General features: G+C 35.9%; 77 protein-coding genes, 2 tRNA genes and 1 pseudogene (1 of these 80 cut by a window edge). 52 read left to right on the top strand and 28 right to left on the bottom strand.

Going from position 1 to position 115343, the window contains the following annotated elements; genetic code table 11:
• Positions 1-464 precede the first annotated feature (464 nt).
• Positions 465-1067, top strand: coding sequence for an alpha-ketoglutarate-dependent dioxygenase AlkB family protein (locus tag JJL45_RS03955; RefSeq protein ID WP_068603404.1), 603 nt, complete (start codon positions 465-467; stop codon positions 1065-1067).
• A gap of 257 nt (positions 1068-1324) precedes the next feature.
• Positions 1325-3451 carry a Tex family protein gene (locus tag JJL45_RS03960; protein ID WP_068603408.1) on the top strand — a complete coding sequence of 709 codons (2127 nt, stop codon included), beginning with the start codon at positions 1325-1327 and terminating at the stop codon, positions 3449-3451.
• 182 nt (positions 3452-3633) lie between these two features.
• Here the strand turns inward: JJL45_RS03960 and JJL45_RS03965 are convergent, their stop codons facing one another.
• The 4 genes from JJL45_RS03965 to JJL45_RS03980 all read right to left on the bottom strand — a co-directional run bounded on the left by JJL45_RS03965 (position 3634) and on the right by JJL45_RS03980 (position 9156).
• A complete protein-coding gene (locus tag JJL45_RS03965) occupies positions 3634-4065 on the bottom strand; it encodes a TerB family tellurite resistance protein (RefSeq protein WP_068603410.1) in 432 nt (143 codons plus the stop codon).
• A gap of 96 nt (positions 4066-4161) precedes the next feature.
• A complete protein-coding gene (locus tag JJL45_RS03970; RefSeq protein WP_202664260.1) occupies positions 4162-5958 on the bottom strand; it encodes a YfiR/HmsC family protein in 1797 nt (598 codons plus the stop codon).
• A 4-nt stretch (positions 5959-5962) separates the two neighbouring features.
• Entirely contained in the window at positions 5963-8668 is a 2706-nt protein-coding gene (locus JJL45_RS03975; RefSeq protein ID WP_068603413.1) for a TonB-dependent receptor, read from the bottom strand.
• Between the two features lie 71 nt (positions 8669-8739).
• The gene (locus tag JJL45_RS03980) at positions 8740-9156 is read right to left on the bottom strand and encodes a response regulator (RefSeq protein WP_067146872.1); all 417 of its coding nucleotides are present in this window, start codon (positions 9154-9156) and stop codon (positions 8740-8742) included.
• Between the two features lie 241 nt (positions 9157-9397).
• On the opposite strand from JJL45_RS03980, the gene mfd reads away from it, so the two are divergent.
• From mfd to JJL45_RS04000, 4 genes are all read left to right on the top strand, one after another.
• Positions 9398-12748 (top strand): transcription-repair coupling factor, encoded by a 3351-nt coding sequence (gene mfd / locus JJL45_RS03985; RefSeq protein ID WP_068603415.1) that lies wholly within the window; start codon positions 9398-9400, stop codon positions 12746-12748.
• A gap of 95 nt (positions 12749-12843) precedes the next feature.
• Entirely contained in the window at positions 12844-14142 is a 1299-nt protein-coding gene (locus JJL45_RS03990) for a peroxiredoxin family protein (protein ID WP_242521411.1), read from the top strand.
• 812 nt (positions 14143-14954) lie between these two features.
• Entirely contained in the window at positions 14955-19439 is a 4485-nt protein-coding gene (locus JJL45_RS03995; protein WP_202664261.1) for a LamG-like jellyroll fold domain-containing protein, read from the top strand.
• Between the two features lie 1020 nt (positions 19440-20459).
• Positions 20460-25718, top strand: a complete 5259-nt coding sequence (locus tag JJL45_RS04000) for a LamG-like jellyroll fold domain-containing protein (RefSeq protein WP_068603423.1) — start codon at positions 20460-20462, stop codon at positions 25716-25718.
• 656 nt (positions 25719-26374) lie between these two features.
• On the opposite strand, the gene JJL45_RS04005 is transcribed toward JJL45_RS04000, so the two are convergent.
• Positions 26375-26734 carry a YraN family protein gene (locus tag JJL45_RS04005; RefSeq protein WP_068603428.1) on the bottom strand — a complete coding sequence of 120 codons (360 nt, stop codon included), beginning with the start codon at positions 26732-26734 and terminating at the stop codon, positions 26375-26377.
• A 579-nt stretch (positions 26735-27313) separates the two neighbouring features.
• On the opposite strand from JJL45_RS04005, the gene JJL45_RS04010 reads away from it, so the two are divergent.
• From JJL45_RS04010 to feoB, 3 genes and pseudogenes are all read left to right on the top strand, one after another.
• Positions 27314-27973 carry a metal-dependent transcriptional regulator gene (locus tag JJL45_RS04010; protein ID WP_068603430.1) on the top strand — a complete coding sequence of 220 codons (660 nt, stop codon included), beginning with the start codon at positions 27314-27316 and terminating at the stop codon, positions 27971-27973.
• On the top strand, positions 27970-28992 hold the full coding sequence (locus JJL45_RS04015) for a DtxR family transcriptional regulator (protein WP_082935936.1): 1023 nt from the start codon (positions 27970-27972) through the stop codon (positions 28990-28992). The genes JJL45_RS04010 and JJL45_RS04015 overlap by 4 nt, the downstream gene beginning before the upstream one ends.
• A 2-nt stretch (positions 28993-28994) precedes the next feature.
• Positions 28995-31186 (top strand): annotated as a pseudogene (gene feoB, locus JJL45_RS04020) (ferrous iron transport protein B).
• Between the two features lie 337 nt (positions 31187-31523).
• On the opposite strand, the gene dxs reads toward feoB, so the two are convergent.
• Entirely contained in the window at positions 31524-33278 is a 1755-nt protein-coding gene (gene dxs / locus JJL45_RS04025; protein WP_068603435.1) for a 1-deoxy-D-xylulose-5-phosphate synthase, read from the bottom strand.
• 107 nt (positions 33279-33385) lie between these two features.
• Here dxs and JJL45_RS04030 point away from each other — a divergent pair, with 107 nt between their 5' ends.
• Positions 33386-33775, top strand: a complete 390-nt coding sequence (locus JJL45_RS04030; RefSeq protein WP_068603437.1) for a lipocalin family protein — start codon at positions 33386-33388, stop codon at positions 33773-33775.
• Between the two features lie 119 nt (positions 33776-33894).
• Positions 33895-34344, top strand: coding sequence for a nucleoside deaminase (locus JJL45_RS04035; protein WP_068603439.1), 450 nt, complete (start codon positions 33895-33897; stop codon positions 34342-34344).
• 348 nt (positions 34345-34692) lie between these two features.
• On the opposite strand, the gene JJL45_RS04040 is transcribed toward JJL45_RS04035, so the two are convergent.
• From JJL45_RS04040 to JJL45_RS04070, 7 genes are all read right to left on the bottom strand, one after another.
• Positions 34693-34923, bottom strand: a complete 231-nt coding sequence (locus JJL45_RS04040) for a hypothetical protein (protein ID WP_067146905.1) — start codon at positions 34921-34923, stop codon at positions 34693-34695.
• A gap of 17 nt (positions 34924-34940) precedes the next feature.
• Positions 34941-36734, bottom strand: a complete 1794-nt coding sequence (locus JJL45_RS04045) for a chloride channel protein (RefSeq protein WP_082935943.1) — start codon at positions 36732-36734, stop codon at positions 34941-34943.
• A 46-nt stretch (positions 36735-36780) separates the two neighbouring features.
• Positions 36781-38535: an aspartate--tRNA ligase gene (gene aspS / locus JJL45_RS04050; protein ID WP_068603443.1), complete on the bottom strand. Its 1755-nt coding sequence runs from the start codon at positions 38533-38535 to the stop codon at positions 36781-36783.
• 135 nt (positions 38536-38670) lie between these two features.
• Complete coding sequence (locus tag JJL45_RS04055; protein ID WP_068603445.1) at positions 38671-42171, bottom strand: efflux RND transporter permease subunit; 3501 nt, start codon at positions 42169-42171, stop codon at positions 38671-38673.
• 94 nt (positions 42172-42265) lie between these two features.
• Positions 42266-43435 (bottom strand): efflux RND transporter periplasmic adaptor subunit, encoded by a 1170-nt coding sequence (locus JJL45_RS04060; RefSeq protein WP_068603447.1) that lies wholly within the window; start codon positions 43433-43435, stop codon positions 42266-42268.
• A gap of 10 nt (positions 43436-43445) precedes the next feature.
• On the bottom strand, positions 43446-44789 hold the full coding sequence (locus JJL45_RS04065) for a TolC family protein (protein ID WP_068603448.1): 1344 nt from the start codon (positions 44787-44789) through the stop codon (positions 43446-43448).
• 2 nt (positions 44790-44791) lie between these two features.
• Positions 44792-45397, bottom strand: coding sequence for a TetR/AcrR family transcriptional regulator (locus JJL45_RS04070; protein ID WP_068603451.1), 606 nt, complete (start codon positions 45395-45397; stop codon positions 44792-44794).
• 125 nt (positions 45398-45522) lie between these two features.
• On the opposite strand from JJL45_RS04070, the gene JJL45_RS04075 reads away from it, so the two are divergent.
• The 5 genes from JJL45_RS04075 (at position 45523) to JJL45_RS04095 (ending at position 49015) form a co-directional block, all read left to right on the top strand.
• Entirely contained in the window at positions 45523-46497 is a 975-nt protein-coding gene (locus JJL45_RS04075; RefSeq protein ID WP_068603452.1) for a polyprenyl synthetase family protein, read from the top strand.
• On the top strand, positions 46497-46844 hold the full coding sequence (locus JJL45_RS04080) for a hypothetical protein (protein WP_068603455.1): 348 nt from the start codon (positions 46497-46499) through the stop codon (positions 46842-46844). Before JJL45_RS04075 ends, JJL45_RS04080 begins: the two co-directional genes overlap by 1 nt.
• Positions 46845-47021: 177 nt before the next feature.
• Positions 47022-47456, top strand: a complete 435-nt coding sequence (locus tag JJL45_RS04085) for an RrF2 family transcriptional regulator (RefSeq protein ID WP_068603457.1) — start codon at positions 47022-47024, stop codon at positions 47454-47456.
• Positions 47457-47528: 72 nt separating this feature from the next.
• Positions 47529-48260 carry an iron-sulfur cluster repair di-iron protein gene (ric, locus tag JJL45_RS04090; protein ID WP_068603459.1) on the top strand — a complete coding sequence of 244 codons (732 nt, stop codon included), beginning with the start codon at positions 47529-47531 and terminating at the stop codon, positions 48258-48260.
• Positions 48261-48553: 293 nt separating this feature from the next.
• Complete coding sequence (locus JJL45_RS04095; protein WP_068603462.1) at positions 48554-49015, top strand: hemerythrin domain-containing protein; 462 nt, start codon at positions 48554-48556, stop codon at positions 49013-49015.
• A 155-nt stretch (positions 49016-49170) separates the two neighbouring features.
• Here the strand turns inward: JJL45_RS04095 and JJL45_RS04100 are convergent, their stop codons facing one another.
• On the bottom strand, positions 49171-50304 hold the full coding sequence (locus tag JJL45_RS04100; RefSeq protein ID WP_067146929.1) for an ATP-binding protein: 1134 nt from the start codon (positions 50302-50304) through the stop codon (positions 49171-49173).
• A 42-nt stretch (positions 50305-50346) separates the two neighbouring features.
• On the bottom strand, positions 50347-51099 hold the full coding sequence (locus JJL45_RS04105; protein WP_067146931.1) for an SDR family NAD(P)-dependent oxidoreductase: 753 nt from the start codon (positions 51097-51099) through the stop codon (positions 50347-50349).
• A 222-nt stretch (positions 51100-51321) separates the two neighbouring features.
• Here JJL45_RS04105 and JJL45_RS04110 point away from each other — a divergent pair, with 222 nt between their 5' ends.
• The 13 genes from JJL45_RS04110 to JJL45_RS04170 all read left to right on the top strand — a co-directional run bounded on the left by JJL45_RS04110 (position 51322) and on the right by JJL45_RS04170 (position 66745).
• Positions 51322-52425, top strand: a complete 1104-nt coding sequence (locus JJL45_RS04110) for a DUF4382 domain-containing protein (RefSeq protein ID WP_202664262.1) — start codon at positions 51322-51324, stop codon at positions 52423-52425.
• A 181-nt stretch (positions 52426-52606) separates the two neighbouring features.
• Complete coding sequence (locus JJL45_RS04115; protein WP_202664263.1) at positions 52607-53611, top strand: AAA family ATPase; 1005 nt, start codon at positions 52607-52609, stop codon at positions 53609-53611.
• 78 nt (positions 53612-53689) lie between these two features.
• Positions 53690-54556 carry a DUF58 domain-containing protein gene (locus JJL45_RS04120; RefSeq protein ID WP_067146935.1) on the top strand — a complete coding sequence of 289 codons (867 nt, stop codon included), beginning with the start codon at positions 53690-53692 and terminating at the stop codon, positions 54554-54556.
• Between the two features lie 100 nt (positions 54557-54656).
• Positions 54657-56303: a hypothetical protein gene (locus JJL45_RS04125; RefSeq protein ID WP_410529951.1), complete on the top strand. Its 1647-nt coding sequence runs from the start codon at positions 54657-54659 to the stop codon at positions 56301-56303.
• Positions 56303-57307, top strand: a complete 1005-nt coding sequence (locus tag JJL45_RS04130; protein ID WP_068603466.1) for a vWA domain-containing protein — start codon at positions 56303-56305, stop codon at positions 57305-57307. Before JJL45_RS04125 ends, JJL45_RS04130 begins: the two co-directional genes overlap by 1 nt.
• A gap of 110 nt (positions 57308-57417) precedes the next feature.
• Complete coding sequence (locus JJL45_RS04135; RefSeq protein WP_068603467.1) at positions 57418-58455, top strand: VWA domain-containing protein; 1038 nt, start codon at positions 57418-57420, stop codon at positions 58453-58455.
• Positions 58456-58529: 74 nt separating this feature from the next.
• The gene (locus JJL45_RS04140; RefSeq protein WP_068603469.1) at positions 58530-59387 is read left to right on the top strand and encodes a tetratricopeptide repeat protein; all 858 of its coding nucleotides are present in this window, start codon (positions 58530-58532) and stop codon (positions 59385-59387) included.
• A 31-nt stretch (positions 59388-59418) separates the two neighbouring features.
• Positions 59419-61197 carry a BatD family protein gene (locus tag JJL45_RS04145; protein WP_068603471.1) on the top strand — a complete coding sequence of 593 codons (1779 nt, stop codon included), beginning with the start codon at positions 59419-59421 and terminating at the stop codon, positions 61195-61197.
• Position 61198: 1 nt separating this feature from the next.
• Positions 61199-61957, top strand: a complete 759-nt coding sequence (locus JJL45_RS04150) for a tetratricopeptide repeat protein (RefSeq protein ID WP_068603474.1) — start codon at positions 61199-61201, stop codon at positions 61955-61957.
• Between the two features lie 58 nt (positions 61958-62015).
• Positions 62016-62318: a hypothetical protein gene (locus JJL45_RS04155; RefSeq protein ID WP_068603476.1), complete on the top strand. Its 303-nt coding sequence runs from the start codon at positions 62016-62018 to the stop codon at positions 62316-62318.
• Positions 62319-62399: 81 nt separating this feature from the next.
• Positions 62400-63992 carry a SulP family inorganic anion transporter gene (locus JJL45_RS04160; protein ID WP_068603478.1) on the top strand — a complete coding sequence of 531 codons (1593 nt, stop codon included), beginning with the start codon at positions 62400-62402 and terminating at the stop codon, positions 63990-63992.
• Positions 63993-64069: 77 nt separating this feature from the next.
• Complete coding sequence (locus JJL45_RS04165) at positions 64070-64696, top strand: carbonic anhydrase family protein (RefSeq protein ID WP_068603481.1); 627 nt, start codon at positions 64070-64072, stop codon at positions 64694-64696.
• Between the two features lie 174 nt (positions 64697-64870).
• The gene (locus JJL45_RS04170) at positions 64871-66745 is read left to right on the top strand and encodes a SulP family inorganic anion transporter (protein ID WP_068603483.1); all 1875 of its coding nucleotides are present in this window, start codon (positions 64871-64873) and stop codon (positions 66743-66745) included.
• 9 nt (positions 66746-66754) lie between these two features.
• On the opposite strand, the gene JJL45_RS04175 is transcribed toward JJL45_RS04170, so the two are convergent.
• Positions 66755-67312, bottom strand: coding sequence for a CvpA family protein (locus tag JJL45_RS04175; protein WP_068603485.1), 558 nt, complete (start codon positions 67310-67312; stop codon positions 66755-66757).
• A 147-nt stretch (positions 67313-67459) separates the two neighbouring features.
• Between JJL45_RS04175 and JJL45_RS04180 the strand changes: the two genes are divergently transcribed.
• Both JJL45_RS04180 and pheS read left to right on the top strand, forming a co-directional pair.
• Positions 67460-67816 (top strand): hypothetical protein, encoded by a 357-nt coding sequence (locus JJL45_RS04180; RefSeq protein WP_068603488.1) that lies wholly within the window; start codon positions 67460-67462, stop codon positions 67814-67816.
• Between the two features lie 158 nt (positions 67817-67974).
• Complete coding sequence (pheS, locus tag JJL45_RS04185) at positions 67975-68994, top strand: phenylalanine--tRNA ligase subunit alpha (RefSeq protein ID WP_068603490.1); 1020 nt, start codon at positions 67975-67977, stop codon at positions 68992-68994.
• Between the two features lie 83 nt (positions 68995-69077).
• Here pheS and JJL45_RS04190 read toward each other — a convergent pair whose 3' ends face one another.
• Both JJL45_RS04190 and JJL45_RS04195 read right to left on the bottom strand, forming a co-directional pair.
• Complete coding sequence (locus JJL45_RS04190) at positions 69078-70652, bottom strand: OmpA family protein (RefSeq protein WP_082935937.1); 1575 nt, start codon at positions 70650-70652, stop codon at positions 69078-69080.
• Positions 70653-70774: 122 nt separating this feature from the next.
• Positions 70775-72298: a GH3 auxin-responsive promoter family protein gene (locus JJL45_RS04195; RefSeq protein ID WP_068603496.1), complete on the bottom strand. Its 1524-nt coding sequence runs from the start codon at positions 72296-72298 to the stop codon at positions 70775-70777.
• A gap of 43 nt (positions 72299-72341) precedes the next feature.
• Between JJL45_RS04195 and JJL45_RS04200 the strand changes: the two genes are divergently transcribed.
• Positions 72342-73136, top strand: coding sequence for a DUF2797 domain-containing protein (locus JJL45_RS04200; protein WP_082935945.1), 795 nt, complete (start codon positions 72342-72344; stop codon positions 73134-73136).
• A 74-nt stretch (positions 73137-73210) separates the two neighbouring features.
• Here the strand turns inward: JJL45_RS04200 and rpsU are convergent, their stop codons facing one another.
• From rpsU to JJL45_RS04220, 4 genes are all read right to left on the bottom strand, one after another.
• Complete coding sequence (gene rpsU, locus JJL45_RS04205; RefSeq protein ID WP_067146962.1) at positions 73211-73405, bottom strand: 30S ribosomal protein S21; 195 nt, start codon at positions 73403-73405, stop codon at positions 73211-73213.
• Between the two features lie 39 nt (positions 73406-73444).
• Entirely contained in the window at positions 73445-74308 is an 864-nt protein-coding gene (locus tag JJL45_RS04210) for an RNA polymerase sigma factor RpoD/SigA (RefSeq protein ID WP_067146964.1), read from the bottom strand.
• A gap of 155 nt (positions 74309-74463) precedes the next feature.
• Complete coding sequence (locus JJL45_RS04215; RefSeq protein ID WP_068603499.1) at positions 74464-77139, bottom strand: AsmA-like C-terminal region-containing protein; 2676 nt, start codon at positions 77137-77139, stop codon at positions 74464-74466.
• 120 nt (positions 77140-77259) lie between these two features.
• Positions 77260-77964 (bottom strand): queuosine precursor transporter, encoded by a 705-nt coding sequence (locus JJL45_RS04220; RefSeq protein ID WP_068603501.1) that lies wholly within the window; start codon positions 77962-77964, stop codon positions 77260-77262.
• A 72-nt stretch (positions 77965-78036) separates the two neighbouring features.
• Between JJL45_RS04220 and folK the strand changes: the two genes are divergently transcribed.
• Entirely contained in the window at positions 78037-79167 is a 1131-nt protein-coding gene (folK, locus tag JJL45_RS04225) for a 2-amino-4-hydroxy-6-hydroxymethyldihydropteridine diphosphokinase (RefSeq protein ID WP_068603503.1), read from the top strand.
• Positions 79168-79274: 107 nt separating this feature from the next.
• On the opposite strand, the gene JJL45_RS04230 is transcribed toward folK, so the two are convergent.
• From JJL45_RS04230 to JJL45_RS04240, 3 genes are all read right to left on the bottom strand, one after another.
• On the bottom strand, positions 79275-80090 hold the full coding sequence (locus tag JJL45_RS04230; RefSeq protein WP_067146972.1) for a DUF3800 domain-containing protein: 816 nt from the start codon (positions 80088-80090) through the stop codon (positions 79275-79277).
• A gap of 133 nt (positions 80091-80223) precedes the next feature.
• Complete coding sequence (locus JJL45_RS04235; protein WP_202664264.1) at positions 80224-80841, bottom strand: class I SAM-dependent methyltransferase; 618 nt, start codon at positions 80839-80841, stop codon at positions 80224-80226.
• 41 nt (positions 80842-80882) lie between these two features.
• A complete protein-coding gene (locus JJL45_RS04240) occupies positions 80883-81416 on the bottom strand; it encodes an RNA methyltransferase (RefSeq protein ID WP_068603601.1) in 534 nt (177 codons plus the stop codon).
• Between the two features lie 255 nt (positions 81417-81671).
• On the opposite strand from JJL45_RS04240, the gene mutS reads away from it, so the two are divergent.
• The 3 genes from mutS to JJL45_RS04255 all read left to right on the top strand — a co-directional run bounded on the left by mutS (position 81672) and on the right by JJL45_RS04255 (position 84561).
• Positions 81672-84281: a DNA mismatch repair protein MutS gene (gene mutS / locus JJL45_RS04245; RefSeq protein ID WP_068603603.1), complete on the top strand. Its 2610-nt coding sequence runs from the start codon at positions 81672-81674 to the stop codon at positions 84279-84281.
• A 97-nt stretch (positions 84282-84378) separates the two neighbouring features.
• Positions 84379-84450 (top strand) — tRNA-Gly (locus tag JJL45_RS04250).
• Positions 84451-84477: 27 nt separating this feature from the next.
• Positions 84478-84561: transfer RNA gene (locus JJL45_RS04255), tRNA-Leu, on the top strand.
• Positions 84562-84910: 349 nt separating this feature from the next.
• Here the strand turns inward: JJL45_RS04255 and JJL45_RS04260 are convergent.
• From JJL45_RS04260 to JJL45_RS04270, 3 genes are read right to left on the bottom strand one after another with little or no spacing between them, the layout of a single operon-like run.
• Entirely contained in the window at positions 84911-86164 is a 1254-nt protein-coding gene (locus JJL45_RS04260; RefSeq protein ID WP_068603507.1) for a T9SS type A sorting domain-containing protein, read from the bottom strand.
• A gap of 30 nt (positions 86165-86194) precedes the next feature.
• Positions 86195-87604, bottom strand: a complete 1410-nt coding sequence (locus JJL45_RS04265) for an HmuY family protein (protein WP_068603509.1) — start codon at positions 87602-87604, stop codon at positions 86195-86197.
• 4 nt (positions 87605-87608) lie between these two features.
• Positions 87609-89744 carry a TonB-dependent receptor plug domain-containing protein gene (locus tag JJL45_RS04270; RefSeq protein WP_068603512.1) on the bottom strand — a complete coding sequence of 712 codons (2136 nt, stop codon included), beginning with the start codon at positions 89742-89744 and terminating at the stop codon, positions 87609-87611.
• A gap of 103 nt (positions 89745-89847) precedes the next feature.
• Between JJL45_RS04270 and JJL45_RS04275 the strand changes: the two genes are divergently transcribed.
• The 16 genes from JJL45_RS04275 to JJL45_RS04350 all read left to right on the top strand — a co-directional run.
• Complete coding sequence (locus JJL45_RS04275) at positions 89848-90750, top strand: DUF6607 family protein (RefSeq protein ID WP_068603514.1); 903 nt, start codon at positions 89848-89850, stop codon at positions 90748-90750.
• 5 nt (positions 90751-90755) lie between these two features.
• Positions 90756-92252, top strand: coding sequence for an ankyrin repeat domain-containing protein (locus JJL45_RS04280; RefSeq protein WP_068603516.1), 1497 nt, complete (start codon positions 90756-90758; stop codon positions 92250-92252).
• Positions 92253-92258: 6 nt separating this feature from the next.
• On the top strand, positions 92259-92753 hold the full coding sequence (locus JJL45_RS04285; protein WP_068603518.1) for a DUF2271 domain-containing protein: 495 nt from the start codon (positions 92259-92261) through the stop codon (positions 92751-92753).
• 11 nt (positions 92754-92764) lie between these two features.
• A complete protein-coding gene (locus JJL45_RS04290) occupies positions 92765-94969 on the top strand; it encodes a PepSY domain-containing protein (RefSeq protein WP_202664265.1) in 2205 nt (734 codons plus the stop codon).
• 11 nt (positions 94970-94980) lie between these two features.
• Complete coding sequence (locus JJL45_RS04295; RefSeq protein WP_082935939.1) at positions 94981-95340, top strand: DUF6686 family protein; 360 nt, start codon at positions 94981-94983, stop codon at positions 95338-95340.
• Between the two features lie 6 nt (positions 95341-95346).
• Positions 95347-95715, top strand: a complete 369-nt coding sequence (locus JJL45_RS04300; protein ID WP_068603519.1) for a hypothetical protein — start codon at positions 95347-95349, stop codon at positions 95713-95715.
• A gap of 128 nt (positions 95716-95843) precedes the next feature.
• Positions 95844-96182: an MliC family protein gene (locus tag JJL45_RS04305; protein ID WP_068603521.1), complete on the top strand. Its 339-nt coding sequence runs from the start codon at positions 95844-95846 to the stop codon at positions 96180-96182.
• A 247-nt stretch (positions 96183-96429) separates the two neighbouring features.
• Positions 96430-99018, top strand: coding sequence for a chondroitinase-B domain-containing protein (locus tag JJL45_RS04310; RefSeq protein ID WP_068603609.1), 2589 nt, complete (start codon positions 96430-96432; stop codon positions 99016-99018).
• A gap of 356 nt (positions 99019-99374) precedes the next feature.
• The gene (locus tag JJL45_RS04315; RefSeq protein WP_068603524.1) at positions 99375-102065 is read left to right on the top strand and encodes a chondroitinase-B domain-containing protein; all 2691 of its coding nucleotides are present in this window, start codon (positions 99375-99377) and stop codon (positions 102063-102065) included.
• A gap of 299 nt (positions 102066-102364) precedes the next feature.
• Positions 102365-103285: a T9SS type A sorting domain-containing protein gene (locus JJL45_RS04320; RefSeq protein WP_202664266.1), complete on the top strand. Its 921-nt coding sequence runs from the start codon at positions 102365-102367 to the stop codon at positions 103283-103285.
• 216 nt (positions 103286-103501) lie between these two features.
• On the top strand, positions 103502-105859 hold the full coding sequence (locus tag JJL45_RS04325; RefSeq protein WP_242521413.1) for a chondroitinase-B domain-containing protein: 2358 nt from the start codon (positions 103502-103504) through the stop codon (positions 105857-105859).
• Positions 105860-106197: 338 nt separating this feature from the next.
• Entirely contained in the window at positions 106198-108480 is a 2283-nt protein-coding gene (locus tag JJL45_RS04330) for a heparinase II/III family protein (RefSeq protein ID WP_202664267.1), read from the top strand.
• A 638-nt stretch (positions 108481-109118) separates the two neighbouring features.
• Positions 109119-112334, top strand: a complete 3216-nt coding sequence (locus JJL45_RS04335; RefSeq protein ID WP_202664268.1) for a SusC/RagA family TonB-linked outer membrane protein — start codon at positions 109119-109121, stop codon at positions 112332-112334.
• Positions 112335-112340: 6 nt separating this feature from the next.
• The gene (locus JJL45_RS04340; protein WP_068603531.1) at positions 112341-113888 is read left to right on the top strand and encodes a RagB/SusD family nutrient uptake outer membrane protein; all 1548 of its coding nucleotides are present in this window, start codon (positions 112341-112343) and stop codon (positions 113886-113888) included.
• Between the two features lie 13 nt (positions 113889-113901).
• On the top strand, positions 113902-115095 hold the full coding sequence (locus tag JJL45_RS04345; protein ID WP_242521414.1) for a hypothetical protein: 1194 nt from the start codon (positions 113902-113904) through the stop codon (positions 115093-115095).
• Positions 115096-115108: 13 nt separating this feature from the next.
• Positions 115109-115343, top strand: partial view of a PKD domain-containing protein gene (locus JJL45_RS04350; RefSeq protein WP_068603537.1) — the beginning only. 1253 nt of this gene lie beyond the right edge of the window; the window shows 235 of its 1488 coding nt (coding positions 1-235); the start codon lies at positions 115109-115111; the stop codon falls past the right edge of the window.

Consider the following 115343-nt stretch of genomic DNA (forward strand, 5'->3'; position numbering starts at 1 on the left):
GATTTAATTAAGAAAGTAGCGTAAAACCATTCTGGTTGTTAATAGTATTTAGCAACATGGTATCGTTAGTTTCCATAAAATATAACCTGTTCATGTGTACCAACATGAACAGGTTTTTTTGTTTATTATAGTTATAAAGTTATAAAGTTAAAAAGTTAGAAGGTTAGAAAGTTGCATAGTTTCAAAGCTATAAGGTTAAATAGCTATTGAGGTTTAAAGGCATTTTTTAGACATTCGATAAGCGTAAAGTCAATAGAATTTGTGCCTAAATCACTGTTGAATTGTTTAATCGTGTAATCGAAGCGTTCTAATCATTTAGAGTCATTTCATGTAAAGATTCTTCAGTCGTGCCTTTATTGGAATGACAAGTTTCTTTGTGAATCTTAGTGTCAGCTCTGTGAATCTCTTCGTAATAACGTTATTCGTATAATTAGTACCTATATTTACATTTATTTGCATCATATATGGACTTGTTTAATCCTAATCCCATAACTCAAATCTTACCTTTTGATGGCGAGGTGCTCCATTATGGTCAAGTCATATCAGCGAAACAAGCGCTTTATTACTTTGAGCGTTTAATGGAAAACATAGCATGGGAAAATGATCAAGCCATTATTTTTGGAAAGCTCATCATAACCAAACGTAAAGTAGCATGGTATGGCGACAAACCTTTTGATTACACTTATTCTAAAACCACAAAATCGGCCTTGCCTTGGACGAAAGAGCTCTTAGAACTGAAAGCCATCGTTGAAGCCAAATCTGGCGAAACTTATAATTCCTGCTTGCTTAATTTGTATCACAATGGCAGCGAAGGCATGGCTTGGCATAGTGATGCTGAAAAGGATTTGAAAAAAAATGGAGCCATTGCCTCCTTAAGTTTTGGAGCCGACCGTAAATTTTCTTTCAAGCATAAAGAATCAAAGCAAACCGTTTCAGTATTATTAGAAAAAGGGAGTTTATTAGTCATGAAAGGTGACACACAAACCTACTGGATGCACCGTTTACCGCCCACAAAAACCGTAAATATGCCACGTATTAATCTCACTTTTAGAACCATTGTGACTTAATATAAATTCAAAGTCATGCTGTCATCCAGAAGGAGGTACGACTGAAGGATCTTTTTAAAGTCGCATAAGGGATTTCGCAGAGTTTCCGCCAAGGTTATAAATCATTAGGGGAAGATGCCTCACTTCGGTCTCCATGATTGCGTATTACTATTGGATTTTCTCAGGGTATATGGTAGATGCTATTAAAGCTTTCATGAATTTCAATATTTTCACAGGGAAATTCTATAGTTTAGCGTTCTTTTATTTCGTTAGAATTCATGATAAAATATATCGTTCAACATACGCAACTTCAAGAAAAATCGGTTAGAAACACGGTTGAATTATTAAATGAAGATTGCACCATCCCTTTCATATCACGTTATCGCAAAGAAGCTACAGGGAACTTAGATGAGGTTCAAATTGGTGAGATTGTTAAGTTTAAAGAACAATTTGAAGCGCTTGAAAAACGTAAAAATGCCATTTTAAAAGCTTTAGAAGAACAAGAGGTACTAACGGCTGAACTTCAGCAAAAAATAGCGAATTGCACCAATTTAACGGCGCTTGAAGACTTGTACTTACCATTTAAGAAAAGCCGTAAAACAAAGGCTGAAAAAGCAAGGCAAAATGGTTTGGAACCTTTAGCCAAGATTATCATGAGTCAGAATGCTAATGATGTTGAGTCTATTGCCTACAAATATGTAAAGGGCGATGTAAATTCTATTGATGCCGCTTTAGAAGGTGCTAGGCATATTATTGCCGAATGGGTAAACGAACGTACCGATATACGAAATCAAATTCGTTATCAGTTGGAGCGTTTCGCTATGCTTTCTACGAAAGTGGTGAAAACGAAAGCCGACGACGAGAACGCTCAAAAATTTAGAGATTATTTCGATTGGGAAGAAAATCTAAGCCGCATACCTTCACATCGGTTTTTAGCCATTTTAAGAGCCGAAAAAGAAGGATTTATAAGGGCAAAAGTATTAATTGACGATGCACGTGCATTAGATAAAATTGAACAGCGTATGGTTCGTGCTCAAAATGCTTGTGCCGAACAAATTGTGCTCGCTATTAACGATGCATATAAACGTTTGCTGTTGCCATCGTTGGTTAATGAGGCCTTGCAAATTGCAAAGGATAAAGCAGATGCATCGGCGATTAGTGTTTTTGCAAAGAATTTAAAGCAGCTTTTGCTAGGGTCGCCTTTAGGTGAAAAACGTGTTATGGGTATCGATCCAGGCTTTCGTACAGGTTGTAAAGTGGTGTGTTTAGATGCTCAAGGGCAGTTGAAATATAATGAAACCATATACCCACATCCTCCGAAAAGTGATAGTGTTGGAGCTATGAAAAAAATCAGCTCTTTGGCCGATGCCTACAAAATTGAGGCGATTGCTATAGGAAATGGTACCGCATCACGAGAAACAGAGGCCCTCATTAGAAAGGTTCATTTTAAAAACGACGTGCAGGTTTTTGTGGTAAGTGAAGCTGGTGCGAGTATTTATTCGGCTTCCAAAATAGCAAGAGAAGAGTTTCCAAATTATGATGTTACGGTTAGAGGATCCGTTTCTATAGGGAGACGCTTGCAAGATCCTTTGGCCGAATTGGTTAAAATAGAAGCCAAATCTATTGGGGTTGGGCAATACCAGCATGATGTCGATCAACTTAAGCTTCAAAAAGAATTGGATGTGGTAGTTGAAAACTGTGTCAATGCTGTTGGCGTAAATATCAATACGGCAAGCAAATCGTTACTGAGTTATGTGTCTGGTATTGGACCCAAATTAGCTGAAAATATATTTAACTATAGAAATGAAAATGGGGCCTTCGCCTCTAGAAATGCTATTAAAAAAGTACCACGTTTGGGTGATAAAGCATTTCAGCAAGGGGCTGCATTTTTACGTATTAAAGGTGCTAAAAATCCTTTAGACGATTCTGCCGTGCATCCCGAAAGTTATGGTGTTGTGACTAAAATGGCCAAAGATTTAGGGAAATCGGTATCCGAATTAATAGGGAATTCCGAACAGCTTAAAAAAATAGACCTAAAAAAATACTACACCGAAACAGTTGGTTTATTAACGCTTGAAGATATTATTAAAGAGCTTGAAAAGCCAGGTTTGGATATTAGGGAGCAGGCTAAAGTGTTTACTTTTAATCAGAACATAAAAACCATAAACGATTTAAGAGAAGGTCAATTATTGCCTGGAATTGTAAACAATATCACCAATTTTGGGTGTTTTGTTGATGTTGGAATTAAAGAAAGTGGCTTAATTCATGTGTCTAATTTATCAGATGATTTTGTGAAAGATGTGAATGAACATGTGAGTTTACATCAGCAAATTATCGTTAAAGTATTAGAGGTAGATATTCCGCGAAAGCGTATACAATTGAAGCTACATCATAAGAAGGTGTAGTTATCTAGTTGCAGAGTTATTGTGCTACAAAGCTTCAAAGTTTCAAAGACCCTTCAGGTTTCAAAAACCTGAAGGGTCTCAAATAAAAAATCTTCCGTGTTTGTGACTATTTTTAAATTGGTTAATTCGATGTAGACCGTGTTTCAATGACACGATTAAACCATTAAAGAATTAACAAACCTTTATTGATTCATCGTTTTAATTTCCTCAATAAAGGTATCTAAATCTACACCGTTTTGCACAAGCGTTAAGGCCTTGTCTACAATGTATTTCACGTTAACCGCATGAAAACCTAGACCTACACTTATTTTATGTAAGAGGCGGTGCTCCGGGTCACCTTTAATTTGATCCACATGTACCATGCGTACCAAATCGTACAAACGCTCTAAACGACGATCGTAAGAGGCTGGTGGATTAATAGGGTGTGATTTATAATCTTTTAAAATAGAAAGATATGTTTCTTTGTGTATATCTAAGTTGTGTGCTAATCGGTCTAAAAAGGCCTGTTCTTCGGATGTGATAATTCCGTCATCCATGGCTACACGTACAATGGCAGCAAAATGGTTTTCATTACGTTTTTTAAAACCGCTATCAAATAGTTTGGAAATTGACATGTTTTTTTTTTGAGTTTAGTGTAATGACAAATATAATTAAAGTTTGGTGCTTTTTTTACTAAAGCGAAGCTAATTTACTTTTTTGAATTGCACCTATTATTGTGGGATAGTAAAGAAAAATGTGGTGCCTTCGTTCATGGTCGATTCAAACCAAATTTGGCCGCCAAGGGATTCTACAATTTTTTTACAAAAGGCTAAGCCAATTCCCGTTCCTTCATAGGTTTCACGAGAGTGTAAACGCTGAAAAATGGCAAAAATCTTGTCTTTATGCTGCTTCTTAATGCCAATACCGTTATCGGTAACTTCGAATTTCCAGAAAACCTGAGTTTGGTGGTCCGGAACCATGGTACCACATGAAATGTTTATAATGGGAGATGTATCTGGTTTCTTAAACTTTATTGCGTTGTTAATTAAATTCTGGAATAACACTCTTAACTCAATTTCACTGGCACGTATTGTGGGTAAATCTTGATAGGTAATAACGGCTTGGTTACGATGTATGGCGTTGTCTAAATCGTGAATGATTTCCGAAACCAAGGTGTTACAATTTATTTCCGTTTTTTCATTAGCCTTGCCAAGCCTTGAGTAATTAAGTAAAGCATCAATAAGATTTCGCATGCGATAACTCGATTTACTTATAAAATTCATACTCATAATAGCATCCTCATCCAATTGGTCTTTATAGTCGTCTTGAAGCAAATCTATAAGTCCTGAAATGGTGGTTAGGGGCTCCTTAAGGTCGTGGCTGGTAATGTATGCGAATTCTTCTAACTCTTTGTTTTTAGAAGCAATTTCTAAAGATTTATTAAAAATATCGTTGTTCTTTTCTTGTAGGTCTTCATTCAATAATTTAATCGATCTATAATTTCGATAAATTAAAATTACAGATATTACAATGATAATAAGAAGCGCTAGTAAAAGGTAATTCACCGTTTTTTGGGTGCTTAAGCTTTTGTTAATCAGGTTGATTTTCTCCAGCTTGGCTTCAATTTCTTGTTTTTGATGTGCTAAAGTATCTTGTTGAAGGTTTATAGTGGCATTGTTAGAAGATATATAGGCTTGTTTTTCCTTTAAAGCCTCCATTTGTTCTAGGATGCGGTTTTCTAACTGCTTTTCAATGATTAACTTCTCGGAGTATTTTTTCTTTTGAAATTCCGATAGCGTTGTCAATTCATTAATTTCAGATTCCTGAGTTTTTAAAGCATTTTTTTGCTGATGAATTTGCGAGTTTATCGTGTTGATCGTCTTCTTCTGTTTAGTAATGTTGGCGTTTTTATGCTTAATATCGTCTTTTGCTAGTTCGAGAGCTTCCTGTGTAGCTTCAAGTTGGTGTTCTGTGTTTTGAAAAAGTTGCTTCCACTTTTCAATGGAGGATATGGCATGTTCTTTTAAGCTATAAGTCGCACTTAAGTTGTTTCCATTAAGTAGATCCTCATTAATCTCATATTGAAATTCTTCACCGATATTTACAATATTCACCATAGAAGTATTAAAGGGATAATCTTCAGTAATTAATAGGGTGTTATTGCCCGAAATTTTGTTTAGGATATACGAAACGTCGAAATTTTTATTATGATTGACATAAACCACATCAACATCCTGAATGTCTTTAATGTTTTTGAAACTTAAAACACGAACGGGTTTGTTTTTGATTTGACGTTTTTGAGCAAGGCCTCTCAAGTCTATAATCGTACGATCTTGACCTAGGACGCCAATGGTAAAATCAGGATTTGTGTTGCTATCTAGAAACTGAATTTGATCGGAAATATTAAAGATGAAAAGGGCCCGTTTTACACGTTTTATTTGTTCGTTTAGGGTTGCTTGTGAATGCAGAACACTGCCCCATGATTGTAGGCAAAAAATAAAGACGTAAAGTAGGGTTCTAGCCTTCATGAGTTTAAAGTCGTAATAATATTTGAACGAAACAGTTAGCACCATTTACACCAAATTGTTGTACACGTCGACTGTATGTAAAACTGCCATTGTCTGTATTACTTGAATGTGTGTGTTTGTCCGGATATACGTTAAAAATATTATTACAGCCTGCCGTTGCTTCCAAAAATTTAGCAAAGCGGTAACTTACCGCGAAGTCTGTGATAAATTTTGGACTAAAGGTCTGGTCACGAGTTTCTACACGACCTGTATATTCGTTAAGTTGCCAATTGTTTGGGTCGCCATCGTCTGGGTGAAGGTAGATTAAACTCCCGAAAAAAGTACCCACTATATTAAACTTAAAGTTGTTAATTTCATATTGAAAGAAGGAATTAATCTTAAAATTAGGCGTGGACGATTCTATTCTTGAACGTTCTTCACGATTGAAAAGGGTGTTTATGTCGCCATTTTCAACACTATCCTCATTGACATTTGTAACTTTGGTTTTAGTGAAATTTGTGGAAATTTGTCCGTTAAATAAACCACTTCCTAATTTATCTTGATACATAAATGAAGCTTCAAAACCATTGGTGTTAGAGTCAATCGCATTCACAAAAAACTGAGCTGTTGAAACGTCATAGGGAGCTAGTTGTGGTTCGTATCCTAAGCTAAAGCCGCCAGATAAAATAATACGATCTTGAATGTTGATGTTATAGTAGTCGAAAGCAAAGGTGTATTTATCTTTAAATTTTGAACTCCAGCCTAAACTGAAATGTTTAGACCTTTCGGGTGTTAATGGATTTACTTTAAAAACATCGGTAATCAAAGAACTTTCGTGGTTGAAGGTTCCCACCTGACTAATGTCGCCGTCAAAATACTGAGTACTTATTTTTTGAAAATAGACCTGATGTAAAGAAGGCGCTCTAAACCCTGTAGAATAACTCGAACGAAACGATATGTTTTTGTTTAGTAAATACCGTCCTGAAACTTTCCAAACTGAGCTTTCACCAAAATCGTTGTTAGACTCAAATCGGTAAGCCGCTTTAAATAAAAAGGGTTCTGAAGGTTTTAATTCTAAATCGATGTATCCTGATGCATTAGATCGTATACGTACTAGTTCATCAGAGGGTTGAATTCCAGGAAAAACTTGAGCCCCTATAAGTCGTGGTTGTTCTGCGCCGTTTTCATCAATATAGGTGTCGCCACCATTGATATACGAATCTTCCTCGCCACTAATAATTTCGTAACCTTCCACACGAAGTTCTCCACCAAACGCCACATTAAGACCTCCTAAAACATCAAATTCTTTATCGATATCGAGATTGGTAGTATTTAGCTTATACAAGTATCCACCCGATTTGAATGTTTTTGGAGATCGAACACCTAGTGAAGCGTTATTGGAATTGCTTACAGTAAAGTCAATACTGTTATTTCCTATTGAATGACTAAAATCTAAGTCCCAATCATTTTTTTGCCCTTTAAGACCTATAGTAAGGGCGTTGTCTTGTATGTTGGTTATAATTTTAGGAGAAAATCCGTTAGGGAATAATTCATCAACTACACGATCCTTTTCAAAAGGGAAACGGTAAAAGCCAGCAGATGCACCTTCTCTAGAATTTCTACCACCAAAAAAGTAAAGATTGGCCTTTTTAAACATTAATAGCTCACCATTAAAAGAAATGGCCGAGTTACGCACAGCAGCACTTCCTATTTCCATAACCTGTTTGTCGTTATAGCCCGTTTGTGCGAAGAAGTTATTTTGCTCAATAAGCGCGGCATCTTCGGCTTCGTCTTGACTATAAACATATCCTGTATAGTTGCCTGCTCTATTGGTGGCCTTTCGGTCTCTAAATTCCCCAGTGATGTTTATATACCCCGTGTTTCCTACTTTAAATCCGAAATTCCCACTAAAATAACTGGTGGTTCCATCGCCTTCAATATTCGTTTTAAGTCTAGAATCTAAATGGATAACATCGGTTTGGTTTTTAAGCACGATATTGATAACCCCGGCAATAGCATCAGAGCCGTATTGCGATGTGGCTCCATCACGTAAAATTTCAATATAGTCGATAGAAGCAACAGGTATGGCATTAAAATCCGTACCTACACTACCGCGGCCAATAGTACCATTTACATTAAGCATGGAACTGGTGTGTCGGCGCTTGCCATTAATTAAAACCAAAACCTGATCGGGACCTAAACCGCGTAAAGTGGCAGGGTCGATATGGTCGGTACCATCAGAAATAGTTTGGTTTGTAGAGTGGAACGATGGTGATAAATAGTGTAATATTTCACTTAATTCGAAATGCGATGAGCTACTAATTTGTTCGGGGGAAATAATTTCAATAGGCACCGTAGTTTCTAAAGATGATTGTGGTTTTGAACGCGTCCCTAATGACACCGGTTCGTCGGCTGATAATCCAGTTTTTAAAATGAAATCGTTAACTAAGGCATCTCCAACCTGAACTGTAATAGAAATACTTTTCGATTGGTACATGATGAAGGATGCAGTAACAACATAGGAGCCTTCCTCTAAATTTAGGCTGTAAAAACCATCAATATTGGTTGTGGTTTGTATGTTGGTGCCTTCAACGGTAATATGTGCTCCAGGGAGTTTTCCAAATTCATCGGAAACAGTTCCTGATAATGAGGCCCTGTTTTGGGCAGTGAGCGAATGCCCAAGCAGAAAACTCGTCAAGGTTAGTAGGTATAGACAAATTTTTATGCGCATGTAGTGGTTCGGTTATTGTGTCGAACTTCATAAAATATTCAAATTTTGAGGGAAGAAATTTTAGAATGTTTCTATGAGGTTTTAACTGGAATTAAATCTTTTATTATTTCATCTAAAATGGGGAGGGAAAGTGGTTTGTTAATATAATTTGCTATTTCATTTATGGTTTGCGACCTTTCTTTATCTTTTGGATTTGAAGAGGTCGTTAACATGATTATTTTTATAGTACTCGTAAATTCAATATCTAATTTTCTATAGGCTTCAATAAATTCCCAACCATTCATAGCAGGCATGTTTATGTCAAGAAAAATAACATCGGGTTTTAAAGCGTTTCCTTCTATAGCATCTTCCAAGTATTCAATCGCAGCTTTACCACTATTTACAGAAATGATTTCACCAAATTGGTTATGTTTTTTTACAATCTTTTCGTTGTAAAAACTAGTAAACTTATCATCGTCTATTAGTAATGTTGATGTTATAGATTTCATTTAGAGGGATTAATTTATACAAGGATAACACCTTTTTTTGAAAATTTAACCTAAAGTTAAAAACTCTAAGTTATTTTTTCTACTTATTAGTTAAAATGACAAAAAACAGCTACAACATACTCTTTTTTCTAAAATTGATTGAGCAGAAATTCATTTTAATTTATTGATATCTTAGGATGACTAAATTTCAGAATAACAATATGCTGCTTATATTTGCTGTTCAAAAATGAAAATATTCTAAGTGAGTAAATCTACCCTCTCTGAAATTTATGCACAGGCTTTGCAAACGCAAAATCTGCAAAATGCTATTGCCCAAAATGAAAGTAAAACACATGTAAAAGGATTAGTTGGTTCTTCCTTGTCGTTTGTAATTTCCAGTGTTTTTAAAAATGCCAATAAACCTTTTTTGTTGATTTTTGATGACAAAGAAGAGGCCGCACATTATTTAAACGACCTAGAACAACTTTGTGGTAGTAAAGATGTTTTATTTTACCCAGGAAGTTATCGCCGACCTTATGATATTGAAGAAACCGATAATGCTAATGTTCTGTTGCGTGCTGAGGTTTTAAACCGAATTAACTCTCAGAAAAAACCAGCGATTATTGTAACCTATCCCGATGCGCTTTTTGAGCAGGTAGTTACTCGTAAGGAGTTAGAGCGCAATACTCTAAAAGTTGGGGTGAACGATAATTTATCGATCGATTTTGTAAATGAAGTGCTGTTTGAATATAAGTTTAAACGGGTTGATTTTGTTACCGAACCGGGCGAGTTTTCGGTGCGTGGTGGTATTGTAGATGTGTTTTCCTTTTCGCATGACGAACCATACCGTATTGAATTTTTTGGTGATGAGGTAGACAGTATTCGTACCTTCGATGTAGAATCTCAATTATCGGTGGAGCAGATAAAAAAGATTAATATTATTCCCAATGTGGCGAATAAATTAATGCAAGAGAGCCGACAAAGTTTCTTGAAATACATCGCTCAAAAAACCGTGATAGGTATAAAAAATGCCGATTTACTTTTTTCTAGAATTGATGATTTTTACGAAAAAGCCGAAACGGCTTTTAAATCGCTTTCCGAAGACATTAAACACGCTAAACCTGAAGCCTTATTCTGCAATTCAAAACTATTGAAACGTCAGCTTTTGGATTTTTCGATCATGGAGTTTGGTAACTCGTTTGTTATGGCTACGAATTCCAAACCCTATACTACCATAGCGTTTGAAGTTTCCCCGCAACCGTCATTCAACAAGCAATTTAATTTATTAATCGACGACCTAAACAGCAAACATAATCAGGGTTATACCAATTATATTGTTTGTGTTAGTGAGCAGCAGGCCAGACGTTTTCATGATATTTTTGATGATGCTGAAGAAGAAGTGGCTTATAAAACCGTAGTGCTATCCTTGCATCAGGGTTTTGTAGATCACGCTACGAAAACGGTGTGCTACACCGATCATCAAATTTTTGAGCGCTATCATAAATTTCAGCTTAAAAATGGTTACGCTAAAAAGCAGGCCATCACATTAAAAGAACTTACAAATTTAGATATTGGCGATTATGTCACGCATATCGATCATGGGATAGGACGCTTTGGAGGACTTCAAAAAATTGATGTTGAAGGTAAAATGCAGGAGGCTATTAAATTGGTGTATGGCGAGCGCGATGTCTTGTATTTGAGTATTCATTCCCTGCATAAAATCACCAAATTTAATGGTAAAGATGGCAAACCGCCTAAAATTTACAAATTAGGTAGTACGGCTTGGAAAACTTTAAAGCAAAAAACCAAAGCGCGTGTTAAGCATGTTGCTTTCAATTTAATAAAACTCTACGCTAAGCGTAAAACCGAAAAAGGATTTCAATACCGTCCCGATAGCTCTATGCAACATGAGTTGGAGGCCTCTTTTATCTATGAAGATACCCCCGACCAAAGCACCGCTACTGCCGATATTAAATTGGACATGGAAAGCGAACGCCCTATGGATCGTTTAGTTTGTGGTGATGTAGGTTTTGGTAAAACCGAAGTGGCCATTCGTGCCGCTTTTAAAGCTGTAGACAATGGTAAACAAGTGGCTGTTTTAGTGCCCACAACCATTTTGGCCTATCAGCATTCCAGAACGTTTAAAAAGCGATTACGTGATTTTCCTGTTACAGTCGATTATGTAAACCGATTTAGAACCGCCAAAGAAAAACGAGAAACTCTCGAGGCTTTAGAACAAGGTAAAGTAGATATCATTATTGGAACCCATCAACTGGTTAACAAAAATGTAAAATTTAAAGATTTAGGGCTGCTCATTGTCGATGAAGAACAAAAATTTGGAGTGGCTGTCAAAGAAAAATTAAAGGCCATGAAGGACAATGTGGATGTGTTAACTCTTACCGCTACACCAATTCCTAGAACCCTTCAGTTTAGTTTAATGGCGGCTAGAGATTTATCGGTGATTACTACGCCACCACCAAACCGATATCCTATTGAGAGTCATGTGATTCGTTTTGCCGAAGAAACCATTCGAGATGCTGTGAGTTACGAGATAGAGCGTGGCGGACAAGTTTTCTTCATTCATAACCGCATTGAAAATATTAAAGAAGTGGCAGGCATGCTTCAACGCTTGGTGCCCGATGCTAAAATTGGTGTGGGCCACGGACAAATGGAAGGAAAAAAGTTAGAAGAACTCATGCTGGCCTTTATGGATGGCGCTTTCGATGTGTTGGTGAGTACCACGATTATTGAAAGTGGGTTGGATGTGTCTAATGCCAATACTATTTTTATTAATAACGCCAATAATTTTGGTTTGAGTGATTTGCACCAAATGCGTGGTCGTGTAGGCCGTAGCAACAAAAAGGCCTTCTGTTATTTTATAACGCCCGATTATTCGGCAATGACCGAAGATGCCAGAAAACGTATTTCGGCCCTAGAGCAGTTTACCGAATTAGGTAGTGGTTTCAATATTGCTATGAAAGATTTAGAAATTCGTGGAGCAGGTGATTTATTAGGTGGAGAGCAAAGCGGATTTATTAATGATATTGGCTTTGATACCTATCAGAAAATTTTAAATGAAGCTATTGAAGAACTCAAAGAAAATGAGTTTAAAGATTTATATGATGAACCTGAAGAAGATAAAGTCTACGTTAAAGAGGTAACCATCGATACCGATTTCTCGCTGCTTTTTCCCGATGATTACGTGAATAATATTGCTGAACGATTAAATTTATATACACAGCTAAATAATTTAAAATCAGAAGATGAATTGCATATCTTTGAGAAGCAATTAGTCGATCGTTTTGGCGAGTTACCCACTCAGGTGGTCGATTTGCTGAACAGTGTTAAAATCAAGTGGCTGGCAACCAAAATCGGCTTTGAAAAAATTGTGATGAAGCAAGGCAAACTCATAGGGTATTTTATCAACGATCAGCAAAGTCGTTTCTATCAGAGTCCTGGATTTACCAAGGTATTGCAGTTTGTACAAACGCATCCGGGAGTTTGTAAAATGAAGGAAAAACAAACACGTCAAGGCTTGCGTTTGTTGTTAACCTTCGATAAAATTAAAAGTGTAAAACAAGCCTTAGAAGCCATCGAGCCGATAGTAAAATAATGTGTATTTTTATAAATTAATAATCCGTACCTCCCTTTATGTTAGTTAATAACAAACAATGCCCTTTAAAATATCTTATCTGTTTCTTTTTGTGTTTGCCAGTTTTCATGTTTGGGCAGCATACCATAAAAGGCACTTTTTCTCCAGCCCAAGATTATAATGTTGTGTTGTTGTATAAAGTGAAGCCAACCATTTCAGAATACATTACAAGCGCTGAAGTTAATAGTGAAGGCAAGTTTGGTTTTCTGTTAGATTCTACAGCAACCAAAGGTATGTATCGTTTGGTTTATGCCATTCCGCAGGAAGACTTTAATTTCGATATTATTTACAACGGAAAGGAAGATATTGAGTTGAAATTTAACTCCGAAACTGGTGTGAAATTCACAAAATCTTCTGAAAATAAAATGTTAGCGTCTTATCATAATAGCATGTCGGCCGTAGTGCATAGTATTAGTAACTATTATGCGAGTGAAAAGAAAGATACCACCGCACTAAAAGGAATTTATAAAGCCCAAGGTCAGGCGCAATTAAGTTATGAAAAAGCAGCTTCGGGCACCTTAGCACTTCAGTTTATAAAAGCCAATAAACCTTATATTCCTACCAAAGCCTTATCAGCTCAAAACTATATCGCCAAGCTTAAAACGCATTATTTTGATTATGTCGATTTTACCAATCCAACCCTTCAAAGCTCTGCTTTTTTAGAAGAAAAAATGCTGAGTTATGTGTTTGGAATGACGTCTAAAGATTTAAATGAAGTCGATAATTACAAAGCCAATATCGATGTGGTTTACAAGGCCATGGCAAAAGCACCTAACGAAGTTAAGCGTATGCTTTTACTAGATTTATGGCAAGAAATGGTCGATTTAAAACAGGAGGAAATAGCAAATTATATTTCAGATAAATATTTACGTGATATCGGTCTAGCTTTAGAAGATCACGAACTTGTAAATGCGCTAAACGCTTACAAACGTGTTTCTCTTGGAAATAAAGCACCCGATTTTGAGCTCTCGGTAACCGAAAACGGAAAAAAAGTCAATAAAAAATTAAGCCAGTTAAACCTTGCCAAACAGTACATTTTGGTGTTTTGGAACAGCTCTTGTTCACACTGTTTAGATGAAATTCCTCAGTTAAAAACTTTTGTAAATGGTTTAGGGAAAGGTGAAGTAAAAGTGATAGCTGTAGGTATTGAAGCCGAAGAAGAAATAGAAGCTTGGAAAAAAGAAATTAAAAAATATCCAGAATTCATAAATGTTCTTGGTTCAGGGAAATGGGGTAGCAAAATTGCTGAAACCTATGGTATTGTTGAAACGCCAACCTACTTCATTTTAAATGCTCAAAAAGAAATTATCGAAAAGCCAGACCAGTTGGATGATTTGGTTGATTTTTTTGAGTAATTATTCTCACTCAGAAGGATTTTGTCATTAAGAGCGAAACTTGTCATTCAGAAGGAGGCACGACTGAAGAATCTTTTTTTTTTTTTTGAATTAGGAGGTTAGTAAGTTTAAAATAACACAGAAATCCCCCGAGCCTATATTAACGGTCTTCGAGCGGATTCGAGAAGTTTTGTCGAATCGAAGGTATAATGTTCTCGACTTCACTCGAACACCATGTATTTGAGTTTCAAAGTTTCCAAGTTGTAACATAGAAATTCACAGAGGAAGCGCTGAGATTCACAGAGGTTTTTTTAAGAGCTTGTGCAAATGCTTCAGTGCGTTCTGTATGACAACGACTACAATTAAACCATGTCTTTTCAAAAAGGGACTTATTATTAAGAGCGAAATTTGTCATTCAGAAGGAGGTACGACTGAAGAATCTAGCAATAATGGTATGATTCACCTACCGGGATAAACCGATTTACAACGTTAAAATTAAATAACAAGCTCCATATCCCCTAGAGGGGATTATAGGGGTGTTCAAACATTATTTTCTATTGACTTACGACCAATTAGTAGTTAGGTTTACGAAACATGATAACTGTTTAAAACTCAATATGAAGTTAGAATAAATAAATTAAAAGTGGTAATTTTGCATTATTAGATATAATGCCATATTTATGGTGTTAAAGCCTTGAATTTAGCTTGTTAGTTTTAAGAATTTGCTTTATATATAACAAAACCTTTATTAATCATGGTCATAACACTATATATAAAACATTATTTTTAAATGACAACCAACTGTAAGTAATTCCCTAAATAACTCCCTTATTATGAAAACTACTCACCCCACTAAGTTTTTGATTTTATTTTTTTTAGTGTTAACCACTCATTTTGCCGTGCAGGCTCAAACAAATTTTGACACACCTGGTACCTATTCATATAAGGTTCCTGCTTCTGGTGTAGTTGCCATAAAAGTAGAAGTTTGGGGCGCAGGTGGTGCTGGAGCTAATGCCTCCACAACTAATAGTCATGGTGCAGGTGGCGGTGGCGGTGCTTATGCCATGAGTACAATACTTGTAAATAGTGGAGGTGTAAACGCTGGAGATATATTTACTGTCGTTGTAGGTGCAGGTGGCAGTGGGTCAAGTACTGCTATAGGAACAGCAAGAGATGGTGGCGATTCTGAGTTTGATACTTCAATGGGATCTCATTATGTTATAGCAAGAGGTGGTAAAGGTGCTATAGCCTCTAGTTTAACAGGTGGTCTAGGTGGATTGGATACAGATTCAGGAGGTTTTCTCAAAACTAGTGGTGGTAATGGTGGTGATGGGGGTGATGCGGCACCGCGTTCCGGGGGCGGTGGCGGTGCAGGTGGCCCAAATGGCGCCGGTGGTGCTGGGGCGAGCGCTTCAAATGGCGGTGCCGGCGGTCTAGCTAATGCTGGGGATGCGAGTACACCTAGTGGCAATGGTGGTATTGGAGGCGTGGTTAATAGTCAAGGTCATGTAGGTGGAACTTACGGCGGCGGCGGTGCAGGAGGTGCCGGTTATTCAAGTAACAATCAAGGCGTAAATGGAGGAAATGGTGCTTCTGGATATGTAAGGATTACCGAGATAACGACATTAGAACCAGAAATTCGTATTTCAGGTTTAGATATTAAAATAAATTCAGGTAATACACCTTCAACCACCGATAATACCGATTTTGGAATTGCGAATGTGGGGCAAACAGAATCTAGAATTTATATTATTCAAAATTTAGGGTCAGCGACATTAAATATCAATAATTTTACGTTTACCTCAGGCTCCCCGGAGTTTAAACTTGCAAGTACGCCAAATAATGTGCTAAATCCTGGATCTAGAGTATTTTTAACCATAGAATTTACGGCATCGAGTGATACCACGTTTAATGGGACGTTAGAAATTGAGTCTGACGATCCATCAAGTCCTTTTATACTTAATGTTACAGGAGAAGGTAGATATGATGATTTCGATAGTGATGGTGATGGGGTTTTTGATAATACTGATCTAGACGATGATAACGATGGGATTTTAGATACCGTTGAAGAAAGCGCTTGTCCATCAGGATCCAATTGCGATACCGACGGCGATGGTGTGCCCGATGTATACGATCTCGATAGTGATAACGACGGAATTCCCGATGTGGTGGAATTGGGTTTGGTAGCATATAGTGGTGGCACCGGTGTTTTGCAGGGTATGGCAGATTCTGATGGATTAGTACAACCTCACGCAGGTGTAACAAGTATTCCAGACTCCGATGGTGATGGTATTCCCGATTACTTAGACTTAGACTCCGATAACGATGGTGTTTTTGATGTCGATGAATATGGTGGAGGGAATTCAAACGATACAGATTTCCAACATGGTGATGGCGATATTTCTGGAAATGGAGTAGGTGACGGTCTAGAAACAGAAACCTTTAGAGGGCAAGACCTGGATGGTGATGGTAAGGCTGATTCGGTTGGTTTTGGTGATGGTATTTTGGATATTTTTGATTTTGCCTCAGGGGTTTATGGAACGGCTGGGCAAGAAGATCCTACTAATGTTAATAATGATACTGCATGGGATTTTATTGATCCTATAAACAATACCATAGCTTTGGGTGATATTTATCTGCCATTACTGACTATTGACGGTTCTACAGGTATGATTACACCAAATACCGATTCCGACAGTGATGGCGTAGTCGATGCTCGTGATGGCGATGATACTGTTTTTGGTTCGCCACGAAATTTAAACGATAGTTATAGCCTCTATTTTGATGGCCGTAACGATTATGTGGAAGAACCTGAATTTTTAAATGGTACTAGTGAAGGGACTATGATGTGTTGGATTAAAATTGATGCTGGGGCAACTCAGCGCCAGTTTATAATAGGACAATTGAATTTTAACTTTGTATATGCTTCCAACCGAATCATTTCAACTTTAAATTCGCATGCTATAGGTGTTGATGTTGCTGATCATGGGAAATGGATACATTTGGCAACAACTTACTCGACTTCTTCTAAAGAAAAAATATTCTATGTTAATGGTGAAAAAATTGGATCAGTAACTTCAACAGATGCTATTGATAATACAACTACAAGTTTTACAATTGGTCGTACTCCAGCTAGTCTTATTAATTTTTTCCAAGGCGAAATAGACGAAGTACGTGTGTTCAATAGAGCCCTCACTGAAACCGAGGTAAAACGCATGGTGTACCAAGAGTTGGACGATGCAAACAGTTTTAACAGGGGGAAAATTATTCCTTTAGATATTTCCACTACAAATGTAGATGTTGGCGCTAGTTTGATTCGCTATTATAAAATGGACCATTACGAGGACGATAAATTAATCGATATATCAAATACCAATACTACAGGAGCAACGATTTATAACGCCAAAGATATCTTGGTTCAAACAGCACCACTACCTTATGTGACGGCTATGGATGGAAACTGGAGCGATCCTACAGTTTGGAAACATGGCGATGTATGGGATATAAGCGACAAAAAAGATAACCCTGATGATGCAGCTATAATTCAGGTGAATCATCATATAGAAACTAGCGAGACAGAAGGGACTCTTGGTTTAATGGTAGCTTCTTTTGTAGGAAAAATAACAGTAAATAGCAATAAAGGCCTATATAACACTTGGTATACGAAATTAGATGGTGTACTAGATATTGAGGGTGAATCGCAATTTATACAAAAGGAAGGTAGTGAGTTAGATGTTACCAGTGGAGGTTATTTAGAAATAGACCAACAAGGCACAAAAGATTTATATACTTATAATTATTGGGGTTCACCTGTAGGTTTTAAAAGTTCGAGTACTAATAATACCAGTTTTCAATTAACCAATGTCCTTTACGATGGATCTGATCCAACCCTTATTTCTAAACCAGAGGTTGTTTTTACCAGCTCGGGTTATAATGGTAGCCCAGGACCACCTGTTACGCTTGCCGATTATTGGATAGATAAATTTGTTAATGGCCAAGCCGATAACTATTATGCCTGGCATCGTATAGGTAGTACAGGTACCATAAATGTTGGTGAGGGTTTTACTTTAAAAGGCTCCGACGATACAGCAACTTCTTTTAACGAAACACAAAACTATTCGTTTCGAGGAAAGCCTAATAATGGTGATATTACATTAAAAATTACTCCGGGTAACCAATATTTGATTGGAAATCCATACCCTTCGGCTATTGATGCTAAAGAATTTATAATGGATAATTTAAGTACGGGAGATGGAGGAAATAACTCAAATGGAAACATTATAAATGGCGCACTATATTTTTGGGATCATTTTGCGAATAAAACCCATACGTTACGAGAGTACGAAGGTGGGTATGCGGTTTATTACCTTTTGGGGGGTACTTATGCAATATCGGATGATCCATTAATTAATGCCTCCGGAAAGAAAACTGGCAAAACACCAGGAGAATTTATTCCTGTTGCACAAGGCTTTTTTGTATCGGCGACTTTAGATCCTAGTTTACCTGCTAGCATTCAAGGTGGTGATATTATCTTTAAAAATAGTCAGCGCGTTTTTGAGACTGAATCGGGAGGGAATTCAGTATTCTTTAAAGAAGGAACAACTAAAAAATCGACCCAAGCCACATCAGCAAATAAAGACACCAGAGAAAAAATTAAATTACGTTTTGAATCGTCTGCAGGTGTTAACCGTCAGTTGCTCGTAGGTGTCGATAGTTTGGCGTCAAGCGGATTTGATATCGGGTACGATGCGCCGTTAATTGAAGATTTTAGCGAAGACATGTTTTGGTATTTCTTAAATAGTAAATTCATTATTCAAGGTACCGATAGCTTTGATGAATCGGTGGTGTTACCGCTGGGAGTTAAAGTGGCTCACCAAGGCTTGGTAAGTATCAGTATAGATAGTTTACAAAATATTGATGCCGCAAAAAACATCTACTTGCACGATAAAGGTAAAGATGTGTATCATGATATGCGCGTTTTAGATTATGAGGTGAACCTTAGCGCAGGTGAATATTTAGACCGCTTTGCACTAACCTTCTCGAAGCAGGGTGTATTGGCTACTCAAGAAGAGTTGGAAGCAAATTTTGGTGTTATTTATGTTAATAATGAAAAGGCATTAATCATCAAAAACCCTAAAAACATGGCAGTGATCTCAGTGGCTGTATATTCTAGTTTAGGGCAGTTAATACACCGTTTTAACGAGCAAGATAACGCTGCTCGAATTGTAAAATCTTTGAACAATTTGAGTCAGGGTGCCTATCTTGTAAAAGTGAGTAAAGAGCAAGGTGTGGTTGCCAAAATGATTGTGGTGAATTAGAAAGTGTTTAATTTAAGCTACAAAGTTTCAAAGTTATAGAGTTAAAAAGACCCTTCATGTTTCAAAAACCTGAAGGGTCTCGTGTTTTTAAACCTTTGTGTATCTCTCAGCGAAATAGTAGTATTTGTAGTTATAGTTTCAGAGTTCCAAAGCTGCAAAGTTTCGAAGACATTAATAGATTCTTCAGTCGTATCTCCTTCTGAATAATAATCACAGCAAACTATTGGCCTTTGTGTCTCTCCGTGAGTCTTTGTGAATCTCTGAGTAATAAGTGTATTTACTGAATGGTTTTTTAGTGTAAGCGAGGCATTTTTATAACATTGAGCCATTTCAATGAAAGAAGTAAAGGTTTCCTAAGTAAAAACCACCTACGTACAACTTAGAAATCGCGTTTTATCAGTAAAATTAGCCCGTTAAACACTGATTTTCACCCCATAACTACCCCTTCAAAATAATATTAAATTACCTATAACTTCCTCAATTTATTCCACTTTTTAATCTAAAAATTAAGATTTCCTACAGTTGGCTGTTATTCTGTTATTATTTCAATTTTAGATTTGGGTGCTTTAATGTGATCTTTGAAATGTTATTAATTACCTGTAAAACAGTGTATTGTGTATATTATTATTGCAAATAAATGATATTGTGATTTTAATTGACTTGAAATATATTCTTAAAATATTGCAGTAATTCTTACATGTCTATCCATTACAGCTAAATTTTTGTAGGACAAATAAAGTAAGAAAACAATGTATTTTTATTGTAGTCTAAAAGTATAGTTATTTCTAGTGGTAAACTCAGAAATTATACAGCTGTTTCATGGAATTTTAAAGGATTGTTCAGTTTAAGTCTATATCAATAAATGCCTTGGGGTGATGTTTTTTTGTTAATTGTTATTATTAAAAATGTGACCTAAAACAGGACCAAAGTTTTATTAAAAATGATTGTCAGATTTTAAGACACATTAATTTTTTAAACGGTCAACAATAAGGAATCATCAACCATAATTATTCGCTAATCATGAAAAACTTTACCCTCACCAAGTATTTTCTTTTTACATTTTTTGTTTTAATGGCGCATGTAGGTTTGCAAGCACAAACTATGGAATATAATACCCCAGGTACATACACCTATACGGTTCCAACAGGTATAATGTCCATAAAGGTGGAAACTTGGGGAGCTGGAGGTGCTGGGGCCAGTACTACAAATAATCCGGAACAACGTGGTGCAGGAGGAGGTGGAGGTGCTTATGCTAGCAGTACTTTAACTGTAGCACCTGGGGATACTTACACTGTAGTTGTTGGAGCAGGAGGGTATGGAACGATAGGAGCTACTGGTACAGCAAGGGATGGAAAAAATTCTACTTTTGGTACTACATCACCTAACCAGGTTGTGGCAGCAGGCGGGTTAGGAGCTCAACAAAGTAATGTTGCTGGGGCAGCTGGAGGTAAAGTTAATAGTTCTATTGGTACTATAAGGTTTAACGCGGGAAATGGAGGTAGGGGCTCTAATAATGTAAATCATGCTTTATCAGCCGGTGGTGGTGGTGCTGCTGGCCCAAATGGCGTCGGAGGTAATGGCGGAGCTGCTGCTAATAATGCTCCTGGAGGTACTGCTAATGGTGGGGTTTCGCCAACAAGTAGTGGGGTTGGCGGACATGGTGTAGATCCATATGCTAATAATGGAGGTGTATTAGGTAGTTTAGGTACTTACGGCAGTAACTATGGTGGAGGCGGTGCCGGTGGCGGTGGTGCAGATCAAGATGGTGGTAATGGTGCTGGAGGTTTTGTTAGGGTTACAGCAATTCCGCCTACTCCAGAACTTCAAGTTACGGGATTAGGGAACACTATCCAAACTAATAATACTCCGTCTACGGCAGATAATACCGATTTTAAAATAGTACAAGTAGGTTCTCAATCAAGCAGAACTTATACCATTGAGAATATGGGAACGGCCGATTTAAATTTGGGTAATATAACAGTTACTTCTGGTTCGGCCGAGTTTTCTATTGTTTCTAGCCCTGGAAATTCAACCATTATGGCAGGAAACTCTGCACCTCTTGAAATAACTTTTCTTTCTGCTACTGAAAATACTTTTAATGGGGAAATAACTATAGAATCTAACGATTCTAACATAAGTACTGGTGATTTTATTCTTAATTTACAGGCTGAGGTTAAACGTATTTATTTTGATAGCGATGGCGACGGTGTTTACGATGATGTCGATGAAGACGATGATAATGATGGGATTTTAGATGCTGATGAACAAGGTGCTTGTGCCTCTGGTGGACATATATTAGCCGGAGCTACTTCGGCAAGTTATAAACTATTAAACGAAACTTTTGGAACGGGAACCGATAGATCGTCTAGTTTGAGTAATTTATATAACGCTTCAACAACTTATAGAAATGAAGATGGTATACCACCTGGAGCTGGAGGAAATATAGATTTTTCGGATGGGGAATATACCGTGTATCATCAAATAAGTACATCAAATACCAACCCTGGGGCATGGCCTAATTGGAATACAAGGGGAGATGTTGCTAGTTATTCCTGGTACGCTTGGGGGTTAATTGAAGATCATACTCCAAACGACACCGATGGGAAAATGGCAATTTTTAATGCCGACGCCTTTCCAGGGGTTTTTTATGAGGCTGAAATTGTGGGGGTTATTCCAAATGTGCCTATAGATTTTGGGTTTTGGGTAATTAACCTAGATAATAGAGATGATGTGATTCTAAGTCATGGAGGGTCTGTAGGCCCTAATGGCTATCGTTTATTGCCAGAGGTTAGAGTAGAGTTTCTTGCTCTTGATGGTGTGACCGTTTTAGATACTTTTGAACCTGGTGAAATTACACGATGTAACGATGGTTTGTTCCCAGGGGATTCTGGGTATAACCAATGTAATGAATCAGTTTGGCAAACCTTTACCCATAATTTTACCACTAGTGAAAATTCATTTATAGTTCGCCTTTCAAATATTGGGTCTGGAGGCGCAGGTAACGACCTCGCTATTGACGATATTACCGTAAATCAGGCTTTGTGCGATCGTGATGGTGATGGTGTGGCCGATTTATACGACCTAGATAGCGATAACGACGGCATTCCCGATGCTGTTGAAGCAGGCTTAGGACAATACACTAGTGGAAATGGTATTTTGAATGGCCCAGTAAACACTTCTAATGGCTTAATGACACATGCAGGTGTAAACCCAATACCAGACTCCGATGGCGATGGCATACCTGATTACCTTGACTTAGACTCCGATAACGATGGGGTTTTTGATGTCGATGAATACGGTGGTGGTAATAATATCGTAACTACTTTTCAGCATGGCGATGGCGATATTTCAGGAAATGGTGTAGGCGATGGGTCAGAAACTGAAACCTTTAGAGAGCGTGACCTCGATGGTGATGGTGTGGCCGATGCTGTTGGCTTTGGTGATGGTATTTTAGATATTTTCGATTTTGCTCAAGGTACGTATGGAACGGCTGGGCAAGAGCCAGCTACTACCGTGCCAAATTATCAGGATCCTATCTCTGATGGTACCACCTTGGATTATACGAAACTAGATGTTTTAGACCCTAATCTTTTTGATGCATCAGGAGTGCTTACAGATAACACTGATGCCGACGGCGATGGGATTATGGACTCCCGTGATGGCGATAACACCGTTTTTGGTTCACCACGTGATTTAAACGACAGCTACAGTCTTTATTTTGATGGGCGAAATGATTATGTGGAGGAACCCCAGTTTTTAAATGGTACAAGTGAAGGGACACTTATGTGCTGGGTGAAGTTAGATGCAGGGGTGACCAATGCTGAGTTTATTGTGGGGCAAGAAAATATTAATTTCGCTTATAGAAATGGTATTATAATAGCAGATTTAAATGGTTCTGAGGTAGTTGGTGTTACTCAAAGTCATAATGGGAAGTGGATACATTTAGCGCTTACGTATTCGAGTACTGATAAAAGTGTCTTTTATGTAAATGGAGAACATGTAGGAGAACATTCAATCAGTGGATTAAACAATATAGGAACAGGGTTTTTAATAGGTCGAACTCCTGCAAGTCCAGTAAATTTTTTCCAAGGTGAAATAGATGAAGTGCGTGTATTCAGTCGAGCCCTTACCGAAACCGAAGTAAAACGTATGGTGTATCAAGAGTTAGATGAAGATCCGAGTTACAATTTTAATCGAGGAAAAATAATTCCTAGAGATATTTCCACAGCTAGTGTTGGCGCTAGTTTAATAAGGTATTACAAAATGGATGGCTATAAAGACGATATTTTAGATAATAAAACAACTCCAGCTATCGATACTACAGGAGCAACGATTTATAATGCAAAAGATATCTTGTTTCAAACGGCTCCTTTGCCTTATGTGACCACATCTTCAGGAAACTGGAGCGACCCTACAGTTTGGGAACATGGCGATGTATGGGATATCACAACAAAAATGGATAATCCAGATGCTGCTTCCATTATTCAAGTAAAAAATGGTCATGCTTTAGTTATGAATGGAACCTATGATACCCAAGGGACAGTAGGTGTTTTGGTGGAGTCTGGAGGAAAAATTACCGTAAAGCAAGATAAAGGCTTATTTAACACTTGGTATACTAAATTAGATGGTATACTAGATATTGAGGGCGAATCACAATTTATACAAAAAGAAGGTAGTGAGTTAGATGCTGCGAGTGCAGGTTTTTTAGAAATTGACCAACAAGGTACAAAAGATTTATATACCTATAACTATTGGGGGTCGCCCGTAGGAAAACAAGCATCGGGAACAAATAATACTGGCTTCACATTAGCCGATGTACTTTACGATGGCACCCTTTCTACAGATAGCAATAAACCAAATGTCAATTTTACTAGTTCAGGTTATAATGGGAGTCCATCACCTCTTACTTTAGCCGATTATTGGGTGTATAAGTTTGTTAACGGTACAGCTGATGAGTATTATGCTTGGAAACAGGTGCGTAGTACGGGTACCATTGATGTAGGTGAAGGCTTTTCCTTAAAAGGTTCTGATGATACAGCAACCTCTTTTAACGAAACACAAAATTATTCGTTCCGAGGGATGCCTAATAATGGGGATATTACTTTAAAAATAGATCCTGGGAACGAATATTTGATAGGAAACCCTTACCCTTCGGCTATGGATGCTGAAACTTTTATAAAGGATAATATTAGTGCTCCACAAGGTGTTAACACGCAAAATGTCATAAATGGCGCTTTATATTTTTGGCATCATTTCGCAAATAAAACGCATCTGTTACGGGAATATGAAGGGGGTTATGCTACTTATAATTTGGTAGGTTCGGCAGAAGCGGTTTCTAATGATCCTTTAATTAATGCTTCAGGAAAAAAAGGAGGTAAACCACCTGGTCAATTTATCCCTGTAGCGCAAGGTTTTTTTGTGGCAGCGATTGCAGATTCAAATCTTACACCTCCCACTGGATTAACTGGGACTATTAATGGCGGTAATATCGTCTTCAAAAATAGTCAGCGTGTTTTTGAAACAGAATCGGGAGGAAATTCAGTGTTTTTTAAGGAGGGAGCTACCAAAAAATCGGCGCAAACCAATTCAGCAAAAATAGACAACAGAGAAAAAATTAAGCTACGTTTTGAATCGTCTGCAGGTATTAACCGTCAGTTGCTCGTTGGTGTCGATAGTTTGGCGTCAAGCGGATTTAATATCGGTTACGATGCACCATTAATTGAAGATTTCAGCGAAGACATGTATTGGTATTTCGTAAATAGCAAGTTTGTTATTCAAGGTACCGACAGCTTTGATGAATCGGTGGTGTTACCTTTAGGGGTTAAAGTGGCACAACAAGGATTGGTAAGCATGAGTATTGATAGCCTGCAAAATATTGATGCCGCTAAAAATATTTACCTATACGATAAATTTAAAGATGTATATCATGATTTACGAGTTTCAGATTATGAGGTGAACCTTAGCGCAGGCGAATATTTAGACCGCTTTGCACTAACCTTCTCGAAGCAAGCCGTTTTGGCTACTCAAGAAGAGTTAGAAGCAAACTTTGGTATAACCTATGCCAATAATGAAAAGGCCTTAATCATCAAAAACCCTAAAAACATGGCAGTGACGTCAGTGGCAGTTTATTCTAGTTTAGGACAGTTAATACACCGTTTTAATGAGGAAGATGATGACGCTCGTATTGTAAAATCTTTAAGTCATTTGAGTCAGGGAGCCTATCTTGTAAAAGTGAGTACAGAGCAAGGTGTGGTAGCCAAAATGATTGTGGTGAATTAAAAAGTGTTTAATTTTAGCTGCAAAGTTTCAAAGTTTCAGAGTTACAGAGTTAAAAAGACCCTTCAGGTTTCAAAAACCTGAGGGGTCTCGTGTATTTGCCTTTGTATATCTCACAGTGAAATAGCTGCATTTGTAGTTGGTGTTTCAGGGTTTCATAGTCACAAGGCTTCAAAGCCATTAACAGATTCTTCAGTCGTATCTCCTTCTGAATAATAATCAAAGCAAACTATTGGCCTTTGTGTCTCTCCGTGAGTCTCTGTGAATCTCTGAGTAATAAGTGTATTTGCAATTAAGATACAGAGTTAAAAAGACCCTTCAGGTTTTTAAAACCTGAAGGGTCTCGTGTATTTAACCGTTTGTGTGTTTTTCAGTGAAATAGCAGTATTTGTAGTTATAGTTTCGGAGTTAGAAAGTGATGAAGTTTTAACATTAATAGACTCTTCAGTCGTACCTCCTTCTGAATGATCCTGCGGTAAGCTATTCGTCTTTGTGCCTCTTTGTGTTTCTCTGTGAATCTCAGTGAATCTCTGAGTAATAATGGTATTTGAGATTAAGTAACAGAGTTTCAAACCGGCAAAGTTTCAAAGACATTAATAGACTCTTCTGTCGTACCTCCCTTCTGAATGAAAAGAAGCTCTGCTACCTAAAAAAACCTACTAAAAATGATAAAAAGCATCCTCTAAATGCTCAATTTGAAAGGTTTTGCCCGTGATTACCAGAGCTATAATATCGAATCGCACTTCAACATCTAAGTTGTTTTTGGTGACATAATGATTAATCGCATACACCAACCGCTGAATTTGTTTGGGTTTTACAAAATCTTGAGGATTACCAAATGCGGTAGTTGATCGTGTCTTAACTTCAATCACAGCAAGCGTATCATTAATTTGCGCAATAATATCGACTTCCGATTTTCCAAATCTATAATTACGCTCTAAAATGGTATATCCTTTTTTTAGAAGATAATCCATAGCGGCCTGTTCGCCTTTTTCTCCAAGTTTGTTATGTTCTGCCATGTGGTAAATGTAGGAAAATATTTTCTTTTCAAGGTGTCAGAGATACAAAGTGACAAAGTTTCAAAGCCATTAATAGATTCTTCAGTCATTCCTCCTTCTGAATGGTACCACCATAAACTATTGACCTTTGTGTCTCTCTGTGGGACTCTGTGAATCTCTGGGTAATAATGTATTTGTAATTAAGTTTCAGAGTTTCAAAGTGACAAAGTTTCAGAGGCATTAATAGATTCTTCAGTCGTTCCTCCTTCTGAACGATAAATACCCTGAATAATTGGCCTTTGCTTCTCTCTGTGGGACTCTGTGAATCTCTGAGTAATAATGTATTTGTAATTAAGTTTCAGAGTTTCAAAGTGACAAAGTTTCAAAGCTATTAACAGATTCTTCAGTCGTTCCTCCTTCTGAGTGGCAATTATCCTGAATTATTGGCCTTTGTGTTTCTCTGTTAATTTCTGAGTAATAATGGTATTTGTAGCTCTGAAGATTTTGAAAAAAATGCCGCTTTAAAATCATTTTTAGTCTCATCTAAAAATATTTTTAATGCATTTCAAAATTACGTATATTTGCCTGTATTTTAATGTTATGGTGACACGATCAGAAGAAAATTATTTAAAAGCCATTTACCACTTGGGTAAGCAAGGCACAGTGGCAGTAAGTACGAATGCTATTGCTGAAAAAATTGAATCTAAAGCCTCTTCGGTTACAGATATGATTAAAAAATTAGCTGAGAAAAACTTAGCTAATTATGTGAAATATCAAGGAGTGACTTTAACCGAATCTGGACGCCTAGCTGCGGCTTTAGTTATTAGAAAACATCGGTTGTGGGAAGTGTTTTTAGTTGAAAAATTAAACTTCACATGGGATGAGGTTCATGATGTTGCCGAGCAATTAGAGCATATCAAATCGCCAAAATTGGTAAACGAGTTGGATGCCTTACTTGGTTTCCCGACTCACGATCCGCACGGCGATCCCATTCCAGATAAAGACGGTCATTACACGCCCCTTAAATCAGTCAACATTTTAGAGGTTGAGCCTGGGAATGAAGGTGTTTTAGCCCGTGTTATCGATTCTTCGGATGTGTTTTTAAAATATTTGAATAAAAATAATTTAGCCTTAGGCGATACTATTAAGGTTTTATATTTTGAGCCTTTTGATCATTCTTTAACCATAGAAACAGCTACTAAAAAAATGATTATTTCTAATGCTGTAGCTAAAAATTTATTTATAAGTCAGGAATTATGAACAACTACAACCCCTTAGTGGCGCTTGCCATTTTCTTTCTTATTGTGGGTTTGTTATATGTGATTTTCAGACCTGTAAAAGGGTGGTTTTGGTTGCTGAAGAAGAACATTAAAAGCAATGAAAAAGTTATCATTGAGGACATTCTTAAACAGCTTTATCATTTTGAAGACTCCGAGAATAAAGTAGACATGAAAACCTTGGTTCAGGTACTTGACTTTAATCATGGACGTATTGTGGAAGCGATTAATAAAATGACCATAAACGATTTAATTTATTTCGATTCCGATATATTAAAGCTTACAGAAAATGGTCGTGATTATGCTTTGCGTATCGTTCGTGTTCACCGTCTATGGGAACGCTATTTGGCCGATAAAACGGGATTTCATAAAACCGAATGGCACGATCGTGCCGAAATGATGGAGCATAAATTGTCCCATGATGATGCCGATTTGTTATCTGCAAAGTTGGGAAATCCAAAATTCGATCCGCATGGCGATCCCATTCCAACAAAGTCAGGAAAAGTTGCTGAGGTTACCGGAGTGGAATTACCACTTTTACCTGTTGGCGCCGTTGGAAGAATAACGCATATTGAAGATGAACCTGATGTGATTTATAAGCAAATTTTAGCTGAAAATATTCACATGGGATCGCTCATTAAAGTGATTGAAAATAATAGCACACGTATCGTTTTTCGTTCTGAAGGTGAAACTGTTAAATTGGCACCCATTGTTGCTGCTAACTTAACGGTTGCAAGAATTGAGAAAGAAGTTGCTATAGAAGATAATGTAGCTCGTTTATCGAGTTTAGAAGCGAATGAGACTGCAAAAATTATTGGAATTTCAAGAGAAAGTCGTGGTGAAAGTCGACGAAGGTTATTGGACTTAGGTTTTGTAAAAGGAGCCACCGTATCCATCGATTTGGTGAATCCTTTGGGGCAACCAAATGCTTATTTAATTAAAGGGACTTCGATCGCCTTACGTAATGATCAGGCATCAAAAATCCTGATTAAAAAAGACTAATTATGGAAACAAAAGTAAATTCAGCTTGCGAAACCTGTGAACATTTTAATAAAGAAGGTTTAAAGAAATTAGGGATTCAAACCGATAATTTCGATTTCGTAGTGGCTCTTGCCGGAAATCCAAATACTGGTAAAAGTACGGTATTTAATGCCTTAACAGGATTGCGTCAACATACAGGAAATTGGCCAGGAAAAACCGTGATGCGCGCTGAAGGCGGCTTTGAATACAATACCAATAAGTACAAGTTAGTCGATTTGCCAGGAACCTATTCTTTACTTTCTACTTCTGAAGATGAGGCCGCAGCACGTGATTTTATTCTTTTTGGAAAGCCAGATGTGACGATTATAGTGGTTGATGCCAACCGTTTGGAACGCAATTTAAACCTTGTGTTGCAAATTTTAGAAATTACCGATAAAGCAGTACTCTGTTTAAATCTTATGGATGAAGCCAAGAGAAATAAAGTAGAAATCGACGTAAGAACTTTGTCTAAAGATTTAGGGATTCCCGTAGTACCTGCCAGTGCGCGATTCAACAAGGGTATTCCTGAGCTTATTCAAACCGTAAGTGAAATTGCAAACGGACAAATAGTTTGTAAACCCCATCGTATCAAAAATGTGCCTTCCAATATTGAAAAAGCGGTTCGCACTTTAACAGCAGAAATTGAAAAGGAGTTTCCAAACATTCCTAACAGCCGATGGATTGCTTTTAGACTGTTAGAAGGAGATAAAGAAATTATAAAAGCGTTAAAATCTGGAGAATTTGTTTAAGGCTGAAGATTATGAAAAAGAATAACATTGACCATATTATAGAATTATCCAATGAACTGCGTTGGCAAATAGGCGACGAGTTTCATGATAACCTTACGGAAGGTATTTATGCTGATGCAGCCGATATTGTTAAAGACACCGTTAAAACTAGCGATTCTGAAAAGCGATTTCGTTTAGATGCTAAAATTGATAAAATCGTAACCAGTAAATACTTCGGTTTCCCAATTATGTTTTTAATTCTGGGTACGGTGCTTTGGCTTACGATTGTTGGTGCTAATTACCCTTCATCCTTATTAGCCAGTTTGTTTTTAGATACCATTCACCCTTGGTTGCGATCTGGTGCCGAAAGCATAAATATGCCTTGGTGGCTTTCAGGTTTTTTAATTGATGGCGTGTATCTGGCTGTTGGATGGGTTATAGCCGTGATGTTACCGCCTATGGCTATCTTTTTTCCTATGTTTACACTTTTAGAAGATTTTGGCTACCTCCCACGCGTGGCTTTTAATTTGGATGCCTTGTTTAATAAATCTGGAGCTCATGGCAAACAGGCTTTAACCATGAGTATGGGTTTTGGTTGTAATGCTGCAGGCGTAGTGGCTACACGTATTATCGATAGTCCCAGAGAGCGTTTAATTGCCATCATCACAAATAACTTTTCGTTATGTAACGGGCGTTGGCCTACTCAAATATTAATCGCTACCATTTTTATTGGTGCTGTAGTTCCAGAGTCTTTTTCTAGCATAGCATCGTTGTTAGCTGTTATAGGTATAGCTGTTTTAGGGATGGCCTTTATGTTTGGGGTGTCTTGGGCGCTTTCTAAAACGGTTTTAAAAGGTGAAGTTTCTACCTTTAATTTAGAATTACCTCCTTATAGACCACCTCGTTTTTGGAAAACCATTTACACCTCGTTAATCGATAGAACCTTAATCGTTTTATGGCGTGCTATTGTGTTTGCTGCACCAGCAGGAGCCGTTATTTGGTTAATCTCGAACCTTCATATTGGGGATGAAAGTATAGCTGCTTGGCTTATTAATGGTATGGATGGCTTCGGATTTCTACTCGGTTTAAATGGGGTAATCCTTCTGGCTTATATCGTAGCTATTCCGGCAAACGAAATTGTTATTCCAACTATTTTGATGCTTACCGTCATGGTGACTGGTATTGGTGGAGGTGCTGGAGCGGGCGTTATGTTTGAACTCGATTCTATTAATGCTACAGGCGATATTTTGAAAGCTGGCGGTTGGACACTATTAACGGCCATTAACCTCATGCTTTTTAGTTTATTGCATAATCCTTGTAGTACAACGATATATACCATTTATAAAGAAACAAACAGTGTAAAATGGACAACTGTTGCTTCTATTATGCCTGTTATTTTAGGGTTTATCGTATGTTTCTTAGTGGCGCAAATTTGGAGATTATTTTAGGATGAATACTGTTGGCTAAATGCTTTAGGCTGTAAGCAATCAGCTTGTGCTTAAAAATTCAATAGATTTATATAAATACAAGGTCAGAATGAACTTCTAGCCTTTATATGACTACGTGAAAATATCCCCTTAAGGGGATCATAGGGGTGTTTTTGCAGTTTTTCAAGATAATCTTTGAAGCTATGATTCAATATTACTACAGTTAAAAATTAAATAGACACGAATTTCACGAATTGGCACGAATATATTTGTGCTATTAATTAGAAGCGTGTGTAGCTTGTCGCTTTTAGCATACAGCCTAAAGCTCAATGCTTATAGTTTCCAAGACTAATCATCATCAAATATTCCCAATAAACGCTTTTAAACTTTCAGCATCCAATCCTATGCTTTTTTGGAGTTCAGTAACTTTTCCGTGTTCGATGAAAGTATCTGGAATACCTAATAATTTTACGGTGTTGGTATACTTATGTTCAGCCATAAATTCTAGAATCGCCGATCCGAAACCACCACGTACACTATTGTCTTCAACGGTAATTATGGTTTGATGTGTTTTACAAATTTGGTGTAATAAGGTTTCATCTAAGGGCTTAACAAAACGCATGTCGTAATGTGATACGTTTAAATTATTAATGGCTTCCGAAACATTTTTAGCCATGGTTCCAATGCTTAAAACGGCTATGTTTTCACCTTTTTGAAGTGTGACTGCTTCGGCGATATTAATTTTAGTAAAACCTTGCTTCCAATCGATAATGACGCCGCGACCTCGAGGGTACCGAATGGCTATGGGCTGATCCAATCCTAATTGAGCGGTGTACATGATGTTACGCAATTCCACTTCGTTTCTAGGCGCAAAAATAATAAGGTTTGGGATACAGCGTAAATAGCTTAAATCGTAAACGCCATGGTGCGTGGCGCCATCTTCGCCCACCAGACCAGCGCGGTCTAAACAAAAAATAACCGGTAGATTTTGCAAAGCCACATCGTGAATAATTTGATCGTAAGCCCGTTGTAAAAATGTTGAGTAAATATTGCAAAACGGAAATAAACCTTGAGTAGCCATACCGGCAGCTAAAGTCACCGCATGCTGCTCGGCAATACCCACATCGAAAGCACGATCGGGCAAGGTTTCCATCATAAATTTTAGAGAACTTCCCGTTGGCATGGCTGGCGTAATGCCAACTATATTTTTGTTTTCTTTGGCCAATTCCACAATGGTATGCCCAAAAACATCTTGGTATTTAGGGGGTTGAATGGTCGTCGCTTGTACAGGGATATCCCCCGTTTGGGCATTAAATTTCCCTGGAGCATGGTATTTAACTTGGTCTTTTTCAGCTTGCTTTAAACCTTTCCCTTTCGTAGTTATAATGTGCAAAAACTTTGGACCTTGAACGCTTTTTAAACGTTGTAATTCCGCTATGACAGCATCTAGATCATGCCCGTCAATCGGCCCCGAATAATCAAAATTTAAGGCTTCAAAAATGTTGTCTTGTTTTTGCGTGCCCTTTTTTACGTTGGTTAGGTACATTTTTAAAGCCCCAACGCTAGGGTCGATACCAATGGCATTGTCATTTAAAATCACTAATAAATTGGCCTTGGTAACACCAGCATGGTTTAAGCCTTCAAAGGCCATACCGCCCGCAATACTCGCATCGCCAATTACGGCAATGTGTTGTTTTTCTAAATCACCCTTAAGTTGCGATGCTATGGCCATACCCAAAGCCGCAGAAATAGAGGTGGAGGCGTGCCCAACACCAAAAGTATCAAAGATGCTTTCATCGCGTTTTGGGAATCCGCTTAAACCTCCTAGTTGTCTGTTGGTGTCAAAGTTTTCTTTTCTCCCTGTTAAAATTTTATGTCCGTAGGCCTGATGTCCTACATCCCAAACCAATTGATCATCTGGGGTGTTAAACACATAATGCAAGGCGATTGTGAGTTCTACAACACCCAAACTCGCTCCTAAATGTCCTTCTTTAGTCGCTACAATATTTATGATGAATTCGCGTAGTTCTTTGGCAAGTTGGGGTAGATCACTCTGTTTTAACAGACGTAAATCTTTAGGGTTTTGTATGGTATTTAGGAGATCCTTGTTCATAGTTGTGTATTGCAAAAGTAACATTAAAATATATTTATTTGCCATCTGTATTTTCTTTCGTTTTTAATATATATTTGCTGCCTAACTAGCTAAAAACCAAAATTATTATGAAAAAAATACTTTTATTGTTATGTCTTGTGTGTGTGTCATTTTCCTGTAGTAAGGATGATGATACTGTTGAAGAGCCATCATTAGTTGGAACTTGGGTTAGAGTATCTTATACCATAAATGGTGTGGAGCAAACTAATGAAGATGACTGTCCTCTCGAAGAGGTGTTTACGGAAAATACGGTAACCACTGTCGTGTATGAAGGGACAGATTGTGAGTTGTCTAGAGATTCACGTGTAACGCCCTATGGTTATGATGGTGATGTTCTAATAACTAATGGTATTTCACATGAAGTGTTAGAGTTGTCTTCTACAACTTTAAAAGTTGAAAGGATTATAGAGGAGGAGAGTGACGTCTATATAGTTACTAGAACCTATTCTAAGAAATAACTTATTATAATTAGATAAGAAAGGTCTATGAATGAATATTTATAGGCCTTTTATGTTGCTCTTATTTTAGGTGTAAATTATTTTTGAAATTGTAATTTTGAATATCTAATCTTTTCATTATGATTCAGCCATTCGACGATACTTACTTTATGAAAAAAGCCCTTAAGGAGGCAGAAACTGCTTTTGAAAAGGGGGAGATTCCTGTGGGGGCAGTGATTGTTATCGATAATAGAGTTATTGCAAGAGGTCATAATTTAACCGAAATGCTGAATGATGTTACTGCCCATGCCGAAATGCAAGCCATTACGGCAGCAGCAAACTTCTTAGGTGGTAAGTACCTTCAAAATTGTACCTTATATGTAACCTTAGAGCCTTGCCAAATGTGCGCTGGTGCTTTGTATTGGTCACAAATTTCTAAAATTGTTTATGGTGCTCGAGATCCAGAACGCGGTTGTATCCATTTGAACACCAAACTGCATCCTAAAACCATAATAGAAGGAGGTGTCCTGGCAGAAGAAGCATCTGATTTGTTGAAGCGTTTTTTTATTCAACGACGTAATTTGAATTAAATCTCGATTTTTAGACACGGATTGCACTGATTATCACAGATGGATTTGCCTGTACATTGATGATTTTTTATTACACAAAGATACACGGAGGGACACAGAGAATCACAGAGGCTTTGCCTTGTATTTTAAACACGAATTATACAGGTTATCACGAATGAATTAACACGTAAACAATTTGTGAAAATTCGATAAATTAGTGTCAAAATTATGTTTTATTTCAATTGAAGATTACTTTTTTTCTCTGTGCGTCTCTGTAGAAACTCTGCGCATATCAGTGTAAAATCAAGGTTGTTTTTTAGATACGAATAACACAGTTTACCACCAATGAAAACAGTCTACTGAAACGTGTTAATTCCGTTTTTGATTCTCACGCATTTTATCCAAATTCTCCTTGGTGAGCATATAGTCTTTCACGTTTTTATCTTTCCAACTGATGTAAGCGAAAACAGGAAATACGATTAGAAAAAGGCCAACAACACCAAAGCCGATGAGTTTTTCAGCATAATCGACGTCTAGAATAAATCCTAGAGCAATGCTAGTTAAAGAAGCGATGGTTAATACGATTAAGAGGTACTTCATTTTAAATAAAATTACTATTATGAATCTACTTGAAGCGAGATTAATTGTCGGCGATAGGCTGTTAATAATTTAGATTTAGATATAAATCCGTAGTAAACACCATTTTTAGTAACGGGTAAATTCCATGCGCTACTGTCTTGGAATTTCTGCATAATATCGGTCATTTTATCTTGATCTAGTAAAATAACAGCAGGAGGTTTTTGCATGATGTGGGTCGCATGTACCTCGTTGTATAAGGAGCGATCAAACATAATGGGGCGTAAATCATCCAATAAAATAATACCTTTTAGCTTTTTACTTTCTTTATCTACGACCGGGAAAATGTTTCGTTTAGATTTAATAATGGCTTTATTAATCATTTGTTCCAAATCCATTTCAGGTGAAATAGGAATAAAATTGGTTTCAATCACTTTATTGATGTCCATCAAGGTTAACACGGCGTGATCCTTATCATGGGTAATTAACTCACCTTTTCTACCCAATTCCATAGTATAAACAGAGTGCGGTTTAAAGTATTTGGTAATACCAAAAGAAATGGTTGAGGTAAGCATCAGTGGGATAAAAAGTTCGTAACCGCCAGTAAGTTCGGCGATTAGGAATATCGCAGTTAAAGGCGCGTGTAAAACACCTGCTAATAATCCGGCCATGCCCACGAGGGTGAAGTTGCTTTCTGAGATTGTGGTTTTAAACAATCCAGAATGGTTAACAATTTTAGACATGCAAAAGCCCATAATACTGCCCATAAAAAGTACTGGAGCAAAAATACCACCAACACCACCGGCTCCAAAAGTTAAAGCACTAGCAACAATTTTAAAGAGTAGGAGGCCTATTAGAAGCATGACTACAATCCAAATATTTTCCAGATTTAATTGAAATAAATTGCTCTCTAAAGCTTTTTCTGGATTGCCCACAATAAGGTTGTTAATCACATCAAAACCTTCACCGTATAATGGCGGAATTAAAAACACAAGAATTCCAATACCTACACCTCCAATAATAAGTTTTTTTATAGGTGATCCAATTTTATCGAAAAACTTCTGAATGCGGTCGTAAACATCGGTAAAGTAGATGGAAACAAAAGCGGCTATAATCCCTAAAAAGATATAAAAAGGAGCATCATTGATGTAAAATTTATCTTCAATTCTAAAAGGTAAAAGCACATCATTTCCAAAGAAAAAATAGGAAGTTAATATAGCCGAAAGTGATGCTAACAGCAAGGGTAACATCGAGGCAATGGTGAGATCTAAACTAAAAACTTCAATGGCAAAAATGATGGCTGCAATAGGCGCTTTAAAAATAGAACTCATGGCACCAGCAGCTGCGCAACCTATAAGTAAAGTTCTTGTGGTTTGGTTCATGTGAAACATTCTGGAAATGTTAGACCCAAGTGCTGCACCAGTTGCAACAGTAGGACCTTCCAGACCAACTGATCCACCAAAACCAACCGTAATTGGTGCCGTTAAAATAGAACCAAACATTTGGAAACGTTTCATGATCCCTTTGCGTTTTGAAATGGCTAAAAGTGTTGAGGGAATACCATGACTTACCTTATGGCGTATCACATATTTCATAATGAGATAGACCATGGTTAAACCTAAAATAGGAAACAAGAAATAGAAGGCATGATGGTAGTGTTCTATTAAATTACCTTCTAACAAACTTTGAATAAAGTGTGTCAGGTTTTTTAATACTACCGCACCCATACCAGCTGCAAACCCAATCACGACGCTAAGTATATAAACAAATTGTTTGTGTGAGATATGCTTGGCTCTCCAAATAAGAAAGCGTTTAAAAAGGGTTCGTTTTGGCATGATTAAATCTACTAAAAAATCCTGCAAGTTGCAGGATTTTATAAAGTTATGATTTTAAATTTAGTTTTAAACTTAATTCTGTGAGTTGTGCATCGTCGATTGGTGCAGGGGCATCGATCATAACATCGCGGCCAGAATTGTTTTTAGGAAACGCAATAAAATCTCTAATGGTTTCTTGTCCGCCTAAAATAGCTACCAATCTGTCCAATCCAAATGCTAAACCACCGTGTGGAGGTGCGCCATATTGGAAAGCATCCATTAAGAATCCAAATTGTGCTTTGGCTTCTTCAGGCGTAAAGCCTAAATAATCGAACATTAACGATTGGGTTTCTTTATCGTGAATTCTTATCGAACCACCGCCAATTTCGTTACCGTTAAGAACTAAATCGTAAGCGTTGGCTTTTACAGCCCCTGGATCTGTTTTTAATAATTCTAACTGACCCGGTTTTGGTGAGGTAAATGGGTGGTGCATCGCGTGGTAGCGTTCGGTTTCTTCATCCCATTCTAAAAGCGGGAAGTCCATAACCCATAACGGTGCAAACTCATCAGGTTTACGTAAACCTAATTGCTCGGCTAACTCCATACGTAAAGCACTAAGTTGTGTTCGTACTTTGTTTTTATCTCCTGAAAGCAAACAAATTAAATCACCAGGTTTTGCGTTAGTTGCTTCTGCCCATTTGGCTAAATCTTCTTGATCGTAGAATTTATCTACCGAAGATTTATAAGAACCATCGTCATTACAACGCGCGTAAACCATACCTAAAGCACCAACTTGCGGACGCTTTACCCATGAAATTAATTTATCGATTTCTTTTCTTGTAAAACTATTTCCGCCAGGAACAGCAATACCAACAACTAGTTCAGCACTATTGAATACACCAAAATCTTTATGTTGCGCTACGGCGTTTAATTCGCCAAACTCCATTCCAAAACGGATGTCTGGTTTATCGTTTCCGTATAAACGCATGGCATCATCGTAAAGCATTCTTGGGAATTTTTCAACATCAACACCATTCACTTCTTTAAGTAAGTGACGTGTTAAGCCTTCAAAAGCATTTAAAATATCTTCTTGGTCGATAAAAGCCATTTCACAGTCTATTTGTGTGAATTCTGGTTGTCTATCGGCACGTAAATCTTCATCTCTAAAACACTTCACAATTTGGAAGTATTTATCCATACCACCAACCATAAGCAATTGCTTAAAAGTTTGAGGCGATTGTGGAAGGGCATAAAACTGACCTTCGTTCATACGTGAAGGCACCACAAAATCACGAGCCCCTTCTGGAGTCGATTTGATTAAGTATGGTGTTTCAACTTCAATAAAACCAGCATTAGATAAATAGTTTCTAACTTCTTGAGTGACTTTATGACGAAAAATTAAGCTGTTTTTAACAGGATTTCTTCGGATGTCCAAGTAGCGGTATTTCATTCGGATATCTTCACCACCATCGGTTTTATCTTCTATAGTAAACGGTGGTATTTTCGCTTCATTAAGAATATTTAATTCTGAAACTAACAATTCGATATCTCCCGTAGGCATGTTCGGGTTTTTTGAAGCACGCTCGATTACGGTTCCTTTCACTTGAATAACAAATTCGCGTCCTAAATCTTGAGCTTGCTCGATAAGTGCTTTAGACGTGCGTTCTTCATCAAAAACCAATTGAGTAATACCGTAGCGGTCTCTTAAATCGACCCAAACAATAAACCCTTTATCTCTAGATTTTTGAACCCAACCAGCTAAAGTGACTTCTGTATTTATATGTGCGGCTCTTAATTCACCGCAGTTATGACTTCTGTACATAAATAAAAAATTGAGGTGCAAATTTAGTGAAGTTAAACGACTCTATAAATTAAAAAAGCTCCAATAATAAAATTGAAGCTTTTTTGCTATTAATCGAGTTAGTCACAATAATTAAAAACGTAATTTTTATATGTTTTATGCAGCGATATCTTCTTTAGAAACAACACGGTCTTTATATAACCACATTTTAAATTTAGTTACTAAATAGAATAAAATAGGTACTACAATTAAGGTTAAGAAGGTGGCTACAAATAAGCCATAAATAACCGTCCACGCTAAAGGTCCCCAGAAAATCACATTATCTCCACCAACATAAATATGTGGGTTGAATTCACTAAAAAGCGTAAAGAAGTTAATGTTTAAACCTGTAGCTAATGGAATTAAGCCTAAAATCGTCGTTATGGCGGTTAATAGTACCGGACGTAAACGCGCTTTTCCTCCTTTTACTATGATTTCTACCAAATCACTATCGTTAAGATATTGATTGTCTTCCATGTTGTATTCAACTTTCTTTCTATCTATTAAAAGTTGAGTGTAATCCAGGAGTACCACACCGTTATTTACTACAATTCCAGCTAGGGAGATAATACCCATCATGGTCATCATGATAACGAATGCACTTCCCGTAGCTACAATACCTCCAAATACACCAATTAAGCTTAAAAAGATAGCTAACATGATGATACCCGGTTTTGAAATAGAGTTAAATTGGAAAATTAAGATGAAGAAAATCAAACCTAAACCTGTAAAGAAGGCACTCATTAGGAAGGCCATTTGTTTGTTTTGCTCTTCTATTTGTCCTGTATAATCAATACTTACATTGTCTGGTTTTGCGGTAAAACCTTGCATTTCGTACTGTATTTTAGAAACGATGGCTCCAGCATCGGTAAAACCAGGTGCTAATGCAGAGTATAGTGTTACCACTCGCTTTACGTCTTTGTGCTTTATAGCACTAAAACCAGACGAGTTATTGTGTTTGGCCACGGCGGAAACAGGAATTTCTTTAACTTGTCCAGAAGCCATATCTCTAAAAGTAATTTTCTGATTGAAAATAGCACTGGTATTGTATCTATTCTCCTCATTAAAACGCACATAGATATCGTAGTCATCGCCGTCTTTTTTGTAAATGCCTGCTTTAGCACCAAAAATAGAGTTTCGTAATTGTTGTCCGACCTGACTTGCTGAAATACCTAATTCTCCTGCTTTTTTTCGGTCAACTTCAACCATCATAGAAGGCTTCGATTTATTAACGTCTATTTTCAATTCGTCTATACCCTGAATATTTTTAGTATTCAGGTAATCGCGCATTTTTTCGGCCGTGTTGATAAGTTCAGCATAGTCATCGCCTTCTAATTCAACATTAATAGGGTAACCTGCAGGAGGGCCATTAGCATCTTTTTCAACGGAAATAGCGACACCAGGATAAATATCTTTTAAACTTTCTTGAACTTTTTTCAGTAGTTCTTGACTATTAGCACCTTTACGGAATTTATATTCACGCATGCTAGCGGTAATTTTTGCACGATGAGGCATTTCGGCAGACGAACCTCCATCGGTTTGAGGATTTCCTGCACCTTCACCAACCTGAGACACGGCACTTTCGGTAAGGAAATTATGATCACCATCCATATAAACAGGATCGTTAATAATTTTATAAACGCGCTCTTCAATGTCTTTAGTAATGGCATTGGTTTTTTCAATATCGGTACCTTCTGGATATTCGATATAGACGATAATTTGATTAGGTTTATTATCTGGGAAAAACTCTACTTTGGTACGCTGTGTTCCAACGGATGCACCAAACCCAATAAAGGCTATAATTAATAGGACAAAAGTTGAAATGGTAATAATAGCCGGTTTTCTTCCTCCAATCGCGAATCGAAGTGAACGCTCGTATAATCGTTCCCAACGTGGTAAAGATTGATTTTGAAATTTATTAGACCAACGTCTTAAGAACAATCTGTAAACCCATAATAAACCTACCGTTACAATCATTAAAGTTCCTAAACCACGGTATGAACCACCAAAGAATAAAATAAGCAAGCCGATTCCTCCAAAGATGGCTGAAATTTTATAAATCTGCTTTTTAGGCATGTTTTTATCTTCTATGGTCATAAATTGAGATACCATAACTGAGTTGAAAAAGATGGCCACGAATAATGAAGACCCTAATACTATGGATAGGGTAATTGGGAAATATTTCATGAATTCACCCATAACCCCTGGCCATAACCCTAATGGGATGAACGCAGCAACTGTTGTAGCGGTAGAAATGATAATAGGAAAGGCGATTTCACCAATTCCCTTTTTAGCTGCTTCAATACGCGACATGCCTTCTTCAGACATAAGTCGGTAAACGTTTTCTACAACCACAATACCATTGTCAACTAGCATTCCAAGCCCCATGATGAGTCCGAATAAAATCATGGTATTCATGGTGTAGCCCAAATAGTCTAGGATCATTAAAGACATGAACATAGACATGGGTATCGCAAAACCAACAAATAAGGCATTTTTAAACCCTAAGAAAAACATTAAAACGGTAACAACCAGTATGATACCGAAAATGATGTTGTTTACTAAATCATCAACCTGGCCAATGGTTTTAGGCGATTGGTCGTTAGCGATGGTTACTACTAAGTCTGGAGGGAATACATTTTCAATGGCATCATTAACGATGTCACGAATTTGATCGGCGGCATCAACCATGTTTTTTCCTGCACGTTTTTTAACATCCAGCATCACTACAGGTGCACCAAATTCTCTGGCGTAGGTGGTTCTGTCTTCATCTTTAAAAGTGACTTCGGCGATATCTTTTAAATATATAGGATTGCCGTGTTCTACTTTAACTACGAAGTTTTCAAGTTGTTGCGGATTTGTAATTTCTCCTAAAACTCTAATCGTTCGACGTTGTCCGCTGGTTACTAAATTTCCAGCCGACATGGTTAGGTTTTCTCTATTAATAGAGTTGATAACATCATCAAAACTAACGGCAGCTGCCATCATTTTATAGATATCTACTGCAACTTCAACTTCTTTTTCTTGAGCACCTCTAATATCTACTTGTTTAATTTCTTGAAGACCTTCAATTTTATCTTCTAGATATTCGCCGTACTCCTTAAGTTTATCAATTGGGTAATCACCCGAAATGTTAATGTTGAGGATTGGCATTTCTTCCGATAAACTTAAATCGAAAACATTAGGCTCTACCTTGGCACCATTAAATGTAGGCCAGTCTTCACCAGCTGTTTCCGAATCTACCTCGTCTTTAACTTTAAGTTTAGCAGACTCCACCGATATATTGGAATCAAATTCAATTACGATGATCGAATAATCTTCTTGAGAGGTTGAAGTAATTTCAACCACATTACTTACGGTTTTAAGCTTATCTTCAAGAGGGTCGGTGATGAGTTTTTCAATATCTTCAGCGGTATTTCCTGGATATACCGAACTAATGTATATTTTGGTTTCTTTAACCTCAGGAAAGTTTTCTCGTGGTAAACTAAAATAAGCACTAGCACCTAGAAATAAGATTAAGGTAATCAAAACATACATGGTGGTTTGATTGTTAATCGCCCAAGAAGACCAAGCAAACTCTTTATTTGTTTTATCTTTTTTATTGTTTTTATCAGTCATTAGTCGTTCGTTTTTTCATTCCCTAGGAGGAATTTTTTTATACTATGAAACGGATTAATTATAACGTATTCCTGACTACACAGGAATGAAAAATTTATTTAATCTCAAGAATTTTTACATCCTGACCTTCTTTAACGGAACGTGCGCCTTCATCAATAATTTCTTGTCCGTTTTCAATACCAGATAAAATTTCAATAAAATCACCTTGGGTTTTACCTGTTTGGATAATGGTACGATGTGCTTTAGCCGTTTTACCATCTTTATCTGTTATGGTATAAACATATTGTTGGCCTTCAGCATTTTCTGAAATAATACTTTGCGGAATTAAAATGGCTTTCTCGCTGGTATAATCGTTTATTTTTAATCGTGCAGTTAAATTAGGTAAGATTGATTTGTCCTTATTAGGTAGAGCTATTTCAACTTTAAATGTACGGTTGGCTGGGTTGATGTAATTTCCAGATTGACGTACTTTGGTTTTAATTTCTTTTCCTAACACAGGAAAATAAACTTGAACATCTTTTCCTTTAACAATACTTGATACGTAGCTTTCTGGTACATCCGATTCAATATACATATCGTCCAAGTTTACAATTCTAATCAATTGGGTTTGCCCTGGAGCAACGACACTTCCTTGGTCTGTAATCACATCGTCGATGGTTCCTGAGAAAGGTGCGCGAACTTGGGTTTTACCAATTTGCTGTTCTAATTGGTGTACAGCTTGGGTTTGTGCTTCGTAGTTTGCTTTGGCTTGGAGGTATTGCATCTCACTACCAATTTTTTGTTGCCATAAACGATCTTGACGCTCGTATGTTGTTTGTGCAAGGCTAGCTTGTATTTTTAACTGTGCTAGTTGCTGACTTAAGCCTCCGTCGTCGATTTTAGCCAAAATTTGGCCTTTTTTAACCTGCTGGCCTTCTTTAACATAAACCGAGGATAAAACTCCTGAGAATTCTGGGTAAATGACAATGTTTTGATTTGTACTTACATTACCTTGTAATTCAACATAATGTTTAAAAGGTGCTTCGTTGGCTTTAAAAGTTGTGATTAACGGAATTTTAGACTGCGGATTTAATGCTTTAATAGCAGCTTCAACCTCCTTTAATTGTGTTGCAATTTCATGAGCAGAAGCTTCTAATTCGGTGTGTTTTTGCCTAATTTTTTCTAGATCGTTTGTTGCGATAATGGCTTCCACCGATGATTTTTTATCAGAGCCACATGAGCTTAATAATACGGAAGCAAGTAGTAGAGTGTATATGTTTTTCATCTTGATTTTTTTAGTAATTAATTTGGCTTAAAATGGCGTCTAATTCTGCTTTTTTATTGATAATGTCAATCATAGATTGTAAGTATTCTTGTTGCGCAACATATAATTGTGTTTGCGCCTGACGTAAGTCGAAACTTGAAGAGATACCTTCAAAAAATTTGGTTTCATTTTTACGTTCTATACGTTCGGCTAAATCTAAATTTTGTTTTTTATTAGCATAATCTTCTATAGCGAATTGGTATTCACTTTTAGCTCGAGCAATGTCTAATTTGATTTTTTGTTCGATTTCGACAAAAGACTCGTTTGCTTTTTCTAAATCAATTCGAGCTTCCTGAGTTGCTGATGAGCGACCTAAAGAGCTAAATATTGGAATGTTTAAACTAACTCCAAACATGGATGAAGCATACCATTTTTGATTGCTATTAAAAAAACCGAAGTCTTCACCAAAGGCACTGTATCCACCATTTACAAATGCGCTAAGTGTTGGCATGCCTTTACTCATGGCTAGTTTTACCAGTAAATCTTTACTTTCAACTTCGTTTTCAGCAATTAAGTAATCAATGTTGTTTTCCACGCTATCATCGGCGGCTAATGCTTCAAGTGAAGTGTATTGTAAACTTAGTATTTCAAGATTATCTGTTAATACGGTAGGCGTGTTTAAATCGATACCCAAGGTGATATTAAGCATTTGGTATGCTAAAAGTTTTAGGCGTTTTACATTATTGTAATCACTCATTAAGCTCGAAAGGGTGATTTTTATCTGTTCTACACTTTCTTCTTCTTCCAAACCGTTTTCAAAAGTTTTTTGAATTTCCTCTAAGTTCGATTCCAAAATCGCTTTATTACTCTCAAGAATTTTTATACTTTCTTCAGTTAGTAAAACATTTCCGTAGGCATTAATAACTGCTTTTCTAACTTCCAGATCGGTTTTAATTTTAGCGTTTTCAGAAATTTCTAAATATACCTTTGAAGCTTTTAAGGCTACTAAATAAGAACCGTCAAATATTAATTGACTTAAAGTCGCTTTGGCGTTAATATTTTGCTTTGGACTAAACTCGACAGGAACAAATTCGCCAGGATTTCCACCAACTAATTCTGCTGGTAGTAAAGATACCTGTTGTTTTAGCCAATTTTGGTAATCTACGGCTCCATTAATTTGTGGTAAACCTGTAGCGGTAGCTTGCCATTTTTCTTCTTTAGCCATATCAATGTCTCTAGCGGCATTTTTCACATTGCGGTTATTTTCCAAAGCAAAGTCTATGGCTTCTTGTAAGCTAAAAGCTATTGGTGTTTCCTGTGAATACCCTGAAATAGCAAATAGTAAACTAAAAAAAACAATTAGTTTATTCTTCATTTTTATGATTGATTTGATGTTATAAATTTATTTAATATTTGAAGGCCTTCATCGGCAACAATGGCTCTTAAGTGGTATTCTAAATAGTTTTCCATGAGATAATCCATGGTAAATAACTCTAAAGGAAAAACCGTTTGATCTTTTAAACCAGACATACCGTTAAAATACATTCTTGAAATAAAATCGACATTAATTTCTTTTCTAAACAAATGCATGTCAATACCTTTTTGAATGCTGTCTTTAACACAGACTTGCATTTTTTCAAACTGTTTTAAATGCAGGCGTTCGGCAATTCGGGGGTAGTATTTTTGTAATTGAAATTGCGAAGATGATTTTTCGTTTTTCAAATAATTTAGAACAAATACTTTAATCGCGTATAACTCTTCAATGGGGTTTTTAGAATTATTGCAAATGGTATCGATACCTTCGGAAATGTTTTCAAAAATATCAAAGGCAACGGCTTCTACAAGTTTTGTTTTATTTGCGAAATGTACATAGATGGTTTTTTTAGATATACCAATGCGATTGGCAATATCGTCCATAGTAATACTTTTAAACCCGTAGTTTAAAAATAGTTCTTTTGATGCGGTAATTATTTTATCTTTCATAAGAAGCGGCAAAAGTACTCATGGAAACTTTAAAAACCAAAATAGTTTCCGTGGTTTTAACATTTATTTAATAGTAATTTCACACAGAAACTTTTTAATAAGCCGAATTGGTTTATTTTTGTGCGATGCTTTCCATAGAAAAATACCAAGAGGAGTTTATTAAATTCCTAGAAGATTATAAGATTGTTAAGGCACCTCAAGGACTTTATCAACCTATCGAATACATTTTAAACTTAGGCGGAAAACGCTTAAGGCCTGTACTTACCCTCATGACGGCGCATATTTTTAATAGCGACTATAAAAAAGCATTAAACGCTGCGTTGAGTATTGAAGTGTTTCATAACTTTTCATTAGTACACGATGACATTATGGATGATGCACCGCTGCGTCGTGGCCATCAAACGGTTCATGAAAAGTGGGATGTTAATACAGGTATTCTTTCTGGCGATGCTATGCTAATTATGGCTTATCAGCTTTTTGAACATTATGAAGCCGATGTTTTTCAGGCTTTAGCCAAACTGTTTAGCAAAACGGCTTTAGAGGTTTGTGAAGGTCAGCAGTACGATATCGATTTTGAAACGCGGAACGATGTTACCATTCCGGAGTATTTAAAGATGATAGAATTTAAAACGGCCGTTTTGGTTGGAGCTGCCATGAAAATGGGAGCGATTGTAGCAAAAGCTTCAATAGAAGACCAAGAAGGTATTTATGATTTTGGTCGCTATTTAGGCATTGCATTTCAGTTACAAGATGATTATTTGGATGCTTTTGGTGATCCTAAAACTTTTGGTAAACAAGTAGGTGGTGATATTATTGAAAATAAAAAAACCTATTTGTATTTGAAAGCGCTTCAATTTGCGGAAGCTTCCGAGAAAAAAGAGTTGGAAGCCTTATTCGCTTCAAATGTTGATGATGCTTCAGAAAAAATTGTACGTGCTAAAGCTATTTTTCAGTCTTCTAGTTCCGCGGAAGCGACAAAATCAGCTATCTTGGAATATACAAACAAAGCTTTTGATGTGTTGGAAACTTTGGATATCTCTGAAGATAAAAAGGCCTTATTAAAAGCCTTTGGTCATAATTTAATGAACAGAACCGTGTAATGCAGGTGCCTACCACATTTGAGAATTTAGTTGAAGAAGCCCATCAACTGCAGTTGTATAAAAAGCTTGTTCAACAACTTAACAAAGATTTTTTGTTAGCTAATATTGATTTAGATTTTCATGAAGACATCCTGCCAACGAGTTTGAAATTGTTGCTTCATGAAACGGTTTACAAACTTATTCAGGAGAAATTTTCAGAATACTTAAACCTGCTTTATATTATCGATGTTTCTGAAAATAAGGTTAAAGCCTTAAATGGTGACGATACCCTTAAACTGTCTGAAGAGGTTGCCTTTTTAATTTTAAAGCGTGAATGGCAGAAGGTTTGGTATAAGAATCACTACTGATTATTTGTAGCATCTTGATTCGTTTATTTGTTGAACAGGTAGTCTCGATAGAAAAAGGTCTTCGAGCAGAGTCGAGAAGTTAGACAAACTGTTTTTTATGAGCTTTTAGTTTTAATTAGGATAAAATTGTCCGAATTAAAAAATATTTGATACCTTTGTATGGTAATTAAATAGAATATGTTTTCAAAAGCTTGCGAATATGGTATTAAGGCTGCGATTTTTATTGCGACCCAATCTTATGAAGGTAATCGTGTGAGCCCTAAAGAAATTGCTCAGGAAATAGATTCTCCACAAGCTTTTACGGCTAAAATATTACAAGCCTTGGTGAAAAACGATGTCGTATCATCTGTAAAAGGCGCTTATGGTGGTTTTGAAATTGATAGAAATCAAATAGCAAGCATTAAGTTGTCGCAAATAGTAAATGCCATTGATGGCGATACCATTTATAACGGTTGTGGTTTAGGACTTCATGCCTGTGATGACGCACATCCTTGTCCGGTTCACGATAAATTTAAAGCCATAAGAACCGATTTAAAACATATGCTGGAAAACACGAATTTGGAAGAACTAGCCTTAAATATTAAGTCAGGGGAATCATTCTTAAAGATTTAAAAAATAGTTGAGTTTCACTCAAAAAAAAATTTGAATATAAATAGGATAAATTTGTCCGAAATAAATAATGTCATGGAAGTATTAAATAGTAACGTACAAAAACACATTGGAGCCTTTGTAGCAGAAGATTTTAGAACAGCAGCGGTATTTAATCAATACGGAATCGATTTTTGTTGTCGAGGAGGAAGATCATTGGAAGAGGTTTGCGAAAAAAACCAAATTGATGCTAATGAGTTGTTAAGCAAGTTAGAAGCTGTTATAAATACAAAAACCGATCAATCTATAGATTATAAATCGTGGCCCTTAGATTTATTGGTCGATTATATTGAGAAAAAACACCATCGTTATGTGGAGGAAAAAATTCCTGTGCTTCGTCAGTTTTTAGATAAATTATGTAGAGTACATGGTGAAAGACATCCTGAGTTGATAACCATTAACGAATTGTTTACGGCTTCGGCAGGTGAGTTATCGGCGCATTTGAAAAAGGAAGAATTGATCCTTTTTCCATTTGTTAAAAAAATGGTTGGTGCCACATTAAGTCAAGGCGCTATTGAAGCACCTCAGTTTGGTACCGTTGAAAACCCTATTGCCATGATGATGGACGAACACGATCATGAAGGGGTGCGATTTAGAAAAATTGCCGAGTTAAGCAATAATTATAACCCTCCAGCAGATGCTTGTAACACTTACCGAGTTACTTATGCCATGTTGCAAGAATTCGAGCAAGATTTGCATTTACACATCCATTTGGAGAATAATATTTTATTTCCTCAAGCTATCAAATTGGAGAAACAGTTTCATTAAGCTAGCTAGTTAGACTTAGGAAAGAAAGTTAAAAAGAGGCCTAAAAGTTGATTTTTTCGTCACTCTGAATTTATTTCAGCATCTCATTATCATTGCTTTTCAAAATAATGAGATGCTGTCTAGAGTATATTTAGACGAAAAATCATCTTTTTAGATGACCTCTTTTTTTTGTTTAAGACCATGGTTTATCTTTTTTTTTAATGTTTTGATTTTCAGTTGGTATACTTCAATAAATGTGTAAATTTATATACTGAATTCTAATTAAAACGTTTAAAATTTAAGTATTTATAACTGTGGATAAAAAACCATTAAAACGACATCAAGCCTTACAACCTTTAAGTCGAGATCATCATCAGGGCCTCCTATTGTGTTGGAAAATAAGAACTGGGTTTGGTAAGGGTGTTGAGCCGAATCGAATAAAAAGTTATGCCGATTGGTTTTTCGAAAACCATTTGATACCTCATTTTAAAATGGAAGAGCAGCATATATTCTCTTTGTTAGAAGATGATAATGCGTTAAAAAGGAAAGCTTTAGACGATCATAAAGCCTTGATTTTACTGTTTTCTAAAACAGACGAAGTGGCTAAAACCTTATCGGATATAGAAAAACAATTAGATGATCATATTCGTTTTGAAGAGCGTGTGCTGTTTCCTGAAATTCAAAAAATAGCGACCGAGGAACAATTTAAAACTATTGAAGCCATGCATCACGAAAAGCCATTTGTTGATAATGTAGCGGATTCGTTTTGGACTTAGTTGTACAGGAGAGACCTAGAAACTAAAAGACCTCACTTCATTTCTAAATAGCAGTAGAAGAAGCAAGGTCATATCTTAAAAAGATTAATAGCGGTGCTAAATTAGTGTTTTTTCCCACGTATTTTGTTAAAAAATGTTAAAGTTATTAACAAATGTTAATTGTAACGAACCTTTCTTAGGATTCGCAAGGTTTCTTTGTATAGCCTGTAAGTGTCTTGGTCGTAGTTTTTTATAAGGGTTTTGGCTTCTATGAGCTTATTAATGGCGTTTTCAAATTGATTGAGGTAGCAAATAAGGTAGGTTTCCGGAAGGTTTTTTAAGTCGCTTTCCTCTGCCGGAGTTAGCGTCATGCCTTTTTTTAATTTGTTTAAAATGGCGTTATTGGTGTTGTAAATATGATGCAAAATTTTTTTGTCAAACTTCGGAGGTTCAAATAATAATGTGGTTTCAATGTTATATTGGGCGTTGTCTTCAAACTTTATAACAGTTTCTTCTAAAGGGTAATATCTATTGGTGCCTTGTAACCCTAAATTCACATATTCAATAATTTTAAATTGGTTTTCGTCTATGGTAATCGAAACTTCATCTAACGCCGAAAAGAATAATCTTACCCGCTCGTTAATCAGTTCTATATCGACACGGGAATAGTAAATATCGTTTTTCACTAATTTCTTTTGTCCGGCCCAGCATACCACAAAATATTCTTTGAACACTTTATATTGCGCATTGTAGTCGGAACGGCTATTCATAAAATCGAAAACACCATCAAGGGTGTGTTCAATATTGTTCTGTGCATTGTTTTCAATGGCAGCAACAATTTTAGAATTCACATCTTTAATTTCAATGTCAAATACTTTAGGCATACTCATGCTGCCATCTCTAAAAAAAACCGATCCGCCGTAATATTTCCAGATGTTTTTTCTTAAAGAAGTTAAGCCTTCATTGGGTCTAATAGTTACCAAACCTACTACTTTGTTATTTGGTAAGTGCGGAAAAGGAATGTTTTCATATTGAACAATGGGAGGATTGGTTAAATAGGCATTGATGAGGTTCTGAATTTTACTATCATCAAAAAAGTCGACGCCAATAATGGCATTATCATCGTCTTCAACACCAATAACTATGAAAGAATTGTTTTTCGGATTGCTATTCGATAGGGCACAAACATGCTTTAAAAACTTGGCTTTGCCTTCTTTCTGACCAATGTCGATTTTACGTTTTTTGTCGTAAAAACTATTTTCGTCGTTGTGAGCTAAAAGGTGTTTTATAAGTAAGCGTTTGTTAATCATAGTTTTTAATTCAGTAAAAACAATATTACCATTCTAGCATGTTTATTTTTCTTTTAAAACCGTGGTGCTATTGGCTTGAGCGGTTGGGAAAACCAATAGATCGGCTATGTTTACGTGGGCGGGGCGGGATACGGCAAAGTATATGATTTCAGCAACATCTTTGGCTTCTAAAGCTTTAAATCCTTGGTAAACCGAGTCTGCAGCAGGGTCGCCTTTAAAACGCACTCGTGAAAATTCGGTTTCTACCATTCCAGGATTTATAGCTGTAACTTTTATCCCATAAGGATTTAAGTCTAAGCGCATGCCTTCGGTAATGGCTAAAACGGCATGTTTACTAGCGCAATACACGTTGCCCTTGGGGTAAACTTCTTTTCCTGCCGATGATCCTAAGTTTATAATGTGACCAGAATGTCTTTTGGTCATTTGGGGAATAATAGCCTTACTCACATATAGTAAACCTTTAACGTTAATGTCTATCATAGTGTCCCAGTCGTCAATATCACCCTCGTGAATGGGGTCTAAACCATGGGCGTTTCCTGCGTTATTAACTAAAATGTCTATGTTTTTAAAGTTTTCAGGAAGGGATGCAATAGCTTCAAAAGTTTTGTGCTTGTTGCGTACATCAAAATTTAATGTGTGAACTAAAGTAAGTTTTTTTAAAGCTTCTTTAATGGTGTTTAAGCGTTCTACACGTCTGCCGCAAAGTACTAAATGAATGCCCTGTTTGGCAAATTCATAAGCTGTAGCTTCACCAATGCCACTAGTAGCTCCTGTTATAAGGGCGATTTTTGTCATTTAAGTCATTTATTATACTAAGTTAATAGCGGTTAATTATTTGTATATAAAAATAATTAAACTGCAATTAATAAAGCAGTCTGGAGTGTAAATTATATTTCTTGGCATGTTTTTAAGTCTTTTTTTATGGATGGAAACTTACACTGCAAGAAGTAAAACATCTTAAAATGGCATTTAGGCCGTATATGGTTTTGCATAACTATTATAAATAAATAAAACATTATGATTAGTATCAAACGATTTACATTAATTCTACCCTTACTTTTTTTAAGCCTTTTTGTGGCTTGTAATGATTCAGATTCAGACTCGATTAAAAAAGGTGATCCAACTATTTCCATTAGGCTTGTGGATGCGCCAGGAGATTATGAAGCTGTTAATGTTGAAATTGTTGACGTCATGATAAAAATGGATGATGATGTTGATGATGAGAATGGTTGGATGTCATTAGAGGTTAATCCTGAAACTGTAAACCTTTTGGACTTTACAGGAGGCATGAGCAAAGTGCTTGTGGAAAGATTTCCTATTCCTGAAGGTACTTTAAGCCAGATGAGATTGGTTTTAGGCGACGGGAATACTATTGTTATTAAAAATGAGAATGATCAAGATGAAACTTATGATTTAAAAACACCTAGTGCAGAACAATCCGGTTTAAAACTTAAAATAAATGAAACTATTGAAGCGGGTTATGCTTATGATTTTATTTTAGATTTTGATGTTGCTAAATCTATTGTACATGCTGGAAATTCAGAAAATATTATTTTAAAGCCTGTACTTTATGCCAGTTTAGAAACAAATTCAGGAATTATTGAAGGTATAGTTTCGCCATCTACGACACCTTCCATGGCCTATGTTGTAGTTGATGATATGGGTACGACAGAAACCGAAGATGACTTTGTTGTAACAGCCTTAACTGATGAAAATGGAAGTTTTGCCTTATGGGGTGTGCCAGCTGGAACTTATGATGTTTTGGTAACTCCAATTATTGAAGCGTCAGAATATGGTTCAGGTATGGCCGAAGGTATTGTGGTTGTTAATGGAGAAAAAACTGTTATTTCAAGTCCTATTGAGTTAGCGCTTAATAAAGGTATGATAAGCGGAACCATTAGTGGATTAGCAGATGGTGTTGTAGCTACAGTGTCGATAAATGACGAAGCATCGACCAGCGTTGAAACAGATAGTGAAAATCACTATACCATAGAAGGTTTGTCACCAGGAGCCTATATATTATCTATTAGTGCTTCAGGATATGTTACTCAAAATATTGATGTTATATTAGAATCTGGTGAAAATAAAATTGTAAATGCGACATTAAATGTAGTGCCGTAATTTAGATAATATTCCCTGTTTTAAAAAGAGCAATATCGTGAGGTGTTGCTCTTTTTAAGTTATTATTAACTCATTAAAGCGTTATATTTTAACCAATTATTAACAAGGATTGAAGATTTTTTTTAACACTTTGCATAGCTCAAATAAGGTGAGTATATTCGGGCTTTAAATTAAATTAAAAATGATGGAAGAAACAGCTACAGTCAACATTAAGTCTATCAATGAAAAAATTGAAAAAGAAAGTGCTTTTGTTGATTTGTTAATGCGTGAGATTAATAAGGTTATTGTTGGTCAAAAACACATGGTCGAACGTTTACTGATCGGTTTGTTAGGACAAGGACATATTTTATTAGAAGGGGTTCCTGGATTAGCGAAAACCCTTGCAATTAACACCTTGTCGCAAGCTGTTGATGGAAGTTTTAGTAGAATTCAATTCACACCAGATTTACTTCCGGCCGATGTTACAGGAACATTAATTTACAACATGAAACTTAATGATTTCTCCATTAAAAAAGGACCTATTTTTGCCAACTTCGTATTGGCAGATGAGATCAACAGAGCACCTGCAAAAGTACAATCGGCATTATTAGAGGCCATGCAGGAAAAGCAAGTTACCATTGGTGATGAAACCTTTAAATTGGATAAGCCATTTTTAGTTATGGCTACCATGAACCCTGTAGAGCAAGAAGGAACTTATCCGTTGCCAGAAGCACAGGTAGACCGTTTTATGTTAAAAACGGTTATTGATTATCCGAAAATTGCCGACGAGCAACTCATTATGAGAGCTAATTTAAAAGGCGCTTGGGAAAAAGTAAGCCCTGTGGTTTCGGTAGAACAAATTCTAAAAGCACAAGAAGTTGTTCGTGAAGTTTACATGGACGAAAAAATTGAAAAATACATTTTGGATATCATCTTCGCAACCCGTTATCCAGAAAAATATAAATTAGAAGACTTAAAACCATTAATCTCTTTTGGAGCATCGCCTCGTGGTAGTATCAATTTAGCAACGGCAGCAAAGTGTTATGCATTTATTAAACGTCGTGGTTATGTGATTCCTGAAGATGTTCGTGCCGTAGTATACGACGTATTACGACACAGAATTGGGATTACCTATGAAGCGGAAGCGGAAAATGTAACTTCTGTAGATATCATTAATAAGATAGTAAACGAAATAGAAGTACCTTAAAAATTGAACATTGATAAATGACAATTGATTATTAACTCATAATTAATCAATATAAAATAGTCAATAGACAATTGAAAAATGGATACTAAACAATTACTTAAAAAAGTACGAAAAATAGAGATTAAGACACGTCGTTTGTCTGATCATATTTTTGGAGGTGAATACCATTCTACCTTTAAGGGGCGTGGTATGACTTTTAGTGAAGTGCGTCAGTATCAGTTTGGCGACGATGTTAGAAATATCGATTGGAATGTCACGGCGCGATACAGTGAGCCTTATGTAAAAGTTTTCGAGGAAGAACGCGAGTTAACCATGATGCTTATGGTTGATGTCTCGGGTTCGGAATTATTCGGGACTTCCGATCAATTTAAAAGTGAAGTCGTTACCGAGATTGCAGCAACTTTAGCATTCTCAGCAACTCAGAATAATGATAAAATAGGCTTGATTTTATTTTCCGATAAAATTGAACTTTATATTCCGCCTAAAAAAGGGCGCTCTCATGTTTTACGTATCATTCGTGAACTTATTGAGTTTGAACCCGAAAGCAAGCAAACCAATCTTTCTGAGGCTTTAAAATTCTTGCAAAATGTCATGAAGAAGAAAGCTATTGTATTTGTGTTGAGTGATTTCATTGCAAATGATTATCACCAAACCATGAAAATTGTTTCCGGGAAACACGATGTAACAGGTATTCGAATTTACGATAAACGCGAAGAAGAGATTCCTAATTTAGGTATGGTTCAAATGCAAGATGAAGAAACTGGAGAGCTTATGTTGGTAAACACGTCTTCAAAAACGGTTCGACGTAATTATTCAAAATTCTACCATCAAAAGGTAGAATATTACAAAGAAAGTTTTAATAAGGCCGGAGCCGGAACTATAGATTGTCGTGTTGATGAAAGTTATGTTAAAAAGCTTTTAGGTTATTTTAAAAGAAGAGGATGATTGATGTTCGATATTACAGTTAGATATTGGATGTTGCGAGTTAGAAGTTGGATATTAAAAAAGATAGAAGTTTAAAGTGATTGCTATAAAATCTCAAAATATACCCCAAATACCTAGAAAACAAACCGTTTTTCTGTTAGGTGCTTTTTTGTTTTTCGCCTTGTCGCTACAAGCCCAGGTGAAATCGACGGTCGATTCTACATCGGTGAAAATTGGGGCGCAAATTACGTATCATATTCAAGTTGAAACCGATTCTACCAATTTAGTGGTGTTTCCTGAAGGACAGACTTTCTCGCCTTTGGAGATGATCGAATCTTACGATGTGGACACGCTTAAGAATAAGGATAAATTCAGCCTAATCAAGAAATACGGATTAACACAATTCGATTCTGGGAAATATACCATTCCAAGGCAAAAAATAGTCATTGGTGATAAAACCTTCCTGACAGATTCCGTACAGGTTGAGATTCGAAACGTTGTGGTAGATACCACGAAGCAACTTTACGATATTAAACCCATGATTGCTGTTGAAAAAAGTGGCAGTAAATGGTTGCAATACCTACTTATTACCCTTGTCATCTTAGCTGTTGTTGCTTTTTTATTGTATTGGTTTATTTGGAGACAAAAGCCACTTTCTGAAGAAGAGAAAATAGCCTTGTTACCACCTTACGACCGTGCGAAATTGGCATTAAAAACCTTAGATGAGAGTCATTATTTAGAGCACGAAAATCTAAAAGATTATTATTCCGATTTAACCTTTATTATTAGAAAGTATTTGGATGAAAAGGTTTATGATCGTGCTTTAGAAAGTACCACAGACGAACTTATAAGTCATTTAAATTTATTAAAAGAAGGCAATCAAGTTGATTTAAGTCAGGACGATATCAAAAAATTAGAAAGTATTTTAAAACGTGCTGATTTAGTGAAGTTCGCGAAATCTGCACCAGATATCGAATTGGCAAAATTAGATAGAAAAACGATCGATTTAGAAATTGATCATGTTAAGGAAGCTTTGCCTGAACCTTCTGAGGAGGAAAAACTTTTAGATGAAAAATATAGAGAAGAGCAAGAGCGTAAAAAGAAGCGTAAAAAAGTATGGCTTACCGTCGGGATTAGTGTTTTCCTATTGCTAGCTACTTTAACAGGCTTTTCGTTAAAATATGGTTTTGCTTATGTGAAAGATACCATTATTGGTCATAGCAGCAAAGAGCTTTTAGAAGGCGAATGGGTAACGAGCCAGTATGGAATTCCACCTGTTACCATAACCACGCCAAAAGTTTTAAAACGTACAACACCAGAACTGCCTGAGGAAATGGCGCAAAAAATGCAATTAACCCAGTTTAGTTATGGTAGTTTAATTGATGGTTTTCAGTTGGTCGTTGCAACTACAAAACTGAATAATCAAAGTCAGGGACAAGGACAGCAACAACAACCAGAAATTGATGTAAAGCAAGCATTGGAAGGCAGTTTAAAAATGTTTGAAGCTGCTGGAGCACAAAATATCATCACTAAAAACGAAACATTTGTAACCCCTAATGGTGCGGAAGGTGTTAAGATTTTTGGTTCCATGGATATGCCAATCAAAGGCACTGAAAATTTTGAAAAAGGAAGCTATGTGATGCTTGGATTTGCTTCACAAAGTGTGGTACAACAAATTATGATTTTTCATAAAGAACATGATGTTTACGCCGAGCAAATGGTGACACGCATTTTAAATTCAGTCGAACTAAAAGAGGCAGAGAAATAATGTTTGAAGGTGTAGAGTTTTTTAATAAAGAGTTTTTTTGGTTACTGCTGTTACTGCCTTTAGCTATTTTGTGGTACGTTATAAAGAATAACAAGCAAACGGCAGAGTTAAAAATATCAAGCTTAAAGGGATTTCAAGTGACTAACTCTTGGCTGCCAAAATTAAAGCATTTGATGTTTGCCCTGCGTTTATTGGCATTAGTATGCCTTATTACCGCTTTAGCCAGACCACGATCGGTAGATGTGTCGTCTCGAACAAAAACCACGAGAGGTATTGATATTGTTATGGCTATAGATGTGTCGGGCTCTATGTTGGCAAAGGATTTAAAGCCTAATCGTTTAGAGGCTTTAAAAGAAGTAGCAGCCGATTTTATTAAAGGCCGTCCTAACGATAGAATCGGACTCGTAGAATACGCTGGTGAGAGTTATACCAAAACACCAATTACAAGTGATAAAGCCATTGTATTGCGCTCATTAGAAAGTATAAAATACAACAACATTATTGAAGGTGGTACGGCTATAGGTATGGGTTTAGCCACAGCGGTAAACCGATTAAAAGATAGTAAAGCCAAAAGTAAAGTGATTATTTTGTTAACCGATGGGGTTAATAATTCAGGGTTTATAGAGCCAACCATTGCTAGTGAATTAGCTGTGGAGTACGGCATTAAAACCTATACTATTGGATTAGGAACTAACGGGATGGCCTTATCGCCAGTTGCGGTGCTTCCAAATGGTAATTTTCAATACGGACGCGTTCAGGTTGAAATCGATGAGGCACTTCTTAAAGACATCGCTAAGGTTACCGGAGGAAAATATTTTAGAGCTACTGATAATGAAAAGTTAGAAGCTATTTATGATGAAATTAATAAGCTTGAAAAAACCGATGTCGAAGAGTTTAAGTATTATAATTACCAAGAAATGTACAGGCCTTTAGTACTCATAGCGGGCTTGTTGTTGCTTATTGAACTGCTTTTACGTTTCACGGTATTTAGGAGTTTTGTGTAGTTGGGTTTAGAGACAGAAGACAGAGGACGGAAGACAAGAAAAAATAAGTGAGATCATCGTATTCGTGGTTAAACAGTTAAACGAATCAACGAAAAACAAATAAACAGTTAATGTATCAATTAGAAGAAAAAATATGGTTTTGGGTTTTGGGAGTTATTCCAGTAATTATCCTGCTCTTTTTGGTGCTTCAATTCTGGCGCTACAAAGCGCAAAGTAAGTTTGCCAATAAAGAGGCCTTAAAACGGTTAAGTCCGAATCGTTCGGTGTTTAAAGGGGTGTTAAAAGTTATTGTTTTATGTTTGGCCTTTGCTAGTTTAACCATGGCTTTGGTAAACCCCAAAGTAGGAACAAAGCTAGAAACCGTAAAACGCGAAGGGGTTGATATCGTTTTTGCTGTCGATGTCTCTAAAAGTATGTTGGCCGAGGATATTGCACCAAATCGTTTGGATAAATCAAAACAGTTAGTCACCCAAATTATTAACAATTTGGCTAGCGATCGTGTGGGGATAATCGCTTATGCAGGAAAAGCTTTTCCGCAGTTGCCTATTACTACCGATTATGCTTCGGCAAAAATGTTTTTACAAGGCATGAATACCGATATGCTTTCGTCACAAGGAACGGCCATTAACGAAGCGATAAAATTATCTAAAACCTATTTTGATAATGCCGAGCAAACCAACCGTGTATTGATTATAATTTCTGATGGGGAAGACCATAGTGAAGGAGCTGCTTCGGTTGCCGAAGAAGCTAGCGAAGAAGGAATTCGCATTTTTACTATTGGTGTTGGCGATGTAAAAGGTGGACCCATTCCAGAGAAACGTAATGGTGTGGTGTTGAATTATAAAAAAGACAGCCAAGGGGAAACGGTTATAACCAAATTAAACGAAGATACCCTTAAGGCTATTGCCGATGCTGCTAATGGTGTTTATCTGAATGGAAGAAACACCAATGAGGTGGTTGAAAATATTAGAGAGCTATTAAATAATATGGATAAAACGGAGTTTGAAGCCAAGCAATTCGCCGATTTTAAAGATCAGTTTCAGTGGTTTTTGGGGTTAGGAATCTTTTTTATCCTACTTGATATTTTCTTGTTGGAAAGAAAAACATTTTGGTTGAAAAAGTTGAATTTATTTAATGAAAATCTTTAATTTCCGCGACAGCGAGAAAAAATATTTGATGCGTGTCATTACACAAGTTTTATCATTAAAATAAAAGTGTAACAATGAAAAAAATACTAACAGGATTCATCCTTTTTATGACTTTATTTTCTTTTTCTCAGGAAGAAGATAAAGCACAGCAATTGGCTGCTAAAAAAGCAAACGATTTTGTATTTGAGGGGAATAATTTAGCCGAATCTGAAGATTATATTACTGCAGAAATGGCTTATCGTGAGGCTATTTCTGAACAAAAGTCATCTGTGGCAGCAGCTTATAATTTAGCAAATACTTACATTAAAAGTGGCGATTTTGAATCGGCCTTATTTCGTTTAGAACAAGCAGCTAAAAATGCCAGTTCTAAATCTGAAAAACATAAGGCATTTCATAATATAGGTAACGTGTTAATGGAAAATAAAAAGTGTAAGGAAGCTGTTGAGGCTTATAAAAACGCTTTAAGAAATGATCCTTCCGACGAAGAAACTCGTTACAATTTTGCAGTTGCTAAGGCTTGTGCTGAAGAGCAAAAACAGCAAGATGATCAGAATGATGATCAAAACAAAGACGATCAAGAGAATCAGGATAATCAAGACAATCAGGACAATAAAGATAACAAGGAAAACCAGGATAATAAAGATAACGAGGGCGATAACGAAGACGAAAATAAGGATCAGGAAAAGGACAACGAAGAGAAGAAGGATGGTGAAGATGAAAAGGACGATAAAGGTAAACCTAAGGATGATAAAAAAGATCCTAAAGACGATGAAAAGGATAAAGGCAAGCCTCAGCCTCAGCCGGGACAATTATCACCACAGCAAATTAAGAATTTGCTTGAAGCGATGAATAATCAAGAACAAGAAGTTCAAGAAAAAATTAATGCTGAAAAACAAAAAGGCGTTAAGGTAAAATCTGAAAAAGATTGGTAATCGCCGCTCGAGTTAAATATAAAAAACACATATGCAGGTTATAAAACACATATACATTTTATTAATCGTATTTGCGACAAGTTTGGCTTCAGGTCAAAGCGTTGAGTTTGTCATGAAAACCAGCAAGCAAAAGTTAGGTATTAATGAGCGTTTGCGTGTAGATTTTGAAATGAATCAAGATGGCGATAATTTTAATCCGCCAGATTTCTCAAATTTCACCGTGGTAGGAGGTCCGAATCAATCGGTTAGTAATTCCTGGGTAAACGGGGTAAGAACCTATAAAAAAACATACTCTTATTTTTTAGCACCCAAGCAAAGAGGAACCTTTACAATTTCGCAGGCAAGTATAGTCATTCAAGGGAATGTATATAAAACAACTCCTAAAAAAATTCAAGTTACTGCAGCTGTTGATATTCCAAAAGATCCTAACGATCCTAAATATTTAGCATCAGAAGGAGTGCATTTAGTTGCCGAAGTGGCCAAAGCAAATCCGTATTTAAACGAAGCAATTACCGTCGTTTATAAGTTATATATTTCTCCTACTATAGGGGTAGATGGTATTAATGAAATTGACTCACCAAGGTATAACGATTTTTGGAGTCAGGTTATCAATACACAAAACGAAAAGGTTCAAAATGGAACCTATAATGGTGAAAATTACAGATTTCTAGTTTATAAAAAAGCGGTTTTATACCCTCAAAAAACAGGTGAATTAGAAATTGAACCATTGAGTTTAGATTTGTCACTTCGAGTGCCAACCAATCGTCGTGATATTTTTGGAAGCGTTTTAATGTCGCGTGTTAACCGAACCATTTCTGCTGGAAGAAAAACCATTAAAGTGAAACCGCTTCCTGAAGAAGGAAAGCCTCAAGATTTTACAGGCGCCGTTGGGAGCTTTGAGTTTAATGTTAGCGCATCAAAAACCGAGTTGGATGCCACCGAATCTTTGCAACTAAAAATTGCAGTAAAAGGAAACGGGAACCTTAAACTGTTTAAATTACCAAAGGTATCTCTGCCAAGTTCTTTAGAGGTTTATGAGCCTGAACATAATGAGGATGTTCGAACCAGTTTATCAGGCATGCAAGGTAGTATTTCTGATAGTTACACGGTGGTACCTCAATATAAAGGGAAATACCCTATTCCGAGTGTGTCGTTTTCTTATTTTGACATCAATAGCAAAAGTTATAAACGTTTGTCTTCTGAAGAGATTTTAATAAACGTGATGAATGGTCCTGCAAGTCATAGTGCATCAAGTAATAATCAAAGTACTAAAAATGGTAATAAGCAAGCCGTAGTGCAAAGCGGCGATCATTTTGCTTTCATAAAAACTAAATCAGATTTTAGCGCTATTAAACAGGATTACTTCTTTAAAACCAATACATTTTGGACTTTATTATTATTGCCATTTTTAGCGATTCCATTGGCTATTTTAATTAGAAATAAGAAGGCCGATAGAGATGCCGATGTTGAAGGAAATAAAATAAGAAAAGCGAATAAATTGGTTAAGAAATACTTGAGTAATGCCAAGAAGTCTTTAGGGCAAAAAGAAGCCTTTTATATTGCTTTAGAGAAAGCTTTACACAATTATTTAAAAGCGAAACTGCATATCGAAACCAGTGATATGAGTAAGGATAGAATCTCAGATTTACTCAAAGACAAAAACGTCGAACTTACTGTTGTTAATGATTTTATTAGTATCATAGAGCGTTGTGAGTTGGCACGTTATACGCCAATTGATATTGCTACCATGCAAGAGGATTTTGATAAAGCTGGTGCAACCATTTCATTAATTGATAAACAAGCCCGTTAAGATGAAAAATATACTATATGTAGTCTCTTTTTTACTAAGTTTTGGTCTTTTTGCTCAAAACCAAGCCTTGTTTGACAAAGCCAATGCCTTTTATAATGATGGAAAATATGCAGAAGCTATAGATCAATATCAAGCCATTTTGGAAAGTGGCGTGCACTCGTCTGAGGTATATTTTAATTTGGCCAATGCCAATTATAAATTAAATAACATCGCACCTAGTATTTACTACTACGAGAAGGCCTTGCTTTTAGATCCAACTGACCAGGATATTAAAAACAATTTGGCTTACGCTAATAATATGACCATTGATGCCATACCTGTGGTTCCTGAGGCAGGATTATCAAAACTAATTCGTAATGTTACCAATAAACTGTCATTCGATGGTTGGGCAATTACAGCAGTAAGTCTGGTGTTCGTTTTTGTTATATTGTTTTTGGTTTATCATTTTTCATATGCAACGGGAATAAAACGTTTAATGTTTGTTTGTAGTCTAACCGTATTGATACTTATGTTTATCAGTTTATCCTTGGCTTTTCATAAATATAATTTGGATAAAAAAGATAATCCAGCCATTATATTTGTTCAAGAGAGTAAAGTGAAAAGTACACCAAATGCAACAAGTGAGGAGGTTTTTAGACTTCATGAGGGCACTAAAGTTCAAGTTGAAGAAGCTTATACCGATTGGCTGAAAATAAAAATAGCCGACGGAAAAACAGGATGGGTTCTTAATCAGGACCTTAAATTGCTAAAGGATTTTTAAATCGATAAGGAATTTTAAGATATATATATTATATTTGAGAGTGTAAAAAAACTAGTAAATGTCAAGACATTTTGTTTCTATAGTGCTCTCTGTTATTTTTTTGGGGTTCATTACAGCCCCTACTCTTATTCAGATTGTTGATGATTCTATTGACGTTTCATTTTTCTACTCTTATACTGAAGAAGAAGAAAAGGGCCCTACTAAAAATGTAAATAAAGAAATAGTAGTCCTTGGCGATTCAAATAATGAATCTGGTTTTCTTTTTAGTTCCAATGAAAATAATATGGGGTATGTTTTTAAAAACTACGCGAAACCTCCTATTAATTTAGTATCTCCTCCTCCAGATTTTTACTTATTATAATTATTTGTATTCCGACGATTAATTCCGTCTATTTTTTAACAGCTTAAGCTGACTTTTCGGCTTGAGATAAATTATTATAGTATGTTTAAATATATTAAAAATGACTTGCCAGCGAGTATAGTCGTATTCTTTGTTGCTTTACCATTATGTTTGGGAATCGCTTTAGCTAGTGGAGCTCCATTGTTTTCCGGTGTTATAGCAGGTATTGTAGGTGGTATTGTTGTAGGGGCGCTCAGTGGTTCTAAATTGGGTGTTAGTGGTCCCGCAGCAGGTTTGGCGGCTATTGTACTAACAGCTATTGGTTCCTTAGGAGGTTATGAGAACTTCCTAGTAGCCGTTGTTTTAGCTGGTATTATTCAAATGGTTTTCGGAGTTTTAAAAGCAGGTGTAATAGCCTATTACTTTCCTTCTTCCGTTATTAAAGGAATGCTTACCGGTATTGGTATCATTATCATTTTAAAACAAATACCACACTTTTTTGGCTACGACGCAGAACCTGAAGGTGCCGATAGTTTTATAGAAGCTTCTGGAGAAAATACCTTCTCTGCTATTTTTAACGTCTTCGACAATCTTGTAATGGGATCCTTTATTATTGGTTTACTTGGTCTTGCTGTAATCTTGATTTGGGATAATGTTTTAGCTAAAAAGGCAAAGCTTTTTACCGTAATTCAAGGACCACTTGTTGCCGTAGTTTTGGGTATCATTTTTTATTTGTTAACCGCTTCAAATGAAGCATTAGCGATTTCAGATTCTCATTTAGTAAGTGTACCAATTCCAGATGATATAAATTCATTTTTTGGCCAATTTAGCTTTCCAAGATTTGCGGCAATTACTAATACAGAGATTTGGGTAGTGGCTTTTACCATTGCTTTAGTGGCTAGTTTAGAAACCTTATTATGTGTTGAGGCCACCGATAAATTAGATCCAGATAAAAATGTAACACCTACGAATCGTGAGTTATTAGCTCAAGGTGCAGGAAATGTCATTTCTGGGTTGATTGGTGGTTTGCCAATTACTCAAGTTATTGTTAGAAGTTCAGCAAACATTCAATCGGGTGGAAAAACGAAGATGTCGGCTATAATACATGGTTTCTTTTTATTAATTTCGGTAATCCTAATCCCTAATTTGTTAAATAAAATTCCACTTTCTGTATTAGCGGCGATTTTATTAGTAGTAGGCTACAAATTAGCTAAACCGGGCTTGTTTAAAAAAATGTACAAGATGGGATGGAAACAATTTGTTCCTTTTATAGTAACCGTGGTAGGTATCGTTTTTACCGATCTACTTGTGGGAATAGCTTTAGGTTTATTAGTGGGTATTGTTGTTATATTATTAAAAAGTTACCAGAATTCTCACTTTTTACATATAGAGGATAAAAGTAATGGTAAGCATAGAATTAAAATGACCTTAGCTGAAGAAGTAACATTCTTTAATAAGGGTGCTATTTTAAAAGAATTAGATAATTTGCCAAATGAAACATATTTGGAGTTGGATCTCATGAAAACAAGGTATTTAGATAATGATGTTATTGAAATATTAGATGATTTTTCACATAAAGCAAAAGAACGTAATATAGATATTAAGTTGGTTTCAAAACGTGGTGTTGTGGAAAACCCAGAAAGTTATTTTGAGTTTTTCCGTACGCGTCCAAAATCAAAAATAAGTTTAAGTTAAAATATGTATGAGGGATTGAGTTATTTATTTTTGAATGACTCAAACCTGAAAACAATCATTATAAATAAAAGCATATTATGAAAGCACATACTCAAGAAACACAGGCAACAATGACTCCTGAGAAGTCAATTCAATTTTTAAAAGAAGGAAATCAAAGATTTCAAAAAAACTTAAAAGCAAACAGAAATTTACTAGAGCAGGTAAATGATACTAGTGAGGGACAATTTCCATTTGCCACGATTTTAAGCTGTATTGATTCTAGGGTGTCGGCAGAACTGGTGTTCGACCAAGGTTTAGGTGATATATTTAGTGTTCGTATAGCAGGTAATTTTGTGAATGAGGATATTTTAGGTAGTATGGAATTTGCCTGTAAATTGGCAGGTACGAAGGTTATTGTAGTTTTAGGACATACTAGCTGTGGAGCTATAAAAGGCGCTTGCGATCATGCCGAGTTAGGAAATTTAACTAAGCTTATCGAAAAAATTACGCCTGCGGTTAATGCTGTTGAAGCACCTAAGGACGAAGCATTAAGAACGTCTAAAAACTTAGATTTCGTTGATGAAGTGGCTAAAAAAAATGTAGAATTAACCATTGATAGAATTCATGCTGAAAGTCCGATTCTATCAGAAATGGAAAAAAATGGTGAAATTAAAATTGTAGGAGCGATGTACGATATTAGTACAGGAGCTGTGGAATTCTATTAAAATCATCCCTAAAAACAGGTCCTTATAACACATAGAGTTTGATAAACTTTGTTTTATCCATTGTTTTATGTTGTGACTAAAATTAATAAATAGCAAAACAAAAAGTCAATACTTGAGGTATTGACTTTTTTATTACAAAAAAATACGCTAACTTAATGATTAACAAGTAAGTGTATGAAGAAGTTGTTTTCGAATATAAGAGGCGATGCCTTTGGAGGAATTACAGCTGGTATAGTTGCCCTTCCTCTAGCTTTAGCTTTTGGTGTGTCTTCTGGTCTTGGACCAACCGCAGGACTTTACGGGGCTATCTTTATAAGTTTTTTTGCTGCACTTTTTGGAGGAACTAATACGCAAATTTCAGGTCCTACAGCACCTATGACTGCGGTAAGTATGGTGGTTATAGCAGGTATTGTTGCTGCAAACGATGGCGATGTTTCCAAAGCTTTACCAACCGTACTAACGGTTTTTTTGTTAGCGGGACTTATGCAAGTAGGTTTGGGGGTTTTAGGATTAGGTAAATACATTCGTTACATTCCTTACCCTGTAGTTTCTGGTTTTATGACAGCTATTGGCCTCATTATTATTATGACCCAAATACTGCCAGCTTTAGGGTATTATCCAAAAGAAGACATGCCTTTTGTTGAACAGTTTAAACCGCAAGCCGAAGAAACTATATTAGAAAACATTCTTAGAGAAGAAGCAGGCGAAGGTATTCTTGTTCTAGAAAATTTTAAAGAAACGATTGAGCGTTCTCATCATATTTCACAAGAAGATATTTTGGTTGAATCGCAAACCCTGGCTGCTAAAAAAACATCGGGAGCATTGGGAGCCATTAAGGCCATTCCTCGCGCTTTAAAAGATATTAATTGGCTAGAATTAATATTAGCCCTCGGAACCATAATCATTATTTATGGTTTTAAAAGAATAACCAAAGCTGTGCCTAGTACTTTGGTAGCCTTGGCTGTTATGTCGGCAATTGCGGTTGTTTTTGGTTTAGATTATCGTCCTATCGATAAAATCCCTAGTGGATTGCCTATTCCCAATCTCGGTATTTTTACTGAATTTAAACTTGCAAGTGTGACTCCTTATGTTTTCACGGCGCTTACTTTAGCACTTTTAGGAGCTATCGATTCCTTGTTAACCAGTGTAGTTGCCGATAATATGACTAAAACCAAACACAAACCTAACAAAGAATTGGTAGGTCAAGGGATAGGAAATAGTATCGCAGCCATTTTTGGAGGTATTCCTGGAGCAGGCGCAACCATTAGAACGGTTGTGAACATTACTTCTGGAGGAAAAACGAAGTTATCGGGGATGATTTCAAGTGTCATGCTTTTAGCGATTTTGCTTGGTTTAGGTCCTGTAGCTTCTCGTATTCCAGCGGCTGTATTAGCAGGGATTTTATTAACTGTTGGTTTTGGAGTTATGGATTTTAAAGGTATTAAAGCCATACCTAGTTTGCCAAAAGACATGAATTTCGGACTTTTTAAAATCAGTTCCGAAGTTTTAATAATGGTTATTGTATTGATCCTCTCAACCTTTTGGAATTTAGTTTACGCCGTAGGCATCGGACTTATTATTGCCTCCTTAATGTTTATGAAGAAAATAGGCGATTTAACTGCCGAACGCTCCGATGTTAAACCACTTAAGGAAGAGGCTTGGGATGATGAAGGCGATTTTCCTGCCAATTTAAAAGAAGCGGTTTTTATAAAACACATTAAAGGCCCTTTGTTTTTTGGAACCACTAGCGATTTTCAGCAGCTTACTGCTCAAATTCCAGATTCAGCCAAAACCGTGATTCTAAGATTGGGGCGCATGCAATATGTGGATCAATCGGGATTGTATGCTATGGAGGATATGCTTCAGGATTTAAATAAAAAAAACGTAGAAGTTTTGTTTGTCGACCTTCTAAAGCAGCCTAAATACATGATGGAGCGCATTGGTATTATTCCGCAGTTAATTCCTAAAGCACATATTTTTAAAGATTTTAAAACCTGTTTACAGTGGATTAAACAAAATATAATAGCCAAACACAATGGTGGAAATTAGCTTAATAATTTAAGCTTCTTTATTAAGTATCGGAGTTTCAACTTCTAATTCATCAGTGTCATCTTCCTCTGAATTCAGTTTTTCAGTTTCATCTAAAACACTAGGATAAATTAAGGGCACAATAGATTTTACAGGCTCGTAAAGTATGGAGTCTTCAATAGTTTCTGCATCCAAAAAGGTGATGCTGTTATTCATTCGACTAAAGATATTTATTATAACGCTAAGTATTAAAGCTATTTTTAGCGCTCCGAAAACGCCTCCTAATAATTTATTTAAAATGCCTAAAGCAGCGAAGTCAGCGAGCTTAGTAAGGGCTTTTCCTGCCAGACCGATGGCTAATACGATAACAATAAAAGTGATTGCAAAGGCGGAAATTGTAATGGTGTGCTCTTCCCAACTGGTTAATTCTTTTAAGTATTCGGCAGCATAATTACTAAAGTGAATCGCGCCATAAACTCCTGCGATTAATGCGATGAGTGAAGCGACTTCTACGAAGAGCCCTTTCATAAAACCGCGAACCAAGCCAAATAAGATTAAAGCTCCTAAAACAATATCAATAGCACCCATAAATGTTAATATTTTTGTAAATATAAAATAATTTCTGCCCTTTTTATGGTAGAAGAAGTCAAGTATTCAAGCCATTCCGTAACTTTGGCTGCAAAATCATTGTAGAGGTAAGTTTTATTAAGCCTCTTTGAAAAAACATAACAAGAGATGTCAAGAGACGAACAATTAAAGGAGCGATGGAATATGGTAGTAACAAAATTGTCTGATCAATTTGCCGATGGAGACCCTTTAGATCTCGATGCGATCATCTATTTGATTGGTGTACAGGAACTTGGGCAGTTAGGTAGAACTTTTAAAAAGGATCAAAAGCTGGATCTTATGCACATTGCCATTTGTAAACTTTTAGTGCCTTATGGCTATTACGAACTCGAATTTGTTGATGATGAAGGTTGGCCACATTATAAAACCCTTGAAAACTTACCACATTTAAAGGCTGGCGAGCAAAGTGTTTTAATGAAGGAAGCCATTGTAAATTACTTTTTAGAAACCGAATATATCAATTAAAAATATTTTGGGCGCCAGCTTGCCGGTTGGCAGGTTACCTAAAGGTCGGGCTTTTTGCCAATCTTTTTGTTCGGAGCTCTCAAAAAGGATTTCCTCTTTAATCCCTAACGCAAATCGCGAAAAAGTAGTAAATTTGCGTTCATTTTTGAAATGACGATATGATAGATAAGATAAAAGACCTAATTGCTGAAGCAGAAGCTTTTGAAGCTAAAACCAAAGACGAGGTTGAAGCATTCCGTATTAAATACTTAGGAAAGAAAGGTTTGTTAAACGACTTTTTTGCCGAATTTAAAAATGTTGCAAACGACCAGAAAAAGGAGTTTGGACAAACTATAAATGCGCTTAAAAAAACGGCCGAAGATAAAGTCAACGCTTTAAAGGACGCTCTCGAGAGCACCGAAGAAGTTAAAGGTGTTTACGGCGATTTATCACGGCCAGGTGAGCCCATTCATATTGGTGCACGTCATCCAATCTCTATTGTTAAGAATCAAATTATAGATATTTTTTCACGTATTGGATTTAACGTTAGTGAAGGGCCAGAGATTGAAGATGACTGGCATAACTTTACAGCTTTAAACTTGCCAGAGTATCATCCAGCACGTGACATGCAGGACACCTTTTTTATTCAAACCAATCCAGATATATTATTGCGTACACATACCAGTTCTGTACAAGTACGTTACATGGAGAATAATAAACCACCAATTCGTACTATTTCGCCAGGTCGTGTGTATAGAAACGAAGCGATTTCGGCACGTTCACACTGTTTTTTCCATCAAGTAGAAGGTTTATACATTGATAAAGACGTGAGTTTTGCCGATTTAAAGCAAACACTTCAGCATTTCACAACGGAGATGTTTGGAAAGAGTAAAATTCGTTTACGTCCTTCATATTTCCCGTTTACAGAACCAAGTGCAGAAATAGATGTGTACTGGGGCTTAGAAACTGAAACCGATTATAAAATCACGAAAGGTACTGGGTGGTTAGAAATTGGAGGCTGTGGTATGGTAGATCCTAATGTATTGGAAAACTGTAATATTGATACTAATGAATATTCAGGTTTTGCTTTTGGTGTTGGGATTGATCGTATTGCGATGCTATTACACCAAATAGGAGATATCAGATTATTAAGTGAGAACGATGTACGTTTCTTAGAGCAATTTAAAAGCGCTCTATAAATAGAGTTCAATATAAAATTAAAAAGATCGTCTAAATTAAAACTTAGACGATCTTTTTTTGTTTTGTAAAGCTATATAATGAGCTAGTCTAATATCATAAATTCAATACGTCTATTGGCTTGTAAATCTTCTTTTGAACATTGGTTCTTACAGTCTATGATTGGCTGAGTTTCACCAAAACCATGAGCTTCTAAACGGTTTTCATCAATGTTTTTGCTAATTAAATATGCTACTGTGGATTGCGCTCGTTTTTTAGATAAAATTAGGTTGTATGCATCACTACCTTTATTATCGGTATGTGCATTAATAGATAACTTCATCTCCGGATGGTCGTTTAGAATTTTAACAACCTTATTTAAGGTGACAAACGATTCTTCTTTAATGTTCCATTTGTCGAAATCGAAATAGATGTTTTCCAGTATAATTCTTGAATTCTCTATAATCGGCGCTACGGTTTGTAATGGGATATCCTTTACATATACATATTTATCCTGTGGGTGATCTGAAGAAAAAAGCTCTTGAGAACTCACAAAACCTTCTTTTACGGTTGTTATCGTATAATCTTCATTTGGCTCAACGGCAAATTTATAAGAACCATCGGCTGCGCTAATAGTTTTTGCAATTTCTAGTCCGTCATCGTCAAACAAAGTGAGTTGAGCATTAGGAAGCTTTATTTGTGTTTCTGCATCTAAAACGGTTCCTGTTAAGGATTGTGTTACCTCAAAAATAGATACGATATAAACATCATAGCTGCCTATGCCACCAGACTTATTGGAAGTCACATAACCACGTCTTTTGGTGGCTATAAAAAAGGCAATATCATCTGCCGAAGTATTGATTGTTGTTCCTAAGTTTATTGGGTTTCTAATACCTTTATTTGATAGTTTACTTCTAAATAGATCATAACCGCCTAGGTTATCATGACCCTTAGAGGCAAAAAACAAGTACTTATCGTCTAGAGATAAGGCAGGATATTTTTCGTCTTTAGCTGTATTTACTTCACTACCTAAATTTTTAGGTGTATCTAATGTGCCATCAGGTTTAATATTAGATACATATAAATCGAAACCACCGTAGCCATCAGGATAGTTGGCAGCGAAATAAAGTTTATTTCCAGCATGGTTTACAAAAGGGGTTTCAATAGAAACACCTGGTTTATTAATGCTTAAAGCGATTTCATTAATCCAGTTTCCATTTGAGTTTTCTTCTAAATCAGACTTATAGATTTTATATTCTAAAGAATTATCGTGTGAGCTGCGGGTGAAATATACCGTTTGTTCATTTTTAGAAAAGCTAATTTGGTCTTCACTAAAATGCGTGTTTAATATACGAGAGTACGAAAGTGGTCGGGTTATTAATCCTGTAGACTTATCGACATCTAAACAGTATAAATCTTTATGGGCCTCATGGGTATTTGGATCAATTTTCGATAATCCTCCTACCTTTCTAGATGATACCATGATAAATTTCTCCTTAAAAAATCCTGATCCAATATCTGAAAATTCAGAATTTGAATACGTAGGGGAAATTTCAAAATGAAATCCGTTTTCACTAATAGATGTTGATTTTTTTGTGTTTTGTGTGTCATAGGTATTTGAACCTTGGCTTAGGACAACATGTGTCACAATAAACATGAGAAAACAAAGTGTCGATTTCATAGTAAAATGGTTAAGTTATTCGTTGGTCTCTTGTAAAGATAAACTAGTATGCTGTTATTATAATATCATATAGATTAAAAGACAGATAATTCGTTGTGAGCAACAAATATACAAGAAAAAGACTACACGAATTGAAGGTTAAGGACTAATAGTTCGTCGATGTATTCTCTTGTGTTAGAAAGTCTTGGGATTTTATGCTGTCCGCCCAGTTTTTTGTTTTGCTTCAGCCAGTCGTAAAAAAGATTCTTACGTGCTATGTTGACTTTAGGTTGATTTAAAGTGATGTTGTTGTAACGCTTAGCTTCGTAATCAGAGTTTAGAGTCATTAAAGTACGATCCAGTAATTCAGTAAAATAATTAATATCTGCTGGAGGGGTTTTAAATTCGATTAACCATTCGTGAGCGCCTTTTTCTTTGCCTTGCATAAAAACCGGTGCCGCGGTATACTCAACAATCTCCGAATGTGTCGCATTACAAACGGTTTTAAGGGCGTTTTCGGCATTTTCAATGATGAGTTCTTCGCCAAAAACATTGATGTGGTGTTTTGTTCTTCCCGAAACACGAATACGATAAGGGTTTAAAGAGGTAAACCTTACGGTATCTCCAATTTTATAACGCCATAATCCGGCATTGGTAGTGATAATAACCGCGTAATTTTTATCAAGTTCAACCTCACTAAGTGGAATGGCTTTTTCTTCCGAAGAAGCGTAAATATCCATCGGGATGAACTCATAAAAAATACCATAGTCCAGCATGAGTAAAAGGTCTTTCGAATTATTCTGGTCTTGAATCGCAAAAAATCCTTCAGAGGCGTTATAGATTTCATAATATTTAAACCCTGAATTTGGTAAGATGTTTTTGTACTGATCGGCATAAGGAGTAAAGCTAACACCGCCATGAAAATACACCTCAAGATTAGGCCATACGTCATGTAAGCTTTTTTTACCGGTTGTTTCTAAAACATTGTTTAAAAGTACAAGCATCCAAGAGGGTACACCGGCTAAACTAGTAACATTTTCATGTCGTGTTTCATCAACTATAGCCTGCATTTTATATTCCCAGTCGCTCATAAGCGATACTTTGTTGCTGGGGGTGCTACTAAACTCGGCCCAAAAAGGCATGTTATCTATAAGAATGGCTGATAAATCGCCAAACACCGTACCGTTTTCTTTATACAATTGTTTGCTACCACCTAAACGTAAACTTTTACCTGTGAATAATTGAGCATTTTCATTGTTGTTTAAATACATGCATAACAAATCTTTGCTTGCGGCGTAATGGCAATCTTCAAGTGATTCTTCACTAACAGGAATAAATTTACTTTTTGATCGGGTGGTACCGCTAGATTTTGCGAACCATTTTATGGGAGTGGGCCAGAAAATATTGCTTTCACCTTTTCTAGACCGTTCGATAACATCTTGCCAGCCGTCGTAATTTTTAATGGGCACACGCTCGGCAAAAGTCTTGTAATTTTTTATTGAAGCGAAATCATGTTTTTTACCAATTTCAGTGTCTTTAGCGAACTGAATCAGGTTCATTAGCAATTCGTTTTGAACTTCATTTGGATACTTTAAAAACAATTCAATTTGATGAAAACGCTTTTTTAAAAACCAAGATGCAATCGAATTAACTATGGGTATTGACATAATTTATTTTATCTTTAATTTTTTAAAAATAATACTTTTTTTTATGACCTACCAAGGTGTATTAACAAAAATGGAAACCGAATTTTCAAGTCCAATTCAATATTATTTGGTATTCGAAACTGATTTTCTAAATATGAATCAGTTGCTGGATAAAAATATTGAAATGACTTTTGTTAAATACCAATGTTTAAACTGTGCTTTGGATCGACCAATTTTCCGTCAAGGCTATTGTAAATCCTGTTTTTTTGAAGTGCCACAGGCCGCCGATTGGATCATGCACCCCGAATTAAGTACCGCACATCTGGATCAAGAAGATCGTGATTTAGAATTTGAGAAATCGGTGCAATTAAAGCCTCATATTGTGTATTTGGCTAACTCTAGCAATGTGAAAGTTGGCGTTACTAGAAAAACCCAAGTGCCTACACGTTGGATAGATCAAGGTGCTCATGAGGCCATTGAAATTGTTGAGGTGCCTAACCGTTATTTAGCAGGAATTACCGAGGTGGCATTAAAGGATCATGTGGCCGATAAAACGAACTGGCGTAAAATGCTTAAAAATGATATTGAGGATGAAAATTTAGCAACATGGAGAGCACGCTTAGCCGAATATATTCCTGAGGAGGTTAAATCGTATTTTATGGCTGATAAAACGGAAACTCATATTGATTTTCCAGTAATTAAATATCCAGAAAAACCAAAAAGTCTAAACCTTAAAAAGGCGCTTCAGTATACTGGGAAATTGGTGGGTATCAAGGGGCAATATCTTATTTTTGAAGACGATACGGTTTTCAATGTACGTGCCAATGAAGGTTTAGTTGTTCAAATTACTGTACAATAGAAAAACCCTATATAAACTAAAACCCATTTACAAAACAATGTAAATGGGTTTTAAAATACTATTTATAGTGAGACTTAAATTTCTTGTTGGTCTCTTAAATTTTGGATATAAGCTGCTTTTTGAACTTGACGACGTCTTTTTACAGATGGTTTTGTAAAGAATTGTCCGTCTCTTAAGTTTTGCATTACTTTAATGTTTCTGTGTTTTCTCTTATAGCGTTTTAAGGCGCGCTCTATGTTTTCGCCGTCTTTTACAATGATTTTTAACATAACTTGTTTTTAATAAATTATAATTTTAATATTTAGAAATTACCCTAAATACGTTTTAAGTACTCTACTTTTTGATGTGTGGCGTAATCTACGAATGCCACGTTCTTTTATTTGTCTAACCCGTTCTCTGGTGATGCCAAAAGCTTCACCTATTTCTTCAAGGCTCTTAGATTGTTTTACACTAATACCGTAATAGTAGCGTATCACCTGAGCTTCTTTGTCCGAAAGTGTTTCTAATGCACGATTCACTTCGGCGTTTAAAGATTCTTTAAGCAAATCAGAATCGGGTGCGTTGGAATCATTCGATTTTACAACGTCATACAGACTAAAAGTTTCGCCATCTACAAGAGGTGCATCCATAGATACATGTCTTCCAGAGGCTTTCATGGATTGCTTTACATCGTTAACCGTAAGGTCTAATGTGGTTGCAATCTCTTGAGCGCTAGGCGCTCGTTCATGAGTTTGTTCTAAAAATGAATAAGCCTTATTAATTTTATTTATAGAACCAATTTTGTTCAAAGGTAATCTAACTATTCGAGATTGTTGTGCTAAAGCTTGAAGAATTGCTTGTCGAATCCACCAAACCGCATATGAAATGAATTTGAAACCTCGTGTTTCATCAAAGCGTTTCGCCGCTTTTACTAGGCCAGCGTTGCCTTCGTTGATTAAATCGGGTAGTGTTAAACCTTGATTTTGATACTGTTTAGAAACTGAAACTACAAAACGTAAATTTGCCGTAGTAAGGGTGTCCAGAGCTTTTTGATCGCCTTTTTTGATTTTTTGTGCTAATTCCACTTCTTCGTCAGCGGTGATTAATGGAATTTTACTAATGTCTTGAAGGTATTTGTCTAATGATTTGGATTCTCGGTTGGTAACTTGCTTTGTAATTTTTAATTGCCTCATACAGATTTTTTAAGATTATGTCGAACCTATAATATAAGCTTTTTAAAGCGAATAACCTAAAATATCGGCTGTTTGGGCTTAAAACACTTCAAAAAGCATAAAAATCGTGCTGTTTTTAGTGCTTTTTGAAGGATTTTGAACTTTTTAGTGGTTTTTTAAAGACTGTCTTGTTCTTTTTTCTTTCCAAAGAATCCGCCTAGGGCATTTTTAATAAGTTGCTCAGAGGAACTTTTGCTATCAGAAGTGCTGTCGGTAGTCTTTTTAGACTTTATGATTTCGTTTATGGTTTTTTGAACCGTATTATTTTGTTCCGTTTTAATAGAATCTGATTTAGCCTTATTGCTACCTATAACGTCTCCAATAAGGTTGTTAATTTGTGCTTTTCCGTGATTTAAAAGCTTTTCTTTTTGAATTTCTAAAAGCTGATTGCTCAAGTTTTTTACACTGCTTGTTACATCTGTTTTTACATTAGGATTCTTGTAATTCCCGGTGATGTTTGCTGTTACCGGAATACTGATGTTATTTACCTTTGGGTCGTCTATTTTACCTATTAAACGGTTAATATCGCTACCTAAATATTTTGCTGGAACGTTAAATACCATGTTATAGTCGACGGTATTATTAAAGCCATGAGCACCAGAGATATTAATATCGATATCTTTATACTTTATAGTAAAAGGCGATACACTTACTTTTCCGTTGGCAAACTCTAAATGGGTTTTTAAATCGTTTAAATTAATAGCTTCAAAATCGATGAAGTCTATGCTTTGATCCAACTTGCTAATCAATGCACTTTGATCATTGACCATTTTGGTGCTTTGTAATTCCGCGAAAGCGCTACCCGAAACACTGTTTAAATCAGGAGTAAATTCTTTGTTTAAGTTTCCTGAAATGGCAATATTACTGTTTAACTTACCGTCAAATAACTTAATAATGGGTGCTAAATTTTGGAGTAATTCTAAGCCTTTAAAAGACTGAGCGATATCAAATTTGCTAGCATCTAGTTTTACGTTAAATGTAGGGGTTTCAGCTTTTGTTGAGACTTCTCCCGAAAGCATTAATTGACCGTCAAATATATTCGATCTTAAATTTTGTAAGGTGGCTTTTTGATCTTTTACCAGTAAAGTACCCGAAACATTTTTAAGGTTTAAATTATCGTAAACCACTGTTTTAGCCTTGGCATTTATGGTACAGTCTAAAAAGGCAGGGATTTTTAAGCTTTCTGTGTTTTGATTTGTAGTGGTTTCTTTAGTAGGTTCCTCTTCTTCCGTTTCAGCCATAAAATCGCCTACTTTGAAAAGGTTAGAATTCATATCGAATTGGCCTTTTAAAGTGGTATTACTAAATAAGAAACCTAATAAATTATTAATAGTTCCCGAGGCTTTTAAATCACTAGATCCTGTTTTGGCTTCGAATGTGTTTAAGGCCACAGTACCTGGATTAAAAGTTAATTGCGCTTGACTAATTTCAAGGGGATTTAGTAAGTCTTCCGAGTAGAAAGTAAACCCAGAAAGGCTTGCCGATCCACTACTTTTAACACGCTCGTAAGCGTTGGTTTCAATGGCATTCATGTCGAAAGCCGTATTTATGTAGGCTTTTAAAATACCGCTAAGTTTATGATCTAGATCCACCGGATATACTTTAGATACGTTAGCCAGATTTAAAACACCCTGTACCTGAGCATCAACCAACATATTTTTGGTAAGGTTTTTTACATGTGCCGAGGCTTTAAAAACATCACTGTCTATCGTAAAATTTAATGCGTTTAAATCTAAATAGGTGTCATCCGTTTGCCCTGTAGTATTTTTAATAAGGGCATCTATACTTATGTTTTTAACACCTTTTGGTAAGTCGGGATATTGAAATGAGGCATTGTTAGAAACCATACTAATGTCAAATTGAGGAATGGTGGTTTCGGTAAGCTGACCGTTAACCATACCTTTAATTTTAAAGTCGCCTGTAGTTTTTACTTGTTCAATACTTTTAGAATAGGTTTCAGGAACGAGCGCTAAAAAGTTTTTAAAATCTGTTTCTGGATTTTCAAAAGTAATGGCGATTTCTTGTCCGTTGTCAAGCAGTTTAACATACCCATCAAAATGTATAGGTAACTGATTGATTTGTGCTTTGTTTTCCTTGAAAGTGTATTTGTTCTGATTTAAATCGACATCAATTAATGCATCAAGTTTTATGCTGTTATTGTTTAAATAATTGGTGTTTTCAATGTTTAAACTGATATTGAAATGGGTATCTGTGTCTAATTCTGAAACTTCAGAAGTAAAAGTACCATGCCCTTCATGGTTGAATTCGGTAATGTGGGCGATGGTTTCCGATAGCTCATCAAGGTAAGTTAATGCACTGTTTTTTATTTGATAATCTTTAATACTGAAGTTGAAATTGGCTGGTTTTTCTTCCGCGGAAGCGTTATCAGACTCTTTAGCAATATCGTAATTGTTATTGCCAAATTTATCGGTTTTTAAAGTGATTAAAGCTTCGTCTACATAAATGGAATTCACTACGATGGCCTCGTTGGCACCCTTGAAAATTTCTTTAACCGACATGGTAAACGAAATGCTTTTAGCAGTTGCAAGGGTTTCGTTTTTAAAGGGAGCATTATTGGTAATCACCAGATCACTTACACTAATCCCTGCTTCGGGAAAGTTTCGAATAAAGCTGAGATTGATATCACTAAATTCAACTTTAGCGTTTAAGTTTTGATTTATAGTTTGTTTGACTAGCTCTTGTATGCGCCCTTCAAATATAAACGGAATGGCGATAAGTGCTATAATAATTATAATGAGGATGACTCCAAAAATTTTTAGTGCTTTCTTCATAAAAAGTGAGAACATGTTGTGGTTAATGGCGCAAAGTTAAAGGATTTCGTAAGTGCAAATAGACTTATTACCATTAAAAGTTAACGCAATTGCCAATTGTGTAGTTTAGGGCGCTTAGGTTTACAGTAAATCGATTTCTTGATTTACTTTTAATCGGAAACGTTTTCTAAAAAGGTAAACGCCAAAGTAGAGAAAAGGAGTGTCGCAAGCCGCAATAATCACTTTAAAAAGAAAACCACTAAGCACTAAGCCTTTGAAATTCTGCCATTCGATAATACCAAAAGAGCAAAGTAAAAAAACGATGGTAAAGGTGTCGATAAACTGCGAAAACCACGTGGAAAAGTTATTTCGTAACCATAAATACCGTCCAAAAGTGAGGCGTTTCCAAAAGTGATAAATTTGAATGTCTATAAACTGGGCAAACAAATAGGTAATCATACTGGCAAAAACTGCGATAGAAGTATTGCCAAATACGGTGTTAAACATTTTGTCGTCTACATAAGACCATGATGTCGCTGGTACCAAGCTGGATACGTGAATGATTAAAAGTGAAAAAAGAGAGGCGAAAATACCAACTACCACAACATCGTTTGCACGTTTTTTACCATAAATTTCACTAATTAAATCGGTGATAAGAAAGGTAATCGGGTAGGGTAAAACACCTACCGATATTTCGAACAACTTGGTGTCGAAAAACTCAATGTCAATAGGATACCAATAGAAAAATTTCTGAAAAATTAGATTGGAAACGACTAAGGAGGTTATAAACAGGCCACCTAAAAGCAAGTAAATACGTTGGGCGGCAAGTTTATCTCTTAAAGTCATAAGGCAATTGTGAATAAATAGCTGTTGTAAATATAAAGGATTAAAATTTGTTTTAGTTATTTTGTCGATTCTATGCTAAAATCAACGACATATTATATTGCTTTAGGTAGTAATAAAGGCGATAAATTCAAGAATTTGCAAGATGCTGTACAGGCTATTTTTGTGCAAATCGGACATGTTTTATCGATTTCTAAGGTTTATCAATCACCAGCTTTTGGATTTGAAAGTGAAGATTTTTTAAACTGCTGTTTGGTGTTGCAAAGTGAATTTAGTCCAGAAAAGGTTTTAGACTTGCTTTTAGGTATTGAAACGTCTCTAGGTCGTGTGCGAACTCAGAAAAGTGGTTATGAAGCACGGGTAATTGATTTGGATATTGTTTTAGCTGAAGCTGAAATAATACAAACCGAGAAATTGCAAATACCACATCCAGAAATGCAAAAACGCAAGTTTGTGTTGTTGCCTTTAAACGATATCGCGTCTAAAGTGGTGCATCCTGTATTGCATAAAGAGATTTCGGAATTGTTACAACATTGTGATGATGATTCTGTTTTAGAACCTTTAAATATTTGGTTGAAAAACCCAAGTAAAGCGTATCCAATTTCGAAATACGATTACATTGCTATTGAAGGAAATATTGGCTCGGGGAAAACTAGCCTCGCTACCAAAATATCTGAAGATTTTAATGCCAAATTAGTTTTAGAGCGTTTTGCCGATAATCCTTTCTTGCCTAAATTTTATGAAGATGCGAATCGCTATGCCTTTACTTTAGAAATGTCTTTTTTGGCCGACCGTTACCAGCAGATTTCCGAAGATTTAGCGCAGCTCGATTTGTTTAAAGATTTTATTGTTAGTGATTACGATGTGTTTAAATCCCTTATTTTTTCTAAAATCACCTTGCAGGAAGACGAGTTTAATCTTTACCGAAAGCTGTTTTATTTGATGTATAAAGAGCTTCGAAAGCCTGATTTGTATGTGTATTTACATCAAAACACCGAGCGTTTACAACAAAACATCAAAAAACGGGGCCGTGAGTATGAGCAAAATATCGAAAATGCTTATTTGGAAAAAATAAATGCTGGCTACCTGGAGTTTTTAAAAACTCAAACGGATTTTAACGTGAAAATAATAGATGTGTCTCACCGGGATTTTGTTGAAAACCGATCGGATTATTTGTGGGTTTTGGAGGAGATTTGTAGGTTATAGTGAAATACATTTTTTAGTAATTCACAGTAATATTGTATATTTGTACTAGTTAAGTCTGCAAAACACGAAAGTCGACTCCATGTCGTTATTTTAAATTTAATTTAAAATTAGTGTTTTAGTGGGCTTATTTTATTTTTAGAGGTTAAGGGGTTTTTGCGGTTGTCATAATAATTTTTCCATCCATCATATTTTTCAGTGTCGTATAAATCAATTACCAATTTTATTTGGTCTTTGATATGGTTATAATATCGGATTTCTCCTCTTTCAAAAACGCGCTGAATAGACCAGCAAAAGTAATCTGCTAAATTTAATAAAGGATCTTTTGTTGGGTAATTCACATTAAATACAACTTTGGTTTTTGATTCCTTGTTACCGTTAATTCTAGAGAACCTTTGTTTGGCTTTGAGGAATGCTAATTCTAAATTATGATTTTTTGTGCTTTTTCCACGTTCCGAAATATGCATAACAAGTTTGTCATGTTTTGAAAGTTTATTTTTTAGTAGATGTGATAGTAAGTCTGCATAAAAATATTCTTCCTTTCCTTTATGTTTTGTTTCATATCGCTCGATGTCCTTTCTGCCAACCACAGCTTCAAAGCTACAGTTTATTGTTTTCATTAAATCAAACATTTCTTTTCTAACTTCGGGTAAATCATCCGTTGCATGAAGATAATAACCGGTTTTATTAATTTTCTTCAATACGCTTGGTACGTGATAAAACTCGTCACTAATAATTTTTTGTTGAAGTTGGTTTATTTTATCACGTACTTCATCTAATGGATCTTTTACCTTTATCATGCCAAGAATAAATACTTTTGAAACACCATTTTCACCAATAATGTTTTTCTTTCCTTTTCCATAAAATGTGGTGTCACCTGCTTCATCTAAAAAGCGATGAAAATCCATTAACTTATTATTTCCCATTTTTTAATTTAAACCTCTAAAACTAAAGAAAATTCTTATAATTATAAATTTAAAATATGGAACTATTTGATTTTATATTATTGATAATGTCTACTGCTAATTAAAATAAGACAACACGAGATAGGTTTAAATTTTAAAACAAAGTAAAAAGCATAGTAACCAGGCATCCCTTGCCATCATTTAAAATTTGTTTACCAAGGAGTTTGATTTCTTTAACTTTAAAATGAAAAGGCGCTGCCAAAATATCAACACCACTGTTTTTCTTAATTCGAATGCCCTGTCCAGAAATGATGTCTGTATTTGGGGTGAAATTTCCTGATGGCAGGTGTTCGGTTAGAATGATGTATTTGTAGTCGTATAGTTTTTTTAGAATATTCTGAATTTCAGTATTAGATAGGTGTTGCAAAACTTGCCTTAGGATGATACAATCGGCAGGCGGTAATGCATCTTTTGAAATGTCTAAACATTGAAAACTTACTTTTTCTGAAGGGTAAAGCTTTTTGTTTCTGTTGATGAGGTTTTCTACAATATCAATAGCGTTATAGTGCTTTGTAAAAGGTAACAGTTGTTTGCCGATATTGAAATCGCCACAGCCTAAGTCGCAAACGATTAAATCGTTTTTATGGGTTTTTAAAAAATGGGTGACTGCATTTAAATAAGGTGTGGTAATTTCGGGATCATGGGATCCAGAACCAGAGTAAAAATCATGGTCGTTGCCACCCCAAAGATGACATTCGTAAATTTGATCCATTACGGCTTTTGTGGGCCAGGGTTGTTTGTTTTTTTTAGTCACTACAATGCTTTCAGCTTACTAAAAATATCCCATACAACAACACCACAACTCACCGATATGTTTAGAGAATGTTTGGTGCCAAACTGCGGAATTTCAATAATAGCATCGCTTGCAGTGACTACCCCTTGGGAAACACCTTTAACTTCATTTCCAAAAACAAGCGCGTATTTGGTGTTGTTTTCAACTGTGAAATCATTTAACATGGTGGCGCTTTCAGCCTGCTCTATCGAAGCGACTTTGATGCCTTCAGTTTTTAATTTTTCAACTAAATCGATGGTGTTTTCAACATATTCCCAAGCTACGGTTTCCGTGCTTCCTAGTGCGGTTTTATGAATATCTTTATGAGGTGGTTTTGCCGTGATTCCGCAGAGGTAAATTTTTTCAATTAAAAACGCGTCGCTGGTACGAAACACCGAACCGATATTGTTTAAGCTTCGTATGTTGTCTAGAATAATGATAATTGGTGTTTTTTCAGCTTCTTTGAAGTCCTCGACACTCAAACGGTCTAATTCACTATTTTTTAATTTGCGCATTGTTTTATCTTTTTCTTCTTCCGCGAAAGCGAAAATGCTATAGTTTAACAAGATAACTGACTTATAACCTGATGCATTCAGGGTGTTATCTTATTTGTTGACATCTATTTTTAATTGTAAATAACTTGTAATGCTTCGATTTCAAAAAAAATCAAATTAACGTTACATTAGCAAACTTGTAATTTGTGCAAAAATAATATTTAAAAATCATTTACCATTGAGATTTCCGTTTTCACGGAAATGAAAAAAATCAAGATGAAAAAAGCCAAAAAAGAAACCCCGTTAATGAAACAGTACAATGCGATTAAGGCAAAGTATCCCGATGCTTTATTGTTGTTTCGCGTGGGTGATTTTTACGAAACTTTTGGTTCTGATGCTGTGAAAACGGCTGGAATTTTAGGTATTATTTTAACCAAGCGTGGGGCAGGTAGCGAGAGTGAAACCGCTTTAGCAGGTTTTCCGCACCATTCCTTAAATACCTATTTGCCTAAATTGGTAAAGGCTGGTGAGCGTGTGGCTATTTGCGATCAGTTGGAAGACCCAAAGCAAACAAAAACCATTGTAAAACGTGGTGTTACCGAACTGGTTACACCTGGTGTGGCCCTTAATGATGAGGTTTTAGTGTCGAAATCGAATAACTTTTTATGTTCGGTTTATTTTGATAAAAAGCATATAGGCGTTTCATTTTTAGATATTTCTACGGGCGAGTTTTTAACCTCACAAGGGAATGCCGAGTATATCGATAAACTGCTTCAGAATTTTAGTCCGAGTGAGGTTTTAGTCTCCAAGCAAAAACGCAGTTTATTTGCCGAGACCTTTGGAAACGATTTTCATACGTTTTATTTGGAAGACTGGGTGTATCAAAGCGATTATTCTTACGAAACCCTAATAAAACATTTTGATACGAAAACGCTTAAAGGCTTTGGTGTCGAAGAGCTTCATGAAGGGATTATCGCTTCGGGTTCTATTTTGCATTATTTAGGAGAAACCCAGCACAAAAAGTTGAAGCATATCACGTCGATATCGCGTATCGCGGAAGATGATTATGTTTGGATGGATCGTTTTACCATTAGAAATTTAGAGCTTTACAACTCCACCAACAATAATGCGGTAACGCTTTTAAATGTTATTGATAAAACCATTTCGCCTATGGGCGGAAGGCTACTTAAGCGTTGGTTAGCATTGCCTTTAAAAAATATTGAGAAGATTAAAAGCAGGCATGAGGTAGTTAGTTTTCTAACGAAGGAAGACGGCGTACTTCATAAAATTCAAAATCACATTAAACATATTGGCGATTTAGAGCGCTTAATTTCTAAAATTGCTACAGGTAAGGTGAATCCGCGTGAGGTTATTCAGCTTAAAAATTCACTTGAAGCGATTGTGCCCATAAAAACTTTGGCGTCTGACTGCGATAACGAATCTCTGAAAATAATTGGAGATACCTTGCAGAGCTGTGATGTGCTTCGAGATAAAATTAAAAAGACTTTAAATGAAGAGGCTCCGGTAAATTTATTGAAGGGGCGTACCATTGCAGATGGTTTTTCTGAAGAGTTGGATGAGCTTCGAAATTTGTCTAAATCAGGGAAAGATTATTTAGATGCCATGCTAGAGCGTGAAAGCGAACGCACAGGCATAACCTCTTTAAAAATTGCCTCGAACAATGTGTTTGGTTACTACATTGAAGTTAGAAACACGCATAAAGATAAAGTACCGGCTGAGTGGATTAGGAAGCAAACTTTAGTGAATGCCGAACGATATATTACCGAAGAGCTTAAAGAGTACGAAGCTAAAATTCTAGGTGCTGAAGACCGCATACAAGCTATAGAACAACAATTGTTTTCCGATTTAGTGGTTTGGATGAATCAATACATTAAACCAGTGCAGCAAAATGCGTATTTGGTTGGGCAATTGGATTGTTTATGTGGCTTTTCACAATTGGCAAAAGACAATAATTACATTTACCCCACTATTGATACCTCTTATGATTTAGAGATTACCGATGGGCGTCACCCCGTTATTGAAAAACAATTGCCTATAGGTGAAGCTTATATAGCGAATAATGTTTTTCTCGATCGCGAGTCGCAGCAAATTATAATGATAACCGGACCTAATATGTCGGGTAAATCGGCGATTTTAAGACAAACAGCACTTATAGTGTTGTTGGCTCAAATTGGAAGTTTTGTACCTGCAAAAGCGGCGAAAATTGGGGTGGTTGATAAGATTTTTACCCGTGTGGGGGCCAGTGATAACATTTCTATGGGAGAATCGACATTCATGGTAGAAATGAATGAAACAGCTTCCATTCTTAATAATATATCCAATCGTAGCTTGGTGCTGCTCGACGAAATTGGTCGTGGAACCAGTACTTACGATGGAATTTCTATTGCTTGGGCCATTAGCGAATATTTACACGAACATCCGGCAAAGCCTAAAACACTCTTTGCTACGCATTATCATGAACTTAATGAAATGTGTGAAACCTTTGGGCGTATTAAAAACTTTAATGTATCGGTAAAAGAGTTAAAGGATAATGTGCTTTTCTTAAGAAAATTGGTTGAAGGCGGTAGTGAGCATAGTTTTGGTATTCATGTGGCTAAAATGGCTGGTATGCCACAACAAGTTTTACATCGTGCTAACAAAATTTTAAAGAAATTAGAGAAGTCACATTCTAGTGAGGAACTTACCGATAAAGTGAAATCGATAGATGATGATATGCAGCTCAGTTTTTTTAATTTAGACGACCCTTTATTGGAAAATATCAAGGAAGAAATTTTAGAAACTGATATTGATACACTTACGCCTGTTGAAGCGCTTATGAAGCTCAATGAAATTAAGCGTATGCTGGTAAAGAAAAAGCAGGCTTAAAAATAATTTGAAAAATTTTTAAAAAAGGCTTTGGTATTTGTTTAAAAGTATTAAATTTGCACCCGCAATAGCAATGTTGCACGTTCATAAAAAGACTGCGAAAGTAGCTCAGGGGTAGAGCATCACCTTGCCAAGGTGAGGGTCGCGGGTTCAAATCCCGTCTTTCGCTCTGAAACTTTCTTAAAAATATTCCAATGCTGAAGTGGTGGAATTGGTAGACACGTTGGACTTAAAATCCAATGTCCATTAGGACGTACGGGTTCAAGTCCCGTCTTCAGTACAAAGCCTCATCTTTTATAAGATGAGGCTTTTTTTATGCTTTAAATTACCTTCTTTAAGACCTGCAAATTTCGGGGATCAATCGGATCAATCCTAATTGTTGTGTTATAAAAATTGGTGTGGATCTTTTTAACTAAAATGCCTTATTATCAAAATCAGGAAATATAAAAAACTTCAGACTATCAAATATCTCATGTTTTACAGACCTTTCAGGTTTTTAAAACCTGAAAGGTCTTTTTAAGTAAACATAAAACTCTGTATTCACAAGACCACTTCAAGTTTCATAAAAACAAAAAGCCCAGCGATGAAGCCAGACTTTTTGAAGAGAAACTATTGTAGTTGATAATAGCTTATTTAAGCACTAATTTTTTGGTTAGTGATGTTGTTCCGGATGTAAATTGCAATACATAGATTCCGCTGTTTAAATCCGTTAAGTCTAAGGTTTTGTTATAAAATCCAGCTTGACTGTCCAATGCGGTTTCAAGTACTTTTTGTCCCGCCGTGTTGAAAATAGCGATGGTGTTATTGCTACTGCTTAATTGATTCACATCGTACACTAAATTTACCAGTTTGTCTGTAGAAGGATTTGGGTAAATGCCAAAGGCTACTTGTTCTGAGACGTTATTAATATCTAAAGTTGAAGTGACATCTTCAAATTTAAATTGGATATCTCCAGTACTTCCTCCGCCAAAAGCTGTGAAATACATTCTGTATACAGTACCATTTGCATATTTCACATAGTACGCTTGGTTTGTATTGGTGTCGTAAGTATAAGAGGCATTCAGACTTTTCCAATCATAACCAATAGTATTAATATCGTCGCTGTAAGTTAGGCTTGGGTTACTTGCCTTAGTAGGCTCGTCGTTTTTAGCAACGCTAACCGTAGTATTTTGTAAAACGCCTGTTACAGGGTAATATGTAGTGCCATCACCATAGTAATCGGTAGCATATTTGGTGAAAACAAAATCCCAATCGGCTGTTGCTGGTTCGGCTACCATTTCATTAGCATTTTCCAAAGAGTAGTAGTTATACGTGTTGTTTGGGTTATTCGTATTGACTATAGTAGCGGATTGGTCTGCTCCCCAAGTGGATGTTCCCGCATTCCATGTTGAGAATTTAATGGTATAAGCACCGTAATAATCTTCAATAATTAGTTTTCTGTAAGTACCATCGGCGTATTTTAAAACAAATATAATAGAGCCCGTAACATGGTGGTTTGCAGGGTTGTATTCACCCCATCCGAAGGAAGCAGATCCTTGATCTATAGCCCCTAATGTCCATGCTGTTTCCGAATTGTGTAATGGGGTCCAATTACTTTCGTTAGAAACATCAATTGATGCCCAGTTGTTTATATCGTTTGAGGCTTCAAAAACCGAAATACCACGGCCCTCATTAACTCGAACGCCCATATTTCGTGCACTTGTTCTTAAAAATGCTAAATCCCATGAATCTTTAGCAAAAGCTGTTGCAGATTCGGTGTTTAATTTATAGAATATTTGGTTGGCATAATCCGCCCCCATACTTAGATTTACTGTTTTTTCTTGTGCTTGTGTTGATAAACAGACACAGAATAACGCTAATAATAATTGTAATTTTGATGTCATTGTGGTTCTTTTTTTAAGATTTATAAATGGTTATTGTAAAAGGTTATATTCAAATTCGGGGTAGCCACGATCACCATTACTATTGGTCATGGCTAAAAATTTAATTTTGTAGATGTTTCCGTTAGTGTCTTTTAGGATGTAGAATTTATCAGCAAAAACGGTACGTTCAAAAACATCGCGCCAGTTACTTCCAATGGCAGTTTGATCTTCAGAAAATAAAGAAGAATTTACATGGCTCAAATTGAAGTCGTCATAAGACAGATTGGTAGCCTCGACCTCGTAAGCCGTAACATCACTTTTGTTATTATGAATCACATAGTCTGAAAAACCATAGCTTCCAGCGTCTTCGAGGATGTTAGTAAATACCGTAAAACACAAATCCCATTTGTCTTTTTCAGGTTCTACCGATACTATGGTATTGGTGTTAAAACTAAAATGATTGAAGTTGTAATTTGCATTTTTTGAAATACTGATTTCCTGATGTGTTGTTTCGTTTACATTAGCATACTGTAATAGGTAGCCATCGTTTTGTCTTAGTATTCTAATTTTTTTCCAGCCCCTCGCATTTCCAGCGATCGTCGTAGAGCCAACAGTGGCTTCTTCCGCCCCAACTTCATAGCCTAGATTGACTAGGTACACCGGGTTTTCATTATCGTTTTCTGAAATTTCGGCAATGGCCGTTTCTAGAATATTACCATTTGGCGCATCAACGTAAGCGGCGTTATCAGGATTAAAAGTACCTACGGCCACCTCTCTTTGCATTGTTTTTATATCCGCTTCAGTCACCTTATCAATATCGGTGGACTCTAAAGCTTTTGTAGCCATATAAATGGATCCGTTTATAGTGACTCTAAATGAGGTGCCATTGTAAAACCCTAAATCCCATGAGTCGCGTGGTGCTGTTGCTTCACTCTGGCTACTTAAATCGATATATACTTGATTTTTTTGGTTTGGACCGCCAACTTTAGGACTTAGACTTCCGCCTTGAGCGGCAGAACTGTTAATAGTAAAGGTCGAGTAACCTTGGATGCGGCTTGCGGCATATTCGATATTTGAGATACTGAATTTAATCTCAGTCGTTTCATCTAAACTACTGTTTAAAGTTTTAAATTGAATAGCATTTTCAGAATCTCCAGCATTAATTTGTAAGCTTATTTGGTTGTTTTCAGCTTCTGGAATGGTTATAAAATCTGTGCCATAAATCGCATTTTTTGCTTCTATTTGGATGCTTAGCGCGCCATTTTCTATGGCTTCTTCCGAGTAAATTAAAGGGATAGCAGTGTCATTGGTGCGTTGCATGTCTGTTAGGTTCTTGGATATGGATCCAAAAGCCACAACAAAAGGGTCGCTTTCTAAAGTGGTGTCCTCACTGCAAGAACTTAGGTTTAAAGCCAAGCTTAAGCACATTAATAAGGTATATATTTTTGGTGGTCGTTTCATTGGTTTAAAGGTTTAAATTGTAGGCTAGTTTTAAGAAGAATGATCGGCCGTAGGCAAGCGGAATAAATTCGGGAGCAGCATCGTGCGCTCCTCCAGAAAAGGCATCAGTTTCTATACTCGAAATATCGAATAGGTTTTTTACGCCTAAGGTGGTTTCTAATTTTTTGTCTAAAAATGATTTTTTAAAGGTGGCATCTAACCAATCGTATGCTTCGGTGGTTCCTTTTTGGAACTCTTGATCGCCTTGATCGTTTGTGCGTTCCACGAATTGGTGTTGTCTGCCTGTATGCTTAAAATATAAGGCTGCAGAAGCGTTCCATTTTGGAATGAGGTAATTTATTGTACTGTTTATTTGAAAACTGTAAAGGAAATCATCAAGGGGCGTAGCATGACTGTCTAAAATTTTTGAAATCCCTAAAACAGAAGCACCCAGTCGCACATTAAGTCGGTTTATTTGATATGTGTTTTCTGAAGTTATCCCTATAGCTTTATAAGAATCAATATTTTGGTATTGGTAGGATAGTGGACTTTGTTGGACAATGGTGAGTTCAATACGGTCTTGAACACTTAAATATGACGCGGTAATTTTATTTTTTAGCCTACTGTTATTCGAAAGTGCAGTGATTTTTTTTAAGTGTAGAAAGGCCGATAAACCATTTTCAGGATTTAAATCGGGATTACCTTGCACATTGTGATTTACATCTACAAAATAGGTGTAAAGCTCATCGTAGTTTGGTGTTCGGTTTGATGATCCTAAAACGCCTCGAAGCTCTATACCTTTATTAAATAGGTATTTCGAACTTAATGAAAACACATATTGGTCGTCAAACAAATTAGTGAATGATACACGTGCTCCCGGACGTAATGAAAAACGTTCTGAAAGTTCTATTTCCGAAGAAGCAAAAAAATCGTAATTATCTAAGCGTTGTTTAGCTTCGTTTTCATCTGGGTTCACGGTGATGGCTAATGGAGAACCGTAACCACTTTCGTTAGTAAGTTCGTAACCTGCTTGCAAATTAAATCGATTTGTTTGTATGAGATTACTGAAGGTACCGCGGGAGAAAAAGGCTTGTCTGCTTAAATATTCACCTTGTTGTATGTTCAGTTTTTCATCTTCTCGAATGCGATATGTGTAGGTTTCAAGGTCTTTAACTTGTTCTTGATACGATACTGAAATGTTGTAATTAATGCGTTTGCCAAGTAAGCCATTGGAGTTTAAATGATGAATAAAACGGTTGTTAAAAAACGTTTGGTCTAAGGCTAAAGGATCGCTAGTGTCTGTAGCGGTATTTTCATTAAGGTCTACTGTACTATTGTATTCGTTTATAACTTCATTAAAATAATCGAATTTGTAAAAAATGTTGAAATTCCCTTTTTTGTAATTAAGTAGAATTTTAGCATTGTTTTGTAGCTTGGGTAGCCATTCGTGTCCGCGTAAACCATCATTTTTATCATAAACTTCACCTTGTTTATCGCCCCAAACACCAGCAAAATCATTTCTAGTATATACGGCACTTCCAAAAATGTCTTCTGTAAAATTATGACTTAAATTAAGGGACTGGATGTGACGGCCTTTATCAAACCACTCGTACTCATCACCAACGGTTTCTTCCTGAGCATACACTTGAATGCGGGTTTTTTCGCGAATGGATTTTTTGGTGATGATATTAATCACACCAGAAACTGCATTGGCACCGTATTGTACACCCATAGCACCTTCAATAATTTCTACACTTTGTATGTCGTCTAGGTTGATGAGGGTGAGATCTACATTGTTTCCAACCCCTTCTTCATTGATAATAGGCACATTATCGATAAGGATTTTAAAATACTGGGCATCTAAACCGAATAGGCTTACGCCTGTTTTTCCGGTTGATGCATTTGGGATGATATTAATATTTAAGGTTTGATTTAGTAAATCCGATAGGTTAATGGCGGCACGTTGTTCGATTTCTTTTCGGTTAATCACTTTTACTTCAAAAATGGATTTATCAACGGATTGGAGATTGTATTGTCCTGTAATAACGACTTCATCGAGTTCTTCCAATTGGGTAGAATCTTTAGCTACCTCTTGTGAAAAGCTATAAGCGCTAAAAATTATTAAAAAAAAGATGATGATATTGTTTTTATTTAGACTCATTCTATATAAATTTGCGGCAAATATATAAGTTATTTTTATTCAGTCTAAATAAGATTATGATTTTTTTTAATATTTTTGGACGATCAAAAACCAAACCGTTACAATGAAAAAAATAGTACCCTTTGTATTAGTACTTTTATCCATTTCTTTAAGTGGAAACGCGCAAAGCAAAAAAAAGCAAGACGTTGAAGCTATAAAAAGCATGTGTGGTTGTTATGAAGTAACCTTCAACTTTGCAGAAACCTTTAACTACAGTAAAGACTCGCTTTACAAGCCATCTGAAACCAAAATTGCCGGCGGTTTAGAGTGGGCGCAACTTATAGAAGACGATAAAAACAAAATTTCCATTCAGCATTTATTACAAGTGGGCGACCCTTCTAGTCCGCATATCGTAAAACACTGGCGTCAAGATTGGTTGTATGAAAACACCGATTTCTATATGTTTAATGGTGATAATACTTGGAACTATGTTTCAAAGCCAAAGACTGAAGTAAAAGGTCAATGGACACAAAAAGTATATCAAGTAGATGATAGTCCGCGTTACGAAGGCTCTGCGACATGGGTTCATGTAGATGGTAAGAACTATTGGGAAAACCAAACCGATGCCCCACTACCAAGACGTGAATACACCAAGCGTAGCGATTACAACGTAACCGGAAGAGGAAACCGTCATGAAATTACAAGTACAGGCTGGATTCACGATCAAGACAACTCAAAAATAATTCGTGAAGCAGGAAAAGCTGATGTGCTTTTGGCAAAAGAAAAGGGCTATAATACTTACGTAAAAGTAGATGATAGTAAATGTAAGGCTGCTGCCGATTGGTGGAAAGAAAATCAAGCCAAATGGGCTTTAGTACGCGGAAAATGGGACGGTGTTTACGCACGTCATAAAAACTTAGCCCTAGAGGCTAAAGTTGAAAATAAACAACTTTATAAATATTTGTTTTCAGACGATTACTCGGAAGAAAAGAAGATTGATGAGGTTATAGAATCATTCATTAAATAATTACTATGAAAAATCAAAAATTACTTATTGTTGCGCTTTTATTTGTAAACCTAGTGTTGGCACAGTCTAAAAATGTGTTTTTAGAACGTGACTTCTGGAAAGGAAATCCTTCTATTGAAGTTATTAAACAAAAAATAAAGGAAGGGAACGATGTTTCAGAAGCAAATGGAGGCGGATTTGATGCCGTTACCTATGCCATTTTTGCAAAAGCGCCGTTAAACGTTATCGAATTTCTTTTATCAAAAGAGGGAAATGATGTAAACAAATTAACGCACGATAAACGTACCTATGCGTTTTGGGCCTCTAACAGCGGGAATTTAGAACTGTTAACGTATTTAATCGACCATGGTGCGAATTTAGAAATGCGTGATGCTCATCATTATTCTGTATTAACTTTTGCTGCTGCGGCTGGTGTTACCGACACTAAAATTTACGATTTATGTATTAAAAATGGTATGGATGTTAAAACCGATACCAACGAGCATGGTGCTAATGCTCTGTTATTAATCATGCCACATGTAAAAAACTTCGAATTGGTAGATTACTTTACTGCTAAAGGTTTGTCTATAAATGATGTAGATGAAGATGGTAGTGGCGTGTTTAACTATGCTGCTAAATCTGGAAATAAAGAGATGGTGGCCTTGTTATTAGATAAAAAAGTGCCTTACAAGACGCTTAATAAAAAGGGTGAAAACGCTTTGTTTTTAGCTACAAGAGGGTCTAGAAGACATCAAAATTCTTTAGAATACCTTCAATATTTAGAAGGTTTAGGTTTAGAGGCGAATATTACGAATACCGAAGGGCAAACACCTCTTTTTAATTTGGCTTCTGGTAATAAAGATGTTAAAACCATAAACTATTTTTTAGGTAAAGGTATTGATGTGAACCAAATCGATAAGGAAGGTAACAATGTCTTGATGAGAGCTTCAGGTAGAAATTCTTTAGAAGTGATTACGCTTTTAGGTTCGAAAACTAAAAACATTAATCAAACTAATAAAGATGGTGAGACGGCATTAACATATGCGATAAATAACGATGCCGATGTTGTAGCTTATCTGTTAAATAAAGGTGCTCAAGTGAATGTCGTAGATTCAAAAGGAAATAATTTAAGCTATTATTTATTGAAAAGTTATAATTCTAGAAATAAAGCAGCTTTTTCTGAGAAACTTGAATTGCTTACAAGTAAAGGTCTAGATGTTAAAAAGGCGCAAAAAGATGGGAATAACGCTTACCATATCGCTTTAGATAATAGAAATGCAGATGAACTATTAGCTATTGTTCATGCAAAGTTTAACACCGATGTTAACGCAAAAAATAGCGATGGTTTAACACCTTTACATAAGGCAGTGATGCAAGCTAAAGATGTAAAAACGGTGAAATACCTTTTAAGCATTGGGGCTAATAAAAATGAAAAAACCGATTTTGATGAAACTGTTTTCGACCTTGCTCAAGAAAATGAGTTTCTTCAAACCAATAAAACTGATATTAACTTTTTACAATAATTAATCATGCGTAGAAACACGATTTTTAAAATATTACCAGCACTTGCTATAATGCTGTTTTCATGCTTCGGATTTAAAAGTATTGCCGATTCAACAAATTATAAATGTATGATTCAAATGAAGAATTATACAGGTGAAGGGGCTTACATAGCCATTTCATTATTAAGTCCGAAAGGCGAATACGTTAAAACACTTTATGTTCAAGGTGATGATGATGAGTGGTACTCAGACATTACCGAATGGTGGAAATTTCACGGTAAAGTGAGAACTGATATCGATGCCATTACTGGCGCTACAGTGAGTGGTGGCGGACGTAGTATTAACGTGATTGCCATTGATAATGATAAGATTGATGCCGGTTATAAAATTCGTTTCGAATCGGCTGTTGAAAATCAAGAGTATTATAAAGATGATGTGGAGTTTGAATTGACATCAGCATCTGTAAAAAGTAAATTTGAAGGCAACGGGTTTATCCGTTATATACGAATGATGCCTCAATAAAACTTCAAAAAATGACCATTTCTATATGGAGATATAGCCATCTTATTTTGGCTATATCTTCTTCAATATTCATCTTATTAGCGTCTTTAACAGGGATTGTTTTGGCTTTTGAGCCTATATCAAACCAGGTAAAACCTTATGCCGTAGAAGAGGCTCAGTCGCTTTCGGTAGCACAAACTATTTCGGCTCTTCAGGCTAGATATGATGAGGTTATAAGTGTAGAAATTGATCAAAACGATTTCGTACAAGCTTCTGTTTTTACAGATGAAGGACAGAACGAAGACTTCTACATCAATCCTTTTACAGCTGAAAAAATAGGGGATATTATTGAAAAAGAGCCCATATTTAAGTTCGCTACCAATTTACACCGCTCTTTATTTTTAAAGTCTACAGGGCGATTTATTGTAGGTTTTTTTTCACTTCTATTGTTCTTAATGGCCGTCACCGGTGTGCTTTTAATTGTTAAACGCCAAGGAGGTATAACTAAATTTTTCTCTAAGGTGGTTAAAGAAGATTTCGATCAATACTACCACATCATCATCGGGCGATATACACTTATTCCTATCGTCATTATTACCTTAACAGGCGTTTATTTGTCTTTGGAAAAGTTTTCATTACTGCCAGAAGAAAAAATCTCACATCAGTTTAATGATGACACACCAAGTGATGCTACTAAACTGCCGCTTAGCGATCTTGATAGCTTTAATAATTTAACCTTAAGTGATGTTAAGCGTATTGAGTTTCCTTTTTCTGATGATATTGAAGATTATTATTTCCTGAAGTTAAACGACGGCGAGATTTATGTGAATCAGTATAACGGAAATATTGTAAGCGAACAGGATTACGGACTAGTTTCTAAAGCCTCAAGTTTGAGTATGGTATTGCATACAGGACAAGGGTCTATAAGTTGGTCTTTGGTGTTATTAGTAACCTGCTTTGCTATTTTATTTTTTATGTATTCTGGTTTTGCAATGACTGTGAAACGCAAGAAAAATAAGATCAAAATCAAGAATAAATATAACAAGGATAGCGCCGAATATATTTTACTTATCGGATCGGAAACGGGTAGTACTTTCGGTTTTGCGAAATCGCTTTATAATGCCTTGATAGCCGAAGGAAAATCGGTTTTTGTTTCAGAATTAAATCAGTATACCAGTTATAAAAATGCCCAGCATTTGGTTGTTTTAACGGCGACTTATGGTAATGGCGCACCACCTACCAATGCACGAAATTTTGAAAAATTGGTAAAAATAACGCAGCAAAATAACGATTTGCAGTATGCTATTGTTGGATTTGGATCATTAGCCTACAAGGGGTTTTGTGAGTTTGCTATTGGTGTTGAGCTTATGCTGCAAGTGCAAACAAAATTTAGTCCGAGTTTACCGCTACATAAAATAAACAATCAATCCTTTAACGAGTTCAATAGTTGGGTGAATTCTTGGGGTGAAGCTGGTAATTTGAACTTAAAGGTTGAGGAACCCGAAAGACAAATCAATACAAAAAAAATGATTCCGTTTCGAGTTGTAAAACGTACGGATTTGAATTCCGACCAGTCCTTCATCATAGAATTACAGCCCACCAAAAAGGCGACATTTGTTTCAGGTGATTTGTTGTCTATTTATCCAAAAAATGAGAAGGTTGCCCGTCAATATTCTATTGGGAAAATTGGAGGTAACATGGTTTTAAGTATCAAAAAGCATGAGTTTGGTCTGTGCTCGAATTATTTGAATGACCTTCAGGTTGAAGATACGCTGCTAGCTCAAATCGATACAAATAAGGCGTTTCACTTTCCTAAATCAGCCAAAGAAGTGATTATGATTTCCAACGGTACAGGAATAGCGCCCTTTGTTGGGATGATGAATAATGACAAGAATAAGGATGTTAAATCGTATTTATTCTGGGGCGGACGTACCAATGCGTCCTTTAAAATGTATGCTCCTTTTGTAGATCAAGCTTTTTATGCCAAACGTTTATCGGGATTATATGTTGGTTTTTCACAAGAAGACAGTCAGAAACGCTATGTACAAGATTTGATGCTTGAAAAGGCCGATTTAATTGCGCGTGTATTAAAAAATGGAGGTGTGATTATGATTTGCGGTTCGGTAGCCATGGCAACGGGCGTGATGAAAGTTTTAGAGCACATTGCTATAACAAGACTTAATACGTTTTTGAGTGTGTTTCAAGCCAAAAATCAAATAAAAACCGACTGTTACTAAACCCTCAAGCTATGTGTAAAGAACATATAAAAGTTTTATCGAAAGTAAAAAGTGGCGAATTGTCTTTTTGTAAGCAATGTGAGGTGTATCATTTAGAATTTAATAATATCTATTTGGAGCTTAGTGAAGGAGAATTTCAACAGTTTAAGGATTATGTAGAGGATATTGAAATAGATTACTGGGAGCACCGGTACGCTTGTGCGAAAGTAAGACGTAAAATTCCCATACCTTCCATGCAGCCTAATTTGGTTTTAATGTTTAGGCGTCAGGAAATTAATGAGTTAAAAAAGCTTTTGAATTTCTCTTATATAGAGGTTTTTGAGAGGACCTTGTATGTTAGTGATATTGATTACACTTTAATTTTAAACTAATGTAACGTGGACGATATTAATACCATTTATTATAACGATTTCGGCATTGCTTTTCAATGGAAAAGAACGGCTGCGAAAGACTTTAATAAAATTCAATTGGTATTTAAAAACACGGGATTATTTTTAAATAAAATGGAGCTTGTTCAATTTTTAAAAAATATCGAACAGGCTTTAATGAAAAGTAAAACACTTGCTAAATCCTCCAGCAGCAAAGCTTGTGAATTGGTTCTACTTGAAGCTCCCAATCCGCAAATAAGTTTCGCCATGGTAGAATCAGAATTAAAGAGTATTCAAGATTTAATCACCCGTACCTTATTTCAACTAGGCTTGCACACTTTTTTAAATGAGAATCAGATTCGTTTTAACGGCTATTAGGTGAATTTTAGGCTCTAAAAGTAGTTATTTCCATATCCGAAAGGAAGAAGTCGTTTTAAATATTAATTCGCTAATTTTAATGTATATCCTAGCCGTTGAAAATAAGCGGCCTTAAAACAAACATTATTATGATTAAGCATCTATTCTCCGTAGCCATTTTTCTAGTTCTTGTAGTATTTTCTTGTAAAGAGAGTCAATCAAAAGCCGAACAGGTGATTCATCCTGCCGAGCGTACCACCGATGAAATTGTGAAAAGTACTGCCAAAGATGCTCAGGGTAAAGAATTACATATGATTTTTAACAATACTCAAGGGACGGCTACTTTAGAGTTTGAAGGTGACACCATAGAAGTGATGAGAATGCGTTCAGGGTCTGGGTTTTGGTATAAAAACAATACTTATGAGCTTAGAGGTAAAGGCGATAGCATGACCTTTAAAAAAGATGATGTTACCGTGTTTGAGAACTGATTTGCGTTAAGTGTTATAAAAAAGTAGCGGTTATTTTAATTGAGTTTTTCATGGTTATTTTGTAATAAAATAATTACAATTCACTTGATTTTGAATTTAAAATATAATAGAAAGTGTTGATTTAGTTGGTGTTTATAAGGGTTTTTTGGTTTTTCAGTAAAATTTAATTTATATTTGGAAAACCAATCTGGAAAACCAAACTGGTTATTCAGGTAAAAACCGAAACTAAAACTAAATTAAAATGGTAATGAAAACTACATTTACTAGGCGGTCGTGCGCGAAAAAATCACGAACAACATTCTATTTATTATTTCTAGTCCTTTTAACAACACAGTTTGTTGTTGGTCAAACCGTGTACAAGATTACAGATCCCGAAGATATTAGGGGTTTATCATCAACATTAGTTCCAGGAGATATTGTTGAGCTTGCCAATGGGGTATATGATAATTCCGGGCGTATGCGCTTTGGTGCCAACGGAACAGAAGACAATCCTATTATTTTTAGAGCGGAAACTCCAGGAGGCGTAACATTTACTAACGGGGCGCGTTTGAGTATTAGCGGTGATCATGTGGTTGTAGATGGTTTCTATTGGAAAGGTGGTTATGGCTCTAGTGCCGTAATTGAATTTAGAGACAGTAGCGATTTAGCGTATAATAGTACGCTTCAAAATTGTGCTATGGATGGTTTGATTGTAGATCCAAGCGATGAAGTGGCTGGGCAAAGTAAAAAACACAACTGGGTTAAATTGTATGGAAGTCATAACAGCGTCATCAACTGCTCCTTTATGAACAAAAAGAATGCAGGCGCTTTAATCCTTGTAGAACTTTATTATAACATGTCAGATAATGGTGGTGACCAATGTGTAGAGGTAGGGCATACGATTAGTAATAACTATTTTTACAATTTTGAAAAAATAGATCCAACCTTAACAAATGCTGGCGATAGCGAAACCATTCGTATAGGAGTAAGCGGTGGTCAAATGGTAAATGCAAACTGTTTGGTTAGTAATAATTACTTTGTTAAGTCGGACGGTGAAAACGAAATCATTACCAATAAGAGTAAAGGAAACTCTTATATCAACAATACATTTAGAAGTTGCAGAGGTTCTTTAGTACTACGACATGGTTCTAATGCTACAGTAGATGGAAATTACTTTTTAGGTGAAAATGTTGATGGTACCGGAGGGATTCGAATTGTAGACAGCGACCATAGTATTACCAATAACTACATTCAAGATTGTGTTACGGTTTTAGATCAAGCTAAATGGAATAATGGTATTACCTTCATAGGTGGCGATCAGTCTAGTGTAGATGATTGTGCGTCGTTAAGTTCGTCAAGCGGCTATCAAGAAGTGAAAGACATTACACTTTCAAACAATACTATTGTGAACACCAATGCCCCTTTGTTTTACAATATCGATAAGGGCGATGAGCCTAATACAGGAACGGTGGCAAATAACTTAATTTATTTTAGCTCTGGTAATGCCAATTTAACCGATGTTATTGTTGGAGAAACAGCTACAGCTTATAGTGAAATTGGACAAAATTTAGCGTATTCAGGCAATGTATATGCTGGAACAGCATTAGGTGAATCTGATGGGAATACTGGAAATGGTTTTTCTTTAGAATCAGGAATTACGGCTACACCTTCTGGTGAGATTTTTACCTTTTCGGGAGTTACAGGTAAAGGTGCCGATATGGGGGCTTACGAGCCAACTACCGATGCTATGGTAGGTCATGGTATAGGCGCCTGTTTTCTAAACCATGCAGGTGGTAAAATTACCGATGGCGATTGTAATATAGTTATTAGCGAATCTTTACTTGTGGGTACTTTGGCGCCATTCACTTATGAAGCCGACAGTGAAACTGTAAATGTGACGGCCAATGTAAGTTGGACAGCCGCTTCAAATGATTCATGGATAACAATAGATACCAATGCGGGGACAGGAGATGCAGTGGTTGCGGTTTCGGTAACGAAACATACAGGGGATGCGAGTCGTACGGGTACCGTAACTTTTACCCAAGATCCTGGGGGTGATGATATAGTTAGAACTTTAACGGTTACCCAAAACGCTCCAAAACCTACCGATTTAGCTACGCTAATTAATGATCAAGGTAACGGGGCCGACGGTGTTGTGGTGAATTCTTTCTCCATGGAAGAGGTGAATGGATCTACAAAATTTAATTATGCCGTTAATGTTTTAGATAAAGATCAAGGCACCAATTGGTCTTCAGATGGAACAACTGGAGGTGATTCTTTTATTATCATTGATTTAGGAGCTTACTATGACTTAGAAATTGTTGATTTTGCCTCTGTAAATGGTAAAACCTACGATTTTCAAATTCGTGTGTCTTCAACAGGAACTGCTGATGCCGATTTTACCGATCCGTTTGGAACAGGAAATTTAGTTAGTAGTAGCGATAATACTTTTAAAAGTTTCGTATTGCCATCAATTGCTTATGGTACAAGGTATGTTAAAATTCTTGGGTTCGGTCAGCCAAACGGTAGTGGTAGTGCATGGACTTCAATAACCGAACTTGATTTTTACGGCGAATTTAGTGCTGCGCTTTCCACAAAAGAAAATGCCTTTGGTAAGAATCTAAAAATGTTCCCTGTGCCTGCACAAGGCATTCTAAATATTAAAACCAACGATGTGGTTGTGAGTACAGTGGGTGTTTATAGTTTGGATGGTCGTTTAGTTCTGAATCAAACTAATGGAGATGCATCGGGAAATATCACACTAAATACGACATCGCTAACCAATGGCACCTACCTGGTGAAGGTTACAGATGTGAATGGTTTAAGTGAATCTAGAATGATCATTGTTTCGCATTAATATGTTATAAACAGCTATTTGCTGTGATTTTTATAGGCTGCCTTAAAAGTTGATTTTTCGTCAATCTGAATTTATTTCAGATGCGCATAAGTATTGAAATTCAATGTTGTGTGTTACTGTGTCGATTACAGAATGACGATAGTTTTAATTTTTAGGGCAGCTTTTTTTATTCTGTACTGTCCTGATTTTTTTATTAAAACTTTTATTATTAAATGGATTTACATAATTGTACTCAGATAACCAGCTATTTAATCCTTTCTTAGTTCCAAAAAATAGTTATATATTTGGAGAACCAATCTGGATAACCAATAATTGGATTCAGATGAAATATTAACATTACTAAAACTAAACTTAAGATGGTAACAAAAATTACGCTCACTAAACGGCTGTGCTTTAAAAAGTCATGGTCAAAATTCAATTTATTGCTTCTGGGCTTACTTATAACCCAGTTTGTTGCGGCGCAATCACCTTATACGATTACTAATCCCGATCAATTAGAAAATTTAAGTCTTGTAGCTGGAGATGTTGTTATTCTAGCTAATGGTACTTACTCTACTGATGAACGCATTACGTTTTCTGGTACAGGAACTGCTGATTCGCCTATTATTTTTAAAGCTGAAACCCCTGGAGGTGTTGTTTTTACAGGAGGTATGCCAATGAATATTGTTGGTGATCACCTTGTAGTAGATGGGTTTCACTGGAAAGGCGGTTACGGAGCGAGTAACTTTATTCAATTTAGAAGTGGCTCGGTTTACGCAAATCATAGTACGATTCAAAATTGTGTTATCGATGGATTAGGTATTGATCCAGATGATTTGTTTGAAGCGTTGAATCCAGATCCTGGTGATTCAAAATCCATTCCTAAACACCGATGGGTTGTTTTATATGGTACTTATAACAGTGTTGTGAATTGTTCTTTTTTAAACAAGGTTAGTGCTGGAGCTTTAATTCTAGCTGAATATGAATATAATGCTTCGCCACCATACGATGAAGATGCTGGTGAAACGCCTATTAATACACGTTGTTTAGAAGTTGGTCACAAGATTCTGAATAATTATTTCTATAACTTCGAGAAGATGGATGACCTTTATGGACCAGGTTTATCAAACTCGGGAGATAGTGAAACTATTCGTATTGGTACAAGTGAGTATCAAAACGTGAGAAGTAATTGTGAAGTTAGTGGTAACTACTTTTATAAAGCCGATGGTGAAAATGAAATCATTACCAATAAAAGTTATGGCAATATCTATACGAATAACACCTTTAGAGCCTGTAGAGGGTCTTTGGTGTTAAGGCATGGTGCTAATGCTACGGTTGAAGATAATTTTTTTATAGGAGAAAACATTGATGGTACTGGAGGAATTAGAATTTCAGATAGTAACCATAACATTACTAACAACTACATTCAGGATTGTGTTGCAAAAGTAAATCAAGCTAAGTGGAATAATGGTATTACTTTTATTGGCGGAGGTGCTAGTGCGAATGTAGATTGTAATTCAACTAGTGTAAGTAACGGTTACCAAAGATCTGAAAATATTAATGTTTCTAATAATTCTATTGTAAATACGTTTTCGCCTTTATTTTATAATGTGAATGTAGATAATAATAGTGATGTTAAGGGTACAGTTTCTAATAACTTAATCTACTTTGCTTCTGGAAATGCTAACATATCCGATGTTATTTCTGGAGATACACCTACATCATACAACGAAATTGGAGTGACTTTAAGTTACAGTGGAAACGAATACAAAGGGACGACACTAGGAGTTACAAACGATGGTTTTGCCGATAACACAGGCATTACTGCAACAGCTTCAGGTGAAATTTTTACTTTTTCTGGAGCCACAGGTAAAGGTGCTAATACTGGAAATAATGTGCCGTTCAGTCATTCTAATGTTGGTAACGATGGTGTAGGGGCTTGTTTTGTAGATTATTTAGGAGCCGATATTTCAAACCCAACATGTAATGAAATTATAGTAACACCAGGAGAATATTTGTCGGTTGGTACCGTGTCAACATTAGCCTATACAGCTGGTATTTATGATGTTTCTGTTTCTGCAAATGTAAGCTGGGAAGTTACAGCTATAAATGGAACATGGATTTCTAATGTGTCTCCTAGTTTTAGTACAGGGAATGAAACCGTGTCTTTCACTGTAACCGAAAACTCTGGTACGGCTTCTAGATCGGGATCTATAACTTTTACTCAAACTTCTGGGTCAGATAACAATGTGGTCGTTTTAAATATTACTCAAGACGCTCCCGATCCTACCGATTTGTTAGATTTGATTAATGCTGGTGCTAATGGAGCTCCTGTAACTGTTGACTCTTATTCTAGGCAGCAGGATCAAACACATCCGAATCCAAAAGATAATGTGGCAACCAATTCATTAGACAAAGACTTTTCTACAAGCTGGGTGGCTGATGATTTACAAACCGATGGTGAATATATCATTTATGATTTAGGAGATGCTTATGCCTTGGATTTAATTGAAATTGCTACAGATAATAAATCAAATCCTTACGCGTTTCAAGTGTGGGTGTCTACTACAGATACACAGGCAGGAAGTTTTACAAAAATATTACCTATAAGCGATAATTATTTTTATACAACAGCTAATTCAACTGATTTTTCTCAATTTACATTAAATCAAGAAAAAGCTAGATATGTTAAGGTTGTTGGTTTCGGACGTTTTAAAGACACAACCAATGGTGCGGAAGTAAGAGATAGCCAGTGGATAAATATTGCTGAGATTAATTTTTATGGTGAAGCAACAACGCTCTCAATAAACGATTTTGACAGTAATGCGGTTGCAGTGTATCCTGTACCTGTTAAAGATATACTCCATGTAAAAACCAATGGTGTAACTGTAGATGCTGTTAGTGTTTATAGTATGGATGGTCGCCTAGTTTTGACTCAAAACTTTACAAATGTATCATCGGGTATTTCTATAAATACTTCAAGCTTACCTCAAGGCACCTATGTTGTTAGAATAACAAATTCGGCACAAGGCCTCAATGTATCAAAAATGATCGTAGTAGCACCTTAATTAAGTATTTGCTTGGTGCTAAATCTGTTCAAATTTTTAAAAAAGTCGGCAATTAAAATCGCCGACTTTTTTTATAGACTTAAAGCTGGTTGTTTCATAGCAAGGCCATATAAGAATATATCTCAGTGAATTCCGTATTGCTATTTATTTAGGGTTTTAATTCCTTGATTATAAAATTAACATGACAAAGTTTGGAATATTAATAATAATAACTATATTTGGAGAACCAAAGTGGTAAACCAAACTGGTTTACCGTTTAAAACTTAACCACAAACTGAAATTTTTAAAACTAAATAGATATGAAAACAAAATTACTTTTAGCTAGTTGTTTAATCGCTAGCGCAACACTTTTCGCGCAAGATCCAGCAGTTCTCAATGCAGAGTTCGATTATCAGGCAAAAAGCTCGGGTGGTCCTTGTACTTGTTCAGGCTGGATTAATAAGGATCTAGGAGATCAGGGAGGTTCTTCACAAGATTTCGACGGAACAACAAATGATGCGATAAAATTTGATAAAAATAATGACGACCTAGCTTATCAAGAGATTGCTGTTGAGGCAAATACAGAGTATAAGGTGTCATATCGTTATCAGGTAGAGGGTGAGCTTACTTCAACCAGTGAGTTAGAAATACGTATATTAAGAGGTACTGCCTATGTGGCAGGTTATACACCTTCATATTCTTCTACTGTGGCTGCTGCGCCAACAGATGGTTTTGGTTATACTAGCATGTCTCAGGTTGAGGTGGCTGGAAATAACTTAGAAATTGTTACGGTAACACCTACGGTAGATGATGAGTATTATGCTGCGGAATTTACTTTCAATTCAGGTAGTGAAACGAGTATTGCTATTTTTGCGAGAGGTATTGGTGGAGCTGATCCTGGAGTAGGAGGGAGTCCTAAGGGATTTGATTTTATAAATGGAGATGAGTCTGTAAGACTTGATTATTTGAGAGTGACTGAAGAAGCAACAGCTTCTGTTGATGAGGCTACTGCAAATGGATTCGCTATTTATCCAAACCCTGCAAAAGATATTTTAAATATAAAATCTAAAAACCTTCAAATTTCAGCCGTAAGTATTTACGACCTGTTAGGAAAAAGTGTTTATCAAAACAATCAATTTAGTGGTAGCATAATTGATTTGTCTAGTTTCAATAAAGGAGTTTACTTCTTAAAAATTGAGGCTAGTGGACGTACTTTTAGTAAAAAATTAGTAGTTCAATAAGTAGTTGTTTAGTTATTAAAAGGCCTTTTATTTACTAAAAGGCCTTTTTGTTTGAAAAAACCAAATATTGGAAGCAAACAAAATAGACGAAGTGTGGTCTATTTTGTTTGCTTTTATGAATCATAATACGGACTTTCCTTGTTTTTGACATTTGATTTTATTTGATAATCAATATGTCATACCTTTAAATGTGGAATAATCTTAATTAATAGCGTAATGAATAAATTTAAAATGAAAAATGTTCAACATTATCTAAAAGTAAAAACAGCTTTATTGTTAGCAGTTTTGTTTTTAAGTCTTAGTTGTAAGGAGAAATCGGCAAAGGTTTCATCGTCTAACGTAAGTGATATTGAGGCTTTAAACTCTGCTATAAAAGAAGCCAAACCAGGTGATGTTATTGTCATGTCTAATGGCGTATGGAAAGATGTTCAAATTAAGTTTCGAGGAAAAGGAACAAAAGATAATCCTATTACTATTAAGGCAGAAACGGCTGGTAAAGTTTCTATTGAAGGTGAGTCATATTTGAAATTCGGTGGAGAGCACCTTATCGTTGAAGGTTTACATTTTAAAAACGGTCATTCGCCATCAAGCTCGGTGGTTGATTTTCGAATTAATGAAGAGGAAGTTGCATTTAATTGTAGCTTAACCAATTCTGTGATTGAAGATTTTAATCAGTTACATCGCGATGAAACCGATTTATGGGTTCAGTTTTGGGGTAGACATAACACCTTAAGTAACTGTTATATCGCTGGAAAAACGAATCGCGGACCAACAGTGCGTGTTAACTTAGAAGGTATAGAGAGTACCAATAATTACCATCAAATTGTAAATAATCATTTCGGGCCTCGACCAAGAAAAGGTGGTGCTAGTGCCGAAACCATCCAAATAGGAAATAGCTTTACCTCTATGGCGCCTAGTTATACTATGGTGGCTAATAACCTGTTTGAAGAATGTAATGGTGAAGTAGAAATCATTTCAAGTAAAACCAATTTTAACGAGTTTAGAAATAATGTTTTCTATAATAGTGAAGGTTCTTTAGTAACGCGTCATGGTAATTACTGTATCATCGATGGTAACTATTTTATTAACGATAGTGGAAACACTAATGTAGGTGGTATTAGAATTGTAAATTCTGGTCATTGGGTAACTAATAATTACTTCTTTAATATTAAAGGTGAAAGTTTTAGATCGGCATTGGCTGTGATGAATGGCATTCCTAAATCACCTCAAAACAGATACAATCAGGTTACCGATGTGGTTGTGGCTTATAATACTTATGTAGACTGTGTGTCGCCATGGCAATTTGGTGTGGGAACAAACATTTCTCAAAAAGATGTATTGCCTAAATCTGAAATTAGATCGGCAAGAGCTATTAGAACGACTGTTGCAAACAATGTTATTTACAATGAAGTAGGCGATGCCTCTCCTGTTTTTGAGCATGATAAAGCCGATGGTGTTTTATTTAAAAGTAACGTGATTGATAATCAAGGTGTCGATTTTAATAATTTTGATGGTGGTATTGTTGCGGCTTCACTTGAGCTTAAAAAAATATCAGATAATATTTTAATCCCTACCGGGGTTCCTAGTGATGTTGAACCTTATGAAGGATTCGATTTTAATACCATAACAAAAGATTTATTTGGTCAATCGCGCGAGGAAAATAATAGTGTTGGTGCTGTATTAAGTGCCGATGTGCCAAATCCTAATATTTTAGATAAAACCAAATATGGTGCTAATTGGTACTCTAATGAGGTACAAACCAAAGAAGCTGCAACGCATAGTGTGGCATCTGTTGACGCCTTGCAGAAGCAAATTGATACTGCGGAAAATGGCGATGTTATTGCACTTGCTTCAGGAGTATATGAGTTAGACTCATCTTTAAAAATCAACAAAACAATAACTATTGAGTCTCCTGCAGAAGGAAAAGCTGAAATTGTATTTTCTGGTGCTGCAGACACGCCTGTTTTTGAGTTAAACCCAAAAGGAAACTTAACGCTAAATAATGTTGTGTTAAAAGGTAATGGTGAGAATTATGCTTTTGCAACCTTAAAAGAAAACATGTCTAATCATTTTGGCTTAGCGGTTTCTAATTGTGATATAAGTGGTTTTGCTTATGCGCTAAGGGTTTATAGAGAAGCTTATGCAGAAACCATTACCTTCGATAAAACAGCTTTTGATAATTGTGCTAATGGCTTAGAATTGTCTGAGGAAACTTTAGATAAAGGAGACTATAATACCGAATACTTAACCATTACCGACTGTACGTTTAATGCGATTAAACAAAATGTGGTCGATTATTATAGAGGTGGTTACGATGAATCTACTATAGGTGGAAACTTATTAATCGCTAACTGTACTTTTACAAATTCTGGTGGTGCTGAAAAGAATAAAACCTTATTAAATCACCGCGGTATTGTAAACGTTAATATAAAGGATAATACCTTTAAAAATAACCCTGTTAAGTTTGTATCGGTGTTATGGGGTGCTAAAAATAATGAGCATTCAAATAATACCATATCTCATTCAGGAGAGATTAAAGTTCAAGAGAACTTAGAAATGACACTTATGTATTAGAATTAATTTGAGTTAGTAACTAAAGGTTTTGTAAGGGTTTAATGCTCGTGCAAAACCTTTTTTGTTTTTTAGAAATTCGAAGAGTCAAATATCAAAAAAAGTATCTAAAAGCTTCGCTTGTTGTTTTAGGTTTTTAACCGGTTATGTTGAGAATTTGGTAATTGAAAACCGGTTTTAAGTCTTGATTTTCATTATTTAACAATATTTACCTGTTAAAATCAAGATGTTATCGCTAAAGGTTTGGTGTAAGTGAGAATTATGATTATATTTGGGCAACCAATCTGGTAAACCAAACTGGTTTCCGGTATAAACTGAAGTGAATAATTATAAAGATACGAATGATAATTAATAAAAAAACCATTATTAGTGCTTTTCTTAGTGTTTTTCTGCTAGGACTTATGTTTTCTTGTAAAAACCAAAATGAAAACTCAGGTGAAAAAGAATCATCTCCGAGTAAAGGTAGTCACCCCAAATTAATAATCACAAAGGCTGGTGTGGAAAAGATCCGTGCTGAGTTGGGTAATATTCCAATTTTTGATGCCTCTCTACAAATAGCCAAAGATGAAGTTGATGCAGAAATAGCCTCAGGCATAGATACACCGCTTCCAAAAGATTTTTCTGGTGGATATACTCATGAGCGTCATAAACGTAATTTCTTCATGTTAGAGAAAGCGGGTCTATTATATCAGATTTTAGATGACGAAAAATACGCGAAGTATGTTAAAGATATGTTGTTTCAATATGAAGCCATGTATAAGGACTTACCTGTTCACCCTCAAACCCGTTCATATGCTAGAGGGAAATTGTTTTGGCAATGTTTAAATGATTCTAACTGGTTAGTTTATGCGAGTCAAGGCTACGATTGTATTTACGATTACTTGTCCGCTGAAGAAAGAGCCAAATTGGAAAATAACCTTTTCAGACCTTTTGCCGATTTTATTTCTATAGGAAATCCACAATTTTATAACCGTGTTCATAACCACAGTACTTGGGGAAATGCGGCTGTTGGCATGATTGCTTTAGTTATGGATGATGATGAGTTATTACATCGTGCACTATATGGTATCGAGGATGATGGCATTGATGCCAATGCTAAAGATAATGATGGTGGTTATATTAAAAATGAAGATGGTAAGGCAGGTTTTTTAGCCAATTTAGAAGAGCCTTTTTCTCCAGATGGGTATTATACTGAAGGGCCGTATTACCAACGTTATGCCATGTATCCGTTTTTGATTTTTTCTGAAGCCTTAAATAATGTAAAACCAGAGCTTAAAATTTTTGAGCATAAAAATGGAGTGTTATTAAAAGCTGTCAATGCGCTTTTAAACCTCTCTGATGCCGATGGCGACTTTTTTCCATTAAATGATGGCCAAAAGGGTATGTCGTATTATTCTAAAGAATTGGTAACGGCTGTAGATATCGCATATTTACATGGTTCTAAAAACCCAGAATTACTAAGTATAGCTGAAAAGCAAAATCGTGTATTGTTAGATGATTCTGGTTTGGCAGTTGCACTAGGTATAAAAGAAGGTGCTGCAAAACCTTTTGAAAAGAAGTCTATTAACTTTAGTGATGGGCCGCTAGGTAAGCAAGGTGGTGTTGCTATTTTAAGAGACCATGATGTAGAGGTCGTTTTTAAATATGCGGCTCAAGGTTTAAGTCACGGACATTACGATAAGTTATCTTTTTCGATGTATGAGTCTGGTCAGGAAGTTATTCAAGATTATGGTTTAGCACGATTTGTTAATATCGAACAAAAAGGAGGAGGTAATTATCTTAAAGAAAATAAAACTTGGGCTAAGCAAAGTATTGCTCATAACACCATCATTCAAAATGAAGGAAGTCATTTTAATGGTAAGTATGATATTGGTTCACAACACCACTCCAAACTAAACTTTTACGATTTTGATAAAGATAATATTAAAGTGGTAAGTGCATATGAATCGAATGCTTACCCAGGCACGGAGCTTAAGCGTACTATGGCATTGATTAGCGATGCTGGTTTCGAAAAGCCTTATGTATTGGATATTATGGCTGTGTCTTCCAAGCAGGCAAATCAGTATGATTTTCCATATTACTACTTAGGTCAGGTTATGGAAACTAATTTTGAATATGCGACCCCAGAAATTCTTAAGCCTTTAGGAGCTAAACACGGGTATCAGCACTTATTTGTTGAAGGCCAAGGTAAAGCTAATGATGGCAACGCGAAGTTGTCGTGGTATCATGCGGGACGTTTCCATACCATAACGACTGTTACAAGTGCTCAAGATGAAGTGTTTTTTACAAGAATCGGGGCTAATGATCCGGAGTTTAATTTGCGTAAGGAACCTGGGTTTATGATTAGAAAAAATAATGAGAAAGATGCTGTTTTTGCATCAGTTATTGAATCTCACGGAAATTATAGTCCTGTATCGGAAAACGCAATAAATTCTCATAGTCACATTGCTGAAGTGAAGGTGGTTTATAACGATGCTGATTATACAGCTGTTTCGATAAAAGATATTCAAGGACATATTAAAACATTTATTGTTTGTAATAACGAAGTTTCAAATGAGAAACAACACGAAATAGTAATAAACGGTAGTACATTTCAGTGGACTGGATCGTATTACTTTAATTAGTAAATAAAAAATGATTATGGAAACATTTAGAGACATTAAACAATTTCTGTTCCGATTTGACATTCGGTATCAGGGTAATTTACGAAGGCAAAATTTATCAAATTTCCCACTCGAATAAGATAGGTGCTTAGGAATGAAATTTAAAAATGAAGATTGTGATTCTCTTTTTAATTTGACTCACTTTTTTTAAATGACTCTTACAGAGTCGCGTAAGAGTTTCTTTTTAATTAAGATAGCAATTTCACAATTATTGACTTGTTTATATGGTAATAATGTTAAAAATCAAAATTATTTTGCTGTTAACATAATTTAACATATATTTGGTGAACCAAATTGGTAAACCAAACTGGTTTACGTCAACTAAATTAAATGTATAACTCTTTCTTAAAAATTATTTCTAGCATGAATTTATCGTAAAAAAAGAAGAGGTTTGCGACTTCTTTTTTAAAGTTTACTTCTTTTAGGAGGGAAGTAAACCAAAATTCACTCCAATTTCTAGTATTAATATGAACTCTCACAGTTATAATTTTTGTTAACGTTTCATATTAGTTTTAGTAGGGGTAAAAAAAATGCAGCTTAAGTGGTTATGTGCTTGAGTTGTAGTTAACTATACTATTTTAAACATAAAAAAACCAATTATGAATTTAAAGAATAAATTAGCTCTAGTTGTGATATTGCTTTTTAGCATCACGGCAATTGCCCAAAGTGGAATTGTTCTGAAAGGAACCGTGGTGTCTGCAGAAGACGGTATTCCAATTCCGGGTGTAAATGTTATCGTTGTGGGTACTACAAGGGGTACTACAACAGATTTCGATGGTAACTACGAAATTAATGTGGAGCAAGGTGAGGCAGTGCAGTACTCTTATTTAGGGTTCGTGTCTCAAACCAAACTTGTTAGTGGAAGTGGTCCTTTAAATATTTCGTTAAGTGAAGATGTATCTCAACTTGACGAAGTCGTGGTTATTGGTTATGGTGATCAAAAAGAAAAAGATATCACCAGTGCCTTAACCAAAGTTGATTCCAAAGAAATTCAAGACCGTTCTGTAGCTCGTGTTGAAAGTGCGCTACAAGGTAAAGTTGCAGGTTTGAGAATTCAAACTACAAGTACCGAGGCTGGTGGTGATCCAAAAATCACATTAAGGGGTCCTGGTTCTATTACAGGTTCGTCAGCACCACTTATTGTTATTGATGGTGTGGTAATAGGTACCGATCCAGATATCTTAGGGTCTATTGATAATAATAATATCGAGTCCTTAAGTGTTTTAAAAGATGCCTCTTCGGTTGCTATCTACGGTTCTCGTGGTGCGAATGGTGTTATTTTAGTGACCTTAAAAGAAGGTGTTGTTGGTCAAACAAAATTCTCGTATAACACGTTTACGGGATATAAGTTTACTAAGAATAATGAAAACTTTAACACGACTATTGCTGATGAGCGTGCTAGGTTAAATAGTTTGGCTGGAGAAGTTGCAGCTATTCCAGTTACAAGCCCGAGATATGCTGATATTAATAGATATTATGATACAGCTTATGCTGAGCTTGAAGCTATGGATTTTATCGCATCATTAGGTGATGGCGAACAAAACTGGCAAGATGAGATTTTTAACGGTGGTGTTATTAAAAGTCACTCTTTAGCCGTTAGAGGTGGTACAGAATTAACAAGTTATACTGGTTCTATTGGATATCTTGAGGATGAAGGTGTGGTTTTAGGAGATAATTTCCAGAAATTTAATGCAAGAATCAAGATAGATAGTAAATCTAAAAACAAGAAAATTAAGTTTGGTGCTAATATTAGTGCAAACTATAACGACCAAAATAGAGTACCAACTAGATTTACAGATCCTTTAAGACAGTACGGTCATTTACCTCTTTATTTAAATGAAGAGCATATGAAGTACGTTACTCAAGGTGACCCAGGTGATGCTGGTAAACAATTTGAAAATATCGGTGTAGGAAGTTATGGATTCTCTAGAGCATTCGATCACGTGTTTACGCAGGATCCAAGTAATCCAAGAGCTATTAATAGAGATCCAGCTACTGGTCTTCCAACGGTAAGTCCATTAACTTCTGGAGGTTTAACTTTATCTACTACTAAAAACGTACATCCTTTAGTTCACTATTTAGAAAGAGATCGTATCAAAAGGAAGTTAAACTTAAACACTTCTGCTTATATGGATTTCAAATTAGCAAAAGGACTTAGTTTCAGACAATCGATTTCTGGTGTTTTCAGAACTGGTAAAAATAATAACAACGATTATTTCTACGGTCAAGAGAATAGAGATCAAGAGGCATTTCGTCTTGAATCTAGAGATGAGATGAACCAATATGCTATTGAGTCACTTCTTAAATACAATAGAAGTTTTGGAAAACATAATTTCAACTCAGTATTTGGTTTTGAATATACAGAAAGACACTTTTACTATCAAGAAACTGAAGCTGTAGGTTATACTAACGATTTCAATAATAATATTGCTATTGCAGATGCTGGTATTTCATATACAGATAATGGTATGGATAAGTTAGTATCATATTTCGGAAGAATTGATTATAACTATAACGAGAAATATTTACTACAACTTTCAGCACGTACCGATGGTAGTACAAGATTTGGTACTAACACAAGATACGGGTTTTTCCCAGCAGCTTCTGCAGGTTGGATTCTTTCAAAAGAGGACTTCTTATCTAATAGTGATGTCATTAGTTTCTTAAAGTTAAGAGCGAGTTATGGTATTTCTGGTTCAAATGAAATTGATAATAATATATTCAATTCACTTTACCGATTCGAAGAGTCTTTCAGTACTGTAAGTTATCAAGGATTGTCTGGTGTAAAAGCTATTACATTAGCAAATCAAGATTTAGGATGGGAGCAATTAGTAGAGTTTAACCCTGGTCTTGATGTTACTTTTGGACGAAACCTATTTACTTTAGGTGTAGATTATTATACTAGAAGTAGTAAAGACTTAATCTTATTCGCACCTGTTTCAGGAGTATATGGAGCTGATAACTGGCTTCAAAATATTGGAGAGGTTAAAAATGAAGGTGTTGAAATTGAAGTAGGTTCAAGAATTTATACTTCAGAAAATTTAAGCTGGAAAGCTTCAGGTAACTTTTCTTTAAACAGAAACGAAGTTGTTAGTTTAGGTAATAACGATCAGATTCTTTCAAGAATTGATCAAGACACTAGACCTACAGAATTTATTGCTCGCGTTGGTCAACCTATAACATCGTTTTATGGATGGGTTTATGAGAAGGAAATGCCTTTAGAATGGGTAGATAATCCTTTTAATAGATTTAATAATGATTATGCTCACGTTTACGTAAAAGATTTAAATGGTGATGGTATTATTGATGGTGATGATAGAACGGAACTAGGTAATCCTTATCCTGATTTTATGTGGGGTTTAAATTCTGAACTTGTTTACAAAAACTTTGATTTTGGATTCCAATTCCAAGGATCTCACGGAGGTGAAGTTAGGGTTGCAGATTTAGATCAAATGTACTACGCTAGTGAGTCTGCTGTAAATGCAGTTTCTAATTTCGTAGACAGAGATTTATTAGTACACAGAAGATATACTGATGATCATATTCAAGATGCTTCTTTTGTTGCTTTAAGAAATATAACATTAGGTTTTACTATACCAGAATCGTTTACTTCAAAGTATAACATTGATAAATTAAGATTATATCTAACTGGTGAGAATTTATTATTCTTTACTGCTGCAGATTACGAAGGGTTTAACCCAGAAGCTGCTGGTCAAACATCTGATAATGCCAATACGCCTTTAACAGCAGGTTACCAAAGAGGTGATGGTCCAGTAATAAAAACTATTTCAGCAGGGATTAACTTTAATTTTTAATTAATTATGAAAAAGATATATAAAAATATTATAGCTTGTTTTTCAGTCGCTGCTTTATTAACGGGTTGTGCTGAAGAATTAGATTTAACAAATCCTACGGCGCTTTCAATTGAAGAGCTGTTAGAAACCGAAAATGGTTTCGAATTTTTAGCGAATGGTGTGCTTGATGCTTATCAAAAAATACCAGCTAATGAGTTCCTATTAACAGAACTTAGATCGGATAACGTAAGAGCAAATTCAGAAAATGGAAATTATCCAGATTTTAATGCTTATGATATCGATCCAAATAATGGTGACGTCGCTACGTATTATTCTAACAACTATGCTGTTATAAAGCATGCAAATACGGTTATTGATAATCGTTTTCTTGCACCTGAAAAATATCAGTATGCCGTTGGTGAAGCTTACTTTATGCGTGCATTAGCTCACTTTAATTTAGTGAGAGCTTATCAAAATATTCCTTATGTTGATAAGGTGTTAGATGTTACTAAAGATGAGGCTTTAGATTATCCACAATTACCTGAAGCAGATGTTTATGCTAAAATTATTGAAGATTTTAAAACGTCAATCGCTTATTTAAGTGGTGTAGAACAAAACAGATACCGCCCTTCAGCAGGTGCTGCTATTTGTTTAACAGCTAAAGCGTATTTAAGTCAACCAAATCCTAACTATTCTGAAGCAGAATTATTATTAGCTTCTGTTGTTGATAATCATGATGCTTACGATTACCGTTTAATTACATCGCCTAATGAGAATATTCCAATTTTTGATCATTATGCTAAATTAATTGACAATTATGGTCATGTATTTGGAAATGCATTAGATAGCAATGGATTTACAGATGGTGTTCCTGATGGTGCATGGGTTAATAGCCCAGCACGTGAAATTAACGATGAAGTTATTTTTGCTATCGCTTATGAGTTAGCCTTAAGTGATAACTACGTAACTAGTGATAGTGATTTAAACAGTCAAGTACAAACAGATTCAGAATCATTTAGTTTTGCAATGACTTTACAAGGACCATCTAATGGTATAAACATAGCTACTTTAGATTTCTTATCTGTAATGACACCAGAATTACAACCAGTAAGATTTTATGGTAGTATTGATCCTTTATCTTATAATCCTACAATTCCTACTAACGATACTTTTAGTGCTAAGTTCCCTACTGCAGGAGAAATTGGAGATAACGATTGGATCGTTTTAAGATATGCAGATGTGTTATTGTTATATGCTGAAGCCATTTTAGCTGGAAATAACAGTACAACCGATTCTAGAGCAGTATCGGCATTTAATGAAGTGCGTCAAAGAGCAGGGTTAGATCCAGAAGTAGAAGTTACAAAACAAGCTTTATTAGACGAGAGACGCGTTGAGTTTGTATACGAAAACCAACGTTTATACGATTTAATTCGTTTTGGTGAAGCTGATAACGTTTTACAAAAGTTCTCAGACGATAACAGTTTATTCTACACAAGTCCAAAGAAATACCTTCCTTTCCCACAAAGAGAGCGAGATAACTTACCTAATTTTTACGATCAAAATGATGGATACTAAAAACCTAAAAATTATGAAAAAATATTTGTTTAATGTGAGGTATATCGCAGCAGTTGCATTGTTATCTTTTGCATCTTGTGTTAATGATGATTTACCAGATGTTGGAGATTTAGAAGATATAACAGGACCAACACCTTTTTATAGTTTTAGCGATGTGTCTTCTTCAGAATTCGATTGTAATGATGTGGAGTTATCTGCTAATTATGATTATTTCTTCCAAGCTGGAACAAATTTAGCTGTAAATGGAACACAATACGATTGGACAGTGACCCCAGATACCGGATTAGTTCTTATTAATAAAGATTTACCAATCTTAGAACAAAGTATCGATGCTGCTGATGCTACTGTTGTTGGTATTCAATCTGAAATTGATAAATTGGAATTTAAAATACCTTGTGAATCTGATCCTGCTAAAAAAGCAGTTATGGAACAAGAAGTAATTAAGTTAAAAGCACAAAAGGCCGTAGCAGAAGCTTCTCGTAGTGAAGAAACTATTGCACTTATAGCATACTACAACGAACAAATTAAAAACCTGCCTGCAGCTACTTTGCAAGATCGTGAAGTTATATTCGGATTTCCTGGTCCAGGTGTTTATGATGTAAGTTTAAAAGTGACAGATAACCTTGGGAAATCTGATGTAACGCTTAAAACAATTACGGTTGATCAAGCTGTACCTACGGTACCAGTACCTGAAATTTCTGAAGCAGGTTTCGAGGATAATGATTTATTTGATGGAACTGGTGATGGTAGAGATTCATGGAGAGTACCTAGTAATGCTGCTTGGAGTCCTCTTGGTGGTGGTACTACTGTACCTCAAATTAACTCTAATTCAGAGTTAGGATCTGTGCCAGAAGGGTATCAATCAGCTAAATTCCCATCAGGTGGAGATAGAGTTGCATATCAAGAAATTGAAGTGACACCAGGGGCGACTTATGTGATTTCTTATTTCACAGCATTCAACCTAGATAACCCTGGCGAAATGACGTTATCAATTCTTACGCCTAATACATCTTCTTATGCAGAATCGTTATTAACTTCTAATATTATTGCATCTAGAACAGAAAGTAATGATGGAAGAATAGCTGATGTATTTAAGAAACACGCCATTACTTTTGAGGCAGGTACTAATGAATCTGTGATAATTTTCGCAACTAATTCAGGTGATGAATACAGATTAGACGCTTTTGAGATTTCAGTAAAACAATAAAAACTAAACTATTATGATTTATAATTTAATTAAAAAACACACAAAAAGTACGCTTGTACTGTGTTTTGTGGCGTTGGGGATAGTGTCTTGCTATGACGATGGACACGAACCTTTCGTTCCGCCTTCTGGGAATGTGAATAACATTCAACCAAGTACACAGTTTACTACCAGTTTAGATGCAACCGATCAATTAACTGTTATATTTAGAAGTTATTCTACCGATGCTGCTTCTTATTTGTGGGAGTTTG

Origin of the sequence: Tamlana sp. s12 (assembly GCF_016767215.1) — a bacterium.
GTDB lineage: Bacteria > Bacteroidota > Bacteroidia > Flavobacteriales > Flavobacteriaceae > Pseudotamlana > Pseudotamlana agarivorans.

Excerpts from the sequence above, each read along its gene's own strand:
- JJL45_RS04155 (WP_068603476.1), top strand. The coding sequence starts at position 62,016 with ATGTCAAGACATTTTGTTTCTATAGTGCTCTCTGTTATTTTTTTGGGG.
- JJL45_RS04175 (WP_068603485.1), bottom strand. The coding sequence starts at position 67,312 with ATGGGTGCTATTGATATTGTTTTAGGAGCTTTAATCTTATTTGGCTTG.
- JJL45_RS04075 (WP_068603452.1), top strand. The coding sequence starts at position 45,523 with ATGCTTTCCATAGAAAAATACCAAGAGGAGTTTATTAAATTCCTAGAA.
- JJL45_RS04330 (WP_202664267.1), top strand. The coding sequence starts at position 106,198 with ATGATAATTAATAAAAAAACCATTATTAGTGCTTTTCTTAGTGTTTTT.
- JJL45_RS04285 (WP_068603518.1), top strand. The coding sequence starts at position 92,259 with ATGCGTAGAAACACGATTTTTAAAATATTACCAGCACTTGCTATAATG.
- JJL45_RS04290 (WP_202664265.1), top strand. The coding sequence starts at position 92,765 with ATGACCATTTCTATATGGAGATATAGCCATCTTATTTTGGCTATATCT.
- JJL45_RS04140 (WP_068603469.1), top strand. The coding sequence starts at position 58,530 with ATGAAAAAAATACTAACAGGATTCATCCTTTTTATGACTTTATTTTCT.
- JJL45_RS04260 (WP_068603507.1), bottom strand. The coding sequence starts at position 86,164 with ATGACATCAAAATTACAATTATTATTAGCGTTATTCTGTGTCTGTTTA.
- JJL45_RS04120 (WP_067146935.1), top strand. The coding sequence starts at position 53,690 with ATGGATACTAAACAATTACTTAAAAAAGTACGAAAAATAGAGATTAAG.
- JJL45_RS04165 (WP_068603481.1), top strand. The coding sequence starts at position 64,070 with ATGAAAGCACATACTCAAGAAACACAGGCAACAATGACTCCTGAGAAG.
- JJL45_RS04295 (WP_082935939.1), top strand. The coding sequence starts at position 94,981 with ATGTGTAAAGAACATATAAAAGTTTTATCGAAAGTAAAAAGTGGCGAA.
- JJL45_RS04220 (WP_068603501.1), bottom strand. The coding sequence starts at position 77,964 with ATGACTTTAAGAGATAAACTTGCCGCCCAACGTATTTACTTGCTTTTA.
- JJL45_RS03980 (WP_067146872.1), bottom strand. The coding sequence starts at position 9,156 with ATGAAATCTATAACATCAACATTACTAATAGACGATGATAAGTTTACT.
- mutS (WP_068603603.1), top strand. The coding sequence starts at position 81,672 with ATGAAAAAAGCCAAAAAAGAAACCCCGTTAATGAAACAGTACAATGCG.
- JJL45_RS04080 (WP_068603455.1), top strand. The coding sequence starts at position 46,497 with ATGCAGGTGCCTACCACATTTGAGAATTTAGTTGAAGAAGCCCATCAA.
- JJL45_RS04150 (WP_068603474.1), top strand. The coding sequence starts at position 61,199 with ATGAAAAATATACTATATGTAGTCTCTTTTTTACTAAGTTTTGGTCTT.
- JJL45_RS04275 (WP_068603514.1), top strand. The coding sequence starts at position 89,848 with ATGAAAAAAATAGTACCCTTTGTATTAGTACTTTTATCCATTTCTTTA.
- JJL45_RS04345 (WP_242521414.1), top strand. The coding sequence starts at position 113,902 with ATGAAAAAATATTTGTTTAATGTGAGGTATATCGCAGCAGTTGCATTG.
- JJL45_RS04170 (WP_068603483.1), top strand. The coding sequence starts at position 64,871 with ATGAAGAAGTTGTTTTCGAATATAAGAGGCGATGCCTTTGGAGGAATT.
- JJL45_RS04230 (WP_067146972.1), bottom strand. The coding sequence starts at position 80,090 with ATGGGAAATAATAAGTTAATGGATTTTCATCGCTTTTTAGATGAAGCA.
- JJL45_RS04265 (WP_068603509.1), bottom strand. The coding sequence starts at position 87,604 with ATGAAACGACCACCAAAAATATATACCTTATTAATGTGCTTAAGCTTG.
- JJL45_RS04055 (WP_068603445.1), bottom strand. The coding sequence starts at position 42,171 with ATGACTGATAAAAACAATAAAAAAGATAAAACAAATAAAGAGTTTGCT.
- JJL45_RS03975 (WP_068603413.1), bottom strand. The coding sequence starts at position 8,668 with ATGCGCATAAAAATTTGTCTATACCTACTAACCTTGACGAGTTTTCTG.
- JJL45_RS04145 (WP_068603471.1), top strand. The coding sequence starts at position 59,419 with ATGCAGGTTATAAAACACATATACATTTTATTAATCGTATTTGCGACA.
- JJL45_RS04315 (WP_068603524.1), top strand. The coding sequence starts at position 99,375 with ATGGTAACAAAAATTACGCTCACTAAACGGCTGTGCTTTAAAAAGTCA.
- JJL45_RS04105 (WP_067146931.1), bottom strand. The coding sequence starts at position 51,099 with ATGACAAAAATCGCCCTTATAACAGGAGCTACTAGTGGCATTGGTGAA.
- JJL45_RS04035 (WP_068603439.1), top strand. The coding sequence starts at position 33,895 with ATGATTCAGCCATTCGACGATACTTACTTTATGAAAAAAGCCCTTAAG.
- JJL45_RS04015 (WP_082935936.1), top strand. The coding sequence starts at position 27,970 with ATGAACAACTACAACCCCTTAGTGGCGCTTGCCATTTTCTTTCTTATT.
- JJL45_RS04065 (WP_068603448.1), bottom strand. The coding sequence starts at position 44,789 with ATGAAGAATAAACTAATTGTTTTTTTTAGTTTACTATTTGCTATTTCA.
- JJL45_RS04210 (WP_067146964.1), bottom strand. The coding sequence starts at position 74,308 with ATGAGGCAATTAAAAATTACAAAGCAAGTTACCAACCGAGAATCCAAA.
- JJL45_RS04135 (WP_068603467.1), top strand. The coding sequence starts at position 57,418 with ATGTATCAATTAGAAGAAAAAATATGGTTTTGGGTTTTGGGAGTTATT.
- JJL45_RS04010 (WP_068603430.1), top strand. The coding sequence starts at position 27,314 with ATGGTGACACGATCAGAAGAAAATTATTTAAAAGCCATTTACCACTTG.
- JJL45_RS04045 (WP_082935943.1), bottom strand. The coding sequence starts at position 36,734 with ATGCCAAAACGAACCCTTTTTAAACGCTTTCTTATTTGGAGAGCCAAG.
- JJL45_RS04310 (WP_068603609.1), top strand. The coding sequence starts at position 96,430 with ATGAAAACTACATTTACTAGGCGGTCGTGCGCGAAAAAATCACGAACA.
- JJL45_RS04320 (WP_202664266.1), top strand. The coding sequence starts at position 102,365 with ATGAAAACAAAATTACTTTTAGCTAGTTGTTTAATCGCTAGCGCAACA.
- JJL45_RS04115 (WP_202664263.1), top strand. The coding sequence starts at position 52,607 with ATGATGGAAGAAACAGCTACAGTCAACATTAAGTCTATCAATGAAAAA.
- JJL45_RS04110 (WP_202664262.1), top strand. The coding sequence starts at position 51,322 with ATGATTAGTATCAAACGATTTACATTAATTCTACCCTTACTTTTTTTA.
- JJL45_RS04340 (WP_068603531.1), top strand. The coding sequence starts at position 112,341 with ATGAAAAAGATATATAAAAATATTATAGCTTGTTTTTCAGTCGCTGCT.
- JJL45_RS04240 (WP_068603601.1), bottom strand. The coding sequence starts at position 81,416 with ATGCGCAAATTAAAAAATAGTGAATTAGACCGTTTGAGTGTCGAGGAC.
- JJL45_RS04060 (WP_068603447.1), bottom strand. The coding sequence starts at position 43,435 with ATGAAAAACATATACACTCTACTACTTGCTTCCGTATTATTAAGCTCA.
- dxs (WP_068603435.1), bottom strand. The coding sequence starts at position 33,278 with ATGAACAAGGATCTCCTAAATACCATACAAAACCCTAAAGATTTACGT.
- JJL45_RS03955 (WP_068603404.1), top strand. The coding sequence starts at position 465 with ATGGACTTGTTTAATCCTAATCCCATAACTCAAATCTTACCTTTTGAT.
- JJL45_RS04030 (WP_068603437.1), top strand. The coding sequence starts at position 33,386 with ATGAAAAAAATACTTTTATTGTTATGTCTTGTGTGTGTGTCATTTTCC.
- JJL45_RS04040 (WP_067146905.1), bottom strand. The coding sequence starts at position 34,923 with ATGAAGTACCTCTTAATCGTATTAACCATCGCTTCTTTAACTAGCATT.
- folK (WP_068603503.1), top strand. The coding sequence starts at position 78,037 with ATGCTAAAATCAACGACATATTATATTGCTTTAGGTAGTAATAAAGGC.
- JJL45_RS04215 (WP_068603499.1), bottom strand. The coding sequence starts at position 77,139 with ATGAAGAAAGCACTAAAAATTTTTGGAGTCATCCTCATTATAATTATT.
- JJL45_RS04005 (WP_068603428.1), bottom strand. The coding sequence starts at position 26,734 with ATGGCAGAACATAACAAACTTGGAGAAAAAGGCGAACAGGCCGCTATG.
- rpsU (WP_067146962.1), bottom strand. The coding sequence starts at position 73,405 with ATGTTAAAAATCATTGTAAAAGACGGCGAAAACATAGAGCGCGCCTTA.
- pheS (WP_068603490.1), top strand. The coding sequence starts at position 67,975 with ATGATAGATAAGATAAAAGACCTAATTGCTGAAGCAGAAGCTTTTGAA.
- JJL45_RS03965 (WP_068603410.1), bottom strand. The coding sequence starts at position 4,065 with ATGTCAATTTCCAAACTATTTGATAGCGGTTTTAAAAAACGTAATGAA.
- JJL45_RS04200 (WP_082935945.1), top strand. The coding sequence starts at position 72,342 with ATGACCTACCAAGGTGTATTAACAAAAATGGAAACCGAATTTTCAAGT.
- JJL45_RS04235 (WP_202664264.1), bottom strand. The coding sequence starts at position 80,841 with ATGGATCAAATTTACGAATGTCATCTTTGGGGTGGCAACGACCATGAT.
- JJL45_RS03960 (WP_068603408.1), top strand. The coding sequence starts at position 1,325 with ATGATAAAATATATCGTTCAACATACGCAACTTCAAGAAAAATCGGTT.
- JJL45_RS04280 (WP_068603516.1), top strand. The coding sequence starts at position 90,756 with ATGAAAAATCAAAAATTACTTATTGTTGCGCTTTTATTTGTAAACCTA.
- JJL45_RS03995 (WP_202664261.1), top strand. The coding sequence starts at position 14,955 with ATGAAAACTACTCACCCCACTAAGTTTTTGATTTTATTTTTTTTAGTG.
- JJL45_RS04160 (WP_068603478.1), top strand. The coding sequence starts at position 62,400 with ATGTTTAAATATATTAAAAATGACTTGCCAGCGAGTATAGTCGTATTC.
- JJL45_RS04195 (WP_068603496.1), bottom strand. The coding sequence starts at position 72,298 with ATGTCAATACCCATAGTTAATTCGATTGCATCTTGGTTTTTAAAAAAG.
- aspS (WP_068603443.1), bottom strand. The coding sequence starts at position 38,535 with ATGTACAGAAGTCATAACTGCGGTGAATTAAGAGCCGCACATATAAAT.
- JJL45_RS04190 (WP_082935937.1), bottom strand. The coding sequence starts at position 70,652 with ATGAAATCGACACTTTGTTTTCTCATGTTTATTGTGACACATGTTGTC.
- JJL45_RS04130 (WP_068603466.1), top strand. The coding sequence starts at position 56,303 with ATGTTTGAAGGTGTAGAGTTTTTTAATAAAGAGTTTTTTTGGTTACTG.
- JJL45_RS04180 (WP_068603488.1), top strand. The coding sequence starts at position 67,460 with ATGTCAAGAGACGAACAATTAAAGGAGCGATGGAATATGGTAGTAACA.
- JJL45_RS04335 (WP_202664268.1), top strand. The coding sequence starts at position 109,119 with ATGAATTTAAAGAATAAATTAGCTCTAGTTGTGATATTGCTTTTTAGC.
- JJL45_RS04070 (WP_068603451.1), bottom strand. The coding sequence starts at position 45,397 with ATGAAAGATAAAATAATTACCGCATCAAAAGAACTATTTTTAAACTAC.
- JJL45_RS04305 (WP_068603521.1), top strand. The coding sequence starts at position 95,844 with ATGATTAAGCATCTATTCTCCGTAGCCATTTTTCTAGTTCTTGTAGTA.
- JJL45_RS04270 (WP_068603512.1), bottom strand. The coding sequence starts at position 89,744 with ATGAGTCTAAATAAAAACAATATCATCATCTTTTTTTTAATAATTTTT.
- JJL45_RS04325 (WP_242521413.1), top strand. The coding sequence starts at position 103,502 with ATGAATAAATTTAAAATGAAAAATGTTCAACATTATCTAAAAGTAAAA.
- JJL45_RS03970 (WP_202664260.1), bottom strand. The coding sequence starts at position 5,958 with ATGAAGGCTAGAACCCTACTTTACGTCTTTATTTTTTGCCTACAATCA.
- ric (WP_068603459.1), top strand. The coding sequence starts at position 47,529 with ATGGAAGTATTAAATAGTAACGTACAAAAACACATTGGAGCCTTTGTA.
- JJL45_RS04000 (WP_068603423.1), top strand. The coding sequence starts at position 20,460 with ATGAAAAACTTTACCCTCACCAAGTATTTTCTTTTTACATTTTTTGTT.
- JJL45_RS04100 (WP_067146929.1), bottom strand. The coding sequence starts at position 50,304 with ATGATTAACAAACGCTTACTTATAAAACACCTTTTAGCTCACAACGAC.
- JJL45_RS04085 (WP_068603457.1), top strand. The coding sequence starts at position 47,022 with ATGTTTTCAAAAGCTTGCGAATATGGTATTAAGGCTGCGATTTTTATT.